The sequence below is a fragment of the Azospirillum oleiclasticum genome (assembly GCF_013423485.1).
In the GTDB taxonomy this organism is placed as follows: Bacteria; Pseudomonadota; Alphaproteobacteria; order Azospirillales; family Azospirillaceae; genus Azospirillum; species Azospirillum oleiclasticum.
The window spans coordinates 1-110,767 of sequence record NZ_JABFFR010000019.1 but is presented as its reverse complement, the minus strand read 5'-3'; the positions used below and the strand labels follow the sequence as shown (position 1 = coordinate 110,767).

115 protein-coding genes and 1 tRNA gene (1 of these 116 cut by a window edge) are annotated in these 110,767 nt (G+C 69.6%); 65 read left to right on the top strand and 51 right to left on the bottom strand.

From position 1 onward, the window contains the following. Both HL658_RS19445 and HL658_RS37825 read right to left on the bottom strand, forming a co-directional pair. On the bottom strand, positions 1-404 hold the 5' end (the start) of the coding sequence (locus tag HL658_RS19445) for a putative monovalent cation/H+ antiporter subunit A (protein WP_180284059.1). 1,930 nt of this gene lie to the left of the window's left edge; 404 of the gene's 2,334 nt are visible here — the first part of the coding sequence; it begins with the start codon at positions 402-404; its stop codon lies beyond the left edge, outside the window. A 164-nt stretch (positions 405-568) separates the two neighbouring features. Further along, positions 569-1,693 (bottom strand): hypothetical protein, encoded by a 1,125-nt coding sequence (locus HL658_RS37825; RefSeq protein WP_180284060.1) that lies wholly within the window; start codon positions 1,691-1,693, stop codon positions 569-571. Positions 1,694-2,074: 381 nt separating this feature from the next. Here HL658_RS37825 and HL658_RS19435 point away from each other — a divergent pair, with 381 nt between their 5' ends. From HL658_RS19435 to HL658_RS19350, 18 genes are all read left to right on the top strand, one after another. Beyond that, entirely contained in the window at positions 2,075-3,220 is a 1,146-nt protein-coding gene (locus HL658_RS19435) for an AAA family ATPase (protein WP_180284061.1), read from the top strand. Continuing rightward, entirely contained in the window at positions 3,217-5,709 is a 2,493-nt protein-coding gene (locus tag HL658_RS36645; protein ID WP_211109797.1) for an AAA family ATPase, read from the top strand. The genes HL658_RS19435 and HL658_RS36645 overlap by 4 nt, the downstream gene beginning before the upstream one ends. Before the next feature lie 259 nt (positions 5,710-5,968). Beyond that, positions 5,969-7,171 (top strand): ABC transporter substrate-binding protein, encoded by a 1,203-nt coding sequence (locus HL658_RS19425; protein ID WP_180284062.1) that lies wholly within the window; start codon positions 5,969-5,971, stop codon positions 7,169-7,171. A gap of 67 nt (positions 7,172-7,238) precedes the next feature. Next, positions 7,239-7,988, top strand: a complete 750-nt coding sequence (locus HL658_RS19420) for an SDR family NAD(P)-dependent oxidoreductase (RefSeq protein ID WP_180284063.1) — start codon at positions 7,239-7,241, stop codon at positions 7,986-7,988. A 4-nt stretch (positions 7,989-7,992) separates the two neighbouring features. Beyond that, entirely contained in the window at positions 7,993-8,901 is a 909-nt protein-coding gene (locus HL658_RS19415) for an NAD(P)-dependent oxidoreductase (RefSeq protein WP_180284064.1), read from the top strand. Next, positions 8,901-9,812, top strand: coding sequence for a branched-chain amino acid ABC transporter permease (locus tag HL658_RS19410; protein WP_180284065.1), 912 nt, complete (start codon positions 8,901-8,903; stop codon positions 9,810-9,812). The genes HL658_RS19415 and HL658_RS19410 overlap by 1 nt, the downstream gene beginning before the upstream one ends. Further along, complete coding sequence (locus HL658_RS19405) at positions 9,805-10,800, top strand: branched-chain amino acid ABC transporter permease (RefSeq protein ID WP_211109796.1); 996 nt, start codon at positions 9,805-9,807, stop codon at positions 10,798-10,800. The genes HL658_RS19410 and HL658_RS19405 overlap by 8 nt, the downstream gene beginning before the upstream one ends. Continuing rightward, positions 10,797-11,567, top strand: coding sequence for an ABC transporter ATP-binding protein (locus HL658_RS19400; protein WP_180284066.1), 771 nt, complete (start codon positions 10,797-10,799; stop codon positions 11,565-11,567). The genes HL658_RS19405 and HL658_RS19400 overlap by 4 nt, the downstream gene beginning before the upstream one ends. After that, entirely contained in the window at positions 11,560-12,300 is a 741-nt protein-coding gene (locus HL658_RS19395; RefSeq protein WP_180284067.1) for an ABC transporter ATP-binding protein, read from the top strand. Before HL658_RS19400 ends, HL658_RS19395 begins: the two co-directional genes overlap by 8 nt. 29 nt (positions 12,301-12,329) lie before the next feature. Beyond that, positions 12,330-13,130, top strand: a complete 801-nt coding sequence (locus tag HL658_RS19390) for an N-acyl homoserine lactonase family protein (RefSeq protein WP_180284068.1) — start codon at positions 12,330-12,332, stop codon at positions 13,128-13,130. 71 nt (positions 13,131-13,201) lie between these two features. Next, entirely contained in the window at positions 13,202-13,837 is a 636-nt protein-coding gene (locus HL658_RS19385) for a GntR family transcriptional regulator (protein WP_180284069.1), read from the top strand. Positions 13,838-13,904: 67 nt separating this feature from the next. Next, on the top strand, positions 13,905-14,477 hold the full coding sequence (locus HL658_RS19380) for a cysteine hydrolase family protein (protein WP_180284070.1): 573 nt from the start codon (positions 13,905-13,907) through the stop codon (positions 14,475-14,477). 227 nt (positions 14,478-14,704) lie between these two features. Then, positions 14,705-15,925, top strand: a complete 1,221-nt coding sequence (locus HL658_RS19375; protein ID WP_211109795.1) for an FAS1-like dehydratase domain-containing protein — start codon at positions 14,705-14,707, stop codon at positions 15,923-15,925. A gap of 43 nt (positions 15,926-15,968) precedes the next feature. Next, positions 15,969-17,141 carry a CaiB/BaiF CoA transferase family protein gene (locus tag HL658_RS19370; RefSeq protein WP_180284071.1) on the top strand — a complete coding sequence of 391 codons (1,173 nt, stop codon included), beginning with the start codon at positions 15,969-15,971 and terminating at the stop codon, positions 17,139-17,141. Next, positions 17,138-18,331 carry a CaiB/BaiF CoA transferase family protein gene (locus HL658_RS19365; RefSeq protein ID WP_180284072.1) on the top strand — a complete coding sequence of 398 codons (1,194 nt, stop codon included), beginning with the start codon at positions 17,138-17,140 and terminating at the stop codon, positions 18,329-18,331. The genes HL658_RS19370 and HL658_RS19365 overlap by 4 nt, the downstream gene beginning before the upstream one ends. A 16-nt stretch (positions 18,332-18,347) precedes the next feature. Continuing rightward, positions 18,348-19,226 carry an HTD2 family dehydratase gene (locus tag HL658_RS19360; RefSeq protein ID WP_180284073.1) on the top strand — a complete coding sequence of 293 codons (879 nt, stop codon included), beginning with the start codon at positions 18,348-18,350 and terminating at the stop codon, positions 19,224-19,226. A gap of 14 nt (positions 19,227-19,240) precedes the next feature. Then, a complete protein-coding gene (locus HL658_RS19355; RefSeq protein ID WP_211109794.1) occupies positions 19,241-20,038 on the top strand; it encodes an HpcH/HpaI aldolase/citrate lyase family protein in 798 nt (265 codons plus the stop codon). A 30-nt stretch (positions 20,039-20,068) separates the two neighbouring features. Then, a complete protein-coding gene (locus tag HL658_RS19350) occupies positions 20,069-21,298 on the top strand; it encodes a CaiB/BaiF CoA transferase family protein (protein WP_180284075.1) in 1,230 nt (409 codons plus the stop codon). Positions 21,299-21,434: 136 nt separating this feature from the next. Here the strand turns inward: HL658_RS19350 and HL658_RS19345 are convergent, their stop codons facing one another. The 3 genes from HL658_RS19345 to HL658_RS19335 all read right to left on the bottom strand — a co-directional run bounded on the left by HL658_RS19345 (position 21,435) and on the right by HL658_RS19335 (position 25,513). After that, on the bottom strand, positions 21,435-24,773 hold the full coding sequence (locus HL658_RS19345; protein ID WP_180287653.1) for a hypothetical protein: 3,339 nt from the start codon (positions 24,771-24,773) through the stop codon (positions 21,435-21,437). Between the two features lie 129 nt (positions 24,774-24,902). Then, positions 24,903-24,978: transfer RNA gene (locus tag HL658_RS19340), tRNA-Ala, on the bottom strand. A 136-nt stretch (positions 24,979-25,114) separates the two neighbouring features. Beyond that, positions 25,115-25,513 carry a TIGR02300 family protein gene (locus HL658_RS19335; RefSeq protein ID WP_180284077.1) on the bottom strand — a complete coding sequence of 133 codons (399 nt, stop codon included), beginning with the start codon at positions 25,511-25,513 and terminating at the stop codon, positions 25,115-25,117. A 235-nt stretch (positions 25,514-25,748) separates the two neighbouring features. Here HL658_RS19335 and aroA point away from each other — a divergent pair, with 235 nt between their 5' ends. From aroA to upp, 13 genes are all read left to right on the top strand, one after another. After that, entirely contained in the window at positions 25,749-27,086 is a 1,338-nt protein-coding gene (aroA, locus tag HL658_RS19330) for a 3-phosphoshikimate 1-carboxyvinyltransferase (RefSeq protein WP_425485356.1), read from the top strand. A 7-nt stretch (positions 27,087-27,093) separates the two neighbouring features. Continuing rightward, entirely contained in the window at positions 27,094-27,702 is a 609-nt protein-coding gene (locus HL658_RS19325) for a hypothetical protein (protein ID WP_180284079.1), read from the top strand. A gap of 67 nt (positions 27,703-27,769) precedes the next feature. Continuing rightward, positions 27,770-28,060 carry a 30S ribosomal protein S15 gene (gene rpsO, locus HL658_RS19320; RefSeq protein WP_425485355.1) on the top strand — a complete coding sequence of 97 codons (291 nt, stop codon included), beginning with the start codon at positions 27,770-27,772 and terminating at the stop codon, positions 28,058-28,060. A gap of 25 nt (positions 28,061-28,085) precedes the next feature. Beyond that, positions 28,086-28,751 carry a (d)CMP kinase gene (gene cmk / locus HL658_RS19315; protein WP_180284080.1) on the top strand — a complete coding sequence of 222 codons (666 nt, stop codon included), beginning with the start codon at positions 28,086-28,088 and terminating at the stop codon, positions 28,749-28,751. A gap of 153 nt (positions 28,752-28,904) precedes the next feature. Then, entirely contained in the window at positions 28,905-30,623 is a 1,719-nt protein-coding gene (gene rpsA, locus HL658_RS19310; RefSeq protein WP_180284081.1) for a 30S ribosomal protein S1, read from the top strand. Between the two features lie 148 nt (positions 30,624-30,771). Then, positions 30,772-31,902, top strand: coding sequence for a permease (locus HL658_RS19305; RefSeq protein WP_180284082.1), 1,131 nt, complete (start codon positions 30,772-30,774; stop codon positions 31,900-31,902). A gap of 166 nt (positions 31,903-32,068) precedes the next feature. Further along, a complete protein-coding gene (gene ihfB / locus HL658_RS19300) occupies positions 32,069-32,350 on the top strand; it encodes an integration host factor subunit beta (RefSeq protein ID WP_180284083.1) in 282 nt (93 codons plus the stop codon). A 27-nt stretch (positions 32,351-32,377) separates the two neighbouring features. Next, a complete protein-coding gene (locus tag HL658_RS19295) occupies positions 32,378-32,791 on the top strand; it encodes a lipopolysaccharide assembly protein LapA domain-containing protein (protein ID WP_180284084.1) in 414 nt (137 codons plus the stop codon). Positions 32,792-32,816: 25 nt separating this feature from the next. Then, positions 32,817-33,773: a bifunctional Delta(1)-pyrroline-2-carboxylate/Delta(1)-piperideine-2-carboxylate reductase gene (lhpI, locus tag HL658_RS19290; protein ID WP_180284085.1), complete on the top strand. Its 957-nt coding sequence runs from the start codon at positions 32,817-32,819 to the stop codon at positions 33,771-33,773. A gap of 123 nt (positions 33,774-33,896) precedes the next feature. Further along, on the top strand, positions 33,897-34,607 hold the full coding sequence (gene pyrF / locus HL658_RS19285) for an orotidine-5'-phosphate decarboxylase (protein WP_180284086.1): 711 nt from the start codon (positions 33,897-33,899) through the stop codon (positions 34,605-34,607). A gap of 2 nt (positions 34,608-34,609) precedes the next feature. Then, entirely contained in the window at positions 34,610-35,254 is a 645-nt protein-coding gene (locus HL658_RS19280; protein ID WP_180284087.1) for a phosphoribosylanthranilate isomerase, read from the top strand. A gap of 114 nt (positions 35,255-35,368) precedes the next feature. Beyond that, entirely contained in the window at positions 35,369-36,319 is a 951-nt protein-coding gene (locus tag HL658_RS19275) for a diguanylate cyclase (RefSeq protein WP_180284088.1), read from the top strand. A gap of 85 nt (positions 36,320-36,404) precedes the next feature. Next, positions 36,405-37,055 (top strand): uracil phosphoribosyltransferase, encoded by a 651-nt coding sequence (gene upp / locus HL658_RS19270; RefSeq protein ID WP_180284089.1) that lies wholly within the window; start codon positions 36,405-36,407, stop codon positions 37,053-37,055. 7 nt (positions 37,056-37,062) lie between these two features. Here the strand turns inward: upp and HL658_RS19265 are convergent, their stop codons facing one another. Beyond that, entirely contained in the window at positions 37,063-37,440 is a 378-nt protein-coding gene (locus tag HL658_RS19265) for a globin family protein (protein WP_211109793.1), read from the bottom strand. A 206-nt stretch (positions 37,441-37,646) separates the two neighbouring features. On the opposite strand from HL658_RS19265, the gene HL658_RS19260 reads away from it, so the two are divergent. Together HL658_RS19260 and HL658_RS19255 are read left to right on the top strand one after the other, a co-directional pair. Continuing rightward, positions 37,647-39,326, top strand: a complete 1,680-nt coding sequence (locus HL658_RS19260) for an ABC transporter permease (protein ID WP_180284091.1) — start codon at positions 37,647-37,649, stop codon at positions 39,324-39,326. 83 nt (positions 39,327-39,409) lie between these two features. Continuing rightward, a complete protein-coding gene (locus HL658_RS19255) occupies positions 39,410-40,330 on the top strand; it encodes a pirin family protein (RefSeq protein ID WP_246337717.1) in 921 nt (306 codons plus the stop codon). A 65-nt stretch (positions 40,331-40,395) separates the two neighbouring features. On the opposite strand, the gene HL658_RS19250 is transcribed toward HL658_RS19255, so the two are convergent. Then, positions 40,396-41,421: a Fe(3+) ABC transporter substrate-binding protein gene (locus HL658_RS19250; protein ID WP_180284092.1), complete on the bottom strand. Its 1,026-nt coding sequence runs from the start codon at positions 41,419-41,421 to the stop codon at positions 40,396-40,398. A gap of 265 nt (positions 41,422-41,686) precedes the next feature. On the opposite strand from HL658_RS19250, the gene HL658_RS19245 reads away from it, so the two are divergent. Then, on the top strand, positions 41,687-42,199 hold the full coding sequence (locus tag HL658_RS19245) for an invasion associated locus B family protein (RefSeq protein ID WP_180284093.1): 513 nt from the start codon (positions 41,687-41,689) through the stop codon (positions 42,197-42,199). A 15-nt stretch (positions 42,200-42,214) separates the two neighbouring features. Here the strand turns inward: HL658_RS19245 and cobT are convergent, their stop codons facing one another. The 3 genes from cobT to HL658_RS19230 form a co-directional block, all read right to left on the bottom strand. Further along, the gene (gene cobT, locus HL658_RS19240; protein ID WP_180284094.1) at positions 42,215-44,074 is read right to left on the bottom strand and encodes a cobaltochelatase subunit CobT; all 1,860 of its coding nucleotides are present in this window, start codon (positions 44,072-44,074) and stop codon (positions 42,215-42,217) included. Between the two features lie 127 nt (positions 44,075-44,201). Continuing rightward, positions 44,202-45,206: a cobaltochelatase subunit CobS gene (gene cobS / locus HL658_RS19235; RefSeq protein ID WP_180284095.1), complete on the bottom strand. Its 1,005-nt coding sequence runs from the start codon at positions 45,204-45,206 to the stop codon at positions 44,202-44,204. 78 nt (positions 45,207-45,284) lie between these two features. Further along, the gene (locus HL658_RS19230; protein WP_180284096.1) at positions 45,285-45,863 is read right to left on the bottom strand and encodes a J domain-containing protein; all 579 of its coding nucleotides are present in this window, start codon (positions 45,861-45,863) and stop codon (positions 45,285-45,287) included. Between the two features lie 122 nt (positions 45,864-45,985). On the opposite strand from HL658_RS19230, the gene HL658_RS19225 reads away from it, so the two are divergent. Beyond that, the gene (locus HL658_RS19225; protein WP_180284097.1) at positions 45,986-46,261 is read left to right on the top strand and encodes a BolA family protein; all 276 of its coding nucleotides are present in this window, start codon (positions 45,986-45,988) and stop codon (positions 46,259-46,261) included. A gap of 203 nt (positions 46,262-46,464) precedes the next feature. Beyond that, positions 46,465-46,965, top strand: a complete 501-nt coding sequence (locus HL658_RS19220) for a ribbon-helix-helix domain-containing protein (RefSeq protein ID WP_246337716.1) — start codon at positions 46,465-46,467, stop codon at positions 46,963-46,965. A 42-nt stretch (positions 46,966-47,007) separates the two neighbouring features. Here HL658_RS19220 and HL658_RS19215 read toward each other — a convergent pair whose 3' ends face one another. The 5 genes from HL658_RS19215 to HL658_RS19195 all read right to left on the bottom strand — a co-directional run bounded on the left by HL658_RS19215 (position 47,008) and on the right by HL658_RS19195 (position 49,811). Next, positions 47,008-47,622 carry a DUF2889 domain-containing protein gene (locus tag HL658_RS19215; protein WP_180284098.1) on the bottom strand — a complete coding sequence of 205 codons (615 nt, stop codon included), beginning with the start codon at positions 47,620-47,622 and terminating at the stop codon, positions 47,008-47,010. A 102-nt stretch (positions 47,623-47,724) separates the two neighbouring features. Further along, positions 47,725-48,183, bottom strand: a complete 459-nt coding sequence (locus HL658_RS19210) for a CBS domain-containing protein (RefSeq protein ID WP_180284099.1) — start codon at positions 48,181-48,183, stop codon at positions 47,725-47,727. A gap of 197 nt (positions 48,184-48,380) precedes the next feature. Beyond that, complete coding sequence (locus HL658_RS19205; protein WP_180284100.1) at positions 48,381-48,971, bottom strand: cold-shock protein; 591 nt, start codon at positions 48,969-48,971, stop codon at positions 48,381-48,383. A gap of 130 nt (positions 48,972-49,101) precedes the next feature. Continuing rightward, the gene (locus HL658_RS19200) at positions 49,102-49,275 is read right to left on the bottom strand and encodes a hypothetical protein (protein WP_180284101.1); all 174 of its coding nucleotides are present in this window, start codon (positions 49,273-49,275) and stop codon (positions 49,102-49,104) included. A 2-nt stretch (positions 49,276-49,277) separates the two neighbouring features. Next, positions 49,278-49,811 (bottom strand): hypothetical protein, encoded by a 534-nt coding sequence (locus HL658_RS19195; RefSeq protein WP_180284102.1) that lies wholly within the window; start codon positions 49,809-49,811, stop codon positions 49,278-49,280. Positions 49,812-49,997: 186 nt separating this feature from the next. Between HL658_RS19195 and HL658_RS19190 the strand changes: the two genes are divergently transcribed. From HL658_RS19190 to HL658_RS19170, 5 genes are all read left to right on the top strand, one after another. Continuing rightward, positions 49,998-52,067: a carbon starvation CstA family protein gene (locus HL658_RS19190; protein ID WP_180284103.1), complete on the top strand. Its 2,070-nt coding sequence runs from the start codon at positions 49,998-50,000 to the stop codon at positions 52,065-52,067. Further along, the gene (locus HL658_RS19185; protein WP_180284104.1) at positions 52,060-52,254 is read left to right on the top strand and encodes a YbdD/YjiX family protein; all 195 of its coding nucleotides are present in this window, start codon (positions 52,060-52,062) and stop codon (positions 52,252-52,254) included. Before HL658_RS19190 ends, HL658_RS19185 begins: the two co-directional genes overlap by 8 nt. Positions 52,255-52,294: 40 nt before the next feature. Then, entirely contained in the window at positions 52,295-53,062 is a 768-nt protein-coding gene (locus HL658_RS19180; RefSeq protein WP_180284105.1) for a nucleotidyltransferase family protein, read from the top strand. Positions 53,063-53,082: 20 nt separating this feature from the next. Then, the gene (locus HL658_RS19175) at positions 53,083-53,805 is read left to right on the top strand and encodes a metallophosphoesterase family protein (RefSeq protein WP_180284106.1); all 723 of its coding nucleotides are present in this window, start codon (positions 53,083-53,085) and stop codon (positions 53,803-53,805) included. A 423-nt stretch (positions 53,806-54,228) separates the two neighbouring features. After that, positions 54,229-55,398 carry an NAD(P)/FAD-dependent oxidoreductase gene (locus HL658_RS19170; RefSeq protein ID WP_180284177.1) on the top strand — a complete coding sequence of 390 codons (1,170 nt, stop codon included), beginning with the start codon at positions 54,229-54,231 and terminating at the stop codon, positions 55,396-55,398. Between the two features lie 3 nt (positions 55,399-55,401). Here HL658_RS19170 and HL658_RS19165 read toward each other — a convergent pair whose 3' ends face one another. From HL658_RS19165 to tsaD, 4 genes are all read right to left on the bottom strand, one after another. Next, positions 55,402-55,815, bottom strand: a complete 414-nt coding sequence (locus HL658_RS19165) for an EVE domain-containing protein (protein WP_180284107.1) — start codon at positions 55,813-55,815, stop codon at positions 55,402-55,404. A 10-nt stretch (positions 55,816-55,825) separates the two neighbouring features. Then, positions 55,826-56,110 (bottom strand): YciI family protein, encoded by a 285-nt coding sequence (locus tag HL658_RS19160; RefSeq protein ID WP_180284108.1) that lies wholly within the window; start codon positions 56,108-56,110, stop codon positions 55,826-55,828. 64 nt (positions 56,111-56,174) lie between these two features. Beyond that, entirely contained in the window at positions 56,175-57,179 is a 1,005-nt protein-coding gene (locus HL658_RS19155; RefSeq protein ID WP_180284178.1) for an NAD(P)H-dependent glycerol-3-phosphate dehydrogenase, read from the bottom strand. Between the two features lie 11 nt (positions 57,180-57,190). Continuing rightward, positions 57,191-58,264, bottom strand: coding sequence for a tRNA (adenosine(37)-N6)-threonylcarbamoyltransferase complex transferase subunit TsaD (tsaD, locus tag HL658_RS19150; protein WP_180284109.1), 1,074 nt, complete (start codon positions 58,262-58,264; stop codon positions 57,191-57,193). 46 nt (positions 58,265-58,310) lie between these two features. On the opposite strand from tsaD, the gene HL658_RS19145 reads away from it, so the two are divergent. The 6 genes from HL658_RS19145 (at position 58,311) to HL658_RS19120 (ending at position 65,115) form a co-directional block, all read left to right on the top strand. Further along, a complete protein-coding gene (locus HL658_RS19145) occupies positions 58,311-59,144 on the top strand; it encodes a class I SAM-dependent methyltransferase (protein WP_180284110.1) in 834 nt (277 codons plus the stop codon). Between the two features lie 32 nt (positions 59,145-59,176). Further along, positions 59,177-60,103 carry a hydroxymethylbilane synthase gene (gene hemC / locus HL658_RS19140; protein ID WP_180284111.1) on the top strand — a complete coding sequence of 309 codons (927 nt, stop codon included), beginning with the start codon at positions 59,177-59,179 and terminating at the stop codon, positions 60,101-60,103. Then, on the top strand, positions 60,100-60,852 hold the full coding sequence (locus HL658_RS19135; protein WP_343055212.1) for a uroporphyrinogen-III synthase: 753 nt from the start codon (positions 60,100-60,102) through the stop codon (positions 60,850-60,852). The genes hemC and HL658_RS19135 overlap by 4 nt, the downstream gene beginning before the upstream one ends. A 99-nt stretch (positions 60,853-60,951) precedes the next feature. Further along, complete coding sequence (locus tag HL658_RS19130; RefSeq protein ID WP_180284112.1) at positions 60,952-62,556, top strand: COG4223 family protein; 1,605 nt, start codon at positions 60,952-60,954, stop codon at positions 62,554-62,556. Then, positions 62,553-63,920 carry a heme biosynthesis protein HemY gene (locus HL658_RS19125; protein ID WP_180284113.1) on the top strand — a complete coding sequence of 456 codons (1,368 nt, stop codon included), beginning with the start codon at positions 62,553-62,555 and terminating at the stop codon, positions 63,918-63,920. The genes HL658_RS19130 and HL658_RS19125 overlap by 4 nt, the downstream gene beginning before the upstream one ends. A 694-nt stretch (positions 63,921-64,614) precedes the next feature. Continuing rightward, on the top strand, positions 64,615-65,115 hold the full coding sequence (locus HL658_RS19120) for a methyltransferase domain-containing protein (RefSeq protein WP_180284180.1): 501 nt from the start codon (positions 64,615-64,617) through the stop codon (positions 65,113-65,115). An 11-nt stretch (positions 65,116-65,126) separates the two neighbouring features. On the opposite strand, the gene HL658_RS19115 is transcribed toward HL658_RS19120, so the two are convergent. Next, positions 65,127-67,349, bottom strand: coding sequence for an ATP-binding protein (locus HL658_RS19115; RefSeq protein WP_180284114.1), 2,223 nt, complete (start codon positions 67,347-67,349; stop codon positions 65,127-65,129). Positions 67,350-67,531: 182 nt separating this feature from the next. On the opposite strand from HL658_RS19115, the gene HL658_RS19110 reads away from it, so the two are divergent. Together HL658_RS19110 and HL658_RS19105 are read left to right on the top strand one after the other, a co-directional pair. After that, positions 67,532-68,476, top strand: a complete 945-nt coding sequence (locus HL658_RS19110) for a protein phosphatase CheZ (RefSeq protein ID WP_180284115.1) — start codon at positions 67,532-67,534, stop codon at positions 68,474-68,476. A 6-nt stretch (positions 68,477-68,482) separates the two neighbouring features. After that, positions 68,483-69,751: a pentapeptide repeat-containing protein gene (locus tag HL658_RS19105; protein ID WP_180284116.1), complete on the top strand. Its 1,269-nt coding sequence runs from the start codon at positions 68,483-68,485 to the stop codon at positions 69,749-69,751. On the opposite strand, the gene HL658_RS19100 is transcribed toward HL658_RS19105, so the two are convergent. Both HL658_RS19100 and HL658_RS19095 read right to left on the bottom strand, forming a co-directional pair. Next, complete coding sequence (locus HL658_RS19100; RefSeq protein ID WP_180284117.1) at positions 69,720-70,421, bottom strand: gamma-glutamyl-gamma-aminobutyrate hydrolase family protein; 702 nt, start codon at positions 70,419-70,421, stop codon at positions 69,720-69,722. The genes HL658_RS19105 and HL658_RS19100 overlap by 32 nt on opposite strands. Before the next feature lie 3 nt (positions 70,422-70,424). Next, complete coding sequence (locus tag HL658_RS19095) at positions 70,425-71,411, bottom strand: amidoligase family protein (protein WP_180284118.1); 987 nt, start codon at positions 71,409-71,411, stop codon at positions 70,425-70,427. 137 nt (positions 71,412-71,548) lie between these two features. Here HL658_RS19095 and HL658_RS19090 point away from each other — a divergent pair, with 137 nt between their 5' ends. The 8 genes from HL658_RS19090 (at position 71,549) to HL658_RS19055 (ending at position 77,028) form a co-directional block, all read left to right on the top strand. Next, the gene (locus HL658_RS19090; protein WP_180284119.1) at positions 71,549-72,217 is read left to right on the top strand and encodes a sulfite oxidase-like oxidoreductase; all 669 of its coding nucleotides are present in this window, start codon (positions 71,549-71,551) and stop codon (positions 72,215-72,217) included. Next, positions 72,210-72,785, top strand: coding sequence for a sugar O-acetyltransferase (locus HL658_RS38045; RefSeq protein ID WP_180284120.1), 576 nt, complete (start codon positions 72,210-72,212; stop codon positions 72,783-72,785). Before HL658_RS19090 ends, HL658_RS38045 begins: the two co-directional genes overlap by 8 nt. 64 nt (positions 72,786-72,849) lie before the next feature. Beyond that, positions 72,850-73,065, top strand: coding sequence for a type II toxin-antitoxin system PrlF family antitoxin (locus HL658_RS19080; protein ID WP_180284121.1), 216 nt, complete (start codon positions 72,850-72,852; stop codon positions 73,063-73,065). Next, entirely contained in the window at positions 73,052-73,423 is a 372-nt protein-coding gene (locus tag HL658_RS19075; RefSeq protein ID WP_180284122.1) for a type II toxin-antitoxin system PemK/MazF family toxin, read from the top strand. Before HL658_RS19080 ends, HL658_RS19075 begins: the two co-directional genes overlap by 14 nt. Positions 73,424-73,617: 194 nt before the next feature. After that, complete coding sequence (locus HL658_RS19070; protein WP_180284123.1) at positions 73,618-75,339, top strand: 2-oxoacid:acceptor oxidoreductase subunit alpha; 1,722 nt, start codon at positions 73,618-73,620, stop codon at positions 75,337-75,339. A gap of 23 nt (positions 75,340-75,362) precedes the next feature. Beyond that, complete coding sequence (locus HL658_RS19065) at positions 75,363-76,205, top strand: 2-oxoacid:ferredoxin oxidoreductase subunit beta (protein WP_180284124.1); 843 nt, start codon at positions 75,363-75,365, stop codon at positions 76,203-76,205. Continuing rightward, entirely contained in the window at positions 76,202-76,735 is a 534-nt protein-coding gene (locus tag HL658_RS19060; protein WP_180284125.1) for a ferritin-like domain-containing protein, read from the top strand. Before HL658_RS19065 ends, HL658_RS19060 begins: the two co-directional genes overlap by 4 nt. A 95-nt stretch (positions 76,736-76,830) precedes the next feature. Next, positions 76,831-77,028: a DUF1289 domain-containing protein gene (locus HL658_RS19055; protein ID WP_180284126.1), complete on the top strand. Its 198-nt coding sequence runs from the start codon at positions 76,831-76,833 to the stop codon at positions 77,026-77,028. A 9-nt stretch (positions 77,029-77,037) separates the two neighbouring features. On the opposite strand, the gene HL658_RS19050 is transcribed toward HL658_RS19055, so the two are convergent. The 3 genes from HL658_RS19050 to HL658_RS19040 form a co-directional block, all read right to left on the bottom strand. After that, complete coding sequence (locus HL658_RS19050; RefSeq protein ID WP_180284127.1) at positions 77,038-77,247, bottom strand: hypothetical protein; 210 nt, start codon at positions 77,245-77,247, stop codon at positions 77,038-77,040. A gap of 109 nt (positions 77,248-77,356) precedes the next feature. Next, positions 77,357-78,454, bottom strand: a complete 1,098-nt coding sequence (locus HL658_RS19045; protein WP_246337715.1) for a COX15/CtaA family protein — start codon at positions 78,452-78,454, stop codon at positions 77,357-77,359. Positions 78,455-78,575: 121 nt separating this feature from the next. After that, positions 78,576-79,331: a TerC family protein gene (locus HL658_RS19040; RefSeq protein WP_180284129.1), complete on the bottom strand. Its 756-nt coding sequence runs from the start codon at positions 79,329-79,331 to the stop codon at positions 78,576-78,578. Positions 79,332-79,624: 293 nt separating this feature from the next. Here HL658_RS19040 and HL658_RS19035 point away from each other — a divergent pair, with 293 nt between their 5' ends. After that, positions 79,625-80,491, top strand: a complete 867-nt coding sequence (locus HL658_RS19035; protein WP_180284130.1) for a GntR family transcriptional regulator — start codon at positions 79,625-79,627, stop codon at positions 80,489-80,491. Positions 80,492-80,503: 12 nt separating this feature from the next. Here HL658_RS19035 and HL658_RS19030 read toward each other — a convergent pair whose 3' ends face one another. Next, complete coding sequence (locus HL658_RS19030; RefSeq protein ID WP_180284131.1) at positions 80,504-81,100, bottom strand: Uma2 family endonuclease; 597 nt, start codon at positions 81,098-81,100, stop codon at positions 80,504-80,506. 64 nt (positions 81,101-81,164) lie between these two features. Next, on the bottom strand, positions 81,165-81,428 hold the full coding sequence (locus HL658_RS19025) for an usg protein (RefSeq protein ID WP_180284132.1): 264 nt from the start codon (positions 81,426-81,428) through the stop codon (positions 81,165-81,167). 296 nt (positions 81,429-81,724) lie between these two features. Here HL658_RS19025 and groES point away from each other — a divergent pair, with 296 nt between their 5' ends. The 5 genes from groES to HL658_RS19000 all read left to right on the top strand — a co-directional run bounded on the left by groES (position 81,725) and on the right by HL658_RS19000 (position 85,716). After that, complete coding sequence (groES, locus tag HL658_RS19020) at positions 81,725-82,015, top strand: co-chaperone GroES (RefSeq protein WP_180284133.1); 291 nt, start codon at positions 81,725-81,727, stop codon at positions 82,013-82,015. Between the two features lie 52 nt (positions 82,016-82,067). Further along, positions 82,068-83,711, top strand: a complete 1,644-nt coding sequence (groL, locus tag HL658_RS19015) for a chaperonin GroEL (protein ID WP_180284134.1) — start codon at positions 82,068-82,070, stop codon at positions 83,709-83,711. 148 nt (positions 83,712-83,859) lie between these two features. After that, complete coding sequence (gene vapB / locus HL658_RS19010; protein ID WP_180284135.1) at positions 83,860-84,087, top strand: type II toxin-antitoxin system VapB family antitoxin; 228 nt, start codon at positions 83,860-83,862, stop codon at positions 84,085-84,087. 1 nt (position 84,088) lies between these two features. After that, on the top strand, positions 84,089-84,502 hold the full coding sequence (vapC, locus tag HL658_RS19005) for a tRNA(fMet)-specific endonuclease VapC (protein WP_180284136.1): 414 nt from the start codon (positions 84,089-84,091) through the stop codon (positions 84,500-84,502). After that, on the top strand, positions 84,499-85,716 hold the full coding sequence (locus tag HL658_RS19000; RefSeq protein ID WP_180284137.1) for a BaiN/RdsA family NAD(P)/FAD-dependent oxidoreductase: 1,218 nt from the start codon (positions 84,499-84,501) through the stop codon (positions 85,714-85,716). The genes vapC and HL658_RS19000 overlap by 4 nt, the downstream gene beginning before the upstream one ends. Positions 85,717-85,723: 7 nt before the next feature. Here HL658_RS19000 and HL658_RS18995 read toward each other — a convergent pair whose 3' ends face one another. From HL658_RS18995 to sfsA, 12 genes are all read right to left on the bottom strand, one after another. Next, complete coding sequence (locus HL658_RS18995; RefSeq protein WP_180284138.1) at positions 85,724-86,131, bottom strand: response regulator; 408 nt, start codon at positions 86,129-86,131, stop codon at positions 85,724-85,726. Positions 86,132-86,535: 404 nt separating this feature from the next. Next, the gene (gene pheT / locus HL658_RS18990) at positions 86,536-88,935 is read right to left on the bottom strand and encodes a phenylalanine--tRNA ligase subunit beta (protein WP_180284139.1); all 2,400 of its coding nucleotides are present in this window, start codon (positions 88,933-88,935) and stop codon (positions 86,536-86,538) included. A gap of 74 nt (positions 88,936-89,009) precedes the next feature. Next, on the bottom strand, positions 89,010-89,303 hold the full coding sequence (locus HL658_RS18985) for a DUF2442 domain-containing protein (RefSeq protein ID WP_180284140.1): 294 nt from the start codon (positions 89,301-89,303) through the stop codon (positions 89,010-89,012). A gap of 7 nt (positions 89,304-89,310) precedes the next feature. Further along, the gene (locus HL658_RS18980) at positions 89,311-89,559 is read right to left on the bottom strand and encodes a DUF4160 domain-containing protein (protein WP_180284141.1); all 249 of its coding nucleotides are present in this window, start codon (positions 89,557-89,559) and stop codon (positions 89,311-89,313) included. Positions 89,560-89,564: 5 nt separating this feature from the next. Then, positions 89,565-90,632, bottom strand: a complete 1,068-nt coding sequence (gene pheS, locus HL658_RS18975; RefSeq protein WP_180284142.1) for a phenylalanine--tRNA ligase subunit alpha — start codon at positions 90,630-90,632, stop codon at positions 89,565-89,567. An 89-nt stretch (positions 90,633-90,721) separates the two neighbouring features. Next, positions 90,722-91,090 (bottom strand): 50S ribosomal protein L20, encoded by a 369-nt coding sequence (gene rplT, locus HL658_RS18970; RefSeq protein WP_180284143.1) that lies wholly within the window; start codon positions 91,088-91,090, stop codon positions 90,722-90,724. Between the two features lie 17 nt (positions 91,091-91,107). Then, a complete protein-coding gene (gene rpmI / locus HL658_RS18965) occupies positions 91,108-91,308 on the bottom strand; it encodes a 50S ribosomal protein L35 (RefSeq protein WP_180284144.1) in 201 nt (66 codons plus the stop codon). A gap of 121 nt (positions 91,309-91,429) precedes the next feature. Beyond that, positions 91,430-92,359: a restriction endonuclease gene (locus tag HL658_RS18960; protein ID WP_180284145.1), complete on the bottom strand. Its 930-nt coding sequence runs from the start codon at positions 92,357-92,359 to the stop codon at positions 91,430-91,432. Positions 92,360-92,446: 87 nt separating this feature from the next. Further along, on the bottom strand, positions 92,447-93,238 hold the full coding sequence (radC, locus tag HL658_RS18955) for a RadC family protein (RefSeq protein WP_180284146.1): 792 nt from the start codon (positions 93,236-93,238) through the stop codon (positions 92,447-92,449). A gap of 60 nt (positions 93,239-93,298) precedes the next feature. Beyond that, entirely contained in the window at positions 93,299-95,161 is a 1,863-nt protein-coding gene (locus HL658_RS18950; RefSeq protein ID WP_180284147.1) for a hypothetical protein, read from the bottom strand. 31 nt (positions 95,162-95,192) lie between these two features. Further along, a complete protein-coding gene (gene map, locus HL658_RS18945) occupies positions 95,193-96,014 on the bottom strand; it encodes a type I methionyl aminopeptidase (protein WP_180284148.1) in 822 nt (273 codons plus the stop codon). 37 nt (positions 96,015-96,051) lie between these two features. Next, positions 96,052-96,768, bottom strand: coding sequence for a DNA/RNA nuclease SfsA (gene sfsA, locus HL658_RS18940; protein ID WP_180284149.1), 717 nt, complete (start codon positions 96,766-96,768; stop codon positions 96,052-96,054). Positions 96,769-96,904: 136 nt separating this feature from the next. On the opposite strand from sfsA, the gene HL658_RS18935 reads away from it, so the two are divergent. Continuing rightward, a complete protein-coding gene (locus HL658_RS18935) occupies positions 96,905-97,696 on the top strand; it encodes a competence/damage-inducible protein A (RefSeq protein ID WP_180284150.1) in 792 nt (263 codons plus the stop codon). 73 nt (positions 97,697-97,769) lie between these two features. Further along, a complete protein-coding gene (locus HL658_RS18930; protein ID WP_246337714.1) occupies positions 97,770-98,030 on the top strand; it encodes a hypothetical protein in 261 nt (86 codons plus the stop codon). A gap of 24 nt (positions 98,031-98,054) precedes the next feature. Here the strand turns inward: HL658_RS18930 and HL658_RS18925 are convergent, their stop codons facing one another. The 12 genes from HL658_RS18925 to HL658_RS18870 all read right to left on the bottom strand — a co-directional run bounded on the left by HL658_RS18925 (position 98,055) and on the right by HL658_RS18870 (position 110,528). Beyond that, entirely contained in the window at positions 98,055-98,222 is a 168-nt protein-coding gene (locus HL658_RS18925) for a hypothetical protein (RefSeq protein WP_180284151.1), read from the bottom strand. A gap of 559 nt (positions 98,223-98,781) precedes the next feature. Beyond that, entirely contained in the window at positions 98,782-99,867 is a 1,086-nt protein-coding gene (locus tag HL658_RS18920; protein WP_180284152.1) for a hypothetical protein, read from the bottom strand. A gap of 115 nt (positions 99,868-99,982) precedes the next feature. Further along, positions 99,983-100,204 (bottom strand): DUF1150 family protein, encoded by a 222-nt coding sequence (locus tag HL658_RS18915; protein WP_180284153.1) that lies wholly within the window; start codon positions 100,202-100,204, stop codon positions 99,983-99,985. A gap of 66 nt (positions 100,205-100,270) precedes the next feature. Next, positions 100,271-100,750, bottom strand: coding sequence for an Hsp20 family protein (locus HL658_RS18910; protein WP_180284154.1), 480 nt, complete (start codon positions 100,748-100,750; stop codon positions 100,271-100,273). A gap of 144 nt (positions 100,751-100,894) precedes the next feature. After that, positions 100,895-101,110, bottom strand: a complete 216-nt coding sequence (locus HL658_RS18905; protein WP_180284155.1) for a hypothetical protein — start codon at positions 101,108-101,110, stop codon at positions 100,895-100,897. Between the two features lie 76 nt (positions 101,111-101,186). Continuing rightward, positions 101,187-102,473 (bottom strand): MFS transporter, encoded by a 1,287-nt coding sequence (locus HL658_RS18900; RefSeq protein WP_180284156.1) that lies wholly within the window; start codon positions 102,471-102,473, stop codon positions 101,187-101,189. Next, positions 102,470-102,709, bottom strand: a complete 240-nt coding sequence (locus HL658_RS18895; RefSeq protein ID WP_180284157.1) for a hypothetical protein — start codon at positions 102,707-102,709, stop codon at positions 102,470-102,472. Before HL658_RS18895 ends, HL658_RS18900 begins: the two co-directional genes overlap by 4 nt. A gap of 53 nt (positions 102,710-102,762) precedes the next feature. Continuing rightward, positions 102,763-104,400 carry a tetratricopeptide repeat protein gene (locus tag HL658_RS18890; RefSeq protein ID WP_180284158.1) on the bottom strand — a complete coding sequence of 546 codons (1,638 nt, stop codon included), beginning with the start codon at positions 104,398-104,400 and terminating at the stop codon, positions 102,763-102,765. Between the two features lie 62 nt (positions 104,401-104,462). Next, positions 104,463-105,761, bottom strand: a complete 1,299-nt coding sequence (locus HL658_RS18885; RefSeq protein ID WP_180284159.1) for an adenylate/guanylate cyclase domain-containing protein — start codon at positions 105,759-105,761, stop codon at positions 104,463-104,465. After that, positions 105,743-106,252 (bottom strand): PIN domain-containing protein, encoded by a 510-nt coding sequence (locus HL658_RS18880; RefSeq protein WP_180284160.1) that lies wholly within the window; start codon positions 106,250-106,252, stop codon positions 105,743-105,745. Before HL658_RS18880 ends, HL658_RS18885 begins: the two co-directional genes overlap by 19 nt. A gap of 77 nt (positions 106,253-106,329) precedes the next feature. Continuing rightward, complete coding sequence (gene odhB, locus HL658_RS18875) at positions 106,330-107,592, bottom strand: 2-oxoglutarate dehydrogenase complex dihydrolipoyllysine-residue succinyltransferase (protein WP_180284161.1); 1,263 nt, start codon at positions 107,590-107,592, stop codon at positions 106,330-106,332. Between the two features lie 38 nt (positions 107,593-107,630). After that, a complete protein-coding gene (locus tag HL658_RS18870) occupies positions 107,631-110,528 on the bottom strand; it encodes a 2-oxoglutarate dehydrogenase E1 component (protein ID WP_180284162.1) in 2,898 nt (965 codons plus the stop codon). Between the last annotated feature and the right edge of the window lie 239 nt (positions 110,529-110,767).

Below are 110,767 nucleotides of genomic sequence, written 5' to 3'. Positions count from 1 at the left end.
ACGAACAGCGCGATCAGGTGGTCGGAGGTGACCGTGCCCAGCATCGCCGCCATGAACAGCGCCAGCACCGCCAGGAACCGCCCCTGTCGCGGATGCCCCGCCAGATAGCGCCCGGAAAAGGCGAAGACCCCCGCCCCGATGCCGGTGATCAGCAGAGCCATCAGCAGGGACAGCCCGTCCACCCGGAAGGCCAGCTCGACTCCCAGCGACGGCACCCAGCGCATCACGTCGGTCGGGATGCTCCCCGCCGCCACGCCGGGCAGCATCGTGGCGAAGCCCACGAACAGGGCGAACGGCACGGCCGCCGCCGCCCAGCCGCGAACGGCCGGCGGCAGGCGGGTGATGAGCAGCAGCGGTGCGGCGGCGGCGATGGCGGCCGCGATCGCCAGTGCGGTGAATGGCACGGTTGACCTCCTCCCCGTTGACCCGAGGGAGACTTCGCAAGCGCCGTGCCGTTCGTCGGTACGCTTTTAGATCAAGGGGTTGGCGGTGGCTCTTGGCGCGGTGTTCCGGGTTTCCGGACGGCCGGGGGCGGGCGATGTCCGGATTTCCGGACATGGGCGATGGGTCAGGGCTTGCGCCGCCGCTCCGCCGCGTCACGCTCCTCCTTCAGAAGACGGATCTCCCTCTCGAGGCGCTCCTCCCTCAGGCGGCGCTCCGCCTCATCGCGGGCACGCCGTATCTCCGCCTGTTGTTTTTCGTACGAGCGGTTCATCTCTTCCGTCCGCTGGCGGGCTTCCTCCGCGTAACGCCGGGCTCGTTCGAGCCCCTCTTGCCGGCGATTGTGGTCCTCGACGTCGCGCCGGTGTCTCTCCGCGGCGCGGCGGCGCGCCTCCTCCTCCTGCTGCATCCGGGTCATGAACTCCCGCTGCTGGCGCTCGAGCCGATCCTCCAGGTCCTCCCGGGACTCACGCTCACGGTGCCCCGAGGAGACGCTCACCGAGGGCGCCGACCCCGGCGATGTGGACAGGGTCTGCACGACGACCGTGATGGTGTTCCCTTCGGGGCTCAGGATTTGGAAGGCTACGGGTTGCCCGTTCCCGGTCGGGACGAGCTGCGGCATAAGGCTTCGCACGCGCTCGATCTTGGCCGCGTCGTTGGGGTGACGGCCGAGATGGGCGGCGATGGCGTTCGACGTCTCCGCCGAGGGGGTGGTTCGGGCGTGCGCCAGCGTGCGGTCCAGAATGATCGTCTCGGCCTCGGGCGTGGTCAGGCCGGGCACCTCCGTGTAGGGGTCGGTCAGCATCCATGCCACCGTGCCTCGGCGGTTCTGCTCCGCCGCCCGCGTGGCGATCGTCCGCTGCAACTCATCCAGCGTGGACCGCGTGGCCGGGGCCGGGCCGCCGGGTGCTCCCGGCGTCGGCCCGCCCAGACCGAGCGCCGCGGCGCGCGCCACCTGTCGCGCCGCCGCCAGGGCCGCCGCCTTGTCGGCGAAGCCCTCCGCCGCCCGCCGGAGATCGGCCAGCGCCATGATGCGGGCCGAGGGGTAGCGGGCGAACAGGTCGGCCAGCGCCGCCTGCCGCGCGGGATCGGCGGGCAGGACCCGCCAGTAGGGATCGAGGATGTCCATACCGGCCCGGACGGCGCCGGACTGGAAGGCCGCCTCGGCCCTGGCGACGGGGTCCGGCGCCGTCGTGCCGGTCGCCCCCGTCGCGGTGTTCGTGATCGATACCATCATGCACGACGCGGTCATCAAGGATGCCACCCAGCGTGCGGATACCATCGTGCGCCTCCTGTGCGCATGCCGCCCGCGCTCTTGCGGCCCGGGTACGGCTGCCGGGGGATGAACGGAAGGTTCCGCTTCGTTATTCCCTGGGTTCGAGTGTGCTCCCTGCACGCGTCAGGATGATGATCGCAGCCGGCGTGGACCATGCTCGGTCGGCGGTGCTCCGCCCATGCGTCTGAAAAGTGGATTCGATGTCAGAAATTGCGCGTTCATCGGGAGCGTGGCGGCGACATCCGCAGTGCGCATCGACGGCGTACGGATGTATGAAATTTATTGAAGATGGAATTTATTGGACAAGACATAAAGAGTACGTCATGACGATCCTGTCAGGAATAGAAGGCTTCCTGCATGTCCGTCGCGCTGCATCATCGGCCGGAGGAGCGTCGCCGTCTCATGAGGCTGCTGCTCGGCGGAACCGACATCCTCATGCTGGCGCCGCGCCGCATCGGGAAGACATGGCTGATGAAAAAGGTGGACGGGGACCTGACCGCCGCCGGTGTCACCTGCGTCCGCATCGATGTGGAGGGGATCGACAGCGAAGCCGCCTTCCTGCGCACCCTCTGCCAGGAGATCGACGGGAAGCAGACCATCGTCGGCTCGGTCACGAACTTCCTGACGACCAAGCTCAAGCAGGCGAGGTCCGGGAACGCCGGCTCCTCGCTCGCCGAGATGCTCGGCACCACCGACCCGCGGATCTTCTCCGACACGCTGATCGCCGCGCTGCACCAGCAAGGCACGCGCACCGTCATCATGATCGACGAGTTCTCGCTGTTCGTGTGGGGACTCAGCCGCAAGGACCCCGATGGTGCGCGCACGATGCTCTACCACCTGCGGCGCCTTCAGCAGGAACACACCAACGTGTCGTGGCTGCTGACCGGCTCCATCGGCCTGGACGTGGTGGCCCGCCGCCTGGGTCTGGAGGGTGCCCTGCTGGATTTCGAGAATTTCGGCCTCGCCCCCTTCGACGAGGGCGCGGCGCGGTCCTACCTTTCCGAACAGTCGAACGACGGGCTGCTCGACCAGCCCTACGACCTGACCGACGACGGATTCGCCCATCTCACCCGCGAGCTGGGCTGGCTGTCTCCCTATTACCTCGGCCACATCGCCCGCCTCGTGAAGCCCGCGGCGCCGACGCAGGCGGGCGGCCGGGCCAGCGCCGGCCGGGTGGAGGTGGAGCGGGCGTTCGAGGCGCTGCTGTCGCCGCTCCACCGCAGCTATTTCGCCCCATGGGGCGAACACATCCGCAAGAACTTCCTCCCCGAGGACACCGGGCGTCTCGAGATGATCCTCGCCCGCTGCTGCGAAACCGCGGGTGGCGAGACGGAGGACACGCTTCTGGGGCTCTTCAACCCCACGCCGGGCGCGGTCAGCCTGCGGGATCTGAAGGACCTGCTCCTCAGCCTGTGCAACGACGGCTATCTGGTGAAGGATGACGGCCGCTGGCGCTACCGCTCCGGTCTGCTACGCCGCTACTGGCTGGAGTATGTCGCGTGACCTTCCTTCCCCTGCCTCTGCTCTACAATCAGAAGTCCATGAGCGACGAGGATTTCGTCGCCGCCTTCGTGGCGCGCGGCGAATTCTTCGACCGGCTCCTGAACGTGCTGCGGCGGCAGGCGCGCGGGGGGGACAGCGAACACCATCTGATCGTCGGCCAGCGCGGCATGGGCAAATCCACCCTGCTGCGCCGGATCGCCATCGGGGTGATGCAGGACGAGGCGCTGCGCCAACACTTCATCCCCCTCCAGTTCCGGGAGGAGCAGTACAACGTCCTCACCCTCGCCACCTTCTGGCGCAACTGCGGCGACGCGCTGGCGGAATGGTGCGACCGCAACGGGCGGGAGGCGATGGCCGCCCGCATCGACCGCGCCATCGAGCGGCCGGAATGGCGCGAGGCGGACCCGGCGGCCGACGCCTTCCTGGCCCTGTGCCGGGAGATCGGCGGGCGGCCGGTGCTGCTGGTCGACAACCTCGACCTCATCCTCGACGCGCTCGACGACACGCACCAATGGACGCTGCGCCGCATCCTCCAGATGGCGGATGGGCCGGTGGTGATCGGTGCCGCCACCCACTTCATCAACCAGAGCGGCGACCGCGACGCCGCCTTCTACGAGTTCTTCCACCCCCATCTGCTGGAGCCGCTGGGGGAGGAGGAGCTGATGCGCTGCGTGCGCTCGCTGGCCGACCGGCGGGGTCCGGCCGGGGAGCCGGTACGCCGGGTGCTCGCCACCGAGCCGCAGCGGCTGCGCACCCTCTACGCCCTGACCGGCGGCAACCCGCGCGTGCTGGCGCTGATCTACCAGATCATCGAGCGCAGCGAGGGGGAGACCACCTTCGCCGACCTGGAAGCCCTGCTCGATCAGGTCACCCCCTTCTACAAGGCGCGGGTGGAGGAATACGCGACCGCCCAGCAGCGCGCCGTCATCGACGCCATCGCCCTGAACTGGGACCCCATCCTCTCCCGCGACCTCGCCGCGGCGACCGGCATCCCGGTGACCACCATCTCCACCCACCTCGACAAACTGAGGAAGGAGGGGTTCGTCCAGGAGGTGGAGACCTCCGGCGCCCGCTCCGGCTACCAGATCGCCGAGCGCTTCCTGAACATCTGGTACCTGATGCGCCACGGCACCCGCCGCGCCCGCCAGAAACTCCTCTGGCTGACCAAGTTCCTCAGCCGCCTCTACACCCCCGACGAACTCGACCGCATGGCCGCCGAGGCCCGCGACGAGGCCACCTGCCGCTGGCACCCGTATTATCGGGAGGCGGTGCTGGCGGCGTATGAGGAGGCATTCGGAGTGGGGGTGAAGGATAGCGGTAACGGCGATCCAAACGCTTTGGTAGATCCGTCATGGGCTCTATCTCTATTTAAAAAGGCGAGAATTTATTATCAGTCAAATGAATTTTGCAATGCTATTATCTTGTTTAGAAAAATAATTAATAAATATGAAAATACAAAAGACCCATTTATGATGACTGTTGTATCTCGATCTATGCTTGGCCTTGGGATTATATTTGGAGATATGAATGATGATGAAAATGAAATAAAAGAGTATGATCTTATTTTCGAAAAATTTGGAAATAATAATAATATTGAGGTGAGAAAATCTGTCGCTATGGCCCTCTTTAACAAGGGCAATAAACTTATCTCGATTGGCCGCGGTGGTGAAGCAATTTCTGCATTCAACGATCTGATTTCTCGCTTTGCCGCGTCTGAGGATGGAGATCTGGTGCGGGCAGTCGTCAAGGCATCTGCTAACAAGGGGCGCCAACTCGGCATTCTCGGCCGCATCGCTGATGCTATTACAGCCTACGACGAGGCGGTCTTGCGCGCTTCGAACACGCGAACACTCGATGGCCACGCGTACGATGCCCTGATCGCAAAGGGTAGCCTTCAGCTGGACGTGTTGGAGGACGGCCCGTCGGCCGAAGCGGCATTCCGTGCGGCGCTCGACTTCTGGGGCAACTCCCCGGTCGCGCGGAGCAAGATCGTCTGGACCCGGATCATGACCGGGCAATGGTCGGCTGCGCAGGAAGAGCGTGCCGCCCTGGGTGACGGCGATGCCGCCGCCCTGGCCCTGATCGATGCCGGGATCGCGTTCGCCGCCGACAATTTCGGGGTGGCGACCGGCCATCTCGATGCGGCCCTGGCCGATGGGCTGGAGGAGGACGGTGCCGACCCGTTCGGGACCTTCGACGACCTGCTCCGCGTCCTCCGCCTTGCCGAGATGCGGGGGTATGGGGAGAAGTTGATCGGGTGGTTCGGGGACAGCGGGCATGCGGATCGCTACGCCCCGGTCTTCGCGGCCTTCGTCGCCCTTGTCCGGGGGGAGCGGTTCCTGCTCGACGTCAACCCGGAGGTCCGGCGGCCGGCGCAGCAGATTTTCGAGCGCCTGTCGGCCCCCCGGCGCCATGCCGCTCCGCCCCCCACCGGGAACGGCGAATCTCCCCGTCCGTCCCGCCGGCCCCGGCGCCGCAAGGCGTCCTGACCCGGCGCCGGCGACGCCTGACCTGGGCGGCCATCCTGAAACAATGCATTGTATGAGCGGGTGGCTCGTGACGGTGGTTGCCGCGCGGGCACTTCTGCAACCAAGTTCCGCATGAACGGCGCCACGACGGCGCCCGACGCGCCGTCGTCGCCCCGCGGATTGTCGATGCACAATGCATTTTATGTTGACGACAGTCCCCGGCCTCGCCTATCGTCCGCTCAACAAAAGAGCCGTCCAAACGCTAGGGAGGGAGGTCATCATGCGGAGTCTGAGGACTCTTGCGGCAGCCGTTGGTCTGCTGTCGCTTGCCGTCGTCGCGCCGGCCAAGGCGCAGAGGATCGGGATCGACGAGGCCAACAAGGTGGTCACGGTCGGCGCCTTCACGCCGGTCACCGGGCCGGTGCCATTCTACGCCATCCTGACCCACGCCGCGGACGCGTATTTCAAGCACGTCAACGAAAACGGCGGGATCGAGGGCTGGACGGTCAAGTACGTCACCCAGGACGACGGCTACGAGCCGGCCCGCTCCGCCGCGGTCACCCGCCAGATGGTGGAGGGGGAGGGCATCTTCGCGCTCTCCGCCTCGGTCGGCACCGCGACCAACGCCGCCGTGCTGCCCTACGCCAAGGAGGTGGGGCTGCCCGTGGTGGGCCCGATCGGCGGGGCGTCCGCCTTCTACGTCGATCCCAACGTCTTCCCGCTGCTGCCGGATTACGGCTGGTCGGCGGCGATGAACGTCGATTACGCGGTCAACGACCTGAAGCTGAAGAAGATCGCGCTCTTGTGGGAGAACGACGAGCTGGGCAAGTCCGGCAAGCGCGGCTTCGACCTCTACATGCGGCATCTGGGGCTGGAGCCGGTGGAATCGGTGCCCTTCGACGTCAAGACCACCAGCTTCGCCCCGCACATCCGCCGCGTCGCCAATGCCGGGGCCGAGGCGATCGTGCTGTTCGGCTCCAACGCCAACCTCGCCGCCGCGCTGAAGGCCGCCGACCAGACGGGGCTGAGCGCCAAGTGGTTCGCCCCCTTCTTCACCGCCGATCCGTCCACCTACAAGCTGGCCGGCGACCTGCTGGACGGGGTCCATTTCTCGTCCTGGCTGCTGCCGGTGTCGAGCGAGGAGCCGTCCGTCGCCGCCTACCGCGCGACCGTGAAGAAGCACTACCCGAACGATCCGCAGGGCGTGTTCGGCCTGAACGGCTGGAGCAACGCCGCCGTCTTCGGCGAGGGCTTCCGCGCCCTGCTCAAGAGCGGCAAGCCGCTGACCCGCGAGAACCTCAGGGCGGCGCTGGAGTCGCTCGACGGCGTCACCGTCGGCGGGGCCAAGGGCGTGACCTTCAAGCCGGGCGACCACCGCGGCACCCGGCAGGAGGGCATCATCCAGGCGCACAAGGGCCAGTTCGTGCTGGTCCGCGACTTCCGCCCCTATCCGGATGTGGTCTTCAACGCCAAAGCCGACTGATATCGTCGGGGCATCCCCGCCGATCGGGGCGGGGGGGCCTTTCCGTTCGTCACAAAGGGACTGACGCATGCCTCATGTTCATCTGAGCGGACCCCCGCGCCTGGAAGGGCAGGTCGCCCTGGTCACCGGTGCCGCCGGCGGCATCGGCCGGGCGACGACCCTGGCGCTGGCCGAGGCCGGGGCCCGCGTCGTCGCCACCGACATCGCGGAGTCCGCCGCCTTCGACCATGAGCGGGTGGAATACCGGCGGCTCGACGTCACCAACCGGGCGGCCGTCGCCGACACCGTGGCCGGGATCGCCGGCACGCTAGGGCGCATCGACATCCTGATCCTGTGCGCCGGCACCATCTCGCACCGGCCGCTGGGAGAGTCCACCGACGAGGAATGGCGCTCCATCCTGGACGTCAACCTGATGGGTGTCGTGCACCCCGTGCGCGAGGTCATGCCGGTGATGGAGCGGCAGGGCTACGGCAAGATGGTGGCGCTGGGCTCCATCGCCGCGAAGATCGGCGGCGTCGCCTCCGGCCCCTCCTACGTGGCGGCCAAGTCGGCGGTGCACGGGCTGATGAAGTGGGTCGCCAAGGCCGGTGCGGCCAAGGGCATCTACGCCAGCATCGTGGCGCCCGGCCCGGTGGAGACCCCGATGTGGGAGACGGTGACGCGGAAAGCGGCGCCGTCGGCCAACGGCAACGTGCCGCTCGGCCGCTTCGGCCAGCCCGACGACATCGCCCAGGCCATCCTGTTCCTCGCCTCCCCGCAGTCGAACTGGATCACCGGGACCGTACTCGACGTCAACGGCGGCATGCTGATGGATTGATGCGATGACCAGCGAAACGACCACCAGTCAAACGACCATCGGCTTCATCGGCCTGGGCGTCATGGGCGGCCCGATGTGCCGCAACGTCGCCCTCAAGCACGCGGGCCGGGTGCTGGCGCAGGACCTGTCGCCGGCGGCGGTCGAGGCGCTGTCGGACACCAGGGCGGAGCCCGCGGACCTGGAGGCCATCGCCGCCATGGCCGGCATCGTCTGCCTGTCGCTGCCCGGCGGCCCGCAGGTGGAGGCGGTCTGCGACCGTCTGGTCGCGGCGGGGCTGCGGCCCGGCACGGTGGTCGTCGACCTGTCCACCACCCCGGTCGCCACCGCGCGCGCCGTGGCGTCCCGGCTGGCCGCGCGCGGCATCGACTTCGCCGACGCCCCCGTCGCCCGCACGCGGGAGGCGGCGCAGCGCGGCGAGCTGTCGATCATGGTCGGTGCGTCCCCGTCGGTCTTCGCCCGCATCGAACCGGTGCTGGCCTGTATGGCGACCGACATCACCCATGGCGGCGACGTCGGGACCGGCCAGGTGCTGAAGCTGGTCAACAACATGCTGGTGTTCGAGCATGTGGTGGTGCTGGCGGAGATGATGGTGCTGGGCGAGCGCGCCGGGGTCGATCCGGAAACGCTGCTGCGGGCGGTGTCCAAGGGCTCCGGCGACAGCTTCGTCCTGCGCAACCACGGCATGAAGGCGATGCTGCCGCGCCGGTTCCCGGAGCACGCCTTCCCGCCGGACTATGTGTTGAAGGACATCGGCTACGTCTTCCAGCTCGCCGAGGAGACCGGCGTGCCGATCAAGGCGGCCGAGACGGTGCGCCGCTACTACGAGCTGGCGGTCGAGCATGGCCTCGGCGGCCAGTATTTCCCGAGCGTGATCCGGCTGGTGGAGCAGGGCGTGCTGAAGGAGGAGGGGTGATGACCCAGCCCTCCGCCGTCGCCGTGCTGCTGTCCGACCTGTTCCCGCTGGTCTGGTCGGGGCTGATCACCGGCTGCCTCTACGCGCTGGGCGCCATGGGGCTGGTGATGATCTTCAAATGCTCGAAGGTCGTGAACTTCTCGCACGGCAACGTCGCCGGGCTGGCCGCCTTCCTGGTCTACGGCCTGTCGAGCGGGGTGCTGCTCCAGCTTTCCTGGGGTATGGCGGTGGGGGTGACGCTGGTGGCGATCGTGGCGGTCGCCGTCCTCACCTACGCGCTGATCGCCCCGCTGGTCTTCGCGTCCGACCTGACCGCCACCATCGCCACGCTGGGCATCGGGCTGATCGCGCAAGGGGTGACGCTGCTGGTGTTCGGGGCCGACATCGTGGCGCTCGACCTGCCGGTGCCGCCGTTCCGCGCCACCGTGCTGGGGCTGCGGATCACCGGCTACGACCTGACGGTGCTGGCCGTGGCGCTGGTCACCATCGGCGCGCTGTTCTTCGTGATCGACCACACCAAGCTCGGCATCGCCTTCCGCGCCATGTCCGACAACCCCTTCGCGGCCGAGGTCTGCGGCCTCAGCCTGAAGGCGGTGCACATCTTCGCCTGGACGGTCGCGGCTGTGCTGGGGGTGGTGGGGGCGCTGCTGATCGTGCCGACGACCTTCCTCAGCGTCACCACCGTCGCCGTCTTCATGCTCCAGGCCTTTGCCGCCGCGGTGGTCGGCGGCTTCACCAGCCTGCCGGGGGCGCTCATCGGCGGCGTTCTGATCGGGGTGCTGATGAACCTCTTCACCTACTACGTCTCGCCCGAATACAGCAGCACCTTCCTCCTCTGCATCATCCTGGTGGCGCTGAACATCTTCCCCAACGGCGTTCTCGCCGCGGCCGGCGGAGGGTCCCGTGTCTGAGAGCATCGGCCTGCTGCACGCGGACAAGCGCTCGCCCGCGGACGCCATGCGGCTGTTCGGCGGCCCGGCGCTGAGAGCCGCCCTGGCGGTGGCGCTGCTCGGCCTGCCGCTGGTGGTGGCGCCCTCCTGGCTGTTCACGCTGGGCATCTGCTTCGCCAACAGCCTGGGCGTGCTGTCGGTCAGCATGCTCGTCCGCTACGGCGGCGAGGTGTCGATCGGCCACAGCGTCTTCGCCGCCGCCGGCGCCTACACCGTGGCGATCCTGGAGGTCCGTTTCGGCGTGCCGCTGTGGATCAGCCTGCCGCTGGCGGTGGCGGTGGGGGCGCTGCTGGGGATGGCCTTCGCGTGGCCGTCGCGGCGCCTGTCCGGCATATACTTGGCGGTGACGACCATGGCGCTCGCCCTGGCGCTGCCGGAGATCATCAACGCCGCGGACGCCTGGACCGGTGGTTACGAGGGGCTGTATGTGGCGCAAGCCCTCCTGCCCGCGGCACCGATGGGGTTGCAGCGCTACTACGTGGCCCTGCTGCTGCTGTTCGCCGGGGTGTACGCCCTGGCCCGCCTGCGGGAATCGCGGCAGGGCATGGCGCTGCTGCTGGCCCGCAGCCATCCGGCCGCGGCCGACGCCTTCGGCACCCGCCGCACCTGGGCGCGGCTGTCGGCGATGGCGATCAGCGCCGGCATCGCCGGGGCGGCCGGCGCCTCCATGGCCTACGCCAGCGCCACCGTATCGCCCAGCGGCTTCACGCTGTGGACCGCCATCTTCCTGCTGGTGGGCTCGGTGGTCAGCGTCTACGGGCTGACACTCGGCCGGGCGCTGCTCGGCGGCGCCTTTCTCACGCTGGTGCCGCAGATGCTCGCCAGCTCCGGCGCCTGGATCCCGATCTTCTACGGCTGCGCCCTGCTGGCGGTGATCCTGGTCGGCCATTACGCCCCGAAACTCCGCTCCCTCGTCGAGCGGCGCGGCCGCGGAAGGAGCGCGCCATGACGGCCCCGACCCTGACCGCCAGCGGCCTGCATCTCTCCTTCGGCGGGATCCGGGTGCTGCACGACCTGGATCTGGAGTTCCGGCCCGGCGAGATCACCGGCCTGATCGGCCCCAACGGTGCCGGCAAGACCAGCCTGTTCAACTGCCTGACCGGCGCCTACCGGCCGGAGAAGGGCGCCATCCTGCTGGGCGACCGCCCGCTGCGCGGCCTTCCCCCGGCGGCGCGCGCCGCCCACGGCATCGTGCGCAGCTTCCAGACGGTGGCGCTCTGCCCCGACCTGACGGTGGTCGAGAACGTGATGATGGGGCTGGCGCGAAACCATCACGCCGGCTGGCTGGACGCCTTCCTGCCCTTGCCCCGCGGTCGGCGCGAGCGCGCCGCCATGCGCACCGCCGCCACCGCCGCACTGGCGGAGTTCGGACTGGTCGACGCCGCCGACCGTTTCCCCGCGCAGTTGCCGCCCGGCAACCAGCGGCTGGTGGAAATCGCGCGCGCCATCGTCGGCCGCCCCACCGTCCTGCTGCTGGACGAGCCGGCGGCCGGGCTCAACGACGCCGAGACCCGCGACCTGACCCGGGTCCTGCAACGGCTCGCCACGCCCGATCTCGTGATGGTGGTGGTGGAGCATGACATGGACCTCGTCATGGGCATCTGCGACCGCATCTACGTGCTGAACTTCGGGGAGTTCGTGGCCTGCGGCACCCCGGCGGAGGTGCGCACCGACCCCGATGTGGTGCGGATCTATCTGGGGAGCGACGATGACTGACCTCTTCGCCATCCGCGACCTGTCCGTCACCTACGGCGCCGGCGCCCCGGCGGTGGAGCGTGTGTCCTTCACCGTCGGCGCGCGCGAGGTGGTGGCGCTGCTGGGCGCCAACGGCGCCGGGAAGAGCTCCATCATGAAGGCGCTCGCCGGGCTGGTCCCCGCCTCGGGCGAACTGCTGTTCGAGGGCGAGCCGGTCTCCGCCCTGTCCACCCGCCAGCGCGTCGCCCGCGGCATCGTCTATGTGCCGGAGGGGCGGGCCATTGTCGGCAGCCTGACGGTGCGGGAGAACCTCATTCTCGGCGGCTACCAGGTCCATGCTGCGCGGCGGCGCGAGCGCATGGCGATGGTGCTGGAGCTGTTCCCGGAGATCGCCAGCAAGGTGGAGCGGGCGGCGTGGCGGCTCAGTGGTGGCGAGCAGCAGATGCTCGCCATCGGCCGCGGCCTGATGGCGGGGCCGAAACTGCTGCTGCTGGACGAGCCGTCGCTGGGCCTCGCCCCGCTGCTGGTGCGCCGCGTGTTCGACCGGCTGGCCGGCATCCGCGCGGACGGTGACTTGGCGATCATCCTGGTCGAACAGAACCTGCAGATGACGATGCGGCTGGCCGACGGCATCCATTTCCTGCGCTCCGGCCGCATCGTCGGCCACCGGCACCGGGACGACCTGCGGACCGGTGCCGCCCGGCAGGAGGTCATCGACGCCTATCTCGGCGCCGCGAGCCACCACGCCGCATGAACCAGCACGCACGGAGCGGAGGAAGCGCCATGCCGGCCGAATACGAAATCCACGCGATCCGCTACGGCACCAACGACCGGCGGACCCGTGGCCGCAACTTCATCCTCGACGAGCGGCCGAACGAGCCGCTGACGATGGATTTCTTCTGCTGGTTCCTGCGCTGCGGCGACCGGGTGATCGTCGTCGACACCGGCATGGACCCGGAGAAGGCCCGCAAGCACGGCCACACCATGCTGCTGGATCCGGTCTCCACGCTGCGCGACCTGGGCGTCGAGCCGGAGCGGGTGGAGACGGTGCTGATCACCCACATGCATTACGACCACACCGGCCATCTCGACGCCTTCCCCGTTGCCCGCTTCCACATGCAGTCGGAGGAGATGGCCTATGTGACCGGCCCCTGGATGGGCCGCCGCTGGTTCCGCCACGCCTACGAGGTGGACGAGATCGCGCGGATGGTGACGCTGCTCCACCAGGGGCGGGTGGAGCTGCACGGGCGCGACCGCGCGATCGCCGACGGGGTGTCGGTGCATTGGGTCGGCGGCCACTGCGCCGGGCAGGAGGTGGTGCGCGTGCGCACCGCCCGCGGCTGGGTCGTGCTGGCATCGGACGCGCTGCATTACTACGAGGAGTTCGAGCGCGGCATCCCCTTCGCCGTCGCCTTCAACGTCTCCGACATGATCGCCGCGCATGACCGCATCCGCGAGTTGGCGGACAGCGACGACCATGTGATTCCGGCGCACGATCCGCGCGTGCTGGCGCTCTACCCGCCCTCCGGTCCGGGCCTGGAGGGACGCGTGCACCGGGTCGATCCGCCGCCCCGGTCGCTCTGAGATGGCAGATTGCATTGTGCACCGGCGTGCCTGTAAATGTGGCAAGGAACCTGTCCGGGAAGGATCGAGGCTTGCTGCACCAGACCAAGGAAGAGCGCGTCGCCGATTTCCTGCGCGAAGGCATCATTTCCGGGCGCTTCCCGCGCGGTTCCAAGCTGAAGCAGGCGGAATTGGCGGAGATGCTGGGCACCTCCATCACGCCGGTGCGCGAGGCGCTGAAGCTCCTGGAGGCGGAGGGCTTCGTCACCGGAACCTCGCACCGGGGTGCGGTGGTGTCGCCGCTCGACATCAACGCCACGGAGGAGATCGTCGACCTGCGCGTCACGCTGGAATGCAAGCTGGCGCTGAAGGCCCTGCCGCGGCTGTCCACCGCCACGGTGAACGAGCTGCGCGAGCTTCAGGCGCGGATCGAGGCGGCCAGCGGGAGCGGCGACCGCGAGGCCGTGCGGGTCATCAACTACCGTTTCCACGAGCTGATCTATCTGGCGGCGGAGCAGCCGCTCACCCTGCGCTTCGTGCGCACGCTGTGGGCGCGCTACCCCTTCGACCTGATCAACAAGCTCGCACACCGCATCGACCGGGCGTCGGACGAGCATCAGGAGATGATGCAGGCCATCCTCGCCCGCGACGAGGGGGCGCTCCTGTCGGCGCTCCGCACCCACATCCGGTCGGGATGGGAGGAGTTCAAGGCCAGCGTCCAGCGCTGACCGCAGGCTTCCCGGTCCCGGCCGTCACGGCGCCCCGCCGCAACGGACACTAGGGAACCGGACGACAATGGCGAGCGATTCCATCCTCTTGGTCATGGACATGATCAACGACCTCGTGCACCCCGACGGGGCCGGGGGAAAGAGCTACGTGCCGCTGATGACGGCGCGCGGCGTGTACGCCAACACCATCCGCGCGATCGGGCGCGCCCGCGCCGCCGGCATGATGGTCGGCTATGTCCGCGTCGGCTTCTCGCCCGACTACCGCGAGGTGCCGGACAGTTCGCCAGTTTTCACCAAGGCGCGCGACGGCGGCATCTTCAAGCTGGGAAGCTGGGGGACCGAGGTGCACGCCGACTTCGCCCCGCAGCCGGGCGATGCCGACATCGTGAAGCACCGCGTCAGCCCCTTCTACGGCACCGCTTTGGCCCCGCTGCTCAGCGCCCGCGGCATCCGCCGGCTGGTGCTGTCGGGGGTCTCCACCAACGGCGTCGTGTCGGCCGCCGTGCGCGAGGGGCACGACCGCGACTTCACCTGCGTCGTGCTGGAGGACTGCTGCGCCGGCGCCACCCGGGAGGAGCACGAGTTCGCGCTCGCCGGCCTGCGCCGCTTTGCCCAGGTAGCCAACGCCGACAGCTTCTGAGCGCTCGCCATCCATATAATGCATTTTATGGCGCATCGGCGCAGTCGCCAAGCCTGATGAAGCCCCGTTTTCATTCGTGCGCCACAGCGGGGGCGCGTTGACACCGCCAAAAGAATGCATTATATAAACTGCACTGACTTCGGGCCGTGGCCCATCCGCCGAAGGGAGCGCCCATGCCGCCCCGAGCCCGGCGAATCCATTCAAATCCAGTCTGAGGGAGACGAGACGTGACGATCGTTGAGACCGAGGCGAAGTCCGTGGTGGAGGTCGGCGGGGCACCCGCCGAAGGCAGGATCACCGACGAGGCCGTCGCCGCCGCCCGCGGGATGATCGGCCTGCAGCTCCGCCCCGAGGGCCCCTACCTGCAGGACGCCACGCCCGACACCCTGCGCAACTGGTGCAACGGCATCGGTGACCTGAACCCGCTCTACCGCGAGCAGGAGTATGGCCGGAACAGCCGCTTCGGCACCCAGGTCGCCCACCCCATGTTCCCGATGGCCTTCGGCTGGGTGGGGCGCACGCGCTGGGGTCTGCCGGGCGTGCACGGCTTCTACGCCGGCAACGACTGGGAGCTGTTCCGCCACATCCGCCCGGGCGACCGCGTGTCGGCCATCGAGCGGGTCGTCGGCGTGGAGGAGAAGGAAAGCAAGTTCTCCGGTCGTCTGGTGCTCCAGTATGTGGAGGCCTGCTACTTCAACCAGCGCGGCGAGCTGGTGGCCCGCGCGCTCGGCACCTGCACCCGGCACGAGCGCAAGGCGGCGCGCGACGCCGGCAAGTACAAGGACATCAAGACCCACGAATACACCGCCGACGAGTTCGCGCAGATCGACGAGGCGATCATGCGCGAGATGACCGGCATCCGCGGCGCCAACGTCCGCTACTGGGAGGACGTGACCGAGGGCGAGGAGCTGGACCCCATCGTCCGCGGCCCGCTGTCGCTGATGGACACCATGGGCTTCCTGGTCGGCAGCGGCCGCGGCCACACGCACGGCGTTGTCTTCGCGGCGGCGATGAAGCATCCCGGCCACTTCTTCCGCAATCCGGAGGCCGGCGGCGGGCTGGAGTACACCGGCATCGGCCACCACCGTGAATCCACCGCCAAGGAGGTGGGCGTTCCCGGTGTCTACGACTACGGCCCGCAGCGCTCCTCCTGGATGGCCTCGCTGGTCACCAACTGGATGGGCGACGCCGCCTTCCTCAAGCGCGTCCGCACCGAGATGCGCCGCTTCAACACCATGGGCGACACCACCTGGTGCCGCGGCCGGGTGACCCGCAAATACGTCAAGGACCACCACGCCCTGGTCGACATCGAGATCCGCGGCGAGAACCAGCGCGGCGAACTGACGACGCCCGGCCTCGCCACCGTGGTCCTGCCGTCCCGCGATCCCAACATCCCCGCCCACATCGACGGGTCGGGCCTCGATCTCGAATTGCCGGTCGTCCGCTGAACCATAAGAACAGGGGCCAAAACAAAGGGGGGTGCGTCCGGCGATGGAGCCTTCACTACCACTCAGCGGCGTGCGCGTGGTCGAGACCGCGTCGGCCGTGGCGGCGGCCTACGCCGGCCGGCTCCTGGCCGCCATGGGGGCCGAGGTCGTGCTGGTCGAGCCGCCGGGCCTCTGCCCGCTGCGGCGGGAGGCGCCGATGCTGGACGGCCCTTCCGGCACCAGCGCCCTGTTCGCCAGCCTCGCCGCCGGGAAGAGGAGCGTGGTCCTCGACCTGGGAACCGCCGACGGGCGGGCCGCCGTCGACCGCCTGCTCGCCACCGCGGACATTCTGGTGGACGACACGCCGCTGACGGAGCGGCCGGCGCAGGGCCTCGACCGCGAGCGCATCGCCGCTCGGCACCCGCGGCTCGTGCACCTCTCCATCCTGCCCTTCGGCGCCGAAGGACCGAAGGCGGGGTGGAAGGGCACGGAGATCAACGTCCTCCACGCGGGCGGGGAGGGGGCGCTGCTGCCCAACGGCCTGTCCGCCACCCTCTTCCCGGACCGCCCGCCACTGAAGATCGCCGGCCACTTCGCCGAACGGCAGGGCGGTGTGGCCGGCGCGCTCGCCGCGCTGGCGGCCCTGTGGTCGGGGGAGGGTCAGTTCGTCGATGTCTCCGTGCAGGACGCCAACGTCGCGGTCGGCGCCTTCGCGGTCCAGCGCCTCGGCGACGGGTCGCTGGAACACCGGTCCACCCGGTCCTTCCGCTACGGCGGCGTCATCGAATGCGCCGACGGCCATGTGGAGCTGCTGACGCTGGAGGAGCGGCAGTGGACGGGGCTCGTCACCCTGCTGGGATCGCCGGACTGGGCCACCGACCCGGCGCTCGGCGATGCCGCCCAACGCTCCGCGCGCGGTGCCGAGATCAACGCCCGCATCCGGGATTGGGCGCGCCACCAGCCGGTGGAGGATCTGGTGCGGCGGGCGCAGGCGCTGGGGGTGCCGATGGCGCGCTACGCCGAACCCGATCAGGTGGTGTCCGGCGGGCATGAGCGCGCCCGCGGCACCTTCGCGGAGCTGCGGCTTCCCGGTGTGCCGCCGCTGCCGTTGCAGACGGCCCCCTTCCGTTTCGGACCGGATCCCCTGCCGCTCACCGCCCCGCCGCCGGAACCGGGCGCCGACCAGGCGCTGCTGGGCGGGGACGCCGCAACCGTCGCCCGGAGGGCCAGCGCATGAAACCGCTCGCCGGCGTCCGCATCGCCGATTTCACCGTGCACGCGGCCGGTCCCTTCTGCACCCACATGCTGTCGCAGCTCGGCGCCGAGTGCATCAAGATCGAGAGCGCCCAGCGGCCGGACATCTTCCGCAAGCCGCACACCGTCTATGGACGGCCGGGCCCGGCGACCTTCGACCAGGTGGCGTCCAACAAGCTGTCGGTGCGCATCAACCTGAAACACCCGGAGGGGGTGGCGCTGGCGAAACGGCTGGTCGCCGTCTCCGACGTGGCGGCGGAGAGTTTCCGCGCCGGCGTGATGGAGCGGCTGGGGCTGGGCTACGAGGCGCTGCGCGCGGTGAAGCCGGACATCGTGATGGTGTCCGTCTCCTCCTGCGGGCAGACCGGCCCGGACTCCCACTTCGCTGGCTACGCCCCGCTGTTCGGGGCCTGGGGCGGGCTGGGCTACCTGACCGGCTACCGCGACGGCCCGCCGGTGGAGATGCGCCATGTGATGGACCATTCCGTCGGCCTCAACGCCGCGCTGGCCACGGTCGCCGCGCTGCACCGGCGCCGCCGGACGGGGCAGGGCGGCCATGTCGACGTCGCCGCCCGCGAGGTCGCCTCCTCCCTGATCGGCGAGGCGCTGCTGGCCACCGCGGCCGGCGTGCCCATCGCCCGCATGGGCAACGAGGACCACTGGCGTGCCCCGCACGGCCTCTACCGCAGCCGGGACGGGGATCGCTGGATCAGCCTGTCGGTCGGCAGCGACGCCGAATGGCACGCTCTGACGCGGGTGATGGCTCGCCCCGACCTCGCCGCGGACCCGCACTTCGCCACACAGCCGGCCCGTCACGCCGCCCGCGACGCGCTCGACCGGCTGCTGGCCGACTGGTGCGCCACCCAGGGCGCGGAGGCGGCCGTCGCCGCACTCCAGGCGGCCGGCGTGCCGGCCCATGTCTCCTGGAACACCCGTGACATCGTCACCGACCCGCACCTGCGCCAGCGCGGCGCCATCGTCGAGGTGACGGAGACCGGCGGCGCCACGCGCGCCGCGGTCGGTGCGCCGATGCGGTTCGGCGCCTCCGACAACCCGTCGATCGAGCGCGGCACCCCGGAGCTGGGCGAGCACGAGGGCTATGTCTTCGGCGAACTTCTGGGCCTCGGCACCGCCGAACAGCGCCGCCTCGCGGACGCGGCGGTCATCCATTGATCGAAGGACGGCACCCATGACCACCGCCACCCCATCGGCCACCCCACCGGCGCCGGACGACCACAGCGCCGCCGTCGGCCGCACCGAGACCCGCCGGGGCCGCATCGATCCGGAGCGCGCCGCGGCGCTGGCCGCCACGCTCGATCTCGACGGCATCCCCGGCGACGGCCGGACGCTGCCGCCCGGCTGGCACTGGCTGTACTTCAACCCCTTCGTCCGCCGCGGGGAGATCGGCGCCGACGGCCACCCGCGCCGCGGCGGCTTCCTGCCGGATGTCGGGCTGCCGCGCCGCATGTGGGCCGGCGGGCGGGTCACGTACCACGCGCCGCTGCCGCTGGGGGCGGAGGCGGAGAAGCGCAGCACCATCACCGACGTGACCGCCAAGTCGGGCAAGGGCGGCCGGCTGGTCTTCGTCACCGTCCGCCACGCGATCCATGCCGGCGGCACGCTGTGCGTGGAGGAGGAGCAGGACATCGTGTACCGGGAGGCGGCCGTCCCCGGCGCCCCGTCGCCCACGCCAGCCCCAGCCCCGGAGGGGGCGGAGCGGTCGGAGGAGGTGGTGCCCGATCCGGTGCTGCTGTTCCGCTATTCGGCGCTGACCGCCAACGGCCACCGCATCCATTACGACCGCGCCTACGCCCGCGACGAGGAGCATTACCCGGACCTCGTGGTGCATGGGCCGCTCACCGCCACGCTGCTGCAGGGGCTGGCGGCCCGCTGCCGCCCCGGCCTCCGGCTGCACCGCTTCTCCTTCCGCGGCATGGCGCCGCTGTTCGTCACCGCGCCCTTCCGCATCGAGGCGAAGGCGGGGACCGAGCCGGACACGCTCGACCTGTGGGCCTGCACCCCCGGCGGCGGGCTGGCGATGCGCGCCGACGTCCGCTTCACGCCATGACGCGGGGACCGGAGATGGAAAGGGCGCGCAGTGTCCTGTTCGTGCCCGGCCACCGGCCGGACCGCTTCGCCAAGGCGGCGGCGGCCGGGGCGGACGCGATCATCATCGATCTGGAGGACGCCGTCGGCCCGGCGGAGAAGGAAGCGGCCCGCGGCCATGTGGTGGACTGGCTGGCCGGCGGGGGCGGCGGTCTGGTGCGGGTGAACGCCGCCGACACCCCCTGGTTCGTGCCCGACCTCGCGGCACTCGCCGTGCACCGCCCGGCCGCGGTGCTGCTGCCGAAGGCGGAGCCGGTGGCGCTGCGGGCGCTCGCCAAGGCGCTGCCCTACCTGCCGGTCGTGGCGCTGATCGAGACGGTGGCCGGGCTGCTGGCGCTGCCGGAGCTGCTGCGGCACGGCGCGGTGCGGCGGCTGGCCTTCGGCAACCTTGATTTCGGCACCGACGCGCGGCTGCCCGGCACCGGCGGGGTGCTGGACATGGCGCGCTTCCAGATCACGCTGCACGCGCGCGCCGCCGAGCTGCCGCCGCCCATCGATGGCGTGACCGTCGCCATCGACGATCCCGCCGTGCTGTCCGCCGACGTGGCCCGCGCGCGGGAGCTGGGCTTCGGCGGCAAGCTGTGCATCCACCCGCGGCAGGTGGAGCCGGTCAACCGCGGCTTCGCCCCCACCGACGCCGAGCTGGACTGGGCGCGGCGCGTGACCGCGGCGCTGGAGGCCAGCGGCGGGGCGGCCGTGCAGGTCGACGGCAAGATGATCGACAAACCCATGATCACCCGCGCGCAGGCCCTGCTCGCCGAAGCCGCCCGCTGAGCGGCGGCACCACAGAACGAGGAACACCGGATGTTTCAGAAGGGAGTGCTCGCCGGCCGGCGGGTGATCGAGCTGGGCTCGATGATCGCGGCGCCGTTCGCCACCCACATCCTCGACGAGCTGGGGGCGGAGGTGATCAAGATCGAGCCGCCGGAGGGGGAGACCACGCGCCACCTCGTGCGCGGCGGCCCCAGCGGCACCTTCATCGCCTACAACCGCGGCAAGAAGAGCCTGTGCCTGAACCTCCAGGCCGACGACGGGCGGGCCGCCTTCCGCCGGCTGGTCGCCGGGGCCGACGTGGTGCTGCACAACCTGTCACCGGGTGCCGCGCGCAAGCTGGGCGTCACCTACGAGCAATGCGCGGAGCTGAACCCCAGGATCGTCTTCTGCCACATCCGCGGCTACGGCCCCGGCCCGATGCAGGAGGAGATCGCGTCCAACCCGATCGCCGAGGCGGCGACCGGCGTGATGTTCTCCAACCGGGTGAACGGCCGGCCGTCGCGGCTGGGGCCGTCCTACCTCGACCAGTTCGCCGGCTGCTACGCGGCCATCGCCGTGCTGGCCGCCCTGCTCGACGACACCGGGGAGAAGGCCAGCCGCAACATCAGCTTCGGCCTCTACGAGACCGGCCTGCACATCGCCGCCCGCGATCTGGTGGGGGTGCAGCTGAAGTCCCACCTTCTGGGCCGGCCGGAGACCGAGCCCTCGCCGGAATTCGCCATCCCCGGCTACGGCGCCTACGAGACGCGGGACGGGCGCTGGATCTACGTGGTCATGCTGTCGGACGAGCATTGGCGCCGCTTCGGACGCGCCGTGGAGATGCCGGCCGACCCGGACCTCGCCACGCTCCGCGACCGCCGCCGCAACCGCGACCGGGTGGAGGCGCTGGTGCGCGACGCCGTGCGGCGCTGGGACTACGACCCGCTGTCCGCGGCGCTGGCCGCCGCCGGGGTGGGCCACACGGAGGTGCTGTCGGCCGACCGCGTGCTGGCCGCCCCCCAGGCCGCCGAGCCGCGCAAATTCTCCGACGTGCCCTTCGCCGGCTACGGCTTCCAGTCACCCGACTTCCCGGTCGCCTCCTGCCGCGCCACCGCCCCCTTCGCGCCGCCGCCGCTGCTGGGCGAACAGACCCGCGACGTCCTGGCCGCGCTCGGCTACGGCGCCGAACAGATCGACGCCATGATCACCGCGGGCGCCGCCGTCACCGCCGACGCGGCCAAGCCGGTCTGGGCCAGGGCGGGCGGGTCCGACATGGGGTGAGTGGGGGGGTGCGGACGCGCCGATCCGCCCTGCGAAGGCGAGGCATGGCCGACGCCACCAAGGACGGATGTGGCGCTTCCTGTTCTTTCCCGACGGCGGGGTGCTGGTGACGTCCGGCGTTCCGGACGTCGTGAGGTTACCGCTCGAAACGCTTCAGCACCTGGAGCACCCGTGACCGGCCCGGATTCTCTTTGAAGCGGTCCAACCAGCGATTGGCCGCGTCTGCAAGATCCTCATCCAGGCCATGCCCTGCGGATTGCCGATGCCTCATCAGCGGCACGAACACCTTGGGCCAGGCGCGGACTTCTCCTGCTTGAGCCGTGAGAAACCGCCGTCCGGCGGCGATCAACGCGTCATCGCCAATATGTGCAGCCCACAGCTTCTCCCAAACATAGGGCCAGGAACCATGACCGGGCTTGACCTCGGCGAGCCACCCACGTGCGCGTGTGTCGAGGGCGTCGTCGGCGCGCCGCTCCCACAGCTTCACCCAGACGAATGCCCATGACCCGCGGTTCGGCTCGACATCGGTCAGCCATTTGCGGGCGAGGGCGTCGAGGCCGTCGTCGGCGCCCCGCTCCCACAGCTTCTCCCAGACGTACTTCCACGACCCGTGGTTCAGCTCGACGTCGGCCAGCCATTTTCGGGCGAGGGTGTCAAGCTCGTCGTCGGCACGCCGTTCCCACAGCTTCACCCAAACATAGTACCATGACCCGTGGTTCGGTTCGACGTCGGCCAGCCATTTTCGGGCGAGGGTGTCGAGCTCGTCGTCGGCGCGCCGCTCCCACAGCTTCTCCCAGACGTACTTCCACGACCCGTGGTTCGGCTCGACGTCGGCCAGCCATTTTCGGGCGAGGGCATCGAGGTCGTCGTCAGCGCGCCGCCCCCACAGCTTCTCCCAGACGTATTTCCATGACCCGTGGTTCGGCTCGACCTCGGCAAGCCAAGCGCTTGCGCTGGCTGAGAGGGAGGAATGAGCGCGATCATCCTCCCATGCCCGTTCCCAAACGAAGCTCCAGGTTGGCACGTCGATGTGCTTCCCGGCCGCGATGTCCCGTGTGAGGCTGCGAAGGTCGTTGTCATCGGGCGCCTGCTTGCAGGCCTTTTCCCAAACCCACGACCAGCCCCGGCAGGAGGGTGGATGCCGGTGCAGCCAGCGGATGGCGCCTTGAACGATCGTTTGATTGTTCGGCCAGCGGCTGAGCAGGCCCGAGATCCGATCCGCCATTCCCGCGCCGCCGTTCCCGCCGATCCAGGTCGCCAGCAAGCCGGCGAAGCGCGGATCATCCGTGCGGTTCGCCGCGTCGATCACGAGGGGAAGCCAGTCGTGCCATGGCTCGGCGGACGTGCGGTGCAGGAGGTCGTAGACCGCGGAGCGGATCCGGTCGCGCTCCTCCGGTGTTGTGTCCTGCGCAGCCATCAGCAGGTGCCGGCAGGTCAGTCGCAGGCCCGTGTCGCCCGCGCTGGCCGCCGGCAGGCGTTCGAGGGCAATCGATCGGGGCGACGCCGGCAAATTCAAGTCGGGGAAGCGCCGTTCGGCGTCGATCCACACCGGCAGTCCGGCGAGACCGGACGGCATGCCACCCATCCGCTGGTGGACCTGCCTCAGCACGTCGCGGGCATCCGCGTTGGGAAGCCGGCCGGTCAGGTCCAGCCCATCCAGGCTGGCGCCGCGGCTGATGGTCCACAGCGGCGCGGTCCGCTCCTGCGGCGTGCGGCCGTGCTCAAGGGCGGCCAGCGCCGCGTCGCGAAGATGGCCGAGCCGGACGGGCTTGTACCGTGCCGTGCCGGCGTCGAACCAGCGGTCGTAGATGACGTTGCTGAGGTGGGGATGCTTCAGCCACACGCCGGGTCGTTCCAGCCCGGCATCGTCAGACCCGCCGTCCAGCGCCAGATGGAACTCGTCCGCCAGCTGCGCCAGGCATCCCTTGATCTGGTCGCTGCGATCGTCCAGGGCCGCGGTGGGAAAACCGACGTAGAGCCGGTTCAGCGAAAGGATCTGCGCGAACAGGTCCGGCAGCGCGCCGTCGGGCGACATCGCCGCGATTCGGTTCCGGAACCGATCCGCAAAGGCCTTCAGCGGCAGACCCTGCACCCAGTCGTGGAAGAGCTGGACCAGAAGGACATCCTCCTCCGCCATGTAGGGCGGCGGTGGCTTCCCGGTGCGCTCTCGGTACCAGTCGTGCAGGTGCCGCCGCCCATCCGCCGTTTCCCGCGGCAACTCCAGCCGATGGACGTCGACGCGGTCGGCGGTGAGGTCGCGTTCGAAAACGTCGATCTGCTCCGCCGGGCCGCAGGCCAGGATCAGCGGCCTGCGGCCATCCTCCGTCCGCTCCGCCAGCAGGGCATGGGCCTCGTCCCACGGGCCGAAGGGGTTGTCGTTGGCGTTGGGGGCATAGGGGTCGTCGATCGCGATGATCGGAACGCCTTCCCCGTCCGCCGCCATGTCCAGCGCCGTCCGCATCGCCGCCGGAAGCTGCGGGACGGCGTTGCCGATCCACAGGATCGGGCCGTACCCCTGGCTGCGCAGCGCCGCCAGCATGTGCAGCAGGGCCACGCTCTTGCCGCTGCCCGACCGCCCGTGCAACCACAGGACCTTCAGGGTGAAGTCGGTCGGATCGCTCCTCCCGGCGCAATCCTCGATCCAATCGCGGGCTTCGTCGGCAAGGGTGGTGTAGACGGGGCGGGGCGCGAAGTAGCCGCGACGGAGATGTTCGAGGTTCGGCGCCTCACCGGTGAGCACGCCGCTTCCGGTCCCCTCATGACGGATCGTCCTGTCCGGCGGTGCATCCCGCCCGGTGAGGACGGCCAGTTGGAGCGGACGCCGGTCTTCGGTCCGGGCGTTCCTGAGCGCGATCAGGTCGTCCTCGATCTTGCGCAGGAGGTCCCGGAACCCCTCCTCGCTCGCCACGAATTCCCCTCCGGCCCAGGCGTTGAGCGTACGGCGTGGTCTCGGATCGTGGAAATCGTTCACCAGGGTTTCGAAGATGCCCGTTTCCGGGTCGGGCCGGATCTCCACGCTGATGCGCTGCCTGAATCCGTCGAGCGTCTCCGCCGGGAGGTCGGTTGCCGGAATCCACGCGGTGATGATGGCCTGGGCGTCCGCCACCTTGTTGAAGCGCGCGACGATGCCGTAGGACAGGCCGCATTCTAACACCAGGAGGTCCGGGGCGACCTGGGTGACGGTGCTGTGGATGCTCCACAGCTCCCGCAACGCGTCCTTCAGGCTGGAGGCATCGAGTGTCCGTTTGACCTGGACGATCCGCGGCGACGCCGCGACCTCGAGAATGTCCGACAGGCGCTCCTGGAAGACCCCGCCGCGCACGGAGGTCATGCCATCCCGGAAGATCCCGACCGCGGTCTCGATCGCCAACAGCGTCTGGTAACGGAACCCACGGAGCGCGTTGATCCCGCCGCGTGCGGACGCCCCGTGCTTGGCGGCCCAGGCCTTATGGACGATGCTCAATCGGGTGATCATCGCGCACTCCTCCGTGTGGAGGATTAGCGCGGGGAATCAATAGCCGCAAGTGCAATCTGGAGGCGTGGCATCGCGCTTCCGCAAAGAAAAAGGGCTTGGCTCATCGCTGAGCCAGGCCCTTTCCTGTTTTGGTGGAGCCAAGGAGGATCGAACTCCTGACCTCTACAATGCCATTGTAGCGCTCTCCCAGCTGAGCTATGGCCCCGAAACTCTGGGTTCCGCTTGCGTCGTCTTGGCGCCGGCGGCCTCGGTGGAGCGGGATATTCGTCAGATCGGGGTCGGGTTGCAAGCGAAAAATTCGACCCCGTCCGACTTTTTTTCCGGCCCCGCTGGGAGGGGCGTCAGCGCTCCTCCTCGTCCTCGCCTTCGACGTCGACGACCTCGTCCATGTCGTCCTCGCCCAGCTCGGAGGTGTCCTCGATCAGCACGTCGTCCTCGTCCTCGGGGCCTTCGGCACCCTCGGTCTCGATGTCCTCGACGCTGACATCGTCCTCGGTCTCGTCGAGCTCGGTGGTCTCGTCCTCCTCGACCTCCGCATCGACGTCGTCGCTCCTCACCACGGCGGGGGCCTTCTTCACGTCATCGACCGGGACCGGCCGCGCCCGGCGCGACTTCAGCAGCGCCTCCGGATCGAAGGGCGTGCTGCACGCCGGGCACACCGGCGGGTCCTTGCGCATGTCGTAATAGCGGGCGCCGCAGTTCGGGCAGATGCGCTTCACGCCCCATTCCGGTTTCGCCACGTGAAAATCTCCGTCCTTACCTGATGCATTCGCGCCTGTAGACCAAGCCGCGCCCAATGCCACGATGCACGGCCAATGTCAAAAAAAAGTTGGCGTTCCTGCCGGCGGCAGCGCGGCCCATCGCCGCATGTCCGGTGCGCCGCGGCGTATTTTTGGGCCGCGCGGCGGCTCCGGCTGTGCTAGGAGTGCCGCCAATCCTGTTCCCAACCGCATTCCGGACCGTCCCGCCATGTCGCTGCCGCAGGCCAGACCGCTGCGCTCCGCCGCCACCGGCGCCCTTTCCGGCACGTTGCGCGTGCCCGGCGACAAGTCGATCTCCCACCGCTCCCTGATGTTCGGCGCCGTCGCCGTGGGGGAGACGGTGATCCACGGCCTGCTGGAGGGGGAGGACGTGCTGAACACCGCCGCCGCCATGCGCGCGCTGGGCGCCCAGGCGGAGCGCGGGGCCGACGGCGTGTGGCGGGTGCGCGGGGCCGGGCTCGGCGGGCTGGCGGAGCCCGCGGGCGTGCTCGACATGGGCAACAGCGGCACCGCGGCGCGGCTGCTGATCGGGCTGGTCGCCTCCCACCCCATCACCACCTTCTTCACCGGCGACGCCTCGCTGGTGAAGCGGCCGATGATGCGCGTCATCACGCCGCTGGAGCGTATGGGCGCCAGCTTCGTCAGCCGCGCCGGCGGGCGGCTGCCGCTGGCGGTGGTCGGCACCGACCAGACGGTGCCCTTCACCTACCGCCTGCCGGTGGCGTCGGCGCAGGTGAAATCGGCGGTGCTGCTGTGCGGGCTGAACACCGCGGGCGTCACCACGGTCATCGAATCCGAGCCGACGCGCGACCACACCGAGCTGATGCTGCGCCATTTCGGCGCCACCGTGACCACCGAGCGGCTGGAGGACGGGGCGCTCGCCGTCTCCGTCACCGGCCAGCCGGAGCTGACGGGCCGCGAGATCTTCGTGCCGGCCGACCCCAGCTCCGCCGCCTTTCCGCTCGTGGCCGCCCTGCTGCGGCCGGGGTCGGAGGTGCTGCTGCGCGACGTCGGGATGAACCCGCGCCGCACCGGCCTCTACGACACGCTGCTGGAGATGGGGGCCGATATCGGCTTCGAGAACCGCCGCAATTTGGCCGGGGAGCCCGTCGCCGACCTGCGCGTGCGCGGCGGGGAATTGAAGGGCGTGGTGGTGCCGCCCGACCGCGCCCCGTCGATGATCGACGAGTACCCGATCCTGGCCGTCGCCGCGTCCTTCGCCCAGGGCACCACCGTCATGCTCGGCCTGAAGGAGCTGCGGGTGAAGGAGAGCGACCGCCTCGCCATGGTCGCCGAGGGGCTGACCCGCTGCGGCGTCCGGGTCGAGGTGGGCGCCGACGACAGCCTGACCGTGTACGGCACCGGCCGCCCGCCGCAGGGCGGGGCCACGGTGGCCACCGCCATGGACCACCGCATCGCCATGAGCTTCCTGGTGATGGGCATGGGCACCGCCGAGCCGGTCCAGGTGGACGACGGCGCCTTCATCGACACGAGCTTCCCGGGGTTCACCACGGTTATGAACGGGTTGGGCGCGCGGATCGGCGCCGCGTGACGAGCCGATGAGCGGAAGCCTCGAAGATCTGGCGATCGCCACCTACAAGCCGCTGTTCGAGGCCGAGCGGACGCGGCGCGACCAGATCCGTGCCAGTCTCGGGGTGCCGATGACGGCCATGTCGGTGACCATGGTCGGTTTCGGCGTGTTGCTGAACAACTTCGTCTGGCGGGTCGATACGGTGCTGGGCTTGGCGCTGTCAGGGCTTGTGGTGGCGCTGGCGTTAGCATCCGCCGCGTGTCTGGCCACCGGCCTTGTCCTTCTGGTCCGTGCCGACCGGCCCGAAGTGCGAATGGACCCATCGAGTCTGACGGAAATCCAACGCTTCGCAAAGGCCCGCAAGGATGAGCTGAAATCCCTGGGATCGAGCACCGCCGGCGAGGTGGTCCTCAGAGAGGTGAAGGCATTTCTGGCGGAGGATTACGCGGAATGCTACGTGTACATGGTCGAAGTCAACGCCCGGTTGTTGCGGTTGCGGGACAGTGCGCTCCGTCTGCTCGCGGCGGCGTTGGTGATGCTGCTGGTGGCCTTCGTTGTCACCGGCTTGGACAAGCACCATGCGATCGACGTTCTCGCAAGCGCGTCTGGGCAAGCCGACCGCCGGGGCGTATATTGACCGACAGCGCCGTGTGGGCGGTGGTGCGGCGGTGTGATCCCCGTACCTCTGGTGGAGGACGACGACAATGAGCGAGACCGCCATCAGCCGGGTGCCGCGCCCGCAGCGCACGCTGGTCGACGAGGCGACCGGTGAGATGACGTCCGTCGATACGTCGTCACCCGAGGTGCAGGTGGCGGTTCTGAGTGAACGCATCAGGAATTTGACGGAGCATCTTCAGACCAACAAGAAGGATTTTCACACGAGGCGTGGACTTCTGGTGATGGTCGGTCAGCGGCGCAGCCTGCTGGATTACTTGAAGAAAACAGACGAATCGCGTTACAGCAAACTGATCGAACGATTGGGGTTGAAGCGGTGAACGGCAGTTTCGGAGTGGTTGAAGCATGAGCCTGCCCGTCATCGCCATCGACGGCCCCGCCGCGTCGGGCAAGGGCACGCTGGCCCGCCGCGTGGCCGCGGCCTATGGCTTCGCGCATCTCGACACCGGGTCGCTGTACCGGGCGGTGGGCGTGCTGCTGCTGCGGCTCGGCAAGGATCCGGGCGACGCCGACGCGGCGGCCAAGATCGCCCGCGCGCTGAAGCCCGACGACACCATCCTGACCGACCCCGACCTGCGCGGCGACGAGGCGGCGCAGGCCGCCTCCCAGGTCGCGGTGGTGCCGGAGGTGCGGGCGGCCCTGCTCGACTTCCAGCGCGGCTTCGCGAAGCATCCGCCGGGCGATGCGCGCGGTGCCGTGCTGGACGGGCGCGACATCGGCACCGTCATCTGCCCGGACGCCGACGCCAAGCTGTTCGTGACCGCATCGGTGGAGGTGCGGGCCGACCGGCGACTCAAGGAGTTGCAGGAGCGGGGGATTCCCGCTATACCGTCCGACGTCCTGGAGGACATGAAGGCCCGTGACGCGCGCGACAGCCAACGAGCGGTGGCCCCGCTTCGTCCGGCTGGCGATGCATTTGTGCTTGATACGTCCGCGATGAACGCCGAGGAGGCGCTCGCCGCGGCGATTGCCCATATCGGCAGCAAAACCGGTCTCGGCACCAGGCGCTGACGGCGTGGACCGGGCCTGACCGGCCTTCCAGGAAACCATCAACCAAGCCGCCGGGCGTGGGGCCCGGCGCGGCGGTTCGTGCGGGCCTGCCACCGTGATGCCGCGGGGGCCGGGGTCGGACGGGTCGCTTCCTGTTCAACCTTAGGAGTTTCAATGGCACAAGCAATGGCCAGGACGGCCGAGGATCGCGGCGGCAAGGAAAGCTTCGCGGCGCTTCTGGAGGAATCCCTCGGCACCGCCGAAAGCCTCGAAGGCACGGTCGTGAAGGGCCGCGTGGTCGCGGTCGAGAACGACATGGTGACCATCGACGTCGGCCTGAAGTCCGAGGGCCGCGTTGCCCTGAAGGAGTTCTCGGTCGGCGGCCAGCCGGCGGAGCTGAAGGCCGGCGACACGGTCGAGGTCTATCTGGAGCGCATGGAGGACAAGAACGGCGAGGCCGTGCTGTCCCGTGAGAAGGCCAAGCGCGAAGAGGCCTGGGCGCTGCTGGAGAAGTCCTTCCAGGACCAGACCCGCGTGACCGGCGTGATCTTCGGCCGCGTCAAGGGCGGCTTCACCGTGGACCTGTCGGGGGCCGTGGCCTTCCTGCCCGGTTCGCAGGTGGACATCCGTCCGGTGCGCGACATCTCCCCGCTGCTCGGCACCCCGCAGCCCTTCCAGATCCTGAAGATGGACCGCTCGCGGGGCAACATCGTCGTGTCGCGCCGCGCCGTTCTGGAAGAGAGCCGTGCGGAGGCCCGTTCGGAGCTGGTGGCCAACCTGAAGGAAGGCCAGGTTCTGCAGGGCGTGGTGAAGAACATCACCGATTACGGCGCCTTTGTGGATCTGGGCGGCGTGGACGGCCTGCTGCACGTCACCGACATCGCCTGGCGCCGCATCAACCACCCCTCCGAGGCTCTGCAGATCGGCCAGACGGTCACCGTCCAGGTCATCCGCTTCAACCCGGAGACCCAGCGCATCAGCCTCGGCATGAAGCAGCTCGAGGCCGATCCGTGGGAGGGCGTGGAAGCCAAGTACCCGGTGAGCGCCCGGTTCAAGGGCCGCGTCACCAACATCACGGACTACGGCGCCTTCGTGGAGCTGGAGCCGGGCATCGAGGGCCTGGTGCACGTGTCCGAGATGTCGTGGACCAAGAAGAACGTCCACCCCGGCAAGATCGTGTCGACCTCCCAGGAGGTCGAGGTCATGGTGCTCGACGTCGATCCGCAGAAGCGCCGGATCAGCCTCGGCCTCAAGCAGTGCCTCGACAACCCGTGGGAGACCTTCGTCGACAAGTTCCCGGCCGGCACCGAGCTGGAAGGCGAGGTCAAGAACATCACCGAATTCGGTCTGTTCGTCGGCCTGCCGGGCGACATCGACGGCATGGTCCACATGTCCGACCTGGATTGGAACCGGTCGGGCGAGGAGGCCATGGCCGACTACAAGAAGGGTGACCGGGTCAAGGTGAAGGTGCTCGACGTCGATGTCGACAAGGAGCGCATCAGCCTCGGCATCAAGCAGCTCTCCAACGACCCCTTCGAGGCGGCCACGGCCGGTCTGAAGAAGGGCGAGGTGGTGACCTGCACGGTGACCCAGGTGACCGACGGCGGCATCGAGGTGACGGTGGGCGAAGGCTACACCGGCTTCATCCGCAAGTCCGACCTGTCCCGCGACCGTTCGGAGCAGCGCCCCGACCGCTTCGCCGTGGGCGAGAAGGTCGACGCGAAGGTCACCCAGATCGACCGCGGCTCCCGCCGCATCTCGCTGTCCATCAAGGCCCGCGAGATGGAGGAGGAGAAGCAGGCGATGGCCGAGTACGGCTCGTCCGACTCGGGCGCCAGCCTGGGCGACATCCTGGGTGCCGCGCTCAAGCGCCGGCAGCAGACCGACGACTGATCACGGTCGTTCTGGTACGGTACGGAAAGGCCGCCGCGGGGAACCGCGGCGGCTTTTTTCGTGCGTGCGTTGTGTCGGTGCGGATCTCGACCCGGCAACAACCCCCGCCTCCCCCTGTTGCCTCTGTTATCGCAGACGGGGAAGCGGCATGGATCAGGTGTGGCAGGCGCTGTACACCGGCGCCGGGATGCTTTGGCAGGCGTTGTGGGCGCTCATCTTCGGGTACGTCATTTCGGCGGGGATCCAGGTGCTGGTCAGCCGGGAGCAGATGGGCCGCGCGCTGGGTGATCGCGGGGTGCGGCCGGCAGGGTTGGCGGCCTTCTTCGGTTTCATCTCCTCCTCCTGCTCCTTCGCGGCGCTGGCGGCGTCGCGTTCGGTGCTGGTGAAGGGGGCGCACCCGGTGAACGCGCTGGCCTTCCTGATCTCCTCGACCAACCTGGTGATCGAGCTGGGGATCGTGCTGTGGGTGCTGCTGGGCTGGCGCTTCACGCTCGCCAACATCCTGCTGGGGCTGGTGATGGTGGTCTACGCCTATGCCCTGACCGCTCTGTGGTTCCCGGCGCGGCTGGCCGAGGCGGGGCGGCGCCACGCCGAGCAGGCTCAGAAGTCCGAGGGCATGGACATGGAGCCGGACAGCCGCGGCTCCTGGCGCGACACGCTGGCCTCGCGGCAGGGCTGGCGGCGGATCGCGCGGGCCTTCGTCATGGAATGGGCGATGGTGTGGAAGGAGATCCTGTTCGGCTTCACCGTGGCCGGCTTCATCTCGGTCCTGGTGCCGCAGTCATTCTGGGACTTCCTGTTCGTCGGCAATTCCGAGGATCCGGGCTTCTGGGCGGTGGTGGAGAACGCGGCGGTGGCGCCGGTGGTGGCCTTCTTCACCTTCATCGGCTCCATGGGCAACGTGCCGCTGGCCGCCATGCTGTGGTCGAAGGAGGTGTCCTTCGGCGGCGTCCTGTCCTTCCTGGGCGCCGACCTCGTGGCGGCCACCGTCGTGTGGATCCACGCCAAATACTATGGCTGGAAATACGCCGGCTACCTGTCGGTGGTGATGTACCTGTGCATGGTCGCGGCGGGCATCACCGTGCATTACCTGTACGAGCTGACCGGCCTGATGCCGACGGAGCGCCCGTCGCTGCAGGAGATGGTGCGCTTCGCCATCGACCACACCTTCTTCCTGAACCTGGCCTTCGGCGCCCTGGCGGTCTGGCTGTTCCGGCTGCACCGCTCGGGCGGGCACGGGCAGCCGGAGCACGCCCATCATGCGCACGGCCATGCCTGAACAACGTCGCCGCAGGACCGCCGGTCCTTTTGGTGTAGGAACGGAAAGAGGTTCTACCATAAAGGCTTAGCTTGACGGCCCGGTGGGGGTTTGGCAGGCTTGGCCGTTGTCAAGGCGACGGGCGGGACCCCGCGCGGCGCCATGCACGGGGGGGAAGGACATCGGCATGACCAAATCCGAGCTGATCCAACGGCTCGCGGAGAGCAACCCGCACCTCTACCAGCGCGACATCGAGAAGATCGTCGGCACCATCTTCGACGAGATCGGCGACGCGCTGGCCCGTGGCGACCGGGTGGAGCTGCGCGGTTTCGGGGCCTTCTCCGTCAAGCGGCGGGACGCCCGCACCGGGCGCAACCCGCGCACCGGGGAATCGGTTGATGTCGGGGAGAAGTACATCCCCTTCTTCAAGACCGGCAAGCAGCTCCGCGAACGCCTGAACACCGACTGACCGACACCATTCGAGGACATCCCGCCCGTGCGCCATCTCTCCGTCATCCTCACCGTCCCGCTCGCCATCGTCGCGGTGCTGTTCGCCATCACCAACCGCGAGACGGTCACCTTCGGGCTGTGGCCGCTGCCCTTCACGCTGGAGGCGCCGCTCTACCTCGCCACGTTGATCGCGCTGGTGGTCGGCATCGTCGTCGGCGGCCTGATCGGCTGGCTGGGCCAGCATGGCAACCGCCGCCGCGCGCGGGTGCAGGCCGACCGGGCCGACGCGCTGGAGCGCGAGCTGCGCGAGGCGCGCGCCCGTGCCGCCGCCGCGGAGAAGCGGGTGGCCGAGCTGACCACACCCGTCTCCGGCCAGCCGCGCGCCGCGGTGCCGGCGGCCCCCGCCTCCACGCTGCCGGTGCCGGCGGCCGGCACCGGCACGGCGCCCACCGTCCACTGACCCGCCCCGCGCCCGGGAGGGCATGATGCGCAGCATCACCGGCGCCGAGCTTCGATCCGTCCTCCACCACCGCATGCTGATCGAGCGGCTGCGGCAGACCTTCCGCGGCGGGGTGGAGGTGCCGGTGCGGCACCACCACACGGTGCAGACCCACGACGAGCATGACGCCACGCTGCTGCTGATGCCGGCCTGGCAGGTCGGCCGGGCGATCGGCGTCAAGCTGGTCACCGTCTTCCCCGACAACGGCAAGCGCGACCTGCCGGCGGTGCAGGGCGCCTATCTGCTGCTCGACGGCAAGACCGGGGTGCCGCAGGCGCTGATCGACGGGCCGGCGCTGACCAAGCGGCGCACCGCCGCGGCCTCCGCACTCGCCGCCTCCTATCTGGCGCGGGCCGACGCGCACCGGCTGCTGGTGGTGGGAACCGGTGCCCTGGCGCCCGAACTGGTCGAGGCGTACACCGCCGCCCTGCCGATCAAGCATGTGCTGGTGTGGGGCCGCGACCCGGCCAAGGCGCAGAAGGTGGTGAACCGCTTCCACCGCCCGCGCTTCCGCATCGAGGTCACCGACGACCTGGAGGGTGCCGTGCGCGGAGCGGAGATCGTCTCCTGCGCCACGCTGTCGCGTGAGCCGCTGATCCGCGGCGACTGGCTGCAGCCGGGCACCCACCTCGACCTCATCGGCGGCTTCACCCCGGAGATGCGGGAGGCCGACGACGAGTGCGTGCGCCGCGCCCGTGTTTTCGTCGACACCCGCGAAGGTGCCCTGAAAGAGGCGGGTGACATCGTGCAGCCCATCGCCGCCGGCATCCTGCACCCCGACGACATCGCCGGCGATCTTTTCGACCTGACCCGCGGCGAGCGGGCGGGGCGCCGGTTCTACGACCAGATCACGCTGTTCAAGTCGGTCGGCACGGCGCTGGAGGATCTGGCTGCGGCCCAGCTCGCCGTCGAGATGGTCATCCACAACGACACCTTGCGCTGACGCACGCGTTGCGCGCAGGCGAAAGCCGCGTTGCGGTCCACGGACGTCGGGGGCTTTCCGTGCGCGTCCCCCACTGCTAGTCTCCGCCCCCGGATTTCCTGAATCAGGCGGTGGTGAAGCAATATGGTCAGCCCGGCATCGCGCATCTACTGCGCCATCGACACCACCGACCTGGACACCGCCCGGTCCCTGGCGGCGCGGGTGTCCGGCTTCGTCGGCGGGCTCAAGCTGGGGCTGGAGTTCTTCGTGGCGAACGGCCCGGCCGGCGTGCGCGCCGTGGTGGAGGAGGGGCGCGTGCCGCTCTTCCTCGACCTGAAGCTGCACGACATCCCTAACACCGTGGCCGGTGCGGTCAAGGCGGCGCTGCCCTTGAAACCGGCCTTCATCACCATCCACGCGGCAGGCGGGCCGGCCATGATCGCCGCGGCAGCGGAAGCGGCGCGCGCGGCCGGCGCGTCGCGGCCGCGGATCCTGGCAGTCACCGTGCTGACCAGCCTGGATGGCCCCGATCTCGACGCCGTCGGCCAGTCCGGGCCGGTCGCCGACCAGGTGCGCCGGCTGGCGGTGATGGCGCGGGCGGCGGGGGCCGACGGCGTGGTCTGCTCGCCGGTCGAAACGGTGGCGTTGCGCCAGGCCTGCGGCCCAGGCTTCAGCCTGATGGTGCCGGGCATCCGCCCCTCCTGGGCGGCGCCCAACGACCAGAAGCGCGTGATGACGCCGGCGGACGCCCTGCGCTTCGGCGCCGACCATCTGGTGATCGGGCGCCCCATCACCGAGGCCGCGGACCCGGCGGACGCCGCCCGCCGGATCGTGGCCGAGATCGAGGGGGGCTGAGCATGGCGGTGCAGGTCAAGATCTGCGGGCTGAACGAGCCGGAGGGGCTGCGCGCGGCGGTGACCGGTGGCGCCCGCTACGTCGGCTTCGTGTTCTACCCGGCCTCGCCGCGCTACGTGGCGCCGCTGCTGGCGGCGGAGCTGGCGCGCATGGTGCCGACCGGCGTGCGGACGGTGGCGCTGTTCGTGGATCCCGACGACGAGTTCCTGGAAGCGGTGCTCGGCTCCGTTCCCATCGACACCGTCCAGTTGCACGGCCGAGAGACGCCGCGGCGGGTGGCCGAGGTGAAGCAGCGCTACGGCCTGCCGGTGATGAAGGCGATCAAGGTCGGCGGACCCGAGGACCTGGAGCTGGCCGTGGAGCACGCCCAGGTTGCCGACCGACTGCTGTTCGATGCCAAGCCGCCGCCCAAGGTGGCCGCACTTCCCGGCGGCAACGGCATCGCCTTCGACTGGACGCTGCTGGCCGGGCGGCGCTGGCCGCGGCCCTGGATGCTGTCGGGCGGGCTGAACGCCGACAATGTCGCGGAAGCCGTGCGGGTGACCGGGGCGACGGCGCTGGACGTCTCCTCCGGGGTGGAAGACCGGCCCGGCCACAAGGACCCCGCCCTGATCCGGGAGTTCCTGGCAAGGGCCACGGCGCTCTGACCCCTTCGGTCGCGGTCGTCTTGTCCACCATTGATGCTATGGCGGCGGCACGGGGCGCTGTGTACAGTGTCCGCCGTGTCGAGCGGCCGGCACGGCATACGATCGGCAGGACCGATGGGCGATCCAGCTACAAGCTTTTCTCCATCCGAAGGACTCGGCATCGTCCTGGACGAGCATATCCGGTGGATCGGCCGATGGCACCGCGCGGCCTTCTACCGGTTCGGGGAGGCGGATGACCTTGCCTCCGCCCCGGCCGCCTTCGCCGCCTGGGTCGCCGCCACCCGCGCCGGTGAGCTGGCGCACCAGCCGGCCATCGAGAAGCTGGTGGCGGTGCACGAGCAGATGCACCGGCAGGCCAAGCTGGTGCTGCTGAAGGCCGCCACCACCGGCGACCCGCCGACGGAAGCCGAGTACGAGGCGGTGGCCGGCCGGTTCGAGGATTTCTGCGCCCAGCTCCGCCGGGTGGAGCGCGCCTTCGGCGCCGCCGCCTCCGGGCTCGACCCGCTGACCGGCCTGCGCTCGCGCCGCGGCATGCAGGAGGCGCTGGAGCGGGAGATGAACCGCTTCCGCCGCGCCGGGCAGCCCTTCTGCATCGCGCTGTGCGACATCGACAAGTTCAAGTCGGTGAACGACACCTACGGCCACGACATCGGCGACAAGGTGCTGGCCGCCTTCGCCGCCGTGATCAGCCGCGGCATCCGCAGCTTCGACGAGGCGTTCCGCATGGGCGGGGAGGAGTTCCTCGTCTGCCTGAAGGAGACCACGCTGGCCGAGGGGTTCCGGGTCATCGAGCGGCTGCGCATCGACCTGATGAACAGCCGCATCCCCATCGGCGACGGACGCGAGCTGTCGATCACCGCGTCCTTCGGGCTGGTCCAGGCGGACCACGACACCCCCATCGACGACATGGTCATCCGCGCCGACAAGGCGCTCTACCAGGCCAAGCACGCCGGCCGCAACCGGGTCATCCGCTGGGGCATCGACAAGCCGGGCGCGGCACCGCCGCCGGCCGCGCCGACGCCGGTTCCGCCCGCGCCGGGCCGCCGGCGGGTGAACGCGCACTGAGCGGCTTCCATCCGGCCGGGTCTAGGTTCCCCCGTCCGGTTTTGCTACCATCGTCGCCAACAACGCGGTGCAGCGAGGGCGAGCGATGATCAACCACCCCGAGTTTCCGAACCTGTTCATCCTCGACCACCCGCTCATCCAGCACAAGCTGACGCTGATGCGCGACAAGGAGCGGTCGACCGGCGGGTTCCGGACGCTGCTGCGGGAAATCTCGCTGCTGATGGGCTACGAGATCACCCGCGACCTGCCGCTGACCACCGAGCGGATCGACACGCCGCTGACCGCGATGGACGCGCCCGTGATCGCCGGCAAGAAGCTCGCCATCGTCCCGGTGCTGCGCGCCGGGCTCGGCATGGCGCAGGGCCTGCACGAGCTGGTGCCCTCGGCGCGCGAGGGGCACATCGGTCTCTACCGCGACCACGACACCAAGCAGCCGGTGGAGTATCTGGTGAAGCTGCCGGAGCCGGAGGGGCGTGTCTTCATCATCGTCGACCCCATGCTCGCCACCGGCAACTCCGCCGTCCACGCGGTGGATGTGCTGAACCGCCACGGCGTGCCGGACGAGAACATCCGCTTCCTGGCGCTGGTCGCGGCCCCGGAGGGGGCGGCGGTCTTCTACGCCGCCCACCCCAAGGTGAAGGTCTTCACCGCCGCGCTCGACAGCCATCTGGACGAGAACGCCTACATCGTCCCCGGCCTGGGCGACGCCGGCGACCGCATGTTCGGGACCAAGTGAAGCGGTATCACGCCGCCTTCATGATCCCGGCGACCAGCACGTACATGTCGGTCCAGGCCTTGCGGACGTCGGGGGTGAAGTCGGGGCCCAGGTTCTGCTCCAGCGTCCACAGGAGTGCGGCGGCCACCGTGTCGTAATGGCGGTCCTGCACCCCATAGCCGCGGTGGCGCTCGCCCATTTTGGCGACGCTGTCGCGGATCGCCTCGGGATTCTTCAGGTGGCGCACGGCGGTGGCGATGGTCGCCATCAGCTTCTCGCCTTGTTCGCCCATGTTGCCCTTGAAGAGCGGCTTCAGCGTCGGGTCCAGCGTGAACAACCGATCGTAGAACTGCGCCGCCGCCTGTTGCCGGATCAGCGCCACCTTGCCGAAGGTGCGCTGGATCATCTGAATCTGGTCCTCTGTCATCCCGCCCTCTTGTCATTCCCCAGACGTGGTAACTCTTTTCGAACTCTGTCGTGGCAACAATCCGTGCTCAAGAGGATCGTTGCGTTGCTTTGTGCAATTCGCCGCAGCCAGCGCTATTGCGACTTAATCTCAGCGTGTGGAATGATGGACGCCGTCCGGACCTTCATTTCGGGGTGTTCTCCGCCTTGTCGCTCACCACGCCCGCCGCTTCGACCGGCTTCGTCGCGCATATCCGCCGCCCCGGCGCCTGGACCCTCGCCACGCTCGTCATCGCCGCGCTGGTGGCGCTGCCGGTGCTGGTGGTGGTCAGCCGTGTGTTCATCCACACCGATGGGGTGTGGGGTCACCTCGCCAGCACCGTGCTGCCGGAGTATGTGGGCAACACCGTACGCCTCGTCCTTCTGGTGGGAACGGGAACGCTGGTGATCGGCACGGCGACCGCGTGGCTGGTTACCATGTGCCGCTTTCCGGGCAGCCGCGCGCTGGAATGGGCGCTGCTGCTGCCGATGGCGGTGCCGGCCTATGTCATGGCCTACACCTACACCGACCTTCTCCAGTTCGTCGGGCCGGTGCAGACCGCCCTGCGCGAGACCTTCCATTGGACCCGCCGCGACTACTGGTTCCCGGACGTGCGGACGCTGGAGGGGGCGGCGGCGATGATGACGCTGGTCCTCTACCCGTACGTCTATCTGCTGGCGCGCGCCGCCTTCCTGGAACAGTCCGTATGTGTTCTGGAGGTCAGTCGTACGCTCGGCCGCGGCCCCTGGCGCAGCTTCTTCACGGTGGCGCTGCCGCTGGCGCGGCCGGGTATCGTCGGCGGGCTGGCGCTGGTGCTGATGGAGGTGCTGGCGGATTTCGGCACCGTGCAGTATTTCGCCGTCAACACCTTCACCACCGGCATCTACCGCACCTGGTTCGCCATGGGCCAGCCGGTCGCCGCGGCGCAGCTCGCCGCGGCGCTGATGCTGTTCGTGCTGTTGCTGATCCTGCTGGAACGCTGGTCGCGGCGTCGGGCGAAGTTCCACCACACCACCACGCGTTACCGCAGCCTGCCCACCCACCGGCTGACCGGCTGGCGCGCCGTGGCGGCGTTGGCGGCCTGCGTGGCGCCGGTGGTGCTGGGCTTCCTGGTGCCGGGCTGGGTGCTGCTGCGCATGGCGCTGGCTGAGGGCGACGTGCGCTTCGGCGGCCTGTTCCTGCATCTGGCGACCAACAGCGTCATCCTGTCCGGCACCGCGGCGGTGCTGGCGGTGGCGTTGGCCCTGGTGCTGGCCTACGGCCAGCGGCTGCACGACACGCCGGTGCTGCGCACCGCCGTGCGGGTGGCGGCCATGGGTTACGCCATCCCCGGTTCGGTGATCGCGGTCGGCGTTCTGATCCCCTTCGCGCATCTGGACAACGCCATCGACGCGGCGGCCCGCGCCCTGTTCGGCGTGTCCACCGGCCTGCTGCTCAGCGGCACCATCGCGGCTGTGCTGTACGCGTACCTCGTACGCTTCCTCGCGGTGTCCTTCAACACGGTGGAGGCCAGCCTGGGCAAGATCCGGCCCAACATGGACCATGCCGCCCGCGTGCTGGGCAGCACCCCCGGCCGCACGCTGGTTCGCGTGCACGCCCCCATCATGTCGGGCAGCCTGCTGACGGCGGGGCTGCTGGTCTTCGTCGACGTGATGAAGGAGCTGCCGGCGACGATGATCGTGCGGCCCTTCAATTTCGACACGCTGGCCGTGCGCATCTATCAGCTGGCGTCGGACGAGCGGCTGACGGAGGCGGCGACTCCGGCGCTCGCCATCGTCGCGGTCGGGATGGTGCCCGTGGTGCTGCTCAGCCTGTCCATCCGCAAGAGCCGGCCGGGCCAGGACTAGCCCGCCGATTGTTGCCCGCGGAGCAACACAGTGCCCCGCCGCCGGCCCTTTTTCCGGCGGGCGGCGGCGGTCATCTGTAGGGCATGACGCAGCCCGAGAACGAGGACCGCCTGATGACCGCCGCCGGCACCACCGCCACGACCGCCAACACCGCCGCCGCCCAGCCCCGCCGCGCCCGCCCGGTGCGTGCGGTGGTGGAGGGTATGCCGACCTCCGACGGGGCCGGCGTGAAGCTGACGCGCCTGCTGGGCAGCCGGCAGTTGCCGATGCTCGACCCCTTCCTGATGCTCGACCTGTTCCACACCGACCGGCCGGAGGATTATCTGGCCGGCTTTCCCGACCACCCCCACCGCGGGTTCGAGACGGTCACCTACATGCTGGCCGGCCGGCTGCGCCATCACGACAACCACGGCCATTCCGGGGTGATCGAGAATGGCGGCGTGCAGTGGATGACCGCCGGCCGCGGCCTTGTCCACTCTGAGATGCCGGAGCAGGAGGATGGGGAGATGCGGGGCTTCCAGCTCTGGATCAACCTGCCGGCCAGCCAGAAGATGATCGACCCCGCCTACCGCGAGTTCGCCGCCGACCGCATCCCGGTGGAGCGGCGGGAGGGCGCCGGCCTGCGGGTGATCGCCGGGACCACGTCGCAGGGCACCGCCGGCCCGATCCAGGGCGGCGCCACGGAACCGCGCTATTTCGACGTGACGCTGGTGCCCGGCGCGACCTTCGAGGAGGCGCTGCCGCCGGATCACGCCGCGGTGGTGGTGGTGTTCGAAGGGGCGGCGATCCTGGGGGAGGGAACCTTCCGCGTCGCCGCTCCCCGGCTTGCGGTGCTGGGGGAGGGCGACCGGGTGTCCCTGTCCGCCGGCCCGTCGGGCGCCCGCTTCCTGCTGCTCGCCGGCCGGCCCTTGCAGGAGCCGGTCGCCTGGGGCGGCCCCTTCGTCATGAACACGCGGGAGGAGGTTATGCAGGCCTTCCGCGACTTCGAGGAAGGGCGCTTCTGATCGCGCAGTAAAAAGGGGCGCGTCCCCGCCGAGGGACGCGCCCCTTGCGCCACGCCGGCCGTGGCTTACTTCCAGCCGGCGCGATCCATGACCTTCAGCGCCTCGGCGTTGTTCTTGCCGTAGACGGCGGCGTTCAGCTCGTCCTCCTTGAAGGGGCCCCAGGCGGCGACCACCGGATGGACCGCCACGCCGGCGACCACCGGATACTCGTAGTTGCTTTCCGCGAACATCTTCTGGGCCTCGGGGGTCACCAGATACTCGATGAACTTCACGGCGTTCTCGCGGTTCGGCGCGTTCTTGGCGACGCCGATGCCGCTGACGTTCACGTGGGTGCCGCGGCCCTGCTGGCCGGGGAAGAAGACGCCCAGCTTCTCGGCGATGGCCTTGTCCTCCGGCTTGCTGGAGCCGGCGATGCGGCCGAAGTAGTAGGTGTTGGAGATCGCGACGTCGCCTTCGCCGGCGGCCACCGCCTTGATCTGGTCGCTGTCGCCGCCCTGCGGCTTGCGCGCCATGTTGGCGACGAGCCCCTTCGCCCACGCCTCGGTCTTCTCCTCGCCCAGTGCCGCCAGGATCGAGCCGGTCAGCGACTGGTTGTAGACGTTGGTCGAGGAGCGGATGAGGACGCGGCCCTTCCACTTGGGATCGGCCAGATCCTCGTAGCTGCCAAGCTCCGACGGCTTGACCGCGGCCTTGTTGTAGATCAGCACGCGGGCGCGCTTGGAGATGCCGAACCAATAGCCCTCCGGCTCGCGCAGGTGGGCGGGGATGGCCTTCTCCAGGATCGCCGACTTGGTCGGCTGGAGAACACCGGCGTCCTGCGCCCGCCAGAGACGGCCGGCATCGACGGTGATCAGCAGATCCGCCGGGCTGTTGCCGCCCTCGTTGCGCATGCGCTCGATGAGCTCCTCCTCCTTGCCCTCGATGAGGTTGACCTTGATGCCGGTCTGCTTGGTGAAGGTCTCGTAGAGCGCCTTATCGGTGTCGTAGTGGCGCGCGGAGTAGAGGTTGACCTCGGCCGCGGAGGCTGTGCCCGCCGCGAGGATCGCGGCACCGAGGACGGCGGCGAAGAGGCTGCGGGTGCGGAAGTCCATCGGGTCGGTCCCTCTCGGCTTTTGTGTCGGTGGGGTCATGCGGATGGCGGCGCCGTGCGCCGGCGGGCCGTACCGTGCCGGCCTCGCCTTGGTCTGTCAAGCAGGAATGAGAACCGTTCGCATGCGCGGCGATGCCGCGACCGGTTGGCAACCGCCGGGTCGCGCATGCGGGGTGCCCGGAATCGCTTGTCGCCGAAAGGGTTGCGCCTATAATCCGCGCGGGCGTTCAGGCGCTTTATCGCAACCACGCCGAGGGGCCGAGGCCATGCGCTGGACCGTATTCGTGACACTGCTGGCGGTCATGCTGACCGCATCGATCGCCACCCCGGCCTCCGCCGTCGATTTCTCAAAAAGCGGCGCAGAACTGGGTCCGGAGGGCGTCTGGACGAGCCAGTGCGACATCGACCGGATGACCGACAGCAAGCTCTGCCGTCTGATGACCTACCGCCTGTTCGAGGAGGGCAAGGATGTCGGGTTCGTGGCGCTCAGCGTCATTCCCACCGGCAACGACTACCACTTGTTCCTGACGACCAGCCAGGGGATGGTGGAATCCTGCGCCATCCGCGTCGACCGGCAGCCGCGCATCGAGACGCACATCGCCACCATCAACATGTGCATGTTCCCGAACTTCATGTCCGGGCGCATCCTCGACCAGTTCCGCAACGGCGCGTCGGTGCTGGTGCGGGTCAACTTCACCCGCGCCGGCCGCAAGGACATCGACTTCGCCCTCAACGGCTTCGCCCGCAATTTCGAGGAGATGCAGCGCAGCCTGCAGTGACGCGGGCGGCGGCGCTCACCGCCGCCGCGGCCCCGCCATATCCTCTTCGAACAACTCGGCCAGCTTGTTCATGACGGTGCCGCCGAGCTGCTCCACATCCACGATGGTCACGGCGCGGCGGTAGTAGCGCGTGACGTCGTGGCCGATGCCGATGGCGACCAGCTCCACCGGCGAGCGCGTCTCGATCTCCTCGATCACCCGGCGCAGGTGGCGTTCCAGATAGTTGCCGGAATTCACCGACAAGGTGCTGTCGTCCACCGGTGCGCCGTCGGAGATGACCATCAGGATGCGCCGCTGCTCCGACCGTGCGATCAGCCGGTTGTGCGCCCACAGCAGCGCCTCGCCGTCGATGTTCTCCTTCAGGATGCCCTCGCGCAGCATCAGGCCCAGATTCTTGCGGGCGCGGCGCCAGGGCGCGTCGGCGGACTTGTAGACGATGTGGCGCAGGTCGTTCAGGCGGCCGGGGTTGGCCGGCTTGCCGGCTTGGATCCAGCGCTCGCGCGCCTGCCCGCCCTTCCAGGCGCGGGTGGTGAAGCCCAGGATCTCCACTTTCACCGCACAGCGCTCCAGCGTGCGCGCCAGGATGTCGGCGCTCATCGCGGCGATCGAGATGGGGCGGCCGCGCATCGACCCGGAATTGTCGATCAGCAGCGACACCACCGTGTCGCGGAAGGTGGTCTCCTTCTCCTTCTTGAAGGACAGCGGCAGCACCGGGTTGGCCACCACGCGGGCGAGACGGGCGGCGTCCAGCAGCCCCTCCTCCAGGTCGAAGTCCCAGGCGCGCTGCTGCTGCGCCATCAGCCGGCGCTGCAACCGGTTGGCCAGCTTGGAGATGACGCCCTGGAGATGCTGGAGCTGCTGGTCCAGCATGTGGCGCAGGCGCGCCAGCTCCTCCGGATCGCACAGCTCGGCGGCGTCGACCACCTCGTCGAACTGGGTGACGAAGGCGCGGTAGGCGTTCGGATCCGGGTCGTTGCGGCGCGACGCGTCGGGGCGCCAGGGCTGTCCGGGGCCGGCCGGCTCCTCCGCCCCCTCGCCCTCGCCCATCTCGGCCTCGCCGTCCTCGCCGCCGTCCTCGGCGCTGTCGCCGCTCTCGCTCTCGCGGGTTTCCGGGGCGGTCATCGACTCGCCCTCGGCGGTGCTGTCGTCCTCTCCGCGGGTCTGGCCGTCGTCGGGCTGGCTGTCGTTCTGGTCGGACTGCTGGTCGCGGTCGTCCTCCTCGCCCTCCTCGGGCTCGGCCTCCGACCCTACCTCCATGTCGAGGTCGGCCAGCAGGCGGCGCACGGCGCGGGCGTAGGCGTCCTGGTCGGCGATGACCGAGTCGAGCTTGCCGAGGTTGCCGCCCAGCTTCTCCTCGATCCACGGACGCCAGAGATCGACCGCGTGGCGGGCGTTCGCCGGCGGGGCGGCGCCGGTCAGCGCCTCGCGCGCCACCAGCCGCAGCACCTCCGGCAGCGGCACCTGGTCGCGCTCGACCATGCGGTCGAAGCCCTGGCGCCGGTATCGCTCGTCGAGGGCCGCCTCAAGGTTGTGCGCCACACCCGCCAGCGCGCGGGCGCCCAGCGCCTCGCAGCGCGCCTGCTCCATGGCGTCGAAGGCGGCGCGCGCGCTGTCGCCGATGGGCATGCGCTGCGCGTGCACCGCGTTGTCGTGGAAGCGCAGCCGCAGCGACACCGCGTCGGCGGCGCCGCGCACCGTCGCCACGTCCTGCGGGTTCAGGTCGCGCGGCGGCACCGGCACCCGAACCCGCGCCCCGGCGATGCCCGGCGGCTCGGTCGAGAAGCCGACCTGCAGATCCTCCCGCCCGGCGATCGCGCGCATGGAGGCCGCGGTGGAACGCTTGAAAATCTCGATGGGGGATTCGGGCTGGGTCATGGTCTCGGCAATCGCTTCACACGGTGGACCGACGGTGCACCGCCTCGCGGCGACGGGGCACCCGGGTCCGAGTCCGGCCGTTCGAGGCGACGGTCGGTCGGCAGACCGCCGACCGCCGGAACGGCTCTTACACCACGTTCACCCGCACCCCCGTCTCCGGCAGCTCGGTGCCGAAGCAGCGCTGGTAGTATTCGGCGACCGTGGGGCGTTCGACCTCGTCGCACTTGTTGAGGAAGGTGATCCGGAAGGCGAAGGCCACGTCGTTGAAGATCTTGGCGTTCTCGGCCCAGGTGATGACCGTGCGCGGGCTCATCACGGTGGAGATGTCGCCGTTGATGAAGCCGGCGCGGGTCATGTCGGCCAGGCGCACCATGGCGCTCACGGTCTTGCGGCCCTTGTCGTCGTTCCAGACCGGCGCCTTGGCCAGGACGATCTCCGTCTCCTCGTCGTGCGGCAGGTAGTTCAGGGTCGCCACGATGTTCCAGCGGTCCATCTGACCCTGGTTGATCTGCTGCGTGCCGTGGTAGAGGCCGGTGGTGTCGCCCAGCCCCACGGTGTTCGCGGTGGCGAACAGGCGGAAGGCCGGGTGCGGGCGGATGACGCGGTTCTGGTCGAGCAGCGTCAGCTTGCCTTCCACCTCCAGCACGCGCTGGATCACGAACATCACGTCGGGACGGCCGGCGTCGTACTCGTCGAACACCAGCGCGCAGGCGTTCTGCAGCGCCCAGGGCAGGATGCCCTCGCGGTATTCGGTCACCTGCATGCCGTCGCGCAGAACGATGGCGTCCTTGCCCATCAGGTCGATGCGGCTGATGTGGCTGTCCAGGTTCACGCGGATGCAGGGCCAGTTGAGACGGGCGGCGACCTGCTCGATGTGGGTGGACTTGCCGGTGCCGTGATAGCCCTGGACCATGACGCGGCGGTTGTGCGCGAAGCCGGCCAGAATGGCGAGCGTGGTGTCGCGGTCGAAGCGGTAGGCGTCGTCCACATCCGGCACATGCTCGGTGCGCTGGCTGAAGGCGGGCACCTCCATGTCGGTGTCGATGCCGAATGTCTGGCGCACCGACACGGTGATGTCGGGCACATGGTCGAACTGGGCCGAGATGGCCTTCGTGGCTCCGTTTGCTGGCATGTCGGTCTTCTGCTGGGGGTCGTGCTTGCTCATCCGGCGGCGGGTGCGGCCGGCGGCGATGGTTCGCCGGGGCCGCGGTCAGGCACCATAACAGGCTTTCAGCACATTGTAGGCCTGATTGATTTCCTTCAACCGTTCTTCGGCGGATTTGGCGCCACCATTGGTGTCGGGATGGTGGATTTTCACCAATTCGCGGTAACGGGCCTTGATCCGGGCGAAATCGACGGGGGGCGACAGCTCCAGCACGGCCAGCGCGTCCTCTTCCGGGGTGCGCGGCACCGGGCGGCGCAGGGTCTCGTCCGTGCCGCCGCCGCCTTCACGCGCGAATTCGAAGCCGAAGCCCTTGACCACGCGGTCGCGCAGGAACTTCTCCTGCACGCTCCAGAAGCCGAGCGGCCAGCTCGGCCGCTGCCAGGTGGTGTCGCGCCGCACCTCCGCCTCGATCTGCTCGGGTGACATGCCGGCGTAGAAATCCCAGGCGCGGTTGTATTCGCGCACATGGTCCAGGCAGAACCAGTAGTACTCGTTCAGCCGGTCGCGCGCCTTCGGCGCCCGGTGCGCCCCTTCCCCGGAACAGCCGGGATGGTCGCAGCCGCGGACGGACGGCGGCGGCTGGTCGAAACGGCGGTCGTTCAGACGAGCACGATTGCGTTGCATCGTCGGAGTATGGGTAGGCCCGCCGCCGCTGGCAAGCGCGCTCGAACGCCGGACGGGCATGCCTTGACAGCCCTTGTTTCCGCGGTCCAACTCGGAACATTCCCTGATCGGAGGAGAGCACCATGACCAGCTACGCCGACCGCATCCGCCGCAAGCTCACCGACGCCCTGGCGCCGTCGCGCCTGGACGTGGTGGACGAGTCGCACCGCCACGCCGGTCATTCCGGCGCCCGGCCGGAGGGGGAAACCCATTTCAACGTCACCGTCGTCTCCGCCGCCTTCGAGGGCAGGTCGCGGGTCGAGCGCCAACGGATGGTCTACGCCCTGCTGGCCGACGAATTGGCGGAGCGGGTGCATGCCCTGGCGCTGACCACCCGGACCCCGCAGGAAGCGGGTTGAAACACAGGTGCCGGAGCGGTAACCGAGCAAATACATACATACGCATTCAACCATTGAGAGGCAAACCCCCAACTTTGCGTAAGTGAAGCTGCGCACTCGGTTGCATTTCGCGTCGCATTTTGTACATTGCAACTTGTGCAACCACTTTACGCGCCCCGAAGGCTGTTGCCGGGGGGCGCTGACGGCGCGAAGAGGGTCAAGGCATGTCGAAACGTCGCGGGCCGAAGGCGAAGGCCACCATCCGGCAGGTGGGCGTCGCGCCGCTCAAAAGCATGAACATCATGCTCGACGGGCACCGCACGAGCATGCGGCTCGAGCCGTCGATGTGGACCGCGCTGGAAGAGATCGCCGGGCGTGAGCGGATGTCGGTGAACGACGTCTGCTCGCGTATCAAGAACCGGCTGGAGGAACAGAACCGCCGCAAGGGAACGACCGCCGACTCGTCGGACGTCACCCTGACATCGGCGGTCCGCACGTTCATCGTGTCCTATTTCCGGAACGCCCAGACCGAGGACGGGCATTCGCGCGCGGGCCATGGCCGCGGCGGCGATCCCTTCGTCGGAACGCCGTTCGAGCTGCCGCCCGACGACGACGGCGACGCGTCATCGGGCACCGGCGGTCCGACCGGAAACGGCAGCGAGGTGTCCGGGTCCATCAAACCGCCCGGCAGCAGCGGCCGCGCGGCCACGGGGCTCGAGGCCTGACGCCGGAACCCCGGCCGGGCGCGAGCCGCCGTCGGACGGCGCCTACTCCGCGGCCTCCGCGGCCGGGGCGTCCACGGGGCCGGTGTAGTGTTCCGGCCAGAGGTCGCGCGTCACCGGGCCGTCGCTGGCGAAGATGTGGCACATGTTGAGCAGCGCCGGCCGGCCGCGCCGTGGCGGCGCGGTCCGGCCGGCGGCCCTGTCCTGCCGCGCGCGGTCGGCCTGTTCGCGGGCGAGGACCGGATAGATGGTCTGGAAAGCCGTGGTGGCGATGGGCCCCAGCAGCTCCACGAGGTGGGTGCAGGCCTGCGGTCCTCCGAGTCGCTCCTTCACCGCCCGCGTCCATCCCGACCGGATGGTCAACCCGACCAGCGACTGGAACTTCGACGTCACGACGCCGCAGGAGAGATACGGGCTCTTGTCGGTCACCGCCTCGACCCCGCGCACGATGAAGTCGTCGTCCAGCGTCAGCCGCACCCACATCTCGTGGATCGGGTCGCCGGGCTCGCGCAGGCCGCATTCCTCGGTCTGAAAGTCGTAGGTCTTGACGTCGGTCAGTTGGCCCTCGACGTCCCACAGGCCGTCCGCACGGCGATACCCCCGGCAGGTGATCCGGCGGGTGTGGATGGGCTCGCGGTCGGCGGACGGGGAAAGCGGCATGGCGGTCCTTGATGCGCAACGAAAATCGAAAAGTTTGCAGTGCGGAATATCGGGGCGGAGGTGGATGAGGTCAAGCCGAAGCCGCCTCCGCCCGCCGGATGGTCACGCGACCCCGGCCGAATAGCCGCTGCCGAACATGAACTCCTCCCGCGTCTTGATCTCCTCCTCCAGGGAGAGGCGGACCACGGCGAACAGGTCGCGGATGGAGACGATCCCCTTCACTGTACCGTCGGCCGCCACCACAGGCAGGTGACGGTAGCGACGCTCCTCCATCAGCGACAGCGCCTCGATCGCCTTGGCGTCAGGCGGCAGCGTGTCGGGCGCGGCGGTCATCACCTCCTCCAGCGCGGTCCGCTCGGCGTCGAGGCCGGCGGCGACCACGCGGACGGTGACGTCGCGTTCGGTGAAGATGCCCTTCAGGCTTCCATTCTCCATCACCAGAATGGCGCCGATGCGCTTCTCCGCCATCATCCGCACGGCGTCGCGCACCGGGGTGCCGGGCGCCATGCAGACGAGATCCTGGCCGGTGATCACGTCGGGTATCAGCTTGCGGTTCGGCATGTCTCGCTTCCTTGCCCCTCGGCGTTCGGCCCACGGCTTCCGGCCGCGGAGCGTCACCCGTTGTGTGAATGCTTCCCGTCCCGTCCTCCGCGGTTATGCCGCGGTGCGGAATGAGGAGTATGTCTGTTGGGCATACGGACGGTCAAGATTGCGATCAAGAATTTTCTTATACAGGTTGTCGCACCCCCGCCGGCGTATCACAGCGCGTGGATCGAAGATGCCTCCGGTCCTTTCTCGCCCTGCCGGACGGTCATCCGCACCCGCTGGTTCTCGTCCAGTCGTGACAGCCCGGCGCTCTCCAGCGTGCTCGCATGCACGAACACGTCGCGTCCGCCGCCATCCAGCGCGACGAAGCCGTACCCCTTCTCGCCGTTGTACCATTTGACGGTGCCCTCCACCGGTTCGCCGGCTCCGGCGACAGCGGCACGCGCCGGAGGGGGCGAACGACGTGGCGTGGCGGAACGATCACCGGCTGGACGAGCGCCGGCCATCGTCGTCGGCGCGGCAGGGCGGGCCGTGGACCTGTCCACGGCATGGATCGCGGATACCTGCCGGCCCTTGCGCCCGTCGACCACATCGACGACCAGCGTGGTCCCGTCCGGCAACGGGCCATGCCCGCCGTCCCGCACCAGCACGCCGGGCAGCAGCGCGTCGGGGGACCCGTCCGCCAGCTTCACGAAGCCGAATCCGCGGACGGGATCGAACCATTTCAGGGTGACCTCCACGGCCGTGCCGACGGTGGACGGGGTGCGGAAGGCGTGGCTCTTTGGCGGATGGCTGCTGCGCATGAGGGCTCGGAACTCCGTGACGGCGCCGGACCGATGATCGGTCGGTTCCCATCACATCGCCCGGCCGGGCGTCGCTGGCAAGTCACAGCGCATGCCCCGGCATCCATGCGACCGCGATCCACCGGCACGGTCACAGCCGGTCCGGCACCGGCGGCGGCTCGGTCGGCGGCACGGGGATGGGCGGCGGAGGCTCGCCGAGCGGTGGGCGGCTGGGGTCGCCGGGCACGTCGGGGACGGGTACGGGCGGCGCCGTCGGGGGCTGCGGTGGCTGCGGCGGGTAGGGGGAGAAGTGCCGGACCGGCATGGTCACCCCCCCTGGCCGTGACCGGATCCGCCGCGGGCGAGCTCCATCGCCTGCGACAGGCTGTCCTCGCACCGCCCCTCGTCGCCGGACAGGGCGGCCTGACGCGCAGCGGTGACCAGGGAGTCGACCTGCGCGCGCCGCGCCGCCTGGGTCATGCCGCCGGCGGCCGGTGGCGGTGCCCCGGCCCCCGGGTCGGGGGCGACGTTCGGCGCGGTCGGCATGGCCCCGGCCCCAATGCGCGGCGGTTCGATCACCGCCTGGTCGCCGGTGGCCGGAGGCAGCATCACGCCCCCCGACTGGTTCAGCCGTTCGGCCGTGGCCGCCCCCGAGCCGCTGCCCTCGATGGCGGGCGCGCTGCTGCCGGTGGATTCCTGCGGCGCGCGGCCGGTGGGTGGGATGGTCGGGGTCAGGTTCTGCGTCGCGGCGAAGCGTTCCACCCGATCCGCACAGCCCTGGGCCGCCGCGGGTCCGGCCGCCAGCATCAGGATGCCCGCCGCGACCAGAAGGGTCGCGCGGCCGGCGTGACAAGCAGCCATGTCCCGTCTCCGTGGTTATCGATGGTCACCGGTTCAACGGGTGCGGCGTGCGCGAGGTTCCCGAGCCTGCAGGCCGGTGGCTTCCAGGGAAAATCGAGCAGGGTGCGGTGCCGGTCGGACGTCTTCACCTGTTGTGGATGGCGCCGCCGCCGCAAGCGGTGGCCACCGGGGGGGAGGATGCGGATCATGAACAGGGTGCTGTCGGGTGCCGCCTGGGTGGCGGCGGTGGCTTTGCTGGTGGTCAGCGCCGCGGTCATCGCGCTCAGCCGCGGGGAGACCATCAACGCGCTGTGGATCGTGGTGTGCGCGGTCTGCGCCTACATGGTCGCGTATCGGTTCTACGGGCTGTTCATCGCGCGGCGCGTGGTCGGGCTGGACCCGGCGCGCACCACGCCGGCGATGCGCCACAACGACGGGCTCGACTATGTGCCCACCGACAAATACGTGCTGTTCGGCCATCATTTCGCGGCCATCGCCGGCGCCGGGCCGCTGGTCGGGCCGGTGCTGGCGGCGCAGATGGGCTATCTGCCGGGGGTACTGTGGATCCTGGTCGGCGCCGTGCTGGCCGGGGCGGTGCAGGACTTCATCGTGCTCTTCGCCTCCACCCGCCGTGACGGGCGGTCGCTCGGCGACATGGTGCGGATGGAGATGGGGCCGGTGGCGGGCGTGATCGCGCTGATCGGCGTCATGCTGATCATGGTGATCCTGGTCGCCGTGCTGGCGCTGGTGGTCGTGAAGGCGCTGGTGGGCAGCCCCTGGGGCACCTTCACCGTCTTCTGCACCATCCCCATCGCCATGTTCATGGGCGTGTACGGCCGCTTCCTGCGGCCGGGCCGCATCGCCGAGATGTCGGTGATCGGCTTCGTGCTGCTGATGGCGGCCATCGTGCTCGGCCAGCCGGTGAGCGAGAGCCCGACGCTGGCCCCGCTCTTCACCTTCTCCGGCGAGGCGCTGGCGCTGATGATCATCGCCTACGGCTTCTGCGCCTCGGTTCTGCCGGTGTGGTTCCTGCTGGCCCCGCGCGACTATCTCTCCACCTTCCTGAAGATCGGGGCGATCCTGGCGCTGGCGGTCGGCATCGCGGTGGTGCAGCCGCATATGCAGATGCCGTCGGTCACCCGCTTCATCGACGGCAGCGGCCCGGTCTTCTCCGGCGCGCTGTTCCCCTTCCTGTTCATCACCATCGCCTGCGGTGCCGTGTCGGGCTTCCACGCGCTGATCTCGTCCGGCACCACGCCCAAGATGCTGGAGAACGAGACGCAGGCCCGGCTGATCGGCTACGGCGGCATGCTGACGGAATCCTTCGTCGCCATCATGGCGCTGATCGCCGCCTGCATCCTGCACCCCGGCGTCTATTTCGCCATGAACAGCCCGCCGGCCCTGATCGGGACGGATGCCGCCACCGCCGCCCAGACCATCGCAAGCTGGGGCTTCGCCATCACGCCCGCGGAGCTGGAGCAGATCGCCCGCGACGTTGGCGAATCGACGATCCTGTCGCGCGCCGGTGGCGCGCCGACCCTGGCGGTCGGCATGGCGGAGATCCTGTCGGGCCTGATCGGCGGGCGCGGGCTGATGGCCTTCTGGTACCATTTCGCCATCCTGTTCGAGGCGCTGTTCATCCTGACCACGGTGGACGCCGGCACCCGCGTGCTGCGCTTCATGATCCAGGATCTTCTGGGTACCGCGGTGCCGGCCATGCGCAACACCCAGAGCTGGGGGGCCAACCTCGTCGCCACCTCGCTGGCGGTGGGGGCCTGGGGCTATTTCCTCTACCAGGGCGTGATCGATCCGCTGGGCGGCATCAACACGCTGTGGCCGCTGTTCGGCATCGCCAACCAGATGCTGGCCGCCATCGCGCTGACCGTGTGCACGGTGGTGCTGTTCAAGATGAAGCGCCAGCGCCACGCCTGGGTGACCATCCTGCCCACCGTCTGGCTGCTGATCTGCACGCTGACCGCCGGCTGGCAGAAGCTGTTCCATCCCGACCCGCGGATCGGTTTCCTGGCGCACGCCGACGGCTTCTCGCAGGCGCTGGCCGAGGGGCGCATCCTGGCCCCCGCCAAGTCGGCGGCGGAGATGAGCCGGGTGATCGTCAACGACTATGTGGACGCGGCCCTCACCGGCCTGTTCATGGCGATCGTGGTGGCGATGGTGGTGTTCGGGGTGATCTGGGTGCGCCGCGCGCTCGCGACCCCCGGCGTCACGGTGAACGAGGTGATGGGCGGCCAAGCGCCGGCGGGGGCGCGCCATGCGTGAGGCCTACGACCTCTACCTCGGTCTGCGCCGCGCCGCGCGGTTGATGGTGGGTGTGCCGGATTACGACACCTATGTGGCGCACCGCCGCCTCAACCACCCCGAGGAACCGGTGATGAGCTACGAGGAGTTTTTCCGCTTCGTGCAGGACCGCCGCTTCGACGGCAGCGGCCCGCCGCGCTGCTGCTGATCCCACCCCATCGCCCATCGACCAAGGAGCGATCGACCCGATGCCGCAGTCACCCCGGCGGGGCAAGGCCGCCGTTCCCCCCGAGGCCGAGAGCTTCTACGCGGACGCGCTCACGCTGCTGCGGGAATCCGGCGTTCCCTTCCTGGTCGGCGGCACCTACGCGGTGTGCGCCTACACCGGGATCAGCCGGCCGACCAAGGACATCGACGTGTTCTGCAAGGCCGGCGACTTCCCGCGCCTGCTGGCCTGGTTCCAGGACCGCGGCTACGCCACCGCCATCGAGGACGAGCGCTGGATCGGCAAGGTCTTCCAAGGCGACCACTTCTTCGACGTGATCTTCAACTCCGCCGCAGCCATCAACCCGGTGACCGACGACTGGTTCACGGAGTCGCACAAGGGCCGCTTCTTCGGCATGGACGTGGAGATGATCCCGCCGACCGAACTGGTCTTCTCCAAGGCTTTCGTCCAGATCCGCCACAAGTACGACGGCCCCGACGTCGCCCACCTCATCCTGCGCCGTCACCAGGACATCGACTGGAAGCGACTGCTGGCCCACATGGACCAGTATTGGGAGGTGCTGCTGATCCACCTTCTGAACTTCCGCTTCATCTATCCCAGTGAGCGCGACATCATCCCCGGCTGGCTGTTCGAGGAACTGCTGGCGCGCCTGCACGAACGGTCGCGCCTGCCGGCGCCGCAGACGCGCATCTGCCGCGGCCGCCTGTATTCGCGCGAGGATTACCTGATCGACGTCACCGACTGGGGCTTCGCGGACATGGTGGGCGGGGCCGGGATCAACGACGGATAGGAACGACGAGCCGGGGAGCCATGGCCGAGACCAAGAAGCCCATCACCATCGCCGCCATCGGCGACATCCATGTCGGCGAGGCGAACGCCGGTGCCCACCGCGAGATGTTTCGCGAGATTGCCGACCGCGCCGACGTGCTGGCGCTCTGCGGCGACCTGACCAACCTCGGCCGCCCGCGGGAGGCCGAGGTGCTGGCGGAGGATCTGCACGGCATCGGCATGCCGGTGCTGGGCGTGCTCGGCAACCACGACCACGAGTGCGGCCATGTGGACGAGGTGAAGGCGATCCTTTCCCACGCCGGCGTCCGCTTCATCGAAGGGGAGCACTGCGTGGTGAAGGGCGTCGGCTTCGCCGGCGTGAAGGGCTTCGCTGGCGGCTTCGACAGCCGCATGCTCGACAGCTTCGGGGAGCCCGCCATCAAGGCCTTCGTCCAGGAGGCGGTGAACGAGGCGCTGAAGCTGGAAAGCGCGCTGCGCCTGCTGGAGACCGAGCGCACCGTCGTGCTCCTCCACTACGCCCCCATCGCCGCGACGATCGAGGGGGAGCCCGCGGAGATCCACCCCTTCCTGGGCTCCTCCCGGCTGGCCGAGACCATCGACCGCTACTCGGTCACCGCCGTCTTCCACGGCCATGCCCACCACGGCACCTACGCCGGCCGAACGCCCCGCGGCACCCCGGTCTACAACGTCGCCGCCGCCATCCCGAAGGACACGGGCCGGCCCTACGCGCTGCTGGAGGTGTAGGGGAGGCGCGGCGGAGGCGCGCGACCTTCTTGCCCGATCTTCACCGAACGCTTATATTTGCGGCTGACCAAGGGGGCGAGCTCGCGACCCGCCCCCTTGGTCCGGTCCTTACCGCAGAAGCTCAAGCAAGTGCTTGATCACTTCCAGGATGAGGACCAGAAGGGTGAGGAGTCGTTCGCTCATCCTCATTCTCCCTTCTCGTGTGGCGGGGAGGCGGCCCATCCGTCCCCTGACCACGGGAGGGACCTTAACGGATCGAATCAGCCCTCCGGCATACGACAGAATGTCCCGTGGCGTTCCCGGCGGACGTGTGTTCTGCGCCCTAGGCCATGTGCCTCTTGAAGGCGGCCGGCATCCCCGCCATCGTGGCCGGGGTGGTCGGTCCCACGACCACCGCGACGGGATCATGAGGGGCGGGGCGTGATGCGGGACGTGGTGATCGTCGGCGGTGGGGTCGTCGGCTCTTCGGTGGCGTATTTCCTGGCCTCCGACCCGGCCTTCGGCGGCACTGTGACGGTGGTGGAGCGCGACCCGACCTACGCAACCGCATCCTCGGCCCTGTCGGCCAGCTCGATCCGCCAGCAATTCTCCACCCCGCAGAACATCGCGCTGTCGCGCTTCGGGCTGGACTTCATCCGCGACGCCACCCGCCACCTGTCGGTGGAGGGCGAGGCGGTGGATCTCGGCCTGCGGGAGCCCGGCTACCTCTACCTCGCCACGCCGGCCGGCACGCGCGTGCTGGAGGCGAACCACGCCGTGCAGCGCGCGGCCGGGGTGGACGTGGCCCTTCTGGCGCCGGACGCGCTGAAGGCCCGCTTCCCCTGGCTGTCGGTGGAGGACGTGGCGCTCGGCTCGCTGGGGCTGTCGGGGGAAGGGTGGTTCGACGGCTACAGCCTGATGCAGGCCTTCCGCCGCAAGGCCAAGGCGCTGGGCGTGACCTTCGTGACCGGCGAGGCCACGGCCATGGAGCGCGCCCGCAACCGCGTTCAGGCGGTGCTGCTGCTCGACGGCACGCGCATCCCTTGCGGGGTGGTGGTGAACGCCGCCGGGCCGCGGGCGCGGTCGGTCGCCGCCATGGCCGGGGTGGACCTGCCGGTGTCGGCGCGCAAGCGCTGCGTCTTCGTCTTCGACTGCCGCGAGGCTCTGCCCGGCTGCCCGCTGGTCATCGACCCTTCGGGCGTGTGGTTCCGGCCGGAAGGGGCGCAGTTCATCGCTGGCGCCCCGCCCCCCGACAACCGCGACCCCGACACGCTGGACCTGACGGTCGAGCACGACCTGTTCGACGACATCCTGTGGCCGGCGCTGGCCAACCGAGTCCCCGCCTTCGAGGCGATCAAGGTCACCAACGCCTGGGCCGGCCATTACGAGTACAACGACGTGGACCAGAACGCGATCCTGGGACCCCATCCCGAGGTCGCCAACCTCATCCTCGCCAACGGCTTCTCGGGCCACGGATTGCAGCAGTCGCCGGGGGTCGGGCGCGGCATCGCCGAATGGATCCTGCACGGCGGCTGGCGGTCGCTCGACCTGTCGGTCTTCGCCTACGACCGCTTCGCCGCCGGCCGGCCGGTGCGCGAGCTGTGCGTGATCTGAGGCTTACGCTTCGATCCCCGCCAGCTCGCACACCCGCGCCCATTCCTCCTCCGACACCGGGCAGACCGACAGGCGGGACTGGCGCACCAGCGCCATGCCCTGCAGCAGCGGGTCGGCCTTGATCTGCTTCAGCGTGACGGGGGTGGCCACCGGCATCACCGGGGCCACGTCCACCATGCCGAAACGTCCGGCCGGATCGCTGGGATCGGGGTAGTATTCGCGGACGATTTCGACCACGCCCACCACCTCCAGCCCGTCGTTGGAGTGGTAGAAGAAGGCGCGATCGCCGACGCGCATGGCCTTCAGGTTGTTGGACGCCTGATGGTTGCGCACCCCGTTCCAATGGGTACGGCCGTCCGCGACCATCTGGTCCCAGGAGTATTTGAAGGGCTCGGACTTCACCAGCCAGCGCGCCATCGCCGTCGCCTCAGCCCTTGGGGTAGACCTTGCGCCACGGGCGGATGTCCACCCGCTCGAACAGGCCGGCCTTGGCGTAGGGGTCGCTGGCGGCGAAGGCCTCGGCCTCCGCCTTGTCCGCGAAATCCAGGATCAGCAGGCTGCCGACCATCCCCGCCCCATCGTCGGACAGCAGCGGCCCGGCCATGACGATGCGGTCCTCGTGCGCGGCAAGATATTCGAGGTGCGCCGCGCGGTTGGCGGCGCGGATGTCGGCGGCACCGGCCTTGTCGGTGCACAGCAGTGCGAAGAGCATGGGTCCCCTCCCTCGTTGGATCGGGCGAGACCCTAGCGCAAGCGGTGCCGGGGATAAAGCGGCCTCACGCCTCCTCCCGGAAGGGGCGGGAGAGGAGGGTGGCTATGGTGTCGTCCACGCGTGCCCCGCGGTTGAGGATGGCGTCGACCGAGGCGCAGATGGGCAGCTCCACCCCATGCCGGTCCGCCAGCTCCACCACTGCGCGGGCGGAATACACGCCCTCGGCGACCGACCGCCGTTCCGCCAGGATGTCGGCGAGCGCCCGGCCCTCGCCCAGCGCCACCCCCAGCGACATGTTGCGCGATTGCAGGCTGGAGCAGGTCAGCGTCAGGTCGCCAAGCCCCGAAAGCCCCATCAACGTGCCCGAGCGCCCGCCGAGCGCCAGGGCCAGCCGCGTGATCTCCGCCAGCCCGCGCGTGATCAGCGCGGCGCGCGCGTTGTCGCCCAGCCGGCAGCCGACCGCGACGCCGCAGGCGATGGCGAGCACGTTCTTCACCGCCCCGCCGATCTGCGCCCCCATCACGTCGTCGGTCAGATAGGGGCGGAAGGTCAGGCTGCCCAGCGCCTCCACCAGCCTCTGCCCGGTCTCCCGGTCGGCGCAGGCCAGCGTCACCGCGGTGGGCAGGCCGCGCGCCACCTCGATGGCGAAGGTCGGGCCGGACAGGATGGCGATCGGTGTCCTGGCCGGCAGCGCCGCCGCCGCGGCCTCGCTCATCGGGGCCAGCGTGCCCAGCTCGACGCCCTTGGCCGCGATCACCGCCGGCACCCCCGGCCGCCAGTGCGGCGCCAGACGCCCGCAGACCTCCCGCAGATGCTGGGCCGGGGTAACCAGCAGCACCGCATCGGTCGCGGCGGCCTCCGCAAGGTCGGTGGTTGCGCGCACACGGCTATCGAGGTTGACGCCGGGCAGATAGTCGGGGTTGGCCCGGTCGCGGTTGATGCCCGCCACCACGGCCGGTTCACGCGCCCACAGAACCGCCTCGCGGCCCGCCCGCGCCGCCGCCTGCGCCAAGGCGGTGCCCCAGGCCCCGCCGCCGATCACGCCGATGCGGTTCATACCGTCGTCCACTCCATGGGTCGTCACGCCTTCACCCCGGCTCCCACGCCGGCGCGGCCGATGGCCGGGGCGGCGGCGGGGTCGAGGGGCCAGCGGGGGCGGGGGGCGAAGTCCAGCGGGTCGGTCTGGCCGAGCCGCAACCGTTCGATGCCGGCCCAGGCGATCATCGCCGCGTTGTCGGTGCACAGCCGCAGCGGCGGGGCGACGAAGCGCAGGCCGCGCGCGTCGGCCAGCCCCGCCAGTCGGGCCCGCAGGGTCCGGTTGGCGGCGACGCCGCCGGCCACCACCAGCGTGTCGCCCTGCGGGTGCCGGTCCCGGAAAAGGGCGAGCGCGCGGCCGACGCGGTCGGCCATCACATCGGCCACCGCGGTCTGGAAGGCGGCGGCCAGATCGGCGCGATCGATATCCGTCAGCGGCCGGCCGAGTTCCTCCACATGCCGGCGCACCGCCGTCTTCAGGCCGGAGAAGGAGAAGTCGCAGCCGGGCCGCCCGACCATCGGCCGCGGCAGCTCGAACCGGCCGGGATCGGTCGCGGTGGCGGCGGCCTTTTCGACCAGCGGCCCGCCGGGGTAGCCGAGCCCCAACAGCTTGGCGGTCTTGTCGAAGGCCTCGCCCACCGCGTCGTCGATGGTGGTGCCGAGACGGCGGTAGCGGCCCACCCCCTCCACCGACAGAAGCTGGCAGTGCCCGCCGGACACCAGCAGCAGCAGGTAGGGAAAGGCCACGTCGTCGGTGAGCCGCGCGGTCAGCGCGTGCCCTTCCAGATGGTTGACGGCGACGAAGGGCAGGCCGCGCGCCGCCGCGATGGCCTTCGCCGTCATCACGCCGACGATGACGCCGCCGATCAGCCCCGGCCCTCCGGTGGCGGCGACCGCGTCGATGTCGGCCAGAGTCAGGCCCGAGTCGTCGAGCGCCCGCCGCACCAGCCCGTCCAGATGCTCCAGATGGGCGCGGGCGGCGATTTCCGGCACCACGCCGCCATAGGGGGTGTGGTCGTCCAACTGCGACAGCACGACGTCGGCGCGGATCTCCCGCGCGTCGGTGACGATGGCCGCTGCGGTCTCGTCGCAGCTCGTTTCGATTCCCAGCACGTTCATGCCGGCAAACTAGCGGCACCACGGCCTGTCGTATAGGGTCCTGCGCATGAACCACGACGTTCCGGCCGACGACGCCAGCATCCTCTATTACGATGGCGACTACCCGTCGCTGGAGATCGGCGAGGCGCGTGCCGAGCATGTCGTGACGCTCAATCGCGTCGGCATCCTGGGCGACGTGGGCCACTACAAGGAACTGGCACGGCGCACCGGCGGCCCGGTGCTGGAGGTGGGGGCGGGGACCGGGCGGCTGTCGGTGCCGCTGGCCCGGCTCGGGTTTGATGTCTGGGCGGTCGATGTCGCCCCGGCGATGCTGGCGCGGCTCGAAGCCCGCCGCGCCGCGGAGCCGGAGGAGGTCCGCAACCGGCTGCACCCGGTGTGTCAGGACGCCCAGGCGCTCGACTTGCCGGAACGGTCGTTCCGGCTTGCGATCATTCCGTTCAACGTTCTGATGTTGATCCCCGACCTTGGCATGCAGCGCCGCACCCTGGCCTCGGTCGCTGCGCATCTTCCGCCAGGCGGATTGTTGGCGCTCGACATCATGAATCCGCTGGTGCTGACGCTGGGGGAGGACCACACGCCGCACCCCTCCGAACCGCGCCGCAACCCGATCACCGGCAACAGCTACGTCAAGACCTCGCTGAACGACCGCATGGACGAAGCGCAGGTGCAGCGCCTGCACGGCTGGTACGACGAACTGCTGCCGGACGGCCGGATCCAGGTGACCGAGTTTTCGTTCCGCTGGCGGATCATTTTCCGGGTGGAGCTGGAGTTGCTGTTGAACGAAGCCGGTTTCGATCTCGAAACGATCTCCGGTGATTTTGAGAGCGGCGCTTGGACGGTGGACCGGCCGCGCATGGTTGCGACCGCTCGCCGCCGCTGACAAAGGGCCGCGGATCGCCTACAACCGTGGGCATGACGACACCGCTCCGCATCGGCACGCGCGGCAGCCCCCTGGCGCTGGCGCAGGCCCACGAGACCCGCGACCGGCTGGCCGCGGCGCATCCCCATCTGGCCGAACCCGGTGCCATCGAGATCGTGGTGCTGAAGACCACCGGCGACCGCATCCTCGACCGCACCTTGGCCGAGGCGGGCGGCAAGGGTCTGTTCACCAAGGAGTTGGAGGAGGCGCTGCTCGATGGCCGCGTCGACCTCGCCGTCCATTCCATGAAGGACGTGCCGACCTGGCTGCCGGCCGGGCTGGAGATCGCCTGCCTGCTGCCGCGCGAGGACCCGCGCGACGCCTTCTTCTCCCGCGACGGCGCCGGGCTCGACGCGCTGCCGGCCGGTTCGGTCGTCGGCACGGCGGGTTTGCGGCGGCAGGCCCAGGTGCTGGAGCGGCGCCCCGACCTGCGGGTCGTGCCCCTGCGCGGCAATGTGCAGACCCGCCTCGCCAAGCTCGACGCGGGGGAGGTGGACGCGACGCTGCTGGCGCTCGCCGGGCTGCGCCGCCTGGGTCTGACCGGGCGGATCACCGCTGTGCTGGAGCCGGCGGACATGCTGCCCGCCGTCGCCCAGGGCGCCATCGGCATCGAAATCCGTTCCGACGACGCAATGACCGCTGACCTGTTGGCATCGTTGCACTGCCGCGACACTGCGGACCGGCTGGCCGCGGAGCGTGGGTTGCTGGCCGCGCTGGACGGCTCCTGCCGCACCCCCATCGCCGCCCTGGCGGTACTGGACGGCGATACCGTGGCGCTGGAAGCCAAGGTGCTGTCCACCGACGGCCGTCAGGTGTTCCGCGCCGCGCGCCGTGGTCCGCGGGCCGACGCCGCCGGTCTGGGTGCCGACGCGGGCGCGGAGATCAAGGCCGTGCTGCCGCCCGGCTTCTTCGCGACGTGACCGCTGCCGGCCGCCGCATCCTCGTCACCCGCCCGGCCGAGGATGCGGAGCCGCTGATCTGGTGTCTCGCCGACCGCGGCTACGAGCCCATCCTCGAACCCATGCTGACCATGCGCTGGCTCGACGGGCCGGAGCCGGAGCTGTGCGGCGTACAGGCGCTTTTGTTCACCAGCGCAAATGGAGTACGGGCCTACGCCCGACGTACGACCCGGCGCGATCGTCCGGCCTACGCCGTCGGCGATGCCACCGCCGCCGCTGCCAGCGCAGCCGGCTTCACCCGTGTGGAGAGTGCCGGGGGCGATGTGTACGCGCTGGCGTCGCTGGTCGCCGCGCGATGCGTTCCGGATGACGGCCCGCTACTCCATGTCGCAGGTACGGTGGTGGCCGGTGATCTGGCCGGAGCCTTGGGTTCCGCCGGCTTCACCGTGCGGCGCGAAGCGCTGTACGAGGCGGTCGCGGCGACGTCGCTGGGTGCCGATGCCGTGCGCGCGCTCTCCGAAGGGGGTGTCGGGGGTGCGCTGTTTTTCTCTCCCCGCACCGCTCGATCGTTTGTTAGGTTGCTTGCCGAGGCGGGGCTCGACGACCATCTGCGTACAGTCGAAGCACTGTGCCTCAGTCCCGCGGTCGCGCAGGCGGCCCGTACGCTCGACGGGTCGCGCGTCATGCCTTGGAAGGACGTACGGGCCGCGGCCCGGCCGGAGCAGGATGCCCTGCTCGCCCTTCTTCCGGATCACCGCGACGGGGAGTGAGGCCGGCGGTCCCGTTTCCGGTCCGGCGCGTCGCGTGCGATCCGGACCGGCGGAGGAAACAAGGCGTTCGACACGAACAAGGCGACCAAGAAGGCAGTCATGACTCCTCGCCCAGGCTCCGACACACCGGACCAGGACCCGAACGGCCAGCAAGGGCCGAACGAGTCCGCGCAGACTCCCGGCGGCACCGCCGTGGAGCGCATCATCGAGCGCTTCGGCGGCATCCGCCCCATGGCCCACAAGCTGGACATCCCGGTCACCACGGTGCAGGGCTGGAAGAAGCGCGGCGCCATCCCCCTCAACCGCCATCCGGATCTGCGCAGCGCCGCGGTGCGCCACGGGATCGCGCTGGACGAGTCGGAGCTGGACGCCGCCACCCCGTCGGAGGAGCGGCCGGCGGGGGCGGCCACCGGCGTTTACGACCCGGTGTCCGAACTGCAGCCCGCCGCGGTCGAGCCGACCCCCGGCAGAGCGGCCGTCGATGGCGGGTCCGCCGCCGAGCGGGTGATCGAGGACGAGCCGGTCGTCGCCAGCCCGCCTCCTCCGCCCCCGGTGGACGAGCGGCGGTCCGGCGGTTCGGGATTCGCCACGGTGGTTTCGGTCCTGGCGCTGATCGCCGCCGGTGCCGCGCTGACCCAGCCCTGGTGGATGCCGCAGACGCCGCCGGCCCCTACCGTCGCCCCGGCGACGGTGCAGGCGCTGGACCAGCGCCTCGGTCAGATCGACCAGCGCGTGCAGCAGCTCGCCTCCCGCCCCGCCGCCACCGGCGATGCCGCGGCGCAGCTCCAGCCGCTGGCCGACCGCATCGGCGCGCTGGAGCAGCGCGTGCAGCAGGCCGCCCAGGCGCAGCCCGGCCAGGATCAGCCCGCGCAGGCCGCCGTTGATCTGGCGCCGCTGGAAAGCCGCCTCGCGGCTCTGGAGCAGCGCCCGGCGCCCGAGGCGCCCGCCCAGCCGCCCGAGGACCCGCGCGTCGCCGGTCTGGCCGACACGCTGGCGTCGGTGCAGAAGAGCGTCGATGGTGTCCAGCAGCGGCTCCAGCAGGTGGGCGGCACCGCCGAGACGGCGCAGCGGCTGGCGCAGGAGGTCGATGGGCTGAAGCAGCAGCTCGCGTCGCTTCAGAAGGACCTGCAGGCGCGCCGTGACGCGTCCACCGCCGCCGAGGCGCTGGTGCTGGCCGCGGGCCAGCTCCGCGCGGCGCTCGCCGGCAGCCAGCCCTTCCAGAGCGAGCTCCAGGCGGTGCGGCAGCTCGGCGTCAACGACACGCAGGTGGCGCAGGCGCTCGACAGCATCGCCCCCTTCGCGCCGAAGGGTGTTCCGACCCGGCCGACGCTGACCGATCGTTTCTCCACGCTCGCCAGCGACATCGTGCGCGCCGCCAACAAGGGCAACGGCACCAACTGGCTGGACCAGGTGGGCGGCACCCTGTCCACCCTCGTCACCGTGCGCCAGCAGGGTGCCGGCGTGGTCGGCGACAGCGCCCAGGCCATCGTCGCCCGTACCGAGGCCGCCTTGCAGGAGGGCAACCTCGCCCAGGCGGTGAAAGAGGCGTCGGCACTCCAGGGGCCGGCGGCCGAGGCGGCGTCCGGCTGGCTGGCCGACGCCAAGGCCCGCCTTGCCGCCGACGAGGCGGCGCGGCAGATCGGCGCCCGCTCCATCGCGCTGCTCGGCGCGTCGGCCGGCGCGCAGAAAGGGGCGGCGCAATGATCCGCACCATCTGGTTCCTGGCCAAGGTCGCGATCGTCGTCGCGATCGCCATCTGGCTCGTCGAACGCCCGGGCCATGTCAGCGTCGTCTGGCAGGGCTATGTGGTCGAAACCTCCTTCGCCATGATGGTGCTCATCCTGGCGGTGGCGCTGGGCGCCGCGGCGGTGCTGTACCGGCTGTTCCGCGCCCTGTGGACGGCGCCGTCCGACATCGCCCGCTACAGCCGCCGGCGCAAGCGCGAGCGCGGCTACCGCGCGCTGACCCGCGGCATGGTGGCGGTCGCGGCCGGCGACGCCGGCACCGCGCGGCGCATGGCGCGCAAGGCCGACGGGCTGCTCGACGAGCCGCCGCTGACCATGCTGCTCCAGGCGCAATCGGCCCAGCTTGCCGGCGACGAGGACGCCGCCCGCCGCTACTTCACCGCCATGCTGGAACGGCCGGAGACGGCCTTCCTCGGTTTGCGCGGCCTGCTCAACCAGGCGCTGCGTGCCGGCGACCGGGTGGAAGCTCTGGCGCTGGCGCGGCGCGCGCAGCGCATCCAGCCGGACACGCCCTGGCTGCTCGCCACGCTCGTCGACCTGGAAGCGCGGGCCGGCGACTGGGCAGCGGCGGAATCCACGCTCCAGCAGGCGGTGCAGGTTGGCGCCGTGACGCCGGAGGAGGGCCGGCACCGCCGCGCCGCGCTGCTGCTCGAACGCAGCTACGAGGCGGAGCGCCGCGGGCGCGACGACGCGGCCGACGGCCACGCCCGCGCCGCCAACGACCTGTTGCCGGGCTTCGTGCCGGCCGCGGCCCGGCTTGCCCGCCTGCTGGTCAAGGCCGGCCGCACCCGCAAGGCGATGAAGGTGGTGCAGCGCGCGTGGCGGCAGAACCCGCACACCGAGCTCGCCGACGCCTATCGCGAGGCCATCGGCGCCTACGATCCGCTCGCCCGCGCCAAGCAGTTCCAGAAGCTCGCCTCCTACGCGCCGAACCATGTGGAAAGCCATCTGGCGGTGGCCCGCGCGGCGATGGACGCGAAGCTGTGGGGGGAGGCGCGCTCCCATCTCACCAAGGCCATGGAGATCGAGCCGTCGCACCGGGTCTACGCCCTGCTGGCCGAGCTGGAGCGCGGCGAGCACGGCAACGACGAAGCGGCCCAGACCTGGCTCGCCCAGGCCGCGTCCGCCCCGGCCGACCCGGCCTGGACCTGCCGTGCCTGCGGCCACCCGGCGCACGCGTGGTCGGGCCTGTGCGAGAGCTGCGGCGCCTTCGACACGCTGGAATGGAAGAGCCCGTCGTTGGCGCTCCACCTGACGGCCGGGGAGCACACCCGCACCGGTGCCAACACCAACCTGCCCACCGTGATCGAGGCGGCGCGCTAGCGTCCGGCGGCCCCGTCCCGGCCGGTTTTCGGGACCGGGGCCGCCGTGGCTCGACGGAGGGTGTTCTTGTCCGGCAATTCGCGCGCGTGGTATGGAGCATCCGACGCCAGTCGATTCGGGTGGGCTTGTCTCACGGACATGATCCCTTCCCTGGGCACACCCGAGGTGGCGGCCTCATCGGTCCGGTCGAGCTGGCGCTGTCATGAAGAGGCGACCGTATGATCTCCGTTTCCCTGGCCGCTCCTCAGCCCTGGGGCTTCCTCGATTGGGCACGGATCGATCCGGGCGGGCTGGTGCGGCTGGTGGGATGATCGCAGCTCCCGACGGACTCGATACCGATGCCGCAGGTCGCACTTGCCGGCCGGTCCCTCGCCCATCTCAGAACCCACCGCTTTTCGCGGGCGGACGTCGCGGCGGGAGCCGACCAGATCGTGCCGCAGTCCGGCGTGGTGATCGAGTATCTGCGCGACGCACCGCCCACCGGTGAGCCCGAGCCGGTCGGCCCGCTCACCATCGACGATGCGAGCTGGGAGGTGGAGGGAACGCTGACCTTCCACGCCATGCATTACGACGGCCTGCTGACCACCGACAAGGTGCTCGGGGCGCGACCACATCTACGGTTTCGGCCCACCGAGCCCCATCGTGGCGCCCGACGTGCTCGATCTTGTGGCAGGTTTGAGCGGCCGGGTGCTCGATTTCGGCTGCGGTTCGGGCGCGCTGGTGGCCGCCCTGCGCGGGCGCGGGCGCGGGCGCGGGGTCGAGGCGTTCGTTCGGCATCGAACTGGACCGCGGCCCCATCCGCGAGACGCTGAAGCCGGAGGCGGCGCCCTACGTCACCCTCTACGACGGCCGGATGCCGTCCCCTTTCGACGACGGGTCCTTCGACGCGGTGGTCTGCTCTGAGGTGCTGGAACATATTCCCGACTACGGGGCGGCCGTGGCGGAGATGGCACGGCTGACCCGCGACCGGCTGGTGATCACGGTGCCGGACGCGGCGGCCATCCCGCTCGGCACGCGTCATCAGCTCGTGCCGTGGCACCTGCTGGAAGCGACGCACGTGAACTTCTTCAACCAGCGCAGCCTGCACGCGCTGCTCGCCCCGCATTTCGGCCGGATCAATTCCGGCCGGATCTCCCCCTGCACGATGAACGACACACCCTTCTACATCAGCCTCGTGGCGGTCTGTCGCAAATAGGCCTCGGCCGGTCAGGAGACGGTCGCGACGATCTCCTCCAGGTCGGCCGGTACGATCGGCTTGTGCAGCAGGACGCGGCCGTTGGTCGCCGCCTCGCGCAGGCGGTCGGGGTCGGTGTCGCCGGTGACGATCACCGCCGGCGTCCGACGTTCCAGTATGACGTCGAGATGGTCCACGAACTGGGTGCCGGTCAGCGGCCCCGGCAGCCGGTAGTCGGTCACGATCACGTCCGGCGGCACCTCCATGCGCGCCACGATGGTCAGCGCGTCGGGGCCGTCGGCGGCGGTGGTGACGTGGTGGCCGGCCTCCTCCAGAATGTGGCGCAGCGCGGTGCGCTGGTCCGGCTGGTCCTCCACCACCAGGACGCGGCGCCGGGGTGCCGGCGGGGCGGACCGGGACCGCGGCGGCGGCAGCAGGGCCTGCCCCTCGTGGCGGGCGGCAAGCGGAACGCTGACCGCGAACAGCGATCCCTTGCCGACGCGGGAACGGACCGTCAGCGGATGCCCGAGCAGCCGCGCCGTCCGCTGCACGACGGAGAGACCCAGCCCCAGTCCCTGGCGGTGGTCGCGCGCGGCGTTGTCGAGCTGCACGAAATCCTCGAACACATGGTCGAGCTTGTCCGCGGGGATGCCGGGGCCGGTGTCCCAGACGTCGATGCGCAGTTGCGTGCCATGCACCCGGCACCCCACCAGGATGCCGCCGGCCGCCGTGTAGCGCACGGCGTTGGCCAGCAGGTTGCCGATGATGCGGCCCAGCAGCGTCGGGTCGCTTCGGACGATCGCCGGGCAGGCGCGCAACCGCAGGCGTAGCCCTTTCTGCGCCGCCGCCGGCCGCACCTCGTCCAGCTTGGCGGCCAGCAACGGGCGGAGGGGGAGGTCGACGACGTGCGGGCGGACGGTGCCGGCCTCCAGCGTCGAGACGTCCAGCAGCGCGTTCAGCAACGCCTCCCCCGATTCCATGGCGGCGCCGAGATGGCGGTGGTGCTCCTGCGCGCGGTCGGTCCTCAGCCCGTCCAGCATCAGGTGGTGGAACAGCCGCATGGCCTGGAAGGGCTGGCGCAGGTCGTGGCTGGCGGCCGCCAGGAAGCGCGCCTTGGCGGCGACCGCCATCTCGGCCTCGCGGCGGCGGCGCGCCTCCTCCCGCAGCAGCGTCTCCCGCTCGGCCGCGGCGTGGTGCAGCCGGGTGCCGGCAAAGTCGAGCGCCAGCGACAACTCCTGCACCTCGGTGATGCCCGACGGTGGCAGCGGCGGCGGGGCGCGGTCGCGCTCCAGCGCCACCGCGGCATCCACCAGCGCGCGCATGGACAGCGCGATCCGGTGCGCCTGCCGGACGGCCAGCATCAGGGCCACCATGATCAGCAGTGAGCCCAGGGCCGTGGCGATGCCGATCTTGGTCCACACCGGGGCCGACAGCATGCGCTTCGGCGCGGCATAGCCGAACCGCCAGCCGGTGATGCCGGATTTCTGGAATCCGATCACCACATCGTGGCCCTCCAGCGCCTTGCCCTCCGCCAGCCCGTTGTCCTGTCCGGACGTGGCGGCGCTGAACCAGCCCGGTGCCGGCTGCCCGACGAACCGGTCATGATCACGGTTGCGGGCGAGCACGGCGTCATTGTCGTCGACCAGCACGCCCAGCCAGCTGTCCGGCAGCTTCTGGTCCTGGAGCAGGCGGCTCCAGCGTTCCGGACGGATGGTCACGCCGACGGCGGCGGCGCCGCCGGATCCGGCCACGGGAACGACGATCGCGACCTGATCGGGGGCCGCTCCCTGCCGGGGCAGAAGCCGCGACACCGCCGGACGCCCGGTGATGATCGCCTGCCGCACCGTGGCCATGTAGGGCGCGCCCTGCGGCACCTTGTCCCACGACGCGGTGTCGGCGGTGATGCGTCCGAAAGGATCGGTGGTGAAGAGGGTGTGCCAATAAGGCTGCCCGGCGAGCAGCCGGCCGGCGGTCGCCGCGAAGCGCGGTTCGTCCCTGTCGCTCATCGCGCCGGCCGCGGCGGCGCTGTGCAGCGCGCCGACGATGCCGGCCACGTCCGTGTCGATCGCGAGCATGAGTGCACGCGCCGTCGCCTGAAGGCTGCGTTCCGTGGCTTCCCGCTGCGAGACGGCGTTCCAGGCGATCAGCGCCACGGCCAGCACCAGCATGGGAATCAGCGTCGTCAGCACCAGAACGAGGAGGTGCCAGCGGATCGGCCGGTGGCCGGATCCGAACGGGGTGACTCGTTCTCGCAAAGGCCTATCCATCCGGTCACCGAAACGCAGCATGCTGTTTAATATCGGACGCGGGCTCTTCCGTCTGATATTTGGTGGTATGGCGGCCGAACGTGGCAAGACCGTCCCTTTACCACAGCCCTTCCGACGGGGTACCATCCGAAAGACATAGGCTGAAAACCGACGGGGCGCGTGCAGCGGCGATGACCGAAGCAAGGCTGCTGGAACTCACCGAGGCCGAATATTTCCAGATGGAAGAAGCCCTGTCGCAGACCGCGCGCGGCCGGGCCTTCCTGCGCATGCGCGACCGGCGGGCCCGGGTCGTGGGAGTGGACGAACTGAACCGCGTCGCCGGGGCGCTGGAACGGCAGGTCAACCGCTTGGCCGGCATCGATCCGGGGACGGTTCCGGCCCGTGGGGGCGACGGCAGCACCATCCAGCAGGAGTTGTCGGCGATCAGCCAATATGTCCAGCAGACCCGCAGCGACATCGCCGCCCTGCGCCCGGCCGATTCGGGGGCCAACCGGATCGAGGCGGCCACGGGCGAGCTGGACGCCATCGTCGCGGCGACCGAACGGGCCACGACGGACATCCTGAACGCCGCCGAGCGCATCACCGAATGGACCGCCCGCATCCCGCGCACCGATCCGGAACTGGCCGAGGTCGCCGACGCGATCGAGGCGTGGAGCATAGAAATCCTGACCGCCTGTTCCTTCCAGGACATCACCGGCCAGCGCACCACGAAGGTGGTCAACACGCTTCGCTACATCGAGCAGCGCGTGAACACGATGATCGAGATCTGGGGCGTCGACCGCACGGTCACCGTCACCGGGTCCGGCGACTTCGCGGTGTCGCACCGCAAGATGAACGACGAGCGGCCTGACGCGCATCTGCTGAACGGGCCGCAACTGGATGGCGAGGGGGTGAGCCAGGACGACATCGACGCCCTCTTCGACTCGATCGCCACCGAGATGCCGCAGGTGTTCGACCGCGTCGAGACGGTCACGGCCACCGCCCATGCTCCGAACCATGCCGCGGCACCGGCGCAGCCGGCACCCCAGCCGAAGCCGACCGCGGTTCCGCCCCCATCCCCCGCCGGTGCCGGCGAGCCGATCTCGCAGTCGGACATCGACAAGCTGTTCGCGTGACCGGCCATGGCGAATGACGGCAAGGTCAAGTCACGCATCAGGCTCACCCAGGAGCAGTTGGACCGGGTCTGCGAGCGCCATGTGCGGTTCGTGGAGGGGCGGCCCAACGGCGCGCGTGCGAACCTGCCCTTTTTCGACCTGACCGGTCTCGACCTGTCCGGGCGGAACCTGACGGGCGCCCACCTCGCCGGTGCCACCCTGCAGAGCGCCAACCTGCGCGAGGCGGTGCTGGACCACGCCGATCTCTACGGCGCCGATCTGCGCGGGGCCGATCTCTCCGGTTCGCGGCTGTTCCGCACCGATCTGCGCGGGGCGAACGTGCGCGGCGCCACCATGGAAGGGGCGACCATGGTGGAGGTGGACCTGCGCGACGGCAGCTTCGCCACGAAGAGCAGCGCCGGCGAGCTGAAGGTGGTGGGGTTCGAGCCGGGGCCGGCCGACATGTCCTCAGCGATCATGGCGAACGCCGACATGGCGCGGGCCAAGCTGTCGGGCAGCTTCGCCCGGCAGGTGGACTTCTCCAACAGCCGCCTGGTGGGGGCGCGCCTGGACCGCGTGGATCTGCGCGGCAGCAACTTCACCAACGCCGACATGCAGGGCGCCGACCTCACCGGCGCCGACCTGCGCGGCGCCCGCATGGACGGCGCCAAGGTCGACCAGACCGACCTTGCCCGCGCCATCCGCAACGACGACGACGCCGTCCGCCACAAGGCCGCCCCGCCACCCCCGCCGCCGCCCGATCCGGAACCCGCCGAGGCCGCTGCGATCGGCATTCCGGCGGAGGAGCTGTCCGGGCTGCTGCGCGACCACATGCTGTGGCTGGGCACCGGCGGCAAGCAGGGCCGGCAGCTCGACCTGTCCGGGATCAACCTGGAAGGCGCCGATCTTTCCGGCAAGATCCTGACGCTCGCCAAGGGCAGCGGGGTGCTGCTGCGCAACGCGCGGCTCAAGGGCGCGCAGCTCCAGGCCGCCAAGTTCGACGGCGCCGACCTGCGCTCCGCCGACCTGACCGGGGCCGACCTGCGCGGGGCGACGCTGGACCGCGCCATCCTGATCGACGCCCGGCTCGACCGCGCCAATCTGGGCATGCTGACCATCAAGGCGGGGGAGAAAGTCATGCGCGCCTCGCTGGTGCGCGCCCGCATGGCCGGCGCGTCGCTGGCGGAGGCGCGCATGAAGGGTTGCGACCTGACCATGGCCGATCTCACCGGCTGCGACCGCGCCGGAGCCGACCTGGAGGGCGCTATCCTGGAAGGGACACGGCTGGGAGCGTGAGCGCCCCCTCCGCCGCCCCGACCAGCGTGCGGAACAGGTTCTGCTGACGGTCGTCGATCACCAGATATTCGGGGTGCCACTGCACCCCGACCGTGAAGGGGTGGGTGGCGTCCTCGATCCCCTGCACGATGCCGGGTCGGTCCTGCGCCACCACCGCCAGGCCATGGCCCAACCGGTCCACCGACTGGTGGTGCAGCGCGTTCACCCGGCATTCCGCGAGCCCGAGGATGCCGTAGAGCCGGCTGTCCGGGTTGATCCGGATGCGCTTGCGCGGCAGCGGCGTGCGCATGCGCGGCGCGTCGCGGTAGACGTCGTGGATGTCGCCGTGCAGGGTGCCGCCGCGGTGGATGTTGATCATCTGCGCGCCGCGGCAGATGCCCAGCACCGGCAGCAGGCGCCCGGCGGCGCGGTCCAGCGCGTCCAGCTCCAACCGGTCGCGCTGTGGATCCACCTTGACGGTGGGGCGGGCCGATTCGCCGTAGAGTGCGGCGTCGATATCGTCGCCGCCGCCGACCACCAGCCCGTCCAGCCGATCGATGGGAAAGGGATCGTCGGCGCTGATGCGCACGGCGCGGGCGCCGGCGCGGGTCAGGGCCAGCCGGTTGGCCCACCAACTCCAGCGGCTGCCGCTTGCGGACACGGTCACGCCGATCAGCGGACGTCCGGTCATGGCTCACGCCTCCCCGATGTCGCGCGCGCACTCCTCCGCCCAGCCGCCGAGATCGCCCCGGCGCAGCCGGTCGCGGTAGGCAAGGCCCAGACCATCCAGCCTGTCCCGGTCGGCGGCCAGACGCTCGACCGCCACCCAGCGGTTCCAGTCCTCCGCCAGCGTCCAGGCGGGATCGCCGACCAGCGCGTTGGGCAGCCGGTAATGGAAGGTGGGGCGTGCCCGCACATGCGGATCACTGACCCGGGCGAACAGAATGTCGGGGGCCAGCTTCGCGAACAGCGGGAACAGGTCTAGCTCGCGGTTGCGGCTGGGGTTGTCGGTCAGATAGTCGGTGACCAGCCCCTCCATCTCCGGCCGGTAGGCGGGGTCCACCACCTTGGCCGCATAGTGCGGGGGGAAGGAGGCGATGAAGCCGGACAGCCGCCGCGTCGCGTCCACCTTGATGGCGCCGCGCAGCCACGCCGCCAGGATCAGGAAGGCCTTCAGGTGGTCGAGCGCGTAGTCGGCCGTCTCCTCCGCGACCTCGGGGTTCAGGTGCATGCCGAAGGCGAAGAGCGGGCTGGCGTGCGTGCCGCGCGCTCCGGCCTCGCGCAGGGCCGTCACCAGCCGGTCCAGCTCGCCCAGCCGGTCGAAGGGGATCGGCGGTGCGGCGATCTCGAACGGCATGACCAGGCTGCCGATGTTGCCCCACAGCCGGCGCAGGCCGTTCTTCACCGCCTCGCCCGACTTGGCGGGTGCGCCGTTTTCCGCCGCCTCTTCCGGATGCGCGGCGCGCATGTCCAGCTCGACCGTGAAATCACCGAGGACGGTATCGCGGACCTTGCAGCGGTGCGGGTCCTTCACCACGATCTCGCCGCCGAACAGGCCGCGCACCACGCTGGCCGCACCCGGCGCGTCGAGATCGGCGAATTCGAGCTCGACGCCGACCCGGCGCGGGGTGCCGTCGTGGCGGGTGGTGCGGGGCGGAAGGGAGATGGCGGTCTGAGGCATGGCGTTCCTTCAACGCCGCAACCGCCGACCGGTTCCTGCGGTTGACCGCAGGGCGGGTTCCGGCGGTTGACCACAAGGACGGCTCCGCCTACCACAGGGGCAGGGGTTACACGACGGGCAGCACCACGGAGGACGGCATGGGCGACGAGGTCGAGCGCGAGGGCGAGATCCGGGAAAAGCTGGTCGCCACCAAGGAGGCGTGGGCGCGCGACGGGCGCGCCCTGACCGGGGAGACGGCGGACCCGGCGGTGGAGCGGCTGCCGCCTGGCCAGCGGCTGGTGCAGGACTGGCCGGTGCTGGACCTGGGCATCCTGCCGAAGGTGGACACCGGCAACTGGGCGCTGACCGTGGATGGGCTGGTGGAGAACCCCATCCGCTGGACCTGGGAGGATTTCCGCGCCCAGCCCGCCTTCACCCATGTGTCGGACATCCATTGCGTCACGACATGGTCGCGCTACGACAACCATTGGGAAGGGGTGAGCGCCAAACACCTGCTCTCCGTCGTGCGGCCGAAGCCGGAGGCGACGCACCTGCTGTTCCACGCCTACGACGGCTACACCACCAACCTGCCGCTGTCGGCTTTCGACGACGACGACGTGCTGCTCGCTTCCTCGTGGGAGGGGCAGCCGATCAGCCGCGATCATGGCGGGCCGGTGCGGGTGGTCGTGCCCAAGCGCTATTTCTGGAAGAGCGCCAAGTGGGTGAAGCGGATCGAGGTGCTCGCCTCCGACCGCCGGGGCTATTGGGAGGTCCGCGGCTACCACAACGAGGCCCATCCCTGGGCCGAGGAGCGCTACAGTGAGTGACGCGACGGACCAGCGGACCGCCTACCAGCGCCAGCAGGCCGGCGATTGGTACCACCCCGCCGACGCGGAACTGGAGGCCGCCCGGCTGCGCGGCGCCGCGCTTCAGGAACGCTACAACGCCATGCCGGAGGCGGACATGGCGGCCCGGCAGGCGATCCTGCGCGCGATGCTGGGCCGGGTGGGGGAGGGATGCAACCTGCGCTCCCGCTTCTCCTGCGACTATGGCACCAACATCCACCTGGGCGACCGGGTGTTCATGAATTTCGACTGCGTGCTGCTGGACTGCGCCGTCATCGAGATCGGCGACGACACCCAGATCGCCCCCGCCGTCCAGATCTACACCGCCGACCACCCCCTCGACCCCGCCGCCCGCCGATCCGGACTGGAGCGCGCGCGCCCGGTGCGGGTCGGCCGCAACGTGTGGATCGGCGGCGGCGCCATCCTGCTGCCCGGCATCACCGTGGGCGACGACGCGGTGATCGGGGCGGGTGCGGTGGTGAACCGCGACGTACCGGCGGGGGCGGTCGTGGTGGGCAACCCGGCGCGGGTGGTGCGGATGGCGGGGTGAATGGCGCCTTGTGCAGGGTGGACAGGACACCTATTGTAAGGAAGTTCCTTACCTGGAGATGGCCGTGATCACCAGCAGGCTCACGAGCAAGGCGCAGACGACGATTCCCCAGCCGGTTCGGGCGGCCCTCGGGCTGCGCGAAGGGGATGACATCGCCTATGCCATCGAAGATGGCCGTGTCATTCTCACCCGTGTGGCCGACCGCACGGTCGATGACCCGTTCCACACATTCACGGAGTGGGACTCGGACGCGGATCGGGCGGCCTATGCCGACCTTTGAGGTGTGGGATATCGTCAAGGTCCCCTTTCCGTACGCCGACCGGCCGGTGCGGCAGCGGCGGCCGGCCCTCGTCGTGACCGCCGATGACGTGCAGGCCAATCATTCCCTCATTTGGGTGCTGATGATTACCAGCGCCGACAACCGTGGCTGGCCTGACGATGTGGCCGTGAGCGATCATGAGGCCGCCGGCCTGCCAGTTCCGTCGGTTGTCCGAACCGCGAAGATCGCCGTGATCGACTCCCGCGACGCGGAACGTCTGGGTGCGCTTTCAACATCCGATCGGATCGACGTCGCCACGTGTCTTGGGCGGCACATGGCAACTGTCCTGCGGTGCCCGCTGGATCCCCGGTCGCACTGACAACCCGCACATCCCCTCCCACCAAAGCACCACAACCGGCACCCAAGCCCTGCGGCGATTCGCGATCTTCTCGCAGTCGCGTCTTGCGCCAGATCATGCCGTCCCATCGCGGGGGCGGGTAGCGTCGGGGTCAAGCCGGGGCTGCCCGGCGCTCCCGTGTCCGGTTTGGACGCTTCAGCGAGGGAATGCCTGGGATGGCGGTGGATTCGGTCACGATTGCCCTGGTGGGCAGCGGCGGCGCCGGTGTGATGACGGCGGGGCAGATGCTGCTCGACGCTGCGGCGCAGGTCGGGTGGTACGGTTTGATGTCGCGGTCCTCCGGCCCGCAGATCCGCGGGGGCGAGGCGGCGGCGCTGGTGCGCCTGTCGCCGAAACCGGTGGAAGGTCCGGGCGACCGTTTCGACCTGATCATCGCCTTCGACTGGCAGAATGTCGAACGCTTCGCGGCCGAGCTGCCGATGACGGCGGAGAGCGTGATCGTCACCGACCCCTCGCAGGGCGACGTGCCGGCGGTTCTGGCGGCCAGCGGTGCCCGGATCATCGAGCTGCCGATCAAGGAGCTGGCCGGCAAGATCCCCGGCGGGCGCGTCAACATGGTCGGGCTGGGCGCGGTCGCCTCCATCGTCGGGCTGCCGCGGGCCGGCGTCGATGCGGTGATCGACAAGGCGCTGGGCAAGAAGGGCGAGGGTGCCGTGAAGGCGTCCGCCGCCGGCATCGACGCCGGGGCGAAGGAAGTGGCCGGCTGGGGCCTGGGTCTGGAGCTGACCGCCCCCGAGGCGCGCACCGGCATCCGCTGGAACATTTCCGGCAACGAGGCGGCGGGCTTCGGCGCCTTGAAGGCGGGCGTGAAGTTCTGCGCCGCCTATCCCATCACCCCGGCCACCGAGATCCTGGAGTGGCTGGCCCCGAACCTCGCGCGCACCGGCGGCTTGCTGGTACAGGCGGAGGACGAGCTGGCCTCCATCAACATGATCGTCGGCGCCTCCTTCGGCGGCGTGCCCTCGATCACCGCCACCGCCGGCCCCGGCCTGTCGCTGATGACCGAGGCGCTGGGCCTCGCGGTGGCGTCGGAGACGCCGGTCGTGGTGGTGGACGTGATGCGCGGCGGCCCCTCGACCGGCATCCCCACCAAGTCCGAGCAGTCGGACCTGAACATCGCGGTCAACGGCCTGCACGGCGACGCGCCGCATCTGGTGGTCGCCCCGACCTCCATCGCCGACTGCCTGTTCACCACCCAGTGGGCGGTGCATCTGGCGGAAGCCCTGCAGACCGCCTGCATCGTGCTGTCCGACCAGTCCATGGGCCAGTCGCGCGCCGTGGTGGACAAGCCGGCCGACCAGCCCTTCAAGGCGCAGCGCCTGCTGGCCGACGGGCTGGACAGCGGCGAGCTGTTCAAGCGCTACGCCGTGACCGGCAGCGGCGTGTCCCCGACCGCCATCCCCGGCATGCCGGGCGGCGAGCACACCGCGGACGGGCTGGAGCATTCCGAGCGCGGCCTGCCCTCCAGCCAGTCCTCCGACCACCACAAGCAGCTCGACAAGCGGCTGCGCAAGCTGGTCGGCCACGACTACGGCATCCATTGGGCCGACATCGAGGGTGACGGCGACGTGGCGGTGCTGACCTGGGGCTCGGCCACCGGCCCGGCGCGCGAGGCGGTGGCCCGGCTGACCGCCGCCGGCCACAAGGTCCGTCTGGTGTCGCTGCGCCTGCTGTCCCCGGTGAAGCCGGAGCTGGTCGCGGAGGCGCTGAAGGGCGTGTCCCGCGTGCTGGTGGTGGAGCAGACCCACGGGGCGCAGTTCCACAAGCACATCCGCGCCCATGTCGACCTGCCCGGCACGGTGAGCGTGCTGAGCCAGCCCGGCCCGCTGCCGATCCGCGCCCGCGACGTGCAGCAGGCCCTCGCCTCCATCCTCTGACCCGCCGGGAGACGCAGGGAATCATGGACACCCATCTGGTCGAAGAGGTCGCCGCCCTCACCCCCGGCGACTACAAGTCCGACGTCAAGCCGATCTGGTGCCCCGGCTGCGGCGATTACTCGGTGCTGGCGGCGGTCACCCGCGCGCTGGCGAACATGGGGCTGGCCCGCCACAACACCGCGGTGGTGTCGGGCATCGGCTGCTCGTCGCGCATCCCCGCCTACACCAGCTGCTACGGCTTCCACGGCGTGCACGGCCGGTCGCTGGCGGCGGCCAGCGGGCTGAAGCTGGCGCGGCCGGATCTGACCGTGCTGGTCTTCGGCGGCGACGGCGACGGCTTCTCCATCGGCGGCAACCACTTCCTGCACGCCTGCCGGCGCAACGTGGACATGACCTATGTGGTCATGGACAACCAGGTCTACGGCATGACCAAGGGCCAGGCGTCCCCCACCACCGAGGCCGACTGGTGCGAGAGCAAGCTGACGCCGGAAGGGCCGGGCGTGAACCCGATCCAGCCGGTGTCGCTGGCTCTGGCCTGCGGCGCCAATTTCGTGGCCCGCGGCTTCTCCGGCGACCCGAACGAGGTGGCGCGGCTGATCGTGGAGGGGGTGCGGCACCCCGGCTTCTCGGTCATCCACGTGCTCAGCCCCTGCGTGACCTTCCGGCCGGAGCAGCGGGGCTGGAAGAGCACCGTGCACCCCTATGGCCGCCAGCCGACCGACGACCCGAACGAGGCGATGCGCGCAGTGCTGGAGGATGACGGTTTCGGGCTCGGCATCTTCCTGGCCGGCAACCGCCGCCCCTTCGCGCCGGCCGGCACGGCGGTCAAGACCATCCAGCAGATCGAGGAGGGCTTTGCCGTATGAAGACGACCATTCTCAGCGGCGCCACCAACGTCGGCCTGTTCCTCGCCCACGCGCTGGAGCTGGAGAACGAGGCGGCCGAGCGCTACGACGAGCTGGCCGACAGCATGGAGGCCCACAACAACCCGGACGTGGCGAAGCTCTTCCGCGAGCTGGGCGGCTATTCGCGCAAGCACGCGGCGGAGGTGAAGGAGATCGCGCGGACGCACGGCGCGATCCCCAAGGTCGCCCCGTGGGAGTTCCAGTGGGACGGCAACAACGAGTCGCCGGAGGCCGCGGCCTGGGAGAACACCCACTATCTGATGCAGGCGCACCACGCGCTGAAGCTGGCGCTGATCGGTGAGGTGCAGGGCAACCGCTACTACGCCTCCGTCGCCGCGGAGACCAAGGACCCGGAGGTCGCCCGCCTCGCCCGCGACTTCGCGGAGGAGGAGGCCGGTCACGTCGCGATCATCAAGACGTGGCTGGAGCGCTACCCGCTGCCGAAGGAAGGCTGGGACGACGATCCCGATCCGCCGAACATCTCGGACTGACGGCCGGGCTGGCTTCGACCATCTGGCTTCGGGGGCTCGGCTTTGACTATGGTGTCCGCGGGCGGCGCATCGGCCGTCCGTCCGGATGCCGCAAGATGCCCGTCGTCGACGATTATGTTCCCAGCCCCTGCGTGCGGCTCTGCACGCTCGATCCCCGCACCGACATCTGCCTCGGCTGTCTGAGGACGCTGGACGAGATCAAGGCGTGGGGTGGGCTGGATCCCGACGGACGTCGGGCCGTGCTGGCCCGGCTGGAGGAACGCCGGGCCGCGCGGCGGCGGCCCGGTGTCTGAAACGACCGCTCACGCCGCCTTGGTGACGGTCAGGCCCATGGCGGCCAGCGACGCCCGAAAGTCGGCGAACTTGCGGGTGTAGCGGCTGCGGTACTGCTCGAAATCGGCGGCGATCGCGGCCTGCGGATCGCTGCCCTTGGCGAACTCCTCGACCCGGTACTGGTTCTCCGCCCGGTACAGCGCCATGGCGCCGGCGGTCAGGATCTCTTCCGTGGTCATGCTGGGTCAGTCCTCGCTGGGGTTATGTTTCCCAACAGTTTAGACCCAGCGGGGCGGTGCGGCAAGGACTCTGCTGCGTTGCAACACAAACGTCATCGGAGCGGCAGGGTTACCGACTTTGCATGCCGCCCGCCCGCTCCGCACCTTGCCCCACGGGTTTCAGCGTGTGGCGCAGCCAGACCAGCATGGTGATCACCACCAGCGCCCCCGCCTGGTGCGCCGCCGCCACCGGGATCCACACCACCGTCAGCAGCGTGGTGATGCCGAGCGCGATCTGCACGAGGATCGCCGCGGCCAGGCCGTCGGCGATCGCCGCGGCGTTGCCGGGCAGCCGCGCGGCGCGCACCCGCGCCCACAGCGCCAGCACGACGATGCCGGTGCCGACCGCGAGCACGCGGTGGATGAACTGCACCGCGGCGGTGTTCTCGAACGGATTCAGCCACCAGGGTGCGAGGGTGGCGATCTCCGGCGGGATCCAGTGCCCGTTCATCAGCGGGAAGCTGTTGTAGGCGAAACCGGCGTTGATCCCGGCCACGAAGGCGCCCCACACCACGGTGACCGCCACCATCCCCAGCGCCCAGCCCGTATGGCGCCGCAGCCGCGCCGCCTCCGGCCGCCAGCCCGCCAACGGCGCCGGGTCGAGCAGGCCGAGCGCCACCGCCACCAGCAGGGCATAAATGACCAGCGCGGTGCCGAGATGCAGCGCCAGCCGGTAATGGCTGACGTCCGGCGCGTCGGCCAGCCCGCTCAGCACCATGAACCAGCCGATCACGCCCTGCAGCCCGCCCAGCAGGAACAGGCCCACCAGCCTGGGCATCAGCGTGCGCGGAATCTGCCCACGCACCCAGAACCACAGGAAGGGGAACAGGAAGGCCGCGCCGATCAGATGGCCCCACAGGCGGTGGAACCATTCCCAGAAGAAGATGGTCTTGAACGCCTCCAGGCTCATCCCGCTGTTCATGATCCGGTATTCCGGAGTCTCGCGGTAGAGCGCGAACACCCGGTCCCACTCCGCCGCGGTCATCGGCGGCAGCACGCCGATCAGCGGCTTCCATTCGACCATGGACAGGCCGGATTCGGTCAGGCGCGTGATGGCGCCGATCACCGCCATGGCGAACACCATGCCGGCACAGAACAGCAGCCAGTGGGCGATCGGGCGGACGGAGGGGCGGGCCGGCAGGTCCGCGGCGTAGGCGAGGGAGGTCAAGGCGGCGACCATTTGCACAGGGATGTTTTATCGCTGCAACATGGTGCCTCCGGTCGCCGCCGTCAAAGGGAAGCCGTCGCGGACGGGGCGGGTGCCGGTTGTGCACCCGCCCCGCTGCCGGTCAGCGCGCTTCCTCGGCGGAATAGGCCACTTCCAGCGCCGGCTCCGGCTCCGCCGTGACCGCTTCGGCCCGCGCCACGACGCCGTCGGCCACCCGCATGGCCCGGATCGCCAGCAGCCCCACCGACACCACGCCCACCGCGCCGAAATAGGGAGCGGCCATGTACAGCGTCGGGTGGCTGTGCGACAGCCAGTCGTGCAGCAGCGGGTCGGACACGATCACCTCGCCGGCGATGAAGCCGAGCAGAGCGGCGCCAACCGTCACCAGCATGGGGAAGCGTTCGATCAGCTTCAGCACGATGGTGCTGCCGAAGACGATCAGCGGGATGCTGATGCTCAGCCCCAGCACCAGCAGGATCAGGTCGCCCTTGGCCGCGGCGGCGATGGCGATGACGTTGTCCAGGCTCATCACCGCGTCGGCGATGACGATGGTCTTGATCGCCTCCATCAACGAGTTGCCCCCCGCCACCGCGTGCTCCTCGTCGTCCGGCACCAGCAGCTTGTAGGCGATCCACAGCAGGAGAAGCCCGCCGATCAGCTTCAGCAGCGGCACCTGGAGCAGATAGACGATGAAGACGGTGAAAACGATGCGCAGCACCACCGCGGGTGCGGTGCCCAGGATGATGCCCAGCTTCTGCTGGTGCGGCGGCAGGGAGCGGCACGCCAGCGCGATCACCACCGCGTTGTCCCCGCTCAACAGGATGTTGATCCAGATGATCTGCACCAGTGCCATGGCGAATTCGCCTTGCATGGTCATGGCAGTCTCCTTCCCGGACCGGCGGCGGCGCCGGTCTTCGTTCTTCGGCCGTATGGCGGCCGGTGGGTTTCGGTGGACGGTCGGTGCGTGCTGTTCGCGGCGCCGGTGCCCGGTCGCCGCACGGCGGCACGGCCGCGATGATGCCCAACGATTTATCACGCTGACCGCTGGTATGCAATATATTACGCACCACGCACCAAATGCCACTTTGGCCACGGCCCATTGAAGGGATGCGTCGTTGGTCCTATGATCGGTGTTGGGAACATCTTTGCGGAAGGTTTCGGCGCATGGGGATGACCGGGAGTCGTGGGCTTCCCGTGCCGTTGCGCGCGGGGGACGGGGCGGCACGGCGGTCGCCCGCGCCGGCGAGCCTGCGCCCTCTGGAGCGCGCGCCCAGCCTGACCGACGCGGTGGCCGAGCGGTTGCGCGGGATGATCGTCGATGGGACACTGGCCCCCGGTGCCGCGCTGACCGAGGCGTCGCTGGCCGACACGCTGCGGGTCAGCAAGACCCCGGTGCGCGAGGCCCTTGCGCTGTTGAAGGCGGAGGGTCTGGTCACCATCGCGCCGCACCGCGGCACCTTCGTCTTCCAGCCCTCACCCGACGAGATCGAGCCGATCTGCGCCCATTGGGCGACGCTGGCGGTGGCGGCGCTGCGCGCGACGGCCGTCAACGACCCGCACGGCGCCGCGACGGCTCTGCGCGGGGTGCGGGAACGGCTGGCGGCGGCACGCGACGCCATGGACGCGGCGGCCTTCGCCTGCGCGGAGGCGGACCTGCACGCGGCGTTGTTCGCGTGTTGCGGCAACCCCTTCCTGGGCGACGCTTACCGGCTGGTTGCGGCGAAGATCCTGGCGATCCGCATCGCCGCGCCGGAACCGGCCGCAGCGCTTCCCGCGGCCGACGCGGAGCTTCACGCCCTGGCGGTGGACCTGACGGCCGGCCGCGTCGACGCGGCGTCGGCCCGGCTGGAGGCGCGGATCCGGGCGATCGCCCGGCATCTGGGGGCGGCCCTGGCCGCACCGGCCAAGGCCCCCATCGGCCACTTCGGCGCCATGCTGCTGGGCTGGGAGGCCTTGACCGAGGAATCGCTGCTGCTGGTGCTCGACGAGATGCCGACGCTGCTGGCCCTGCTGCCGAAGGCTGTCCTGTTGAACTGACCGGGGCTCCGATCAGTCGCTTTCCGCGTCCTCGTCTGTTTCGATCTCCACGTCGCGGTAGAGGTCGGCAAGGCGCAGTTCCAGGTCGAGGCTCTCCAGCATCACCTTGGCGTCGATCCCGATGGCGAGGATCGTCAGCCAGCGGTCGCCGTCAAGCCGGCGGAGCAGTTCGACGAAGGCGCGACCCTGATCGATGAGCAGGATTTCCCGGAGGCTGGAAATCGAACGGTAATCCGGGACCTTGATCCGGCGGTCGGTGGATTCGGTGCTCGGCGACAGCACCTCCGCGATCAACAGGGGCTGTTCGATGAGGATCCGCCCGCGGGCCGGCGGCGTGCAGGTCACCACCACGTCCGCGTGGTAGCAGCGGTCGCGGGCACCGGGGCGGGTGATCGCGCCCTCCGCGACGACGCGGCAGGGTGGCCGTTTCGACAATGTGGGGCGCAGCGACGCGCCGAGGTTCATCACCAATGTGCCGTGCGGCTCCGTCGCCGGAGCCATCATCACGACCTCGCCGGCGATCAACTCATAGCGGCGGTCGTCGCCACTGTCCCACAGCAGGAACTCGTCGAGCGTCATGCGAAGGCCGGCCTTGCGTGCCCGATCCATGCCCCAGCTCCCTTCCGGCTGACACGGAAGGGAGCATAGCATGGACGGAGGTGCGCCGCCCCGCTCAGTTCCAGCGGAACTCCGCCGCCGCGACGCGCAGTTCGACGGGGGTGATGAGTGGCTGGGTCGCCAGCTTCACCGAATGCAGCTTGCCGTCCAGGTTCCGCTCCCAATAGTCGAGGAACTTGCGGAGGACCGGGTATTGCGGGGCCAGATCCATGTCCTGCCACAGGAAGCTCTGCAGCAGCGCCGGATGGTCCGGCAGGTGATAGAGGATTTCCGCCGTGGTCAGGCGGTAGTCGCGAAGCTGGAGATCCAGTGAGGCCATGCGTGCTCTCCATTGCGGTGGAAGCCGGTGATCGAGTCCTCGCGTCGGTGTCGTGACCGTTTGTGGTCAGTGTGCCGCGACGTGGATACGCTCCGCAACGGATTTTTGTTCCTTTTCAAGAGCTTAGCAGCAGGTTCCGACGAGTGCTGCCACGAAATGTCGCATCCGCCCCGTCTCCCCCCTTGATTCCGGAACCGGCATGCATTAGCTAGCTGGCACTCACCGGGGGTGAGTGCTAACAAGCCGCTCCCACCGGGCATTGTTTAATAAGCCTTATCGCTGAGGAGGCAAGCACCATGAAGTTCCGTCCGCTGCACGACCGCGTCGTCGTCAAGCGTCTGGAGTCCGACACCAAGACCAAGGGCGGGATCATCATCCCCGACACGGCGAAGGAGAAGCCCCAGGAGGGCCAGATCATCGCCGTGGGTCCGGGTGCCCGCGACGAGAGCGGCAAGCTGGTCGCTCTGGACGTGAAGGCCGGCGACCGCGTTCTGTTCGGCAAGTGGTCGGGCACCGAGGTGAAGATCGAGGGTGAGGATTTCCTGATCATGAAGGAATCCGACATCATGGGCGTCATCGAAGGCTGACGACCTCTCTCTCTTTTCCTGAACGCCAATCAAGACACAGGGGTATCGTTCCATGGCTGCCAAGGAAGTGAAGTTCGGCGCGACGGCGCGCGAGAAGATGCTGCGCGGCGTCGACATCCTCGCCGACGCGGTGAAGGTCACGCTGGGTCCGAAGGGCCGCAACGTCGTCATCGAGAAGTCGTTCGGCGCGCCGCGCATCACCAAGGACGGCGTCACCGTCGCCAAGGAGATCGAGCTTTCCGACAAGTTCGAGAACATGGGCGCGCAGATGGTGCGCGAGGTCGCGTCGAAGACGAACGACCTGGCCGGTGACGGCACCACCACCGCGACCGTGCTGGCCCAGGCCATCGTCCGCGAGGGCGTGAAGTCGGTGGCCGCCGGCATGAACCCGATGGACCTGAAGCGCGGCATCGACGTCGCGGTCGAGACCGTCGTGGCCGACATCCGCAGCCGCGCCAAGAAGGTCACGACCAACGACGAGATCGCCCAGGTCGGCACCATCTCGGCCAACGGCGAGGTCGAGATCGGCAAGATGATCGCCCAGGCGATGGAGAAGGTCGGCAACGAGGGCGTCATCACGGTGGAAGAGGCGAAGAGCCTCGAGACCGAGCTGGACGTCGTCGAGGGCATGCAGTTCGACCGCGGCTACCTCAGCCCGTACTTCATCACCAACGCCGACAAGATGATCGCGGACCTCGAGAGCCCGTTCATCCTGCTGCACGAGAAGAAGCTGTCGGGTCTGCAGGCCCTGCTGCCGGTCCTCGAGGCCGTCGTGCAGTCCTCGCGCCCGCTGCTGATCGTGGCCGAGGACGTCGAGGGCGAGGCGCTGGCGACGCTGGTCGTCAACAAGCTGCGGGGCGGCCTGAAGGTCGCGGCGGTGAAGGCCCCGGGCTTCGGTGATCGTCGCAAGGCGATGCTGGAGGACATGGCGATCCTGACCGGCGGTCAGGTGATCAGCGAAGACCTCGGCATCAAGCTCGAGAACGTCACCATCGACATGCTGGGCACCGCCAAGAAGGTCGTGATCTCCAAGGAGAACACCACGATCGTCGACGGCGCCGGCACGGGTGAGGACATCCAGGCCCGCATCACCCAGATCAAGGCGCAGATCGAGGAGACCACCTCGGACTACGACCGCGAGAAGCTCCAGGAGCGTCTGGCGAAGCTGGCCGGCGGCGTGGCCGTCATCCGCGTCGGCGGTGCGACCGAGGTCGAGGTGAAGGAGCGCAAGGACCGCGTTGACGACGCGATGCACGCCACCCGCGCCGCGGTGGAAGAGGGCATCGTCGCCGGCGGCGGCTCGGCCCTGCTCTTCGCGTCGAAGGCTCTGGCCGGCCTGAAGCCGATCAACGACGAGCAGCGCGTCGGCATCGAGATCGTCCGCCGCGCCCTGCAGGCGCCGGTCCGTCAGATCGCCTACAACGCCGGCACCGACGGCTCGATCGTGGTGGGCAAGCTGCTCGACGCGAACGACCCGACCTACGGCTACGACGCCCAGGCCGGTGAGTTCACCGACATGGTGAAGGCCGGCATCATCGACCCGGTGAAGGTGGTCCGCACCGCCCTGCAGGACGCCGCCTCGATCGCCGGCCTGCTGATCACCACCGAGGCGATGGTCGCCGAGAAGCCCGAGAAGAAGGCCCCGCCGGCGATGCCGGGCGGCGGCATGGGCGGCATGGGCGACATGGACTTCTAAAGTACGTCGCACCACGACGCACAGCTCTTCAGGAAAGGGGCGCCTCCGAGAGGGGGCGCCCTTTTTTCGTTGCGGCGATGAGTGGACGCGCCTTGACCAGGCGCCGGTAGGGATATACAACTGGGATATCCCACCCGGAGCCCTCACCATGCCCACCCGCACCGCGCTGTTCCAGTCCAACCGCTCGCAGGCCGTGCGTCTGCCGCGTGACGTGGCCTTTCCCGAGGGAGTGCGTGACGTGGCCATCCTGCGCGACGGAAAGCGGCGGGTGATCGTGCCGGCCGACAGCCTGTGGGACGATTTCTTCGACCGTCCGGGTGTTGCGGACTTTCCGGATCGGGACCAGCCCGGCGCGCAGGAGCGCGAGGGTCTCTGACGTGTTGCGCTACATGCTGGACACCGACCTCTGCATCCGCGTGCTGCGCGACCGGCCGGCGGGTATTCGGGCACGATTCAACGCGGAAGCCGACGGGCTCTGCATCTCCGTCGTCACGCTGGGTGAACTGTTGCATGGCGCGGCACGCTCGAACCGACCGCTTGCCGTGCGCCGGGAGGTGGAGGATTTCGCGGCCCGGCTGGAGGTGCTGGCCTTCGGGGCCGACGCCGCCGGTCACTTCGCCGACATCCGCGCCGAGCTGGAGCGGCGCGGATCCGTGATCGGCGCGTACGACCTGATGATCGCGGGGCATGCCCGCAGCCGTGGCCTCATTGTCGTCACCGGCAACCTCCGCGAATTCCGGCGGGTCGATGGGGTGCGGTGCGAGGACTGGACGGGCGATCCCGCCCCATGACCGCCATCCCCGACCTCGCCGTCGTCGGCGCCGGGCCCGCCGGGCTGATCGCGGCGGAGCGGGTGGCCGCGGCCGGCCACTCCGTCCATGTGTTCGACCGGATGCCGGGGCCGGCGCGCAAGTTCCTGCTGGCGGGCAAGAGCGGGCTGAACATCACCCACGCCGAGCCGCCGGACATCTTCGCCGGGCGTTACGGCGAGCACGCCGGCTTCTTCCGCGACTGCCTTGCGGGCTTCTCCCCGGACGATCTGCGGGCCTGGGTGCATGGGCTGGGGGTGGAGACCTTCGTCGGCAGCAGCGGGCGGGTGTTTCCCGTCACCATGAAGGCGTCGGTGCTGGTGCGGGCGTGGTTGCGGCGGCTGGAGGGGTTGGGGGTGGTGCTGCGCCCGCGCCACCGCTGGACCGGCTGGGACGCTGACGGTGCGCTGCTCTTCGAGCGGCCGGATGGAAGCGCGCTCACCGTCCGGCCGCGGGCGACGCTGCTGGCGCTCGGCGGGGCGAGCTGGCCGCGCACCGGATCCGATGGTGCCTGGACCGGCATCCTGGCCGCGCGCGGCGTCGAACTGGCGCCCTTCCGCCCGAGCAACATGGGATTCGCGGTCGGTTGGAGCGACGTCTTCGCCGAACGCTTTGCCGGCCACCCCGTGAAGAGTGTCGTTCTCTCCTTCAACGAACGCCGATTGAAGGGGGAGTTCGTGATCACCCGCAGCGGCATCGAGGGCAGCGCCGTCTACGTCCTCAGCACCGCCCTGCGAGACGCGCTGGAGCGGGACGGGCACGCCAGCCTGACCCTGGATCTCAAACCCGACCTGACGGAGGAGGCGGTGCTCGACCGGCTTCGCAAGCGGCGGGCGGCGGATTCCATGACCAACGCGCTGCGCAAGACCCTGCGCCTTCCGGATGTGGCGATGGCCCTGCTGCGTGAAGGGACGGGGCCTGAGGTTTTCCGCGATCCTGTCCGGCTTGCGCGCAGCATCAAGGCGCTTGATCTGCCGCTCACCGCAAGCGCGCCGATCGACCGGGCCATTTCGTCGGCCGGGGGTGTCCGCTTCGCGGAGTTGGACGACAGGCTGATGCTGAGGCGGTTGCCCGGCATGTTTGTGGCGGGGGAGATGCTGGACTGGGAAGCGCCGACCGGCGGCTATCTGCTTCAGGGCTGCTTCGCCACGGGAGTCCGGGCCGCCGAGGGGATCCTGGCCCGGCTGGCGGAATAGGCCCCGGTCACCGCCGGATCAGCGATTCCACCGCGTCGCGCAGCGGCCCGACCTGCACCGGCTTGTGCAGCAGGCGGCAGTGCATGGCCTCCGCCTCGCTCCGCCGGTCCGGGGCGGTGTCGCCGGTCAGGATGATGGCCGGCACCTCCGTCCCGGCGTGGCGCCGCACCATCTCCACCGCCTGCAGGCCGGTGCCGCCCGCCGGCAGGAAATGGTCGGCGATCACCAGCCCCGCTTGGCTCGTGGCACCGGGAAGGCGCTTGGCCAGCTCCTCCAGCGTCAGGGAGCGCAGGACGCTGAACCCCCAGCTTTCCAGGAGGATCGACAGCCCTTCCACGATCGATGCGTCGTCATCGACCACGACGACCAGCGGGGACGCGGCCTGGGAGGGAACAGGATCCTTTCGATCCGGCATCGGCTGCCCCTCGTTGCCGGCCGTTGCCATGGCCGAAACCGTTCCGCGGCTTCCCGTTTCGGCGCGCGGTACCGTGAAGCTTTGCACGTGTCCCATCACCGCTCCTAGAGACGTGGCTGAAAACGAAGCGGTTGCCGCATCCGCCGGGCTTAAGTCTGAAGAGATCTGCGACATTTCGTCGCATGCTTCACAATTCGACGGCCAACCTGAGCTTTGACTTTGGCAGATTTCAATAATGAAATGTCTTTGATTCCCTTTCCCGCGCTGCACTTAGGGTTTAGCCGAATACGTTCTTCGCCTCAATTCGCCTGAAGCTCATATGATCGTATTCTGTTCTGTGGTTATAGCGCGGCAAGGCTCAAGGTGCCGGCGATAGGATTCGCCGGCACCTTTTTTGGCCGAGTTCAGGAGCGCAATGTTGCGCCCGTAGCCTTTGCAACAGCGGCGATCAGACGCTGACCAAGAGAGTCGATATCGTCTTCCGTAAGCGTACGATCGGTCGGCTGAATGGTGACCGAGATCGCCACGCTCTTCCGGCCCGCCTCCACCCGATCGCCCGTGTACACATCAAACACGCGGATATCCTTCACCAGCACCTTGTCGGCGCCTTTGGCCGCCCGTACCAGCCGGTCCACCTCGATCCCCGCATCGACCAGGAACGCGAAGTCGCGCTCGATCGGCTGGAAGGGAGAGAGTTGGAGCAGCGGGCGCGCCGTGCCGCCCTTCTTCTTGGGCAGCGGCACCGCGTCCACGAACAGCTCGAAGGCGACCATCGGTCCCTCCACCTTCAGCGTCTCCAGGATCGCCGGGTGGATCTCGCCGAAGCGCCCCATCACCGTCGGTCCGAGCCGCAGGCAGCCGGACCGGCCGGGGTGGTACCAGGCCGGGGCGTCGGTGCTGACCTGAAGGTTGGCCGTGGGGGCTCCCAACGCCTCCAGAAGCCCCAGCGCGTCGGCCTTGGCGTCGTAGACATCCACGGCCCGCGTCTTCTCCGCCCAGTGGCGCGGCACGGCGCGGCCGGCGCGCACGCCAGCGGCAACTTGATCCTGCCCGGTGGGCGACGGGTCGCGGAAGGCGGGGCCGACCTCGAACAGAGCCACGTCGGGGTAACCGCGGTCGGCGTTGCGCCCCGCGGCCTGGATCAGGTTGGGCAGGACCGACGGGCGCATCACCGTCAGGTCGGCGCTGATCGGGTTGACGAGGCGCAGAGCCTCGCCGCCACCGCCGAACGCCTCGGCGACGCCGGGGGCGAGGAAGGACCAGGTCACCGCCTCGCTCATGCCGCGCGCCGCCAGCAACCGCTTGGCGGTGCCGGTGCGGCGCTGCTTCAGGGTCAGGGCGGGCTTGGTCATGGCGGTCAGGCGGGGCAGGGGGGTGGCGGGGATGGCGTCGAAGCCCTTCACCCGCAGCACCTCCTCCACCAGGTCCGCCTCCCCATGGATGTCGGCGCGCCAGGAGGGCGGAACCACCGACAGGGTGCCATGCTCCTGCGGGGCCAGGGTGCAGCCCAGCGCCGTCAGGATGCGCTCCTGCTCCTCGGCCGGCACCGGCACGCCGCCCAGCGTGGCGCAGCGGTCGAGCCGCAGGGTCAGGCTGCGCCGCCAGTCCGGTTCCGCCCCGGCCACCACCAGTTCCGACGCCTCGCCGCCGCAGAGATCCAGGATCAGGCGGGTGGCGCGCTCGGCACCCTCGATCACCGCGGCCGGGTCGATGCCGCGCTCGTTGCGGTAGCGGGCGTCGCTCTCGATGCCGAGCCGGCGGCCGGTGCGGGCGATCAGCGTCGGGTCGAGCAGCGCCGCTTCCAGGAAGACGTTGACCGTCCCTTCGGTGCAGCCGGTCGCCTCCCCGCCGACGATGCCGGCGATGCTTTCCGCCCGCTCGTGATCGGCGATCACCAGCACCGCGGGGTCGAGCGTGTAGTCCTTGCCGTTCAGCGCCTTCAGCGTCTCGCCCTCGCGCGCGAAGCGGGCGACGATGCCGCCGCGCACCTTGTCGGCGTCGAAGACGTGCAGCGGCCGGGCGTTGTCGAAGGTCAGCAGGTTGGTGATGTCTACCAGCGCGGAGATCGGGCGCAGCCCGATCGCCAGCAGCCGGTCCTGCAGCCACCTGGGGCTCGGCCCGTTGCGCACGCCGCGGATGGTGCGGCCGACGAACATGCGGCAGGCGTCCGGCGCCTCGATGGTCACGCCGATCGGGCTGGGGAAGCCGCCCGGCACGGGATCGGCGGCCAACGGCTTCAGGGTGCCGAGCCCGGCGGCGGCGAGGTCGCGGGCGATGCCGCGCACGCCGGCGCAATCGGCGCGGTCGGGCGTCAGGCTGATGTCGATGACCGGGTCGTTCAGGCCCAGCCAGTCCGCGTAGGAGGCGCCGACCGGCGCGTGGTCGGGCAGCTCGATGATGCCGTTGTGCTCGTCGGACAGCTTCAACTCGCGTTCCGAGCACAGCATGCCCCGGGACTCCACCCCGCGGATGGTGCCGACCTTCAGGTCGACCCCGGTGCCCGGCACATGGGTGCCCGGCGGGGCGAAGACGCCGCGCAGGCCGGTGCGGGCGTTGGGCGCGCCGCAGACCACCTGCACCGGATCCTTGCCGTCGCCCACATCCACCATGCAGACGCGCAGCTTGTCGGCGTTGGGGTGCTTTTCCGCCGAGACGACATGGGCGATGCGGAAGGCCGCCAGCTCCTTCGCCCGGTCCTCCACCCCCTCCACCTCCAGCCCGAGCATGGTCAGGCGCTCGACGATCACGTCGAGGGTGGCGTCGGTCTCCAGATGGTCCTTCAGCCAGGACAGCGTGAACTTCATCGTCGTTTCCTCTTGGCGATCATGAGCTGCGGCCGTCCTGGCCCAGGTTCAGCCCGATAACTCTCATGCGTGCGCTATTCGGCGGCGGCGGGGCGGGTGAGCGGGTTATCGTCCGGGTGGGCGTCGAACCAGAGGGCGTCGGCGTCCAGGTCGAGATCGCCGGGCCACACCAGTGAGCGTCCGCGCGGACCCACGCGGACGGCGGCGAAGACCGCCGGATCCTCCAGCGTGGCGAACACCCCCCCGGCGGCGATGACCGGAGCCATATCGAACCGCGTTTCCGCGCCACCGGCCCAGCGCAGCGTCACCGTGCGATCGGCGGGAGAGGCGATGGCGCTTTCGATCCTGTTCTTCAGCAATCCCGGCATGGCACCCTCACAGACGATCCGGAGCCACATGGCTGCGGCATTTGACCCAGTTCAGCGCCAGCGCACCCTGCCGATCCCTCGCCCAATCGATGGCGCGTCGGAGGATCCGCGATGGGACGTCCCCCTCGATCACCGCCAGATCGGCGATGCGGACCAGCGCTTCCCGATCGCCGTATTCCACATGGAAATGCGGGGGCTCATGATCGCGATAATACATGAGCACCCGGATTCCGTCGAATTCGGCGATGGTCGGCACCGGACCTACCCCACCAGCCCCCGCGCCAGGCTGGGCACGTCGAGCGGAACGAAGCCGTAATGCTTCAGCCAGCGCAGGTCGGCCTCGAAGAAGGTGCGGAGGTCGGGGATGCCGTATTTCAGCATGGCGATGCGCTCGATCCCCATGCCGAAGGCGAAGCCCTGGTACCGGGTGGAATCCACGCCGCAGGCTTCCAGCACGTTGGGGTGCACCATGCCGCAGCCGAGGATCTCCAGCCAGTCGCCGTAATTGCCGAGCTTCAGCTCGCCGCCCTTGCGGGAACAGCCGATGTCCACCTCCGCCGAAGGCTCGGTGAAGGGGAAGAAGCTGGGGCGGAAGCGCAGCGGCAGGTCGTCCACGTCGAAGAAGGCGCGGCAGAACTCCACGAGGCAGCCCTTCAGATGCCCCATGTTGGTCGCCTCGTCGATCACCAGCCCTTCCACCTGATGGAACATGGGCGTGTGCGTCATGTCGTAGTCGGAGCGGTAGGTGCGCCCCGGTGCGATGATGCGGATCGGCGGCTTGGCGGACAGCATGGTGCGCACCTGCACCGGGCTGGTGTGGGTGCGCAGCAGCATCTTCTTCTCGCCGGCGTCCGGCAGATAGAAGGTGTCGTGCATGTCGCGCGCCGGATGGCCGGGCGGGAAGTTCAGGGCCGTGAAGTTGTGGAAGTCGTCCTCGATGTCGGGACCTTCCGCCACGGTGAAGCCCATCTCGGCGAAGATGGCGGTCAGCTCGTCGATGGTCTGGCTGATCGGGTGGATGCGCCCCTCCGTCTCCGGGCGGACGGGGAGCGTCACGTCCAGGCGCTCCGCCTCCAGCCGGCGGGCGAGATGGGCCTTGGCCAGCTCGGCCTTGCGGCCGTCCAGCGCCGCCGCGATCTCGTCCTTCAGGCGGTTCAGCGCCGCCCCGCGCTCGCGGCGCTCGTCGGGGGACAGGCCGCCCAGCTCCTTCATCAGGCCGGTGATGCGGCCCTTCTTGCCGAGAGCCGCGACCCGCAGCTCCTCCAGCGCCTCGAGGTCGGCGGCGGCGGTCACCTGGGTCAGCAGCTCGGTCTTCAGCGCGTCCAGCATGGCATCCTCGTAGAACGAAAAAAGGGAGCCGGCGCCCAGCGCGCGGCTCCCTTCTCGATGTCCGGCGTCGATGACCCGCGGAACGCGGATCAGGCGGCCTTCGCGGTGAGAGCGGCCTGGGCCTTGTCGACCAGGGCCTTGAACGCGTCGGGCTCGCGGGCCGCGAGGTCGGCCAGCACCTTGCGGTCGATCTCGATCCCGGCCAGCTTCACGCCGTTGATGAACTTGGAGTAGGTCAGCCCGTGCTGGCGCACGCCGGCGTTGATGCGCTGGATCCACAGACCGCGGAAATCGCGCTTCTTGTTGCGGCGGTCGCGGTAGGCGTAGCGAAGCGCCTTCTCGACCTTCTCCAGGGCGATCCGGTAGTTCGTCGAGCCGCGGCTGCGGTAGCCCTTGGCGAGCTTGAGGATCTTGCGATGACGGGCGTGGGTGGTGACGCCCCGCTTGACACGTGCCATGGATTAAACCTCCGGTCTCAGGCGTTGCGCAGCCAGTTCTTCAGGATGATGCGGGCGTCCGCATCACAGAGCGTCGTCATGCCGCGGGCGTTCCGCTTCATGTTCGGGCTCTTGTGCTCCAGGCAGTGGCGCTTGAAGGCGGCCTGCGCGCGAACCTTGCCGGATGCGGTCACCTTGAAACGCTTCTTGGCGCCGCTCTTCGTCTTGAGCTTGGGCATTTTCGATCCTCTGTCGGGGTGTCGAACCACGGACGGGTGGGCATGCCCCGGGTGTACCCCGGCCTCGCCGTCCGTTAGAGCGCGGTGTTATACGCGCGCCCCGCGCGTCGCGCAAGGGCGTCTACGCGTCGAAGAACTCCTCGTCCAGCGTCTTGATGTGCAGTGTCTCCTCGACCCGGCAGCCGACGCCGTGGCGGATCAGCAGGTGGGCGAGCTGGGTGCCGTCGATGAGGACGAGGCGCTTGCTCAGCATCTCGGCCGTCTCCCGCGCCGACTGGGTGAAGGCCGAGGTGGTGACGAACAGGCCCTTGCTGGCCTTGTAGCGGTCCAGGCTGCCGAAGAAGTCGCGGATGGCACCGGACCCGACGCTGTTGCCCTCGGCGTAGCGCTTGGCCTGGACATAGATGCGATCCAGCCCCAGCGGGTCCTGGTCGATCACCCCGTCCACGCCCCCATCGCCGCTGCCGCCCACCAGCGCCCGGTCGATGTCGGCGACCGACCCGCCATAGCCCATGGCGATCAGCAGCCGCACCACCACCCGCTCGAAGAAGGCGGGCCGCGCCGCACGGATGCGCTGGAGCAAATCGTCGGCCAGCGCCGCCTCGAGCTGGCGGTGGGCGTTGCGCATCACCTCGTCGGGGGTCAGGACGGCCTCCACCGACAGGCTCGCGGTCGGGGCCGGGGTGCCGGCCTCCCTGGCGGCCTCGGCCTCGGCGTCGCGGAAGCGCTGGAACTCGGGGAAGCGGGACAGGAAGCGAATGTCGATGCGCTCCGGCGGGGCGGCCAGCACCTCCCGCCCGCGCGGGCTGGCGCGATAGTGGGCGCGCCGCGTCCGCTCCACCAGTCCGGCCTTGCCCAGATAGGCGATGGCCCAATGGATGCGGTTGGCGAAGGTCGTCTGCCGCCCGGACGGCAGCAGATGCGTGCGCTCCTCCGCCGTCAGCCCGACGGCATCGGCCAGCCGCTCCACGCAGTCGGAGGTGCGGATCTCCCCCTCCGCCGTCAGGCGCAGCACGGGGAGCATCAGGGTCTGGAAATCGGGGATCGCCATTCTGCCGCCAATTCGGGTTGGGATCGGCATGATGGGGTAACTCGTACCGGTTCCACAACCACGAACGCGCTCACCAAAAAGGGCCCGCTACAGCAACCCCATACCCTTGAAGCTGGAATGCTTGCCCTTGCCGACGATGATGTGGTCGTGGAGGATCACGCCCACCGCCTGGGCGGCGCGGCCGATCTCCTTGGTCATGTCGATGTCGGCGCGGCTGGGGGTCGGGTCGCCGCTGGGGTGGTTGTGCACCAGAATCAGCGCCGAGGCGCCCAGCTCCAGCGCGCGCTTGACCACTTCCCGCGGGTAGACGGGGGTGTGGTCGATGGTGCCGCGCTGCTGCACCTCGTCGGCGATCAGCGCGTTCTTGCGGTCCAGGAACAGCAGGCGGAACTGCTCCACCGGCTCGTGCGCCATGGCGACGGTCAGATAGTCGATGAGGGCGTTCCAGCTCGACAGCACCGGCTTCTTCATCACCTCCGCCTTCATGGCGCGGGTGGCGGCGGCGGCGACCACGCGCAGTGAGGCGACGGCGAAGTCGGAATCCATGGAGACCGCGCCGACCTTGACCCGGCGCAGCTTTTCCGTTGGCGCGTTGAAGACCTGCCAGAGGCCGCCGAAGGTGGCCAGCAGCTCCTTGGCCAGCGGCTTCACGTCGCGCCGCAGGATGCCGTTGCACAGCACCAGCTCCAGCAGCTCGTAATCCTGCAGGGCGCCCGGCCCGCCCTCCAGCAGCCGTTGCTGGAGCCGGCGGCGGTGCCCGGCGTGCGGCGATTCCTCGCCGCGGGAGGACGCCGCGGCGGGCTCCAACGCCTCCAGCCCGGGCAGGGGCGCCTCCGCCAGATCCTTGGGCGCGCGTTTCCTGGGTTTGGCCGCAGCCATGGGGCGTACGCTCCGATCGCACACGATGGTGTGCACTGTAGAGCGTGGGCGCCCTCAATCCTAGGGGGCAATCGCGACCGGCCGCCAGCCGCCGTCGCTGTGCTCCAGCAGCCGGTGTCCTGCGGCCGGCGGTACGCCGAAGGCCTCCGCCTGCGCCGGGGTGGCGTCGAGGATGAGCACATGGGTGATCGTCGGGTCGGCGGCCAGCCGCGGGGCGATGGCCGCGGTGTCGCGCTTGTCCAGAACCTCGCCGCGGAAGGCGACGCGCAGCCCGCGGTCGTCGCGTCCGGCGCGCCACAGCTCGTAGCGCAGGATCACCGTGTGCAGGCCGCTCATCCCGTCCTCGATCACGGCGACGCGCGCCCCCTCCGGCAGCGTTTCGGACAGGGTGCGGCCGAGCGTCCGGATGTCCACATCGCGGGTGCGCACGAGCTGGGTCGGCATCGCCACCGTCAGCGCCGGCACGAGCAGCGCCAGCGCCGCGGCCGCCGCAACGCGCCACGGACCGGGCGACAGCGGGCGGAGCCGACCGGCGGTCAGCAGGGCCAGCCCGTGCACCGCGGCGACCCAGGCGAACAGCGACACCTGGATCGTGTAGCGCCAGAAGGAGGCGCCGCGCACCGCCTCCGCGTCCGAGAAGCCGGCGGCCAGATAGGTGAAGAACAGGAAGGCGATGTAGCCGGCGGCGACGGCCCCGGACAGCAGCGCCAGCCGGTCGAAAGGCGTGCGGCAGCGCCACAGCCCGCGCAGCCCCAGCAGTGCCACCGCCAGCAGCATCAGGTAGCAGTGCAGCGACTCCGCGATGGCGAAACGCCACATGCCGTGCAGGATGTCGGGGATCAGGTGGATGCGCCAGCGTTCCATGGGCAGGAAGGCGAACTCCTGCCCCGGCAGATTGTTCACCACGAACCAGCGCCAGACGAGATAGACCACCGCCGCCGGCCCCAGCAGCCAGGGCAGGCGGCGCAGCAGGTCCGCGGCGCGCAGCCGCGGGTCGCGCAGCGCCAGCAGCAGCGCCGCCCCGATCAGCAGCGCCAGCAGCACGAGGTTCACCTGCTTCAGGTTGACCAGCGCCGCCGCGGCGAACCCCGCCTGCCGCGCGAGCGCGACGGCGTCGGCCCTGTCGCCGTCACCGTCACGCAGGCTCTCCAGCATCCGCCAGACCAGCAGCCCGGTGGCGGCCAGTGCCACGGCGGTGGCGCTGTCGGCGACGCCGCTCACCATCGTGCTGCGGTGGAAGGCGGGGTTCAACGGGATGACCAGAAGCGCCCCGGCGGCGGCCAGCGCCCAACGCCCGGACCGGGTGGAGGCCCGGAGATCCGGGTTGCCGCGCAGGATCGCGTCGATGAGGAAGCCGGCCGCGGCGGCCAGCAGCACCACGTTGACCAGCGCCCCGGCCACCTCGACGTAATGCCCGGCCAGCCTGGACACCAGCCAGTCCCACAGCGACAGGCCGTAGGGGTAGGCCGGCCAGTGCGAGGTCGATTCCGGCATGCCGGCGGCGGGGAAGCCGTCGTACCGCAGCAGGTAGCCGTGGTTGACGAACCAGTGGCTGAAATCGTCCCAATGCGTCACGCCGGAGCCGGCGATGTAGAGGAACAGCGGCAGCAGCAGCACCGGCACCCGCCAGCGGCCGGGTGCGGCGAGGCTGCCGCCGGTCAGCGGCACCCAGGCCAGCGCCACCACCCCGGCCCCCATCAGCGCCAGGCCCGGCAGCGTCAGGCCGCCCGGCAGGAGCACGCCCCACAGCGTCAGCAGCCCGCCGCCCAGACCCCAGCCCACCACCGGGTCGGCGGGCGCGAAGCGGCGGCGCCCGCCCGCGGCGGCCCCCAGCGCGGTGAAGGCGGCGTAGCTGGCGAAGAGCGCGGCCAGTGCTGCGAGGCCGGCGAGGCCCGGCCACAGGGTGGGCGGAATTTCCCGCAAGATGGGCAGCGTCCTGTCGGCGCGTCGGGGGTCAGGCGTCGTCCGCCGCGGGGTAGGGGGGCTTGGTGTGGCCGGCCGGCGAGAGGGTGAAGATCTCGCAGCCGTCGGTGGTCACGCCGATGGAATGCTCGAACTGCGCCGACAGCGATTTGTCCCGGGTCACCGCGGTCCAACCGTCGCCCAGGATCTTCACGTCCTGCCGGCCGGCGTTGATCATCGGCTCGATGGTGAAGAACATGCCCTCGCGCAGCACCACGCCCTGGCCCGGCCGGCCGAAATGCAGCACCGACGGCGGCTCGTGGAACACCCGCCCCAGCCCGTGCCCGCAGAAATCGCGCACCACGGAAAAGCGGTGCGATTCGGCATAAACCTGGATGGCGTGGCCGATGTCGCCCAGCGTGGCCCCGGGGCGCACCTTGCGGATGCCGATCATCAGCGACTCGTAGGTCACATCGACCAGGCGCCGCGTCTCCTTCGCGATGGTGGTGCCGCACAGATACATGCGGCTGGTGTCGCCGTGCCAGTCGTCGAGGATCACGGTCACGTCGATGTTCAGCGCGTCGCCGTCGCGCAGCCGCTTGTCGCCGGGGATGCCGTGGCACACGACGTGGTTGACCGAGATGCAGGTCGCCTTGGGGTAGCCGCGGTAGCCGAGCGGGGCGGGGATGGCGCCATGGTCGCGGATGAAGCGCTCGCACAGCCGGTCCAGCTCGCCCGTGGTGATGCCCGGCTCGACATAGGGGGTGATGAAGTCGAGCGTCTCCGCCGCCAGCCGGCCGGCGCGGCGCATGCCCTCGAAATCCTCCGGCCCGTGCAGGCGGATGCGGTGGGAATCGAGGTCGGTGTGTTCCACGGTGTCAGCCTTCGTTCGACGGAATCCGATAAGCGCGTCAGGCGGCGGGACGCAGCGGCAACGGCCGATCCAATTCAATAGACTGCGGGGTCAGTTCGCAAGCCCAACACAACGCCTCCACCCCCGCGGCCCGTGCGCGGGCGAGGCCGGCGTCGTAGACGGGGTCGATGTCGGCGGCCACCCGGAAATGGTCGCAGTCGCCGCGCTGCACCAGATAGACCATGACTGCCCGCGCCCCGGCGGCGACCATGGCGGCCAGCTCCTCCAGATGCTTGGCGCCGCGCGCCGTCACGCAGTCCGGGAATTCGGCCGCGGGGCCGCAACCGCGGTCCGGCCGGCGCAGATGCACGTTCTTGACCTCGACATAGGCGGACGGCCGGGCGTCGTCCTCCAGCAGGATGTCGATGCGGGAATTGCGGCCGTACTTCACCTCGCGCCGCAGCCGGGCATAGCCCGCCAGCTCCGGGATGCGGCCGGCGGCGATGGCCTCGGCGACCAGCGCGTTGGGGTGGCCGGTGTTGACGCCGACCAGCCCGCCGTCGGCCTCCACGAGCTCCAGCGTCCAGGCGAGCTTGCGGGCGGGGTTGGACGATCGCGACAGCCACACCGGCAGGCCCGGCGCGTCCAGCCCCAGCATGCTGCCGGAATTGGGCACATGCGCGGTCACCACCTCCCCGCCGAGATCGACTTCGGCGAGGAAACGCTTGTAGCGGCGGACGAGGCGGCCGGGAACGAGCGGAGCGGGGAAGCGCATGATGGGCGGACCCTACCGCCGCGCATGGCCGGGCGGCAAGAGCGGGGGCGTGACTTTGGCACCGACCGCACGCATTTCCCCTGCTATACCGGAACCGCCGCCACCCCCGCCCTGCCAACCCCGAGAGGTCCCGCCGATGAGCGCCGATCACCCCGCTTCCACGAATCCTACGGCTGCCAACCCCACCGCCGCCGTCCTGGTGATCGGCAACGAAATCCTGTCCGGCCGCACCAAGGACGCCAACCTGCCGCATCTGGGCGAGACGCTGGCCGCCGCTGGCATCCCCGTGCGCGAGGCGCGCGTGGTGCCCGACGTGGAGGCGGAGATCATCGACGCGGTGAACGCGCTGCGCGCCAAGCACAGCTACGTCTTCACCACCGGAGGCATCGGCCCCACCCACGACGACATCACGTCGGAGTGCGTTGCCAAGGCTTTCGGTGTGGCGCTGGAGCTGAATCCGGACGCGGTGGCCCGGCTGGAGGCGCATTACGCCGCCGGCCAGCTCAACGAGGCACGGCTGCGCATGGCGCGCATCCCCGCCGGTGCCACGCTCGTCGACAACCCCATCAGCGCCGCGCCCGGCTACCGGATCGGCAACGTCTTCGTCATGGCGGGGGTGCCGAACATCATGCGGGCGATGCTGGACGGTGTGCTGCCGGCGCTCCAGGGCGGCCCGCCCGTGCACGCGCGGACGGTGAGCTGCGAGCTGGCCGAAGGCACCATCGCCGCCGAGCTCGGCGCGTTGCAGGACCGCTATGGCGATCTGGAGATCGGCAGCTATCCCTATTTCCGGGCCGGCTACTTCGGCGTCAGCCTGGTGCTGCGCGGGACGGACGAGGCGCGGCTGGACGCGGCGACGGCGGAACTCGCCGACATCGTCCGGCGGTTGGGTGGTACCCCCACCGTCACGCTCGGCGCCAAGGGATAGTCTCCGACAAATGTCGGATCACGTATTGTCGGGACACTAAACAATACCATGTGACTGGGTGGGAGCCTCCCTCATGAAGTCAACCGTCATGAAACCCTTCGAGAAGGCCGCCGTCCTGTTCCTGCTGAAGCACTTGGCGTCCGGGGCGGCCGGGGCGATCGTGCTGGGGCTCGGCATCCTGATCCTCGACATCGCGCGGATCGGCACGCTGATCGCCACCAGCGAGCATGGACTGGTGGCGACGATCATGCTGTTCTTCGGGCTGATCGTCACCTTCGGCAGCGTTGCCATGGGCATCGGGATCATGACGCTGAACGAGGACCGGCGCCCCTGACCGGGTGCCATCGCGCCGGCAGGCTCAGAAGGGGCCGAAGCTTTCCCACGCGAAGACCAGCGCCGTGATGATGGCGAGCCAAACGGCCGCGTATTGCAGCCATGTCCCCCGGTTGCGCCTCAATGCCGCTGGAACAACCAGAATGGCCACCATCAACAACGCCACCAGCTGCAGCCAACCTGCCTCGTCCATACCCGTGTCTCCGCTGCCATAGGTCCCGAAAGGCCGATATGGGGAACCACGGAGCGTTGCGCACGGGCTTGACCTCACACCCCCATTCGTCATAGCAATGCGTATAACCCGGCGAGAAACATACATGAGTATGCAACTCGTCAATTGTTTCTTCTTGGAAACAATTGACCATGGCGCGTTCTCGGTCGGAGATGTGCACTTGCGGGCGTGGTGGAACGGTAGACACAGCAGACTTCAATTGGAGTGCCCGCAGGGAAATCCGCGGTGCAGAACCGCTCAAAGTCGGGGAACGCTTCGGATCCTTATGATCCATGCCAATCCCGAGCCAAGCTCCGCCCGGTTCCGCCGGACGGTGAAGGTGTAGAGACTAGACGGGCGGCACCTAAAATCTTGGCGGTTTCGCCGCCGGGATCATGGTGAAGGGATAGTCCAGACCACGAACGTCCGGCTTGCCGGACGGCGGCGAAAGCCGAAGTGGCAGGAAAATCTGCTTTCCGACGCAAAAGGAAGTGCGGGTTCAACTCCCGCCGTCCGCACCACCACCGGGCGGGGGCCGCCGTCAGGCGCCCTGCGTGCGGGCCGACTGTTCCAGCGACTTGATGTGGGAGAGGCCCGGCAGGATCTCCGACTTGATGAACTCCAGCCGGCGGTTGGGGCCACCGCCACCGCGCGCGAAGCGGGTCTTCCACAGGTTCATCTTCACCTCCAGCCCGCACAGCACACCGCCGATGGTGACGTGATGGGCGGCGATCAGCTCGCGGATCTGCCGGAAGGTCTGGGCGTTGATGTCCTTCCAGAAGTCGCGCGTGCGGTTGTCGAAGCTCTCGAACCGGCCGGTGATCGAGGTGGAGATGTCCGTCAGGTCGCGATTGATCTCGTCCAGCATCTTGCACTGCCGCGAATCGCGTTTGACCTCCTGCGACGAGCGCACCTCGGACATCCAGGTCAGGAACTTCTGGACCTCCGGCACGATCTCGTCCAGGCATTTGCGGAAATAGGCCAGCGACAGGAAGATGTCGCCATACTCCTCCAGGAACTGGGGGATCTCCTGCAACGCCACATCCAGCCGGTCGGCCATCATCCGCAGATTGCGCAGCGCCTCATCCCTGTTGGGAGTGGCGAACATCCGGATCAGATCATCGACGCTGTTGATGTTCACTTCCTCCGACCCGTAAACGCATTCGATCAGCGGGCGGGTGAAGACGCGCATGTACTGGGTCAGTTCGGCTTTCTTCTTGGCCGACAGGGTCAGCGCCTCGTGATCGTTGACGTTGATGTTGAGGCGGCGCAGTTCGATCCGCGAGGTGTAGACGTCGAAGCTGGCGGCCTGCGCGATCTTCTCGATCTTCACCAGATCGCGCTCGACCTGCTCCTGGTACGACTCGAAATAGACCGCCACCTGCCGCGGCGCCACCTGGCCACTGCCGGCCTGGGCATCGTTGAACATCTCGATAACGGTCTGCAACCGCACATTCTTGATTAGGCGGGCGTGCTGGAGCCCCGGCGTTTCCAACGGAAGCGCCGACAGCGGCAAGATGTGCAGGGAATCGCGCGCCTCGTCGTTCCAGGCACGGCGGCGCGGTGCCTGTTCCTGGGCGGGTGCCGACGCTGCCTGACCGTCGCTGTCCTCGTGCCGGTCATTCACGGCTTCGTCTCACACACTCGCTGGATTATATACTCTCCCAAGATAGCCTGAAGCCATGGCGTGGCAAGAGCCGAAGGCTCCCGCGCCATGGCTTCAGGGACATAGGGACGCGGGTTCAGTGGACGCTGAGCGGTTCCATGTCGTTCTGGCGCACCGTTGCGAAGGCCACGTCCCGCGCGGGAAGGACGGTCAGCGGGGTGCCGTCGGCCGCGTGGATGGCGAAGGCCGCCGCCCCCTCGACCGTCACCGGCTTCACATAGGCCACATGATCCACGCCGAACGTGGCGAAGTCCTGCGGCGACAGTTGGCGGAGGATGGTGATGCTGGGATGGTTCATGATCGCTTGTCTTTCGCGAGGTCGAATGGCTTGCCCGCCCGTCGGGTGCGGGGTCAGGCCGGTCGTTCAGCCGCCGGAGCGATCCGGCGACACGTCGATCGTCCGCGGCTGCGGTCCGTCGGCGTCGCCGGGCCTGGGCTGCTCGATCTTGATGGTGCGGACCTTGGGTTCCGGCAGGGGCCGCTTCAGGTCGATGTTCAGGAGGCCGTTGTCGATGCTGGCCCCCACGACCTCGATCCCCTCGGCCAGCACGAAGCTGCGCTGGAACTGCCGCGCCGCGATCCCGCGGTGCAGGTAGATGCGCGACTTGTCGTCCTGCTGACGGCCGCGGATGACCAACTGGTTGTCCTCGATCTGGACCGACAGGTCATCGGCGGTGAAGCCCGCCACCGCCAGCGTGATCCGCAGCCCGTCGTCACCGATCTGCTCGATGTTGTAGGGCGGATAGCCTTCGGCGGAATTCTTGGCGATGCGGTCGAGCGTGCGCTCGAACTGATCGAAGCCGAGCAGAAGGGGACTGTTGAACAGGGAAAGACGCGTGGACATGGCGCAGCCTCCTCGAAGGGCGAGCGAGTTGCAGCGTGGGCCCGTCATCCGGCGCCCATTTCGCATCGCGGCCCGGCCGAGGCCGGCACCGACAGCCCATTAGATGGTCGCTCCGCCGTCCCGGTCAAGACGAACCTGGAGCCGTCATCGGCTCCGGAACAAGCGCCCGAAGAATCGCGCCGGGCCGGGCGGCAGGGCCCGCACGTCGAAGACGCAGCCGTAGCCTGATATCTCCCCGGCGTTTTCCTCGGGCGGCGGTTCGGTGGCCGGTGGCCGGGAGCGGGCGGCATCGCCGTCGGTGCGGCGCGCCAGCGCCTCGTTGATGCGGGCGAACGCCTCGATGTCCTTGATGTGCAGCATGGCTGTTCCATCCAGAAAGCATCATTGTGCACCGCAGCGTGAGCGGATGCCAGCGAACGTCGGCTGAAACCGCCCGTCAATGCGCGACTTCCGGTCGCAAGGGGGGGCTTGCGGGCTCGCGCACCGTCAGCATCAGCGCGAATCCGATCACGAAGAAGATCAGCACCGAGGCCATGCCCGCCCGCTGGCTGGCGAACGCCTCCGTCGCGAAGCCCAGCGCCAGCGGCCCGACGAAGCCGACCGCCCGGCCGGTCAGGCTGTAGAGCCCGAACATCTCCGTCACCATGCCCGGCGGGGCCATCCGTGCCATGAAGGAACGTCCGGCCGCCTGCGCCGGCCCGAAGAAGATCCCGAGCCCCAACGCGAACACCCAGAACCACGTCTTCTCCGTCACCATCAGCAGCGCCGCCCCGGTCACGCACAGGGCCAGGACGCTGACGAGGATGACCCGTTTGGCCCCGAACCAGTCGTCGAGCCACGCGAAGCCGATGGCCCCGGTGCCGGCGAACACGTTCAGCACGATGGCGAAGATCACGATCTCCTCGAAACCCATGCCGAAGGTGCCGGCGGCGTAGATGCCGCCGAAGGCGGTGATGGTGTTGATGCCGTCGCGGTAAAGGGCGCTGGCGATGAACCAGCGCACGAGGTTCCCGTTGCCGCGCAGATACCTCAGGGTTCGGCCCAGCATGCCGATGCCGTCGCGCACGGCCGCCCCCAACGGCCGGCCGGTGGCCGGCGTGTCGGGCACGAACAGGAACAGCGGCAGCGCGAACAGTGCGTACCATACGGCGACCAGCACGGAGGTGGCGCGCACGTTCGCCTGGGCCTCCGTCCCGATCCAGCCGGTGAACAGCCCGTCCGCCTGCACGAAGCCGAACAGCGCCAGCACCAGACAGGCGAGCCCGCCGAAATAGCCCACACCCCAGCCCCAGCCGGAGATTCTTCCCAGCATGTGCGGCGGCGACAGGGCCGGCAGCATGGCGTTGTAGAAGACGCCGGCCAGCTCGAAGGCGGTGGTGGCGACCGCCACACCAACCAGCGCCAGCACCACGTTCGACGGGTCCGGCCGCACCCACCACAGCGCCACCGTGCCGGCCAGGCAGATGCCGGTGAACAGCGCCAGCCAGGGTTTGCGCCGGCCGGCCTGGTCGGCGATGGCGCCCAGCATCGGGCTCAACACCGCGATCGCCAAGCCGGAGATGGCCATGGCGCGGCTCCAGGCGGTCGTCCCGGCCACCTCGCTCTCGGCCACCGCGCTGGTGAAATAGACGGAGAAGATGAAGGTGCCGACCACCGTGTTGAAGGCCGACATGGCCCAGTCGTACAGGCACCAGGCGGCGACCGCCCGTCGGTCGAGCGTCATGCAGCCGCCGGCGGGACGGCGGCGATGCGGACAGGGATCAGGGCGTTGATGGTGGCGCGCTGCTCGTCCATACGGCCATCGATGCGTGCCAGCAGGTTGGACATGAGGGAGAGGGTGGACTTGATCTCGGCCTGGCCGCGCATAAGGTCCGCGACATCGTGCTTCAGGGTCGCGATGTCGTTCTCCATGCGGTCCATCCGCACTTCCATCCGGTCCATGCGCTCGTCGCTGCTCATCCGCCCGCTCCCCGATCCACCGGTTAGGATTGTATGCGTTCTCAGGGATGGATTCAACCGGGAGGGGCGCCGAGGCCGAAGGCGATCTGGTTGGCGTCGTAGCGGGCGACGATGGTCAGCCGGTCGCCGGTGTTCACCGGGATGGGCCGCTCGAAGAAGGTGATGGCCTGCTTCCAGTGGTTGGTACGGCTGAGGCTGGCGGAGTGGTAGACGACCTCCTCGTCCATCAACAGGTCGAACCAGAAGGCCACGCCATGCGCGGTGCCGGCCGTGGTCACGGTCACCACGACGCTGCGTTCGCCCTCCTCCGGCATGGTCCGGGTGAAGTCGAAGTCGAGCGCTGTGAAATCATCGGACAGCCGGACATGCGCGTCGGCGGCGAGGTCGATGGGCTGGTAGCCGGGGGAGCGGAACACGTCCATGGCCGACATGTCGAACCCATCGATCTCCCGCACCGGGTTGATGCGGGCGAGTTCCGGTGCCTCCACCAGCATGCCGTAGACGGTGCTGGCGCGCGGGATGATGGCGGCGCCCGGCTTCACCAGATGTGTGCGCGCGTGCTGCAGCACCGACAGCATGCGCGGGGCCAGCATGCCGATGTTGATCAGCTCCGACACGAAGACGTCGGCCTTCTCCGGCAGCTCCGCGCCGACGGTCAGCCGGGTGGACAGGGTGGGCACCACGGTGACGCGGTCGGCGTAGCCGTTGCGGGCCACGCTCTCCGCCGCCACGCGGGCCAGCACCGGGTTGACCTCGCAGGTCACCACCGCCCTCGCCCCGGCGCGCGCCGCCATCATGGCGACGATGCCCGACCCCGTGCCGATCTCCAGCACCAGACTGTCCGGCTTCACCGCCCGCCGCAGCGCGGCGTCGTAGGCGTGGTTGCGCTCGTGATCGTTGATCATCGGCAGGTGCCAGGCGGGCACCGCGTTGGAATGGATCAGCCGGCGGGTGAACTGCACCATGTGGTGCTCGGGCGCCAGCGCGCGGGCGGCCTCGATGGCCTCGATGGCCTCCTCGGCGCGGTCCAGGCTGTGCAGCGCGTGGGCCAGCCCGATGTGGGCGGGCACGAAGCCCGGCGCGTGGCCGAGGACCGTGCGGAAGGCTTCCTCCGCCTCCTCCAGCCGGCCCAGCGTGGACAGCGCCTCGGCGAGGTTGTAGCGCGCCTCCAGATAGTCCGGGGCCAGATCCAGCGCCTGGCGCAGCAATGACTCCGCCTCCTCCAGCCGGCCGAGGTCGCGCAGGGTGGCGGCCAGGAAATTCTGCATCTCCGGCGCGTCCGGGCGCAGCGCCAGGGCGGTGCGGAAGCAGGCCTCCGCCTCCTCCAGCCGGCCCAGCGCCTTAAGGACATTGCCCAGGTTGCCGTGCGATTCCGGCAGCCGGCTGTTGGCCTCCACCGACCGGCGGAAGGCCGGCTCGGCCTCCGCCACCCGGTCGAGCTGGAAGAGCAGGCTGCCGCGGCTGTTGTGGATCGACGGGTCGGACGGTTCTGCCTCGGCCGCCTCGTCCAGGATCTCCAAGGCGGCGTCGGTGCGTCCGGCGCGGGCGGCGACCAGCGCCAGGATGTGCAGCGCCTGGGCGTTGCGCGGTTCTCCCGCCAGCACGGAGCGCGCCGCGGCCTCGGCACCCGGCAGGTCGCCCCCGCGGAACTGGCGGACGGCGTCGGAGAGGCTGGGGCGTGCGTCGGTCATCGGGAGCATCCTTCCGGGGCGCGGACGGCCCACCATACGCGAAAGAAAACCGCCCGGAAGCCCTAACGGGGTGCCCGGCCGAAAAGCTTCACCGGCTGGTTGCGCCCGCGCAACGGCTCGGCCGGCAGCGGGGTCCAGCCTTCCGCCTCCGGGCGTATCCCGGCCGCGCCCAGCGCGTCGGCGCTGGCGACGATGGTGAAACCGGCGGATTTGGTGAGCTGCTCCAGCCGGGCCGCGACGTTCACCGTGTCGCCCAGCACCGTGTATTCCAGCCGGCTGTCGTCGCCGACCGCGCCGCAGAAGACCGGCCCGTGATGCATCCCCACACCCACCCGCACCGCCGGATCCCAGGCGGCGACCTCGCGCGGCAGGGCTTCGGCGCAGGCCAGCGCGCGGGCGGCGTCGTCCGGCCGCGGATCGGGCACGCCGAACACCAGCATGGCGCCATCGCCCACGAACTTGTCGATCACCCCGTCCGTGCATTCCGCCGCGCGGGTGATCGCGGCGCGGAAGCCGGTGACGAAGGCCGACAGGGCGGCCGGGTCCATCCCCTCAGCGCGTGCGGTGAAGCCGCGCACGTCGCAGAACAGCACGGTCACCACCTGCCGCCGGCCGGCCCGCAACTCCGCCGCCGGCAGGTCGGCAAGGCGCCCGGCGATCTGCGGCGGCAGGTAGCGGGTGAGGTTGGTGCGCCGCCGCGCCTCCTCCAGCGCCCGGCGCAACAGCCCGCGCGCCCGTGCCGCGGCCAGCACCAGCACCACGCCGGCCAGCAGCAGCATGGCCCCGCGCATGGCGTTGGGCGGCACCCCGAAGAAATAGCCGAGCGCCGCCGGCGTCGAGTCCTGCGGCACATCATGCAACTCGCCGGTGGCGATCATGAGGACGAGCCCGAGGGCGAGCAACGCCACCTGGAAGCCCTGGAACCAGGGGTTGTAGCGCAATGCCCCGAAGGCCAGGACCAGCGGCGCCAGCCAGACCACCGGAAAGCCCGCCCCGAAGTTGGTCGGCAGGCCGGTGTTGCGCGCCGTCAGATGAACATTCACCGCGACGAACAGCACATCGACGGCCGCGAACACCCACCCCAGCCACGGCCACACCCGGTGCCTTCCCGCCAGCCGGACGGTGGCCGCACCGAACAGGAAATACGTTCCCAGGGTGGTGCCGGCGGCGAGGAGCTGCCGTTCCAGCATGGCGTTGTCCTCGGGCACCGTGCCGAGCACGGCGACCAGGAAGGTCAGCGCCAACGCCGCCGACACGGCCATCCGCAATGTTCCCACGGTGCGCTCCGCCCGCACCTCCGCCTCCCGCAGAAGGGTGGCGGCGTCGCGGCCGGTGTCGGGGGTCAGGGCTGGTCCAGCCATGGCGTCAGGGCCTTCGCCGTCCGGAACAAGCGCTCGGCGCGCAGGGTGGCGCGGTGCTGCCGCATCGTTTCCAGAACGGCGAAGCGGTCGCTCGTGATCAGGTGCAGGATGAAGGAGTCCGGGTCCAGCGCCGTGATGCCATAAGGACGCAGGGCGGCGGCCGGGAAATCACGCCGGTTCCAGGTGACGATGGTGTGCGCACCCGCGGCGACGGCGGCGGCCAGCACATGGCGGTCGTCGGGGTCGGGCAAGGAGAGGCCGGGGACGAGATGGTCGTAGCCGTCGATCCGACCGCCGGGCAGGGCGCGATCGAGATGAATCCCGCCGCCGGAGTGCCGGCGCAGCGCCGTCTCGCATTCGCGGACGATGTCGTCCGTCCACAGGGCACGGAAGAGCCCGGCCTGCGCCAGCGCGACCAGCAGGGCCCGCAGGGGCGGGCCGAACAACACGCAGGCATCGAGCAGCGCGGCCGGTGGGTGCGTCGGCGTCATGCCCGTGCCTCCTCACGCGAAAGGGGGCGGGCCCTTCGACCCGCCCCCTGGCGCGACACCGTGTCGGTGCGACCCGGTCACACGTCCAGCAGCAGCCGGCGCGCGTCCTCGATGCACTCCTTCACGCGGACGAGGAAGGTCACCGCCTCCTTGCCGTCGATGATGCGGTGGTCGTAGGACAGCGCCAGATACATCATCGGCCGCACCTCGACCTTGCCGTTCACCACGACCGCGCGGTCCATGGTCTTGTGCATGCCGAGGATGGCCGACTGCGGCGGGTTCAGGATCGGCGTCGACATCAGCGACCCGTAGACGCCGCCGTTGGAGATGGTGAAGGTGCCGCCGGTCAGCTCGTCCATCGACAGCTTGCCGTCACGCGCCTTCTTGCCCAGGGCGCCGATGCCCTTCTCGATGCCGGCGAAGCTGAGCTGGTCGGCGTCGCGCACCACCGGAACGACGAGGCCCTGCGGGGTGCCGACCGCCACACCGATGTCGTAGTAGTTCTTGTAGACCAGATCGGTGCCGTCGATCTCGGCGTTCACCGCCGGGATTTCCTTCAGCGCCTGGATGCAGGCCTTCACGAAGAAGGACATGAAGCCGAGCTTCACACCGTGCTTCTTCTCGAAGTGGTCCTTGTACTCGTTGCGCAGCGCCATGACGCTGGACATGTCCACCTCGTTGAAGGTGGTCAGCATGGCGGCGGTGCTCTGCGCCTCCTTCAGGCGCTCGGCGATGCGCTGGCGCAGGCGCGTCATGCGCACCCGCTCCTCCTGCTGGGCGCGCGGACGCTCGCCCTGGGTGCCGGCGGCCCACTGGAACTTCGGTGCCGGGGCGGCGGCGGGAGCCGGAGCGGCGGCAGCGGATGCGGCCGGCTTCTCCAGATGCGCGATCACGTCGCCCTTGGTGACGCGGCCGTCCTTGCCGGTGCCGGCGACGGAGGCGGCGTCGACCTTGTTCTCTTCCAGGATCTTGCGGGCGGCGGGCCCGCTGTCCTTCGCCTCGGCGGCCTTGGTCGGGGTGGGGGCCGGGGCCGGGGCGGCGGCCGGAGCCGGCGCGGGTGTCGCGGCGGGGGCCGGCTTGGCGGGCCCGGCCGGGGCGGCGGCGCCGTCTGCGATCACGCCGAGCAGGGCGGCGACGCCGACGTTGGAGCCTTCCGCGGCGACGATCTCGGTCAGGGTGCCGGCGGCCGGCGCGTTGACCTCCAGCGTCACCTTGTCGGTCTCGAGCTCGACCAACGGCTCGTCCACCGCGACGGTGGCGCCGACCTGCTTGAGCCAGCGGGCGACGGTCGCCTCGCTGACCGACTCGCCCAGGGTGGGGACCTTGATTTCCGTAGCCATGAGATCCTCTCGCTTCTTGTTCTTCGCCCGGGGTCCGGTCAGCTCACGGTCAGCGCGTCATCGACGAGCTTGGCCTGTTCCTTGTTGTGCCGCTTCAGCAGCCCTGTCGCGGGCGACGCCGCCGGCGGACGGCCGACATAGCGCGGCCGGCGGGCCTTGTTCCCGGTCGCCGACAGGCAATCCTCGATGCGGCGGTCCACGAAGAACCAGCCGCCCTGGTTCTCCGGCTCCTCCTGGCACCACACCACGTCGGCGTTCGGGTACTTCGCCAGTTCCTTGGTGAGGGCGGTGCGCGGGAACGGGTACATCTGCTCCAGCCGGAGGATCGCCACGTCGGTCAGCTTGCGCGCCTCGCGCTCCTGGAACAGGTCGTAATAGACCTTGCCGGTGCAGATGACGACGCGGCGCACCTGCTCGGCCGGGGCGAGGTCGGGCAGAGCGTCCGGCAGCACGCGGTGGAAGGACGACCCCTCCGCCATGTCGGCCAGCGAGGACACCGCGAGCTTGTGGCGCAGCAGCGACTTCGGCGTCATCACGACGAGCGGCTTGCGGAAGTTGCGGCGCATCTGCCGGCGCAGGGCGTGGTAGTAGTTGGCCGGCGTCGTGCAGTTGACGATCTGCCAGTTGTCCTCCGCCGACATCTGCAGGAAGCGCTCGACGCGGGCCGAGGAGTGCTCGGGCCCCTGGCCTTCGTAACCGTGCGGCAGCAGCAGCACCAAACCGGACATGCGCAGCCACTTGGACTCGCCGGAGCTGATGAACTGGTCGATGATGGTCTGCGCGGTGTTGGCGAAGTCGCCGAACTGCGCCTCCCACAACGTCAGCGTCTGCGGATCGGCCAGCGAATAGCCGTACTCGAAGCCGACGACGGCCGCTTCCGACAACGGGCTGTCGTGCACCTCGAAGGTCGCTTGGTCCGGGTGCAGATGCTGCAGCGCGATGTACTTCTCCTCCGTCGCCTGGTCGTAGACCACGGCGTGACGGTGCGAGAAGGTGCCGCGGCCCGAATCCTGGCCGGACAGCCGGACGCTGTTGCCCTCGAGCAGCAGCGTACCGAAGGCCAGCGCTTCGGCGGTCGCCCAGTCCAGCCCCTCGCCCGTCTCGATCGACTTCTTCTTGGCCTCGAGCTGGCGGGCGATCTTGGCGTTGATGCCGAAGCCGTTCGGCACCTGGCACAGCTTGTTGCCGATCTCCTTGAGCAGGTCCATCGGCACGGCGGTGTTGCCGCGGCGATCCTCCTCGCCGGGGGCGGTGGTCAGGCCGGCCCACTTGCCTTCCAGCCAGTCGGCCTTGTTGACCTTGTAGGAGGTCGCGGCCTCGAAATCGGCCTCCAGCTTTTTCATGAAGTCGCTGGTGACCTGGTCGGCCTCGGCCTGGGTGATCACGTTCTCCTGGACGAGCTGCCGGGCGTACAGGTCGCGCGTCGTCGGGTGGCTGCGGATCACCTTGTACATGAGCGGCTGGGTGAAGGCCGGCTCGTCACCCTCGTTGTGGCCGTGCCGGCGGTAGCAGACCATGTCGATGACGACGTCGCGCTTGAACTTCTGCCGGAACTCGATGGCGATGCGGCTGACATGCACGACCGCTTCGGGGTCGTCGCCGTTCACGTGGAAGATCGGCGCCTGCACCATCTTCGCCATGTCCGTGCAGTAGACGCCGGAGCGCGAGTATTGCGGGTTCGTGGTGAAGCCGATCTGGTTGTTGATCACGAAATGCACGGTGCCGCCGGTGCGGTAGCCGCGCAGCTCCGACAGGCCCAGCGTCTCGGCCACGATGCCCTGCCCGGCGAAGGCGGCGTCGCCGTGCAGCAGGATGCCCATCACCTGCTCGCGTTCAAGGTCGCCGCGCTGCTGCTGCTTGGCGCGCACCTTGCCGACCACCACCGGGTTGGCCCATTCCAGGTGCGAGGGGTTGGCGGTCAGCGACAGGTGGACGGTGGCGCCGTTGAAGTCGCGGTCGCTGGAGGTGCCCAGATGGTACTTCACATCGCCGGAGCCCTGCACCTCGTCGGGGGTGGACGGGTTGCCCTGGAACTCCGAGAAGATGGCGGTGAAGGGCTTGCCGACGAAGTTCGCCAGCACGTTCAGGCGGCCGCGGTGGGCCATGCCCAGCACCACCTCCTTGAGGCCGAGTTGGTGGCCGCGCTTCAGGATCTGCTCCAGCGCGGGGATCATGCTCTCGCCGCCCTCGAGGCCGAAGCGCTTGGTGCCGGTGTATTTGAGCTGGAGGAACTTCTCGAAGCTCTCCGCCGCCGTCAGCCGCTCCAGGATGGCGCGCTTGCCGTTGACGGTGAAGTCGGTGTGGTTGCGCCCGCCCTCGATGCGTTCCTGGATCCAGGCCTTCTCCTCGGCGTCCTGGATGTGCATGAACTCGACGCCGATGTGCCCGCAGTAGGTCTTCTGCAGGATGTCCAGGATCTGGCGCAGAGTCGCCGTCTCGAGGCCGAGCGAGTAGTTCAGGAAGATCGGCCGGTCCATGTCGCCGGGGCCGAAGCCGTAGCTCGCCGGATCCAGCTCCGGGTGCGGCTCTCGCTTCTCCAGCTCCAGCGGGTCGAAATGCGCGTTCATGTGGCCGCGCACGCGGTAGACGCGGATCAGCATCAGGGCGCGGATGCTGTCGAGCGTGGCCTGGCGCAGATTCTCGTGGCTGGGCGAGCCGTAGATCATCTGGGTGTGGGCGACCATGGCGCCGTTGCCGGGACCGGTCAGCGCCGGCGCGGCGTCCTCGGTCGCGAAGCCGTTGACCTCGGCCGGAGTCCAGGAGGCGCCGCGCAGCTCGTCGAGCACCGCGCGCGCGTCGTCGTCCAGCTCCTTGAAGAAGCCGTTCCAGCTCGGATCGACCGAGGCCGGATCTTTCAGGAAACGCGCGTAGAGCTCGGCAATGAAGCCTGCGTTCTGGCCGAACAGGAACGAGGACTGCTCCAGACTAACCGACATGGTCTTGCCCGGGCGGTTCGCCCGGTTCCCTGATGTTATCGTTGTTCGAGGGGATCACTGTCCCCCTCGACCCTCCGCCGGGGCCGTTGCGCCCCGGACCCCGGTCATATGGGGTCGCGGGGCGCACAAGTCCCGGCGTCGGAGGCCAGGGAGGCACCGCCTCCCTTGCATATCAGCCGTTCAGGACCTTCAGCATGGTGGAGCCGAGGCTGGCGGGGCTGTCGGCGACGGCGATGCCG

Coding starts and splice junctions, on each gene's coding strand:
- HL658_RS19350 (WP_180284075.1), top strand. CDS start 20,069: ATGTTTCAGAAGGGAGTGCTCGCCGGCCGGCGGGTGATCGAGCTGGGC.
- pheT (WP_180284139.1), bottom strand. CDS start 88,935: ATGAAGTTCACGCTGTCCTGGCTGAAGGACCATCTGGAGACCGACGCC.
- HL658_RS18895 (WP_180284157.1), bottom strand. CDS start 102,709: ATGAGCAGCGACGAGCGCATGGACCGGATGGAAGTGCGGATGGACCGC.
- HL658_RS37825 (WP_180284060.1), bottom strand. CDS start 1,693: ATGACCGCGTCGTGCATGATGGTATCGATCACGAACACCGCGACGGGG.
- HL658_RS19095 (WP_180284118.1), bottom strand. CDS start 71,411: ATGCCTCAGACCGCCATCTCCCTTCCGCCCCGCACCACCCGCCACGAC.
- rplT (WP_180284143.1), bottom strand. CDS start 91,090: ATGGCACGTGTCAAGCGGGGCGTCACCACCCACGCCCGTCATCGCAAG.
- HL658_RS18960 (WP_180284145.1), bottom strand. CDS start 92,359: ATGGCGATCCCCGATTTCCAGACCCTGATGCTCCCCGTGCTGCGCCTG.
- HL658_RS19105 (WP_180284116.1), top strand. CDS start 68,483: ATGGCGAATGACGGCAAGGTCAAGTCACGCATCAGGCTCACCCAGGAG.
- HL658_RS18880 (WP_180284160.1), bottom strand. CDS start 106,252: ATGACGCCGACGCACCCACCGGCCGCGCTGCTCGATGCCTGCGTGTTG.
- HL658_RS19355 (WP_211109794.1), top strand. CDS start 19,241: ATGGAAAGGGCGCGCAGTGTCCTGTTCGTGCCCGGCCACCGGCCGGAC.
- HL658_RS19130 (WP_180284112.1), top strand. CDS start 60,952: ATGACTCCTCGCCCAGGCTCCGACACACCGGACCAGGACCCGAACGGC.
- rpsO (WP_425485355.1), top strand. CDS start 27,770: ATGAGCGAGACCGCCATCAGCCGGGTGCCGCGCCCGCAGCGCACGCTG.
- HL658_RS19070 (WP_180284123.1), top strand. CDS start 73,618: ATGGCGGTGGATTCGGTCACGATTGCCCTGGTGGGCAGCGGCGGCGCC.
- HL658_RS19215 (WP_180284098.1), bottom strand. CDS start 47,622: ATGCCGCTTTCCCCGTCCGCCGACCGCGAGCCCATCCACACCCGCCGG.
- HL658_RS18985 (WP_180284140.1), bottom strand. CDS start 89,303: ATGCCGGGATTGCTGAAGAACAGGATCGAAAGCGCCATCGCCTCTCCC.
- HL658_RS19165 (WP_180284107.1), bottom strand. CDS start 55,815: ATGGCGCGCTGGCTGGTGAAGTCCGAGCCCTTCAAATACTCCTGGGAC.
- pyrF (WP_180284086.1), top strand. CDS start 33,897: ATGGTCAGCCCGGCATCGCGCATCTACTGCGCCATCGACACCACCGAC.
- HL658_RS19160 (WP_180284108.1), bottom strand. CDS start 56,110: ATGCTCTTCGCACTGCTGTGCACCGACAAGGCCGGTGCCGCCGACATC.
- HL658_RS19265 (WP_211109793.1), bottom strand. CDS start 37,440: ATGATCCAGCGCACCTTCGGCAAGGTGGCGCTGATCCGGCAACAGGCG.
- HL658_RS19420 (WP_180284063.1), top strand. CDS start 7,239: ATGCCTCATGTTCATCTGAGCGGACCCCCGCGCCTGGAAGGGCAGGTC.
- HL658_RS18870 (WP_180284162.1), bottom strand. CDS start 110,528: ATGTCGGTTAGTCTGGAGCAGTCCTCGTTCCTGTTCGGCCAGAACGCA.
- HL658_RS19345 (WP_180287653.1), bottom strand. CDS start 24,773: ATGATCACCCGATTGAGCATCGTCCATAAGGCCTGGGCCGCCAAGCAC.
- rpmI (WP_180284144.1), bottom strand. CDS start 91,308: ATGCCCAAGCTCAAGACGAAGAGCGGCGCCAAGAAGCGTTTCAAGGTG.
- vapB (WP_180284135.1), top strand. CDS start 83,860: ATGCCCACCCGCACCGCGCTGTTCCAGTCCAACCGCTCGCAGGCCGTG.
- radC (WP_180284146.1), bottom strand. CDS start 93,238: ATGGCTGCGGCCAAACCCAGGAAACGCGCGCCCAAGGATCTGGCGGAG.
- HL658_RS19415 (WP_180284064.1), top strand. CDS start 7,993: ATGACCAGCGAAACGACCACCAGTCAAACGACCATCGGCTTCATCGGC.
- HL658_RS18935 (WP_180284150.1), top strand. CDS start 96,905: ATGAGCGCCGATCACCCCGCTTCCACGAATCCTACGGCTGCCAACCCC.
- HL658_RS19175 (WP_180284106.1), top strand. CDS start 53,083: ATGGCCGAGACCAAGAAGCCCATCACCATCGCCGCCATCGGCGACATC.
- upp (WP_180284089.1), top strand. CDS start 36,405: ATGATCAACCACCCCGAGTTTCCGAACCTGTTCATCCTCGACCACCCG.
- HL658_RS19075 (WP_180284122.1), top strand. CDS start 73,052: ATGCCGACCTTTGAGGTGTGGGATATCGTCAAGGTCCCCTTTCCGTAC.
- HL658_RS19185 (WP_180284104.1), top strand. CDS start 52,060: ATGCGTGAGGCCTACGACCTCTACCTCGGTCTGCGCCGCGCCGCGCGG.
- HL658_RS19195 (WP_180284102.1), bottom strand. CDS start 49,811: ATGGCTGCTTGTCACGCCGGCCGCGCGACCCTTCTGGTCGCGGCGGGC.
- HL658_RS19230 (WP_180284096.1), bottom strand. CDS start 45,863: ATGCAACGCAATCGTGCTCGTCTGAACGACCGCCGTTTCGACCAGCCG.
- HL658_RS19395 (WP_180284067.1), top strand. CDS start 11,560: ATGACTGACCTCTTCGCCATCCGCGACCTGTCCGTCACCTACGGCGCC.
- rpsA (WP_180284081.1), top strand. CDS start 28,905: ATGGCACAAGCAATGGCCAGGACGGCCGAGGATCGCGGCGGCAAGGAA.
- HL658_RS19225 (WP_180284097.1), top strand. CDS start 45,986: ATGACCAGCTACGCCGACCGCATCCGCCGCAAGCTCACCGACGCCCTG.
- HL658_RS19280 (WP_180284087.1), top strand. CDS start 34,610: ATGGCGGTGCAGGTCAAGATCTGCGGGCTGAACGAGCCGGAGGGGCTG.
- HL658_RS19035 (WP_180284130.1), top strand. CDS start 79,625: ATGACCGGGAGTCGTGGGCTTCCCGTGCCGTTGCGCGCGGGGGACGGG.
- tsaD (WP_180284109.1), bottom strand. CDS start 58,264: ATGAACGTGCTGGGAATCGAAACGAGCTGCGACGAGACCGCAGCGGCC.
- HL658_RS19400 (WP_180284066.1), top strand. CDS start 10,797: ATGACGGCCCCGACCCTGACCGCCAGCGGCCTGCATCTCTCCTTCGGC.
- odhB (WP_180284161.1), bottom strand. CDS start 107,592: ATGGCTACGGAAATCAAGGTCCCCACCCTGGGCGAGTCGGTCAGCGAG.
- HL658_RS19200 (WP_180284101.1), bottom strand. CDS start 49,275: ATGCCGGTCCGGCACTTCTCCCCCTACCCGCCGCAGCCACCGCAGCCC.
- cobS (WP_180284095.1), bottom strand. CDS start 45,206: ATGCCAGCAAACGGAGCCACGAAGGCCATCTCGGCCCAGTTCGACCAT.
- HL658_RS19040 (WP_180284129.1), bottom strand. CDS start 79,331: ATGACCATGCAAGGCGAATTCGCCATGGCACTGGTGCAGATCATCTGG.
- lhpI (WP_180284085.1), top strand. CDS start 32,817: ATGCGCAGCATCACCGGCGCCGAGCTTCGATCCGTCCTCCACCACCGC.
- HL658_RS19275 (WP_180284088.1), top strand. CDS start 35,369: ATGGGCGATCCAGCTACAAGCTTTTCTCCATCCGAAGGACTCGGCATC.
- HL658_RS19325 (WP_180284079.1), top strand. CDS start 27,094: ATGAGCGGAAGCCTCGAAGATCTGGCGATCGCCACCTACAAGCCGCTG.
- HL658_RS19050 (WP_180284127.1), bottom strand. CDS start 77,247: ATGACCACGGAAGAGATCCTGACCGCCGGCGCCATGGCGCTGTACCGG.
- HL658_RS19065 (WP_180284124.1), top strand. CDS start 75,363: ATGGACACCCATCTGGTCGAAGAGGTCGCCGCCCTCACCCCCGGCGAC.
- HL658_RS19245 (WP_180284093.1), top strand. CDS start 41,687: ATGCGCTGGACCGTATTCGTGACACTGCTGGCGGTCATGCTGACCGCA.
- HL658_RS19170 (WP_180284177.1), top strand. CDS start 54,229: ATGCGGGACGTGGTGATCGTCGGCGGTGGGGTCGTCGGCTCTTCGGTG.
- HL658_RS19370 (WP_180284071.1), top strand. CDS start 15,969: ATGGAGCCTTCACTACCACTCAGCGGCGTGCGCGTGGTCGAGACCGCG.
- HL658_RS19390 (WP_180284068.1), top strand. CDS start 12,330: ATGCCGGCCGAATACGAAATCCACGCGATCCGCTACGGCACCAACGAC.
- HL658_RS19060 (WP_180284125.1), top strand. CDS start 76,202: ATGAAGACGACCATTCTCAGCGGCGCCACCAACGTCGGCCTGTTCCTC.
- HL658_RS19055 (WP_180284126.1), top strand. CDS start 76,831: ATGCCCGTCGTCGACGATTATGTTCCCAGCCCCTGCGTGCGGCTCTGC.
- HL658_RS19425 (WP_180284062.1), top strand. CDS start 5,969: ATGCGGAGTCTGAGGACTCTTGCGGCAGCCGTTGGTCTGCTGTCGCTT.
- HL658_RS19180 (WP_180284105.1), top strand. CDS start 52,295: ATGCCGCAGTCACCCCGGCGGGGCAAGGCCGCCGTTCCCCCCGAGGCC.
- HL658_RS19025 (WP_180284132.1), bottom strand. CDS start 81,428: ATGGCCTCACTGGATCTCCAGCTTCGCGACTACCGCCTGACCACGGCG.
- HL658_RS19250 (WP_180284092.1), bottom strand. CDS start 41,421: ATGGACTTCCGCACCCGCAGCCTCTTCGCCGCCGTCCTCGGTGCCGCG.
- HL658_RS19030 (WP_180284131.1), bottom strand. CDS start 81,100: ATGGATCGGGCACGCAAGGCCGGCCTTCGCATGACGCTCGACGAGTTC.
- HL658_RS19360 (WP_180284073.1), top strand. CDS start 18,348: ATGACCACCGCCACCCCATCGGCCACCCCACCGGCGCCGGACGACCAC.
- HL658_RS19205 (WP_180284100.1), bottom strand. CDS start 48,971: ATGCGCAGCAGCCATCCGCCAAAGAGCCACGCCTTCCGCACCCCGTCC.
- hemC (WP_180284111.1), top strand. CDS start 59,177: ATGACGACACCGCTCCGCATCGGCACGCGCGGCAGCCCCCTGGCGCTG.
- HL658_RS19365 (WP_180284072.1), top strand. CDS start 17,138: ATGAAACCGCTCGCCGGCGTCCGCATCGCCGATTTCACCGTGCACGCG.
- HL658_RS19210 (WP_180284099.1), bottom strand. CDS start 48,183: ATGCCGAACCGCAAGCTGATACCCGACGTGATCACCGGCCAGGATCTC.
- HL658_RS18900 (WP_180284156.1), bottom strand. CDS start 102,473: ATGACGCTCGACCGACGGGCGGTCGCCGCCTGGTGCCTGTACGACTGG.
- HL658_RS19090 (WP_180284119.1), top strand. CDS start 71,549: ATGGGCGACGAGGTCGAGCGCGAGGGCGAGATCCGGGAAAAGCTGGTC.
- HL658_RS18925 (WP_180284151.1), bottom strand. CDS start 98,222: ATGGACGAGGCAGGTTGGCTGCAGCTGGTGGCGTTGTTGATGGTGGCC.
- HL658_RS18910 (WP_180284154.1), bottom strand. CDS start 100,750: ATGTCCACGCGTCTTTCCCTGTTCAACAGTCCCCTTCTGCTCGGCTTC.
- sfsA (WP_180284149.1), bottom strand. CDS start 96,768: ATGCGCTTCCCCGCTCCGCTCGTTCCCGGCCGCCTCGTCCGCCGCTAC.
- HL658_RS19255 (WP_246337717.1), top strand. CDS start 39,410: ATGACGCAGCCCGAGAACGAGGACCGCCTGATGACCGCCGCCGGCACC.
- cmk (WP_180284080.1), top strand. CDS start 28,086: ATGAGCCTGCCCGTCATCGCCATCGACGGCCCCGCCGCGTCGGGCAAG.
- HL658_RS19125 (WP_180284113.1), top strand. CDS start 62,553: ATGATCCGCACCATCTGGTTCCTGGCCAAGGTCGCGATCGTCGTCGCG.
- HL658_RS19100 (WP_180284117.1), bottom strand. CDS start 70,421: ATGACCGGACGTCCGCTGATCGGCGTGACCGTGTCCGCAAGCGGCAGC.
- cobT (WP_180284094.1), bottom strand. CDS start 44,074: ATGACCCAGCCCGAATCCCCCATCGAGATTTTCAAGCGTTCCACCGCG.
- HL658_RS19380 (WP_180284070.1), top strand. CDS start 13,905: ATGGCGAGCGATTCCATCCTCTTGGTCATGGACATGATCAACGACCTC.
- ihfB (WP_180284083.1), top strand. CDS start 32,069: ATGACCAAATCCGAGCTGATCCAACGGCTCGCGGAGAGCAACCCGCAC.
- HL658_RS19000 (WP_180284137.1), top strand. CDS start 84,499: ATGACCGCCATCCCCGACCTCGCCGTCGTCGGCGCCGGGCCCGCCGGG.
- HL658_RS18995 (WP_180284138.1), bottom strand. CDS start 86,131: ATGCCGGATCGAAAGGATCCTGTTCCCTCCCAGGCCGCGTCCCCGCTG.
- HL658_RS18915 (WP_180284153.1), bottom strand. CDS start 100,204: ATGAACCATCCCAGCATCACCATCCTCCGCCAACTGTCGCCGCAGGAC.
- HL658_RS18885 (WP_180284159.1), bottom strand. CDS start 105,761: ATGGCTGGACCAGCCCTGACCCCCGACACCGGCCGCGACGCCGCCACC.
- HL658_RS19435 (WP_180284061.1), top strand. CDS start 2,075: ATGTCCGTCGCGCTGCATCATCGGCCGGAGGAGCGTCGCCGTCTCATG.
- HL658_RS19220 (WP_246337716.1), top strand. CDS start 46,465: ATGTCGAAACGTCGCGGGCCGAAGGCGAAGGCCACCATCCGGCAGGTG.
- HL658_RS19145 (WP_180284110.1), top strand. CDS start 58,311: ATGAACCACGACGTTCCGGCCGACGACGCCAGCATCCTCTATTACGAT.
- HL658_RS18905 (WP_180284155.1), bottom strand. CDS start 101,110: ATGCTGCACATCAAGGACATCGAGGCGTTCGCCCGCATCAACGAGGCG.
- HL658_RS18930 (WP_246337714.1), top strand. CDS start 97,770: ATGAAGTCAACCGTCATGAAACCCTTCGAGAAGGCCGCCGTCCTGTTC.
- HL658_RS19190 (WP_180284103.1), top strand. CDS start 49,998: ATGAACAGGGTGCTGTCGGGTGCCGCCTGGGTGGCGGCGGTGGCTTTG.
- HL658_RS18890 (WP_180284158.1), bottom strand. CDS start 104,400: ATGACCGACGCACGCCCCAGCCTCTCCGACGCCGTCCGCCAGTTCCGC.
- HL658_RS19410 (WP_180284065.1), top strand. CDS start 8,901: ATGACCCAGCCCTCCGCCGTCGCCGTGCTGCTGTCCGACCTGTTCCCG.
- pheS (WP_180284142.1), bottom strand. CDS start 90,632: ATGCTGGACGCGCTGAAGACCGAGCTGCTGACCCAGGTGACCGCCGCC.
- groL (WP_180284134.1), top strand. CDS start 82,068: ATGGCTGCCAAGGAAGTGAAGTTCGGCGCGACGGCGCGCGAGAAGATG.
- HL658_RS19305 (WP_180284082.1), top strand. CDS start 30,772: ATGGATCAGGTGTGGCAGGCGCTGTACACCGGCGCCGGGATGCTTTGG.
- groES (WP_180284133.1), top strand. CDS start 81,725: ATGAAGTTCCGTCCGCTGCACGACCGCGTCGTCGTCAAGCGTCTGGAG.
- HL658_RS19110 (WP_180284115.1), top strand. CDS start 67,532: ATGACCGAAGCAAGGCTGCTGGAACTCACCGAGGCCGAATATTTCCAG.